The sequence below is a fragment of the Sphingomonas sp. 7/4-4 genome, assembly GCF_027941955.1.
GTDB lineage: Bacteria > Pseudomonadota > Alphaproteobacteria > Sphingomonadales > Sphingomonadaceae > Sphingomonas.
In genome coordinates, this window is the sequence record NZ_CP115960.1 from 1602589 (window position 1) to 1717005 (window position 114417).

A 114417-nucleotide genomic window follows, 5' to 3' on the forward strand; every position below is an offset into this window, starting at 1 on the left:
CGACGAGCTCGTCGGAAACGGCCGCGCCCGCGCGCCGCTCGAGCAAGTCGCGCGCGATGCCTGCGATGTGCGGCTCGATGAAGGTCCAGGCCTCGCGCAGCTCCGTCTCGAAGCCGTCGTCGATACCGTAGGTCTGCCGGAACGCTACTGCGCCCGGCCTTGGTAACGCCGCTTCATCCGCGACGATATTCCCCCTCGACATACACCCTCCCACGGGCGCCGTTGCGCCTCTTTGTCATCGACGAACGTCCAGTCCTCCGCCTTCGAAGGCCGCCAGATCGGCGCGCGTGAACAGGCTGGCGTCACCGGGCAGCGAGTGCTTGAGCGCGGTCAGCGCCAGGCCCGCCTTCGCGGCGGCACGCGGGTCGCCGCCGCTTTCGATGAGGCCGTGCAGCACGCCTGCGGCAAAGGCGTCGCCCGCGCCGATCCGGTCGACGATGCCGGCGATCAGCACTTCGTCGGTCTGGTGCGCGCCGCCCCGCGTATCGACTCGCGCCGAGAGCCGGTGGCTGTCCGCATCGTCGACGTGCCGCGCAGTGGATGCGATCGTCTGGAGCTTGGGGAAATGCGCGAACGCAGCCTCCGCCGCCTCGCGCCGCCGATCCGAGCCTTCGCCCGAAAAGGGCTTGCCGAGCAGCAGCGAGACGTCGCGATGATTGCCGAACAATATATCCGCATGCCCGATCAATCGCGTGAGCACCGCGCGCGGATCGCTGTCCCAGGCTTCCCACAGCTTCGCACGGTAATTGCCGTCGAACGAGACCGGGATGCCCTTGGCAGACGCTGCCTCGGCGGCGGCGATCGCCGCATCGGCAGTGTTGTGGCCGAGTGCCGGAGTGATCCCCGACAGATGCAGCCGGGTGGCGCCTTCGAGCAGGCGGTCCCAGTCCCAGCTGTCGGCCGGGCGCGTGGCGAACACCGAATGCGCGCGGTCATAGACGACCTCGGAAGCGCGGAGGCCCGCACCCGGAGTGAGGAAATAGAGGCCGAGACGGCCCTCCTCGCTCGCCACGGTCGACGTATCGACGCCGCGCCGGCGCAGTTCGTTGATCACCGCGCCGCCCAGTGGATTATCGGCCACCGCGCTGATCATGCGCGTGGCATGGCCGAGGCAGGCGAGGCCGGTGGCGACATTCGCCTCGGCGCCGCCGACATTCACTTCGAGCTTGGGCGTCTGCAGCAGAAGCTCGCGCCCGGGCGGCGAGAGCCGCAGCATCACTTCGCCGAAGAATGCGATGGTCATCGTGCCAGCCACCCGCCGTCGACCGCGAGGACATGGCCCTGGACATAGTCCGAAGCGCTGGAGGCGAGGAACACCGCGGCACCGCCGAGGTCGCCCGGATCGCCCCAGCGGCCGGCGGGGATACGCTCGATGATCTGGCGGTTGCGGGTCTCATCGGCCTGCAGGGCAGTCGTGTTGTTGGTGGCGATATAGCCGGGGGCGATCGCGTTGACGTTGATGCCCTTCGACGCCCATTCGCAGGCGAGCAGCTTGGTCAGCCCCGCCACGCCCGATTTGCTCGCGGTGTAGCTCGGCACGCGGATGCCGCCCTGGAAGCTCAGCATCGAGGCGATGTTGATGATCTTGCCGCCGCCCTGCTTGACCATGTGGCGGCCGGCGGCCTGGCACAGGAAGAAGGTGGATTTGAGGTTGGTGTCGATCACCGCATCCCAATCCTCCTCCGAGAAATCGAGACTGTCGTTCCGCCGGATGATCCCCGCATTGTTGACAAGGATGTCGAGCCCGCCGAGCTTTTCCACAGCTTCGTCCACAATTCTGCCCACAGGCTCGATCGTCGAAAGGTCGGCGGAGATGATCTCGGCCTGCACGCCCAGAGCGCGGGCCTTTTCGACCGTTTCGGTGGCGGCCGAGCGGCCCACCGCGGCGATGCTCGCGCCTGCTTCGGCGAGCGCGAGCGCGATGCCCTGGCCGATGCCGGTATTCGCACCGGTGACGATTGCGACCTTGCCGGTCAGGTCGAAGGGATTGGTCATGCTACCTCTTACTCCCTCCCTGGAAGGGAGGGGCCGGGGTGGGTGCGCGGCGCGCAGCGTCGCGCTTCTTCGGTCGCGGAGGAGGGCCGAGCCTGGCGGCTCGGCACCCACCTCCAACCTCTCCCTTGCAGGGAGGGGAGTTAAGTCGTTACGCCAGCTGGCAGATGTCCAGCACGTTCATGTCCGTATAGTCCTGGTTCTCGCCGGCCATCGCCCAGATGAAGGCATAGGCCTTGGTGCCCGAGCCCATATGGATCGACCAGGGCGGCGAGATCACTGCTTCCTCGTTGGCGATGACGATGTGCCGCATCGCATCGCCTTCGCCCATGTAATGGAAGACGCGGTCGTTCGGGCCATCGAGCTCGAAGTAGAAATAGATCTCGCTGCGGCGCTCGTGGATGTGCGGGGGCATCGTGTTCCACACCGAGCCCGGCTTGAGCACGGTCAGGCCCATCACCAGTTGCGCGGAGTCGCACACGCCGGGGATGACGAGCTGGAAGATCGTCCGTTCGTTGGATTCTTCCAGCGAGCCGCGCTCGAGCGCGTTGGCGTCGGCGATCGAAAGCTTCCGGGTCTGGAAGCCCTTATGCGCCGGGCAGGAGGCGAGGTAGAAGCGCGCGCCCTGTCCAGAGAATTGGACGTCCTTCGCCCCCATCGTGACGTAGAGGCAGTCCTTGTTGCCCAGCGTGAAGCTTTCGCCGTCGACGGTGACGGTGCCTTCGACCGAACCCACATTGACCACCGCCAGCTCGCGGCGCTCGAGGAAGGATGGCCCGCCGCCGAAGCCGGCTCGGTCTGGTCCGGAAGCTTCACCGATCCCGCGCCTACCGCGACCCCGCCGATCACGAAGCGGTCGGCATGGGTGTAGTTGAGCACGCACTCGCCTTCGCGGAACAGGCCGTCGATCAGATAGCGGTCGCGCAGTTCCTCGTTCGAGACGCACTCCATCATGTCGGGGTGCGTGGCGTAATAGGTACGGTCGAACATGGAATACTCCGTTGGTTCTGTGGTTCAGGCTGCGGCGGCGACAGGCGCCGGCGCTTGTTTGTCGATTTTGTACGCCCTGCGTACGAGGCCGTTGGTCAGCTCGTGCGCGAGCTCAAAAGCTTCCCAGTCGAGCAGCCGCCCTTCGGCGACGAGCTGGCCGAGAAAGCCGCAATCGATGCGGCGCGCGACGTCGTGCCGCGCGGGGATCGAGAGGAAGGCGCGCGTGTCGTCGTTGAAGCCGACGGTGTTGTAGAAGCCCGCGGTCTCGGTGACCTGCTCGCGGAAGCGGCGCATCCCCTCGGGACTGTCGTGGAACCACCAGCTCGGCCCCAGCTTGAGGCACGGATAATGCCCGGCCAAAGGCGCCAGCTCACGCGCGTACACCGTCTCGTCGAGCGTGAAGAGGATGATCGACAGATCGGTCGAGGTGCCGAAGCGATCAAGCAGCGGTTTGAGCGCATGGACGTAGTCGGTGCGCATCGGGATGTCCGCGCCCTTGTCGCGGCCATGGCTTTCGAACAGCCCCCATTATGGTTGCGGAAGCTGCCGGGATGGATCTGCATCACCATGCCGTCCTCGGCCGACATCGCCGCCATTTCGGTAAGCATCTGCGCGCGGAACAGCTCGGCGTCCTGCGGGGTCCAGTTGTCCGACAGAATCGTGCGGAACAAGCGCTCAGCCTCGTCATAAGGCAGGTTGGCGGTGCGGGCCGTGGGGTGGCCATGATCGGTCGCGGTGGCGCCCGCCGCGCGGAAATCGGCGCGGCGCTTGCGGTGCGCGGCGAGATAGCCGTCCCATGACCAGACGTCCTCGCCCGTCTTCTCGGCGAAGATCTTCATCGCCCCGGCGAACTGCTCGTGCTCGACGTCGATCACGGCGTCGGGGCGATACGTGGTGACCACCCGACCCTGCCAGCCGCTCTTATGGATCGCGTGGTGCGGCGAGAGGTCGTCCTGCGGCCCTTCGGTGGTGGCGAGGAACTCGATTCCGAAGCGATCGAACAATGCGCGCGGCTTGAAGGCGTCGCTGGCGAGCTTCTCATTGATGCGGTCGTAATACAGGTCCGCCGTGCTCGCATCGAGCGCGACCTCGAAGCCGAACACCTCGGCAAAGACATGGCCGAGCCACATGCTGGACGGCGTGCCGCGGAACAGATGGAAATTCCCGGCAAAGGTCCGCCACGCTTTCCTGGGATCGGTCCTCGGCATCCCCGCCTTGCTCGGCACGCAGAGATCGTCAAGTGCGACGCCCTGCGAATAGAGCATGCGATAGAGATAATGGTCCGGCGAGAGCAGCAGTTCGGTCGCGTTCGACCAATTGGCGTTGGTCGAGAACCAGGTCGGATCGGTGTGGCCGTGCGGGCTGATGATCGGCAATCCGGCCACTTCCGCATAGAGCGCACGCGCGATGCTCCGCGTACGCTCGTCGGACGGAAACAACCGGTCGGGATCGAGTTTGAGGGGCTTGGTCATTTCGCTCTCTTTACGCTTGCGGCGCCTTCTCGCGGAACACCGTGTTGGCGACAATCGCAAGGATCGCAATCGCGGCGAAGACGGCGAGGATTGCCCAGTAAGTGCCGGTTGCGAAGCAGGGAGAGCCGAAACCCATCCAAACGGGCACGCAACCTTCGACATTCTTGCCCGAAGCGAGGAAGAATATCACGCCGGCGATCCCCGATGCGACCGAAGCGATCACGGCCCAGGGCGTCGAGCGCCGGAAGCTCTCCACGCGCGCCAGCCGCGGCGTGAGCAGATGGACCGACAGCACCGCGAGGAAATAGGCCGCGCCCGCCGCGATGAACATCGGCGCATAGCTGCCCACCCGATCGAGCACGTCTCCCGAATATTTGGAGAACAAGGCCCCCCGATCGCCCCCAGCGTACCGCCGATGCCGATCACCGCGCCCACCGCGAAACGCGGAAAGGTGTCCGACGGGATCGTGTAGAGATTGGCCGAGAAGCCCTGGTGCGCCGCCGCGGCGATGCCGATGATCAGCACGCTCACCCAGAGATTGGGCACCGATGTGGCGAACACCACCGGCAGCACGCAGAAGGCGCAGAGCAGCATGGTGAGCTTGCGCGCCTTGTTGACGCTCATCCCGTTCTTCATCAGCCGGCCGGAGAGCCAGCCGCCGGCGACGCTGCCGACATCCGAGATCAGATAGATGCCGCCCAATGCGAGCGCCGCTTCAGGCGTCGACCAGGTCTTGAGATCAAGGCCGTATTGCGCGCCGAGATAGCCGGGCAGCCAGAACAGGTAGAACCACCAGATCGGATCGATGAAGAACTTACCGAGCGCGAAGGCCCAGGTCTCGCGCTGGGCGAGCAGGCGCAGCCACAGGCCCAGAGTCTTGACGTCGGGATCGGCCGGATCCTGAGTGATGTGCGCGATTTCGGCCGCGCCGACGCGCGAATGTTGCGCAGGATTGTCGCGATACATCGCCAGCCACGCGACCAGCCAGAGCACGCCGAAGATGCCGGTGACGATGAAGGTCATCCGCCAGCCGACCATCGGGACCAGCAGGAAGCAGAGCAAAGGCGCTGCGATCGCACCGACGTTCGAGCCGGCGTTGAACACGCCGACCGCGAAGGCGCGCTCCTTTTGCGGGAACCAGCTTGTCACTGCCTTGACGCCGGCCGGGAAATTGCCCGATTCGCCGATGCCGAGACCGAAACGGGCCATCGCGAAATGGGTGACGCTATAGGCACCGCCATGCGCGACGTGCGCGATCGTCCAGACCACCACCGCGGCGGCATAGCCGAGCCGGGCGCCGATCGCGTCGACCACCTTGCCGAAGCCGAGATAGCCGATCGCATAGGCGATCTGGAACCAGACGACGATGTCGGCATAGGTCCGCTCGTCCATGTGAAGCGAGGGATCTTCCATCATGATCGGCTTGAGCAGCCCGATCATCTGGCGATCGATATAGTTGATCGCCGTAGCGGCAAACAGCAGGCCGACGATGACCCAGCGATAGCGCCCCACCCGCTCGGCGGCGGCTTGTATCGTCGCCTCTCGCGTATCGCTCATTCAGCCTCTCCCGCTGTTATTCGCCACCGGGTTTCCCGCTCGCGGCCTGGTTGGTTAGCTGCAACCCCCTGCCGTGGGAAGCTTCGGAGCATAAATTTCGCATTTTGCGAATCGCTCCCAATATTCGGGATGTCCTGCAGGGGTTTACGGCCGTTGACCAATATTCGCGAATTGGCCTGACACAGCAAGCTACTATTGCTGCGTCGTGTCAGGCCAGCGAAACGGAGCCAGATCAGCGCCTCGGCGGCGCGGACGGCAGGGTCGCTCGCGATTCGTGCGAGATCAGTCTCGAATGGCGCGAAATAGGCCGGTACGCCCTGTAGCCGATCGAACTCGGCACGTGCCTGGTCGAGGCTCCAACGCCGGTGATGGATCCCGGTGTCGATCAGCGCGCGGACGATACGGAACAACAGCCAGTGGACATGGCCGAGTTCCTCGAGCGGCGTGCCGCGATAGATGCCCCTATCGGCCATCAACTGCTCGGCATGGATCGCCCAGCCTTCGGAAAATGCAGGGAGATAGGCGATACGCAGCGGGTGCGCGTTCGCCTCCGCCTCGATCGGAAGCTGAACCATATGACCGGGCAGCAGCTCGTGATGGACGACGCTGTGGAGGCTCCAGCGCGGCCGGCGACGGATCTGCCTGAGGTCGACGACATAGCTGCCGGACTGGCCCGCCGACGGGATCTGGCGATAGCCCTGCTTTCCCGCGACTTCGTCGGCGCGGCTCATCCGGCGGACGCCGACGTCGAGGCTGGCGCGCGGCACCGGCCCGACCAGAGCCGGCGTCGCGGCGCGTGCCTTGTCGAGCCAGCGGTTCATGTCGGCCACTGCGGCATCGCGGCCGGCATCGTCGTCCGGATAAAGCCAGCGCGGATCGGCGAAGGCGGCCTTGAAGCGATCGCCGATGCTGCCCTTCGCGAAACCCGCGGCACGCATCAGCCGGCCGGCACGCACCCCGAGGCGGGCGGCTTCGCGCTCAAACCGCCGATGCGCCGCTTCGGGATCGACGCGTTCGCCGACATGGCGTTCGAGCAGCAGCTTGTACGCCTCGGCGCCATTGGCGCGGCGCCAGAGTCCTGGCTCGACGGCAGGCGGGAGACGGTACGGTCCTTCCGACTTGCCGTCGGGAATGAGGCGCGCCAGTTGCGAATCTATCGCAAGAGCGTTGCGAATGGTTCGCAAATCGAGACTCGCCGACGCCGACAGCGCGGCGACATCGAAAGCCTCGAGCCGCGCCAGCCGGGCATCATAGCCGGAGACCGCGCTTAGCCCATCCAGCGTCTCGCGCAGCTTCGCATCGGCGCCCGGCCCGGCATGCGCCGGCATCGCGTGGAGCGCCGCGCAGGCGGCGAGACCGCCCAGCACCTCGCGGCGGCGCAGCGCGATCATCGACGCACTACCGTGCCGAGCGGAAGCACATTGTTGCGCAGGGTGACCTCGCGACCGCCATCGGCCGGCGCCAGCCGCAACCGCAGCGTTTCGACCGCGACGCCTGCCGGCACCGTGAGGCGCACCCGCGCCTTCTTGGGCATGAGGTCCGTCGGTGCGGCGAGCGCCGCGATCTTCGTGGAAGCCACGGTGCGACCCGAGGAATCCTCCAGATAAAGCACACTGCCCGGCGCTGCCGCCGAGCCGAGGCTGTGCACGATGACGGTGAGCGCGCGGCCCTTCAAGCTTACATCGTCGACCCCGATGCCCAGATCGGGACGAGTCGCAGGATCCTCGATGGGCTGATCCAGCGTGAAATCGAACACGCTGGTCGCGCGCGGGGCGAACATCAGATCGGTAGCAGCGCTGCGTTCGAGCGGAAGCGGTCTACCCGCTCCCAGATCCGACCCGTCCGCCAGCGTCCCGGCGCGCATCGTCCAGCGCCCGGCAGCGACGTTCCAGCTGCTCATCTCGGCCCGTTGGGGCCGATCGCTCATATTGTAGGCGATAACGCGGAAATGCTCGCGCGTGGCGCCCGGCACGAGAATCGCGACCTGCTCGGCGGCGCCCGGCTCGGCGAAGCGCCAGCTGACGGTGTGTCCCGGATAGCTCTGGTTGCGCGCGAGCGCGATGCCGCCCAGCCGCTCGCGCTGGAGCAGTTCCTGCGGCATCGAGACACGATCGGACCACCAATGTCCTTCGGTCATCATGTACATGCGGTTGGTCTTCTGGCCGATCGCGTCGCGGTGGAGATCGGCGAGCGGCTTGGTATCCCCGCTCTCCTGCCACTGGACATAGCGACCGAGATCACCGCGGCCCTTGAGTGCGGCGGCCCATTGCCTGCCCTCGGGAAGTGCCGTCAGCACATTCTCGTTGAACTCGCCGACCAGCGTCGGTCCCCCAGCGATCCGCGAGGTCACCGGCACCAGATATTTGGCGTCGCCGGTGAAGCGCCACGCCGCCCAGGCCGACTGGAGCGGCACGCTCGCCCCGCCGCCATCGCCCTTGCGCTCGGCGTCGCTGCGCCAGTTGATCTCGTTGGGGAAGCTCCACTTTCCGGCGGCGTCCTGCTTGCCGTGCGCGAGCAGCCCATCGACTAGCCCGGTGACCAGCCGCTTCGCCGAAGGATTGGCATTGTACACGCCCATCAGGATCGGGGTGTGCGTGACCACCCAGCTATAGGGCTTCTGCCATTCCCACGGCCCCTCGCGGTACATTTTCCGTGCGCCGTACCAGTTGCTCGCGAAGTGCATGTGCCCCGCGGGATTGGGCAGGATGACGGTCTCCAGCCCCTTCACCGTCGCCAGCATCCGCTCGACCGAACGCGGCTCGCCCCAATTGAGGTAGAGCCGCGCCGCATCGGCGTTCATCCCCTCCTCATAGGCATGGAGCTCGTCGGTGGTGAGCACCCCGAGCCCGTTTTCCATCATGCCGTTCTTGTAGACCGCCTCGGTCAGCGCGCGGAGCGAGGCGTTGATCTTGTCGGGCTCGACGCCCATCAGCGCGAGGCCGGGCCATTGCTGGACGAGATCGACATCGTCCGAGAGTCCGCCGCCGAAATCGCCGAACGGCACCTGACGATTGTCGATCCACCAGTTCACGAATTCGCGGACGCGGCCGAGGTCCTGCAGCTGATACCACGCCCATTCGGGCACCCCGCCGGCGCCGGGGCGATCGTGGCGGCGGGCATCTTCTCAGGCGCATAGCCGATATCCGCCCAATAGCGCCGCCCCTCGACATGATCGGGATCGACCCGGAGCAGGTCGCCGATATCGGCATAGAGACGGCGATAGAGCCCCTCGCGCTGCGAAGCGGTGTGCTCCTCGACGAGGAAGGCCCAATTGTCCTTCACCTGATTGAAGCGATCGGCGACATGCTCGGCCTTCGCCGCCTCGCGCGCCTTGAAGACCAGGCGCACGTTCATGCCGTCGAGCGATTGCGCGTCGAAGTCCGGCGCGGCGGAGGCGATCGTCAGATAGAGATTGTCGTTGGTCAGGATGCGATCGCGCAGATCGAGCCAGAGCGTGCGCGCCTGCCCCGGCTTCACCGAGATCGAGACATCGATCATGTCGCGGCCGGGCCAGATCGGATCCTTGACCCGGATGTTGAGCGCGATCCGGCCGGACGCGTCCGGCGTGGCCTTCAGCGCGGGGATATCGAGCGCGATGCCGTCGAGCCCGTCATGGCTGTTTTCCCAGCCGTAATTCCATGCGCGGGCAATCGGCTTGCCGGGATCGGCGGACCCGAAGCCCGAGGGGATCAGGACATGGACGATCGGCGCCTCGCTGCCGCTGCGCACCGCGGCACCGGTGGCGGCGGCGCTGCCGGCAGCCGGGGCGGCGCTGCGCGCGCCGGCGGGGAGCGCGATCACGGTGGCGCGCTCGTCGGCGGGATAGCGGCCGGCGATGAAGCGATTGAGATCGCGCAGGCCAGCGAGATCGGCCGCGGCGCCGGCATCGACGGTGTAAGCCAGCTTGTAGGTGCCCTTGGGCTCGGCGCCCTCGGTGATGTTATAGGCCCAGATTTCCTGAATCGGCTGTTCCTGCTCGCTGTTGGTGAAGCGCAGGACGCCGCTGGTGCGGGAGGCGAGATCGTCGACGCTGCGGACGACGCCTTTCGGCCGCTTTGCCAACGAAGCGAAGCTGTCGCCATCGGCGCTCCATGCGAGGTCGCCATAGGCCGCGCCGCGTATCTCGACTCGGTTGAACGCCTCGTTCGCGGGGATGCGGAGCGTGTAGGCCTTGCCGCCGTCGACATAGACGTTCCAGTCGGGCAGGTCGAAATAGTCGCTGCGGCCGGGCAGCCGCGAGCGGTTATAGACGCCGGGCCAGGTCGTCTCGGCGATGCCGTCCACGCCCTTCCACATCCATTCCTTGAGATCCTTCGCGTCGGCGAACTCGACCTTGCGGATGCTGGTGGCTTGCGCGGCGAGGAGCGGCGGCGCGCCGCGGGCCCAGCCGAAGCGATGGAGCCAGGCGGCGCGATCGAGCGGGGCCGGCGCCTTGGCGGCAGGCTCCGCACCGGCGGCAAGCTGCGCGACCGCATCGGCAGCGAGCAATTGGTCGTAGACGCGGACTTCGTCGAAATCGCTGCCGCGGGTGAAATTGTAGCGGCTCTGGACCTGGTGCGGCGAGAGCACGCGCGCGGCGAGGCCGAACTGGTCGAGCCCGGCATCGAGATCGGCGCGGGTCGTGTCTTTCGCGACGAGCTTGCCGTCGACGAACAGGCGCACGCCCTGTGTCTCGTCCCATCCGAACGCGATATGGTGCCACGCGTCGGGTGCCGGAAGCGCGTCCATCCGCCACGAGACGCGGACGCGCGACAGGTTCGCATCGGTGACGAAGGCGTCGAAGCCGTGGCCGTTATAGTCGATGCGCAGGAACGCCATGTCCCAGCTCGAATGATCGGCGAACCCGGCGCGGAAGATCACGAACGGTGCTTCGCCAAGCGGTTCGCGCGCGCGCCAGAAGAAGGACAAGGTGCCGCGCTGGGCGAGCATGTTGCCGGGCGCGGACCAGGCCAGATAGCCGTCGTCTGGCCAGCGCATCGCGGATCCGTGCGCGCCATCGGGCACGATCGCCATGCCGCTCTGGAAATTGGGCTGGGCGTCGCCCTTCGCGACTTCGGCGGCGAAGTCCTTGTCGCCGCTCGCGCGGAACAGGAGCTCCTGCGCCGAAGCGGGCGGCGTCAATGCCGTCGCGGCCGCGAGTGCCAGCAGCACGCGCGCGCGCGTTCCGATGCGAACCCGGGGATCGGCAGCCGCTATCGCCCCTGCCCGCGCCTCAACCATGCTCTCTCCATTTTACGCTTCCGCCTTCTTACGAGGCGGTGATCGTGCACGTCACTTCGAAACCGTCGCCGAACCGGCATTCGACCCGGTCGCCCGGCTTGACCGGGTGGACGCCGGTGACCGCGCCGCTCGACACCCATTGCCCCGCCTGCAGCGCGATGCCGCGCGCGGCCATCAGCTCGAGCAGGAACCGCACCGCGCCTACGGGTCCGTCGAGCATCGTCTCGGCAGTGGCGGCGCCGATCCGCGTGCCGTTGATGTCGAGCGTGACCGGCCAGGCCTTGATGTTGGCGCCGCGCCAGTCCTTGATCTCGGGCCCGATGACGAGGCCGTTATTGTTGCCGTAATCGGAGATGGTCACGGTCGGGCCGTGATCGTTGATCCCCGGAAAGGGCGAACTGGCGATCTCGATCCCGACATGGACCGCGTCGACCAGGTCGGCGGCCTCTTCCTCGGTGAAGCGGGTCTTGCCGGCGGGCGGCGCGGCGCGGAGGCGGAGCAGGAACTCGGCCTCGGCGGCGCCGAAACCCGCGCCGAAGATCGGCATCTCGAGGCCTGGCCGGGCATCGACGATGGTGTCGGTGAAGATCGGGCCGGCGAGCCGGTCGACGCCGCCCAGCGGCGGATTGATCCGGCCGACCTTCCAGCCGCCGATCGTGCGGCCGTCGAACGCGATGGCATGATCCTGCACGGCATAGGCCTGGTCGAGCGCTTCGGGGATATCCCCGGGAAATCGGGCAGTCCGCGACTCTCGCGCCGCGCTTCGACGAACGTCTCGGCGATCCGACGCGCTTCGTCGGCAAATTGTACGGATCCCACCAGGCCCCATCCTCTCAACGCTCTGTTTGCGGTGGATTAAGGGAAACCGGTGTCATTGGCAACGGGGAGTCATCCAAACTCTGGATTTTCCCCAATATCGTCATCCCGGCGAAGGCCGGGATCCAGGGTCACGAGCGATGCGGCAGAGAAACCCTGGGCCCCGGCCTTCGCCGGGGTGACGGGTTAGAGCGTGACGCCACGCTTCCAGAAGGCGATCTCGCGTTCGCCATTGCGCTCGGCGGCCGTTTCGGCGCCCGAGGCGATGGCGACGATGCGGTCGATCAGTGCCTCCTCGGCCGCCTCGAATCCGTGGGTGAGCACCTGCCCCGCGTCGAAATCGATCCAGCCAGGTTTGCGGGCCGCGAGATCGCTGTTCGACGCGATCTTGACCGTCGGCACCGGGAAGCCGAGCGGCGTGCCGCGGCCGGTGGTGAACAGGATCACCGTGGCGCCCGCCGCGGCCAGCGCAGTGGAGGAGACGGCATCGTTGCCGGGAGCCTCGAGCAGGGTCAGGCCGGTGCGCTCGATGCGTTCCCCGTAACGCTTCACGTCGGTCAGCGTCGCATGGCCCGCTTTCTGAACGGCGCCCAGCGACTTCTCTTCCAGCGTGGTGATGCCGCCGGCCACATTGCCCGGGGACGGGTTTTCCGAAACCGGTTCGCCGTGGCTGAGGAAGTAGTTCTTGAAGTCGTTGACTACGTCCACGACGCCTTCGAACACCGCGCGGCTTTCGGCGCGGTCCATCAGCATCTGTTCGGCGCCGAATATCTCGGGAATCTCGGTGACAATCGCGCTGCCGCCCGCGGCAGTGACGACGTCGCTCATCCGGCCGACCAGCGGATTGGCGGTGAGGCCCGAAAAACCGTCCGAGCCGCCGCACTTCACGCCGAGCACGAGCTTGTCGAGCCCGACCGGCTCGCGCTTCGTCTTCGCAGCCTCGGCGGCAAGCTCGGCGACTGCGGCGAGGCCGTCCTCGACCTCGTCGGTCGAATTCTGCGCGATCACGGTGCGGATGCGCGGCTTGTAGCTTTCGGGAACCTCCTCGAGCAGCCGCGAAAGCTGGTTCGATTCGCAGCCCAGCCCGATCAGCAGCACGCCGCCGGCATTGGGGTGCGCGGCAAGCGCGGCGAGCATGCGGCGCGTGGCGCTCAGATCGTCGCCGAGCTGCGAGCAGCCATAAGGATGCGCGAAGGCATGGACGCCGTCGACTTGCCCGGCATGGCGCCGCCCGGCCTCGGCAGCGATGCGCTCGGCGGTGCGGCCGACACAGCCCACGGTGGGGAGGATCCATATCTCGTTGCGAGTGCCGACGCGGCCGTCTTCGCGGACATAACCGAGGAAGGTCGGCCCGCCCGAAGTCGGCGCGCGTGGCTCGGCATGCGGATCGTAACGATAGTCCAGCGTGCCCGAGAGGCCGGTCGCGAGGTTGTGGCTATGGACATGGTCGCCCGCTACGATCGGTGCGGTGGCGCGGCCGATCGGAAAGCCGAACTTCACCACTTCCTCACCCGCGGCGATATCGCGCAGCGCGATCTTGTGGCCCTTGGGGATATCGGCCCGCGCGACGACCTGCGTCCCGCCGATTTCGACGGGCTCGCCCGCGGCCGCGGCCTCGAGCAGAGTCGCGACATGGTCGCTCGAATGGATCTTGAGGGCAGTGGTCATGCGCGTTCCGGGGCGCCCGTGCGCCGCTGGCTATGTGGGTCCAAACGGCCCCCGACGCAACCATGTGGCGGCGTGCGGCGTGGCGCCGTTGCAAAGCCATCTGACACCGGTTACCCGACAAGGCAAGCAACCCGGCGCGCCACGCGGCGTGACTCGGCGCATTTGGGAGAGAGCGATGATCGACCGGCGTACGCTGATCGGCGGGGCTGCCGCCTCCGCAAGCCTGATCGCCGGCCGCGCCTGGGGGCAGACCGCGGGCCCCGTCCACACTGCCGCGGGTGCGTTCCAGGGAACAGTCGAGGATGGCGTCCGCGTGTTCCGCGGCATCCGCTACGGACGCGCCGAGCGGTTCCGCGCGCCGATCGCCGTTCCCGCCCCTGCCGAGGTCCAGCCCGCCACCACCTTCGGCCCGGTCTCGCCGCAATCGGGCGCCCGCTATGGCCCCCAGTCCGAGGACTGCCTGTTCCTCAACATCTGGACCGCCGATACCCGCCCCGCCGCGCGCAAGCCGGTGATGCTCTACATCCATGGCGGCGCCTATTCGGGCGGCAGCGTCACCGATCCGCTCAACGACGGGCACGCGCTGGCGGCGCGCGGCGACGTGGTCGTGGTGACGGTCAATCACCGGCTCAACGCGTTCGGCTATCTCTATCTCGCGCGTCTCGACCCGCGCTTCCCCGACAGCGGCAATGCAGGCCAGCTCGACCTGATCCTCGCGCTCCGCTGGGTGCGCGACAATATCGCCGCGTTCGGAGGCGACCCCAATAAAGTGATGGTATTCGGCCAGTCGGGCGGCGGCGCCAAGATCGCGACGATGATGGGCATGCCCGCCGCCAGGGGCCTGTTCCACCGGGCGGCGACGATGAGCGGACAGCAAGTCACTGCCTCGGGCCCGCTCAACGCGACGGCACGGACGCGGGCATATCTCGGCAAGCTCGGCGTGAAGGAGAGCGATCTCGGCGCGCTGCTGGCGTTGCCGCAGGAGAAGTTGATCGAAGGGCTCTCGGCGACCGACCCGGTGCTCGGCGGCGGCGTCTATTTCGGGCCTGTGCTCGACATGAAATGGCTCACCCGCCACCCCTTCTGGCCCGACGCCAATCCGCAGTCGCTCCACATCCCGATGATCCTCGGCAACACGCATGACGAGACGCGGGCCTTCATCGCGCCGGATTCGGCCAAGATGCGCGACTTGCGCTGGGACAATATCGCCGAGCGGATCGCGCCCGAGCTGCGCATCGACATCCTGCCCGAATGGGTCGTCGCCGAATATCGTGCACATTATCCGGGTTGGACGCCGGAGCAGGTCTTCTACGACGCGACCACTGCGGGACGAAGCTGGCGCGGACAGGTGATCGAGGCCGAGGAGCGGGCGAAGGCGGGCGCGCCGGGCTGGGTCTACCAGCTCGATTTCGGCTCGCGCACCGATCCACGGCGCGGCGCCTTCCACTCGCTCGACATCGCGCTCGTCTTCGGCACGCCCGGCGCAGAGGGCTCCCAAACCGGCACCGGCGCCGATGCCCGCGCGGTCTCGAAGGCGATGCAGGACAGCTTCGTAGCCTTCACGCACGCCGGCGATCCCAATCATGGCGGGCTGCCGCGCTGGCCGCGCTACGGCCTCGACAAGCGTGCGACGATGGTCTTCGATGCGCGCAGCCGCATCGAGAACGACCCGCGCAAATGGCAGCGCGAGCTGTTCGCGCGCGTGCCCTATATCCAGCCCGGCACCTGAAGCCGGGCGGCCTCAGGAGGTTGCCGATGAAGCTCGATCGTCGTTCCGCGTTGCTCGCAGCCCTTGCCACGCCGTTCGCGGCTAGCGCGCAGACCGCGTCGCCCAGAGGCGACAAGCCGCTACCGGCAGGGCTGGTCGACCCGGCCGAGACGATCGACCTCTGGCCCAAAGGCGCGCCGGGCAAGCCCGCGAAGCTGCCGGTCGAGAAGGTCGAGGAGCGCAGCACCGATGCGGCACTCACCGATCGTTCGGTGACCGGCGTGGCCAATCCGCGGATGGCGGTGTTCCGGCCGCGCGTCGCCAACGGGGCCTCGGTGCTGATCACGCCGGGCGGCGGCTATGTCCGGATCGTGCTCGATCACGAGGGTTATGTGCTTGCGCGCTGGCTCGCGGCGCAGGGCTTCACGGCCTATGTGCTCTTCTATCGGCTGCCGGGCGACGGCTGGGCGGCGGGACCGGATGTGGCGCTGTCCGACGCGCAGCGCGCAATGCGACTGATCCGCGCGCGGGCGATCCGCGACGCGCTCGATCCCGAACGAGTCGCGGCGATCGGCTTCTCGGCGGGCGGGCACCTCTGCGCCGATCTGGCGACGCGGCACGCAGTGAAGACCTATGATCCGGTCGATGCGGCCGACAGGCTCGGCGCGCGGCCGTTCGTCGCGGCGCCGATCTATCCGGTGATCTCGATGAGCGCGCCGACGGCACATATGGGATCGCGCAAGCAACTGGTCGGCGAGGATGCAAGCCCCGCGCTGGAGGCTGCGCATTCGCCGCACCTCAACGTGACCCAGGCGACTCCGCCCTGCTTCCTCGTCCACTCCGAGGACGATGGTACGGTGCCGGTGGAGAACAGCCTGTTGCTGCGCGCCGCGCTCAAGGCCGCAGGGGTGCCGGTGGAGACTCACCTCTTCACCCATGGCGGTCACGGCTATGGGATGACCAAGGCGCTGAGCAAACCCGCAGGCGTCTGGCCCGAACTGTTCCTCACCTGGGCCCGCAGCCAGGGCATGGCCTGAGCTTCAACAAGGAAGAACGGCGCGGAAATGATTCCGCGCCGTTCTCGTGACGAAGATTGCGCCGGCGGCGCGAGCCGCCGGCCGATGATCACATCTTGAAGCGCGCACCCACTAGAAAGGTGCGGCCGAAATGGTTATTCTCATAGGGCCGGTTCGCATCCTGATCGACCCAGCGGTCGCGATACGCGTCGGTCAGATTGGTGCCTTCCAGCGACAGCTCGACATTCTCGGTGATCTTGTAGCGGATCGACGCATCGACATTGGTGATCGGGTTATAGCCTTCGAAGACGTTGCCCGTCGCCGAACCCTGATCGTTGAAGCCGCCGCGATAGGCGACCGAGGCGCGGGCGCTGAACCTGCTGTCTTCGTAATAGAGCGTCGCGTTGAACGCGCGCTTCGAGAGCTGGTACAAGGTCGTCTCGAACGGCTGGTTGACGTTGCTGCCGCCCGGCACCGTCGCCGGCACGCCCTGGGCGTAGATGGCGTTCGAGTCGATGAAGCTCGCATTGACGATGCCGCCGAAGTTGCGGAGGAACCCGGGCAGGAAGCGGAACGGCGCCTGCAGCGAGAGCTCGACACCCTTCAGGTCCGCGCCGCTGCCGTTGACCGTGGTCTGGATCGTCCAGATCGGCTGCGCCTGCAGCGCGGGGTTGAGGAAGCCCGGCGAGGACGTAGTGAGCACCGACGTAGGCAGCCCGGTCGACGTGAAGGTATCGACGCGTGAGCTCGCCACCGGGAAGCTGTCGATCTCCTTCTTGAAGAACGCGACCGAGAACACCGATTGCGGCGCGAAATACCATTCGAGCGCGGCGTCATACGCCGTGGCGCGATACGGCTCGAGATCGGGGTTGCCGAAGTTGACCCGGAAGTTGAACCCGTCGGCCGATCCGCCGGGCGTCAGATTGGCGAGCAGCGGCCGGGTCATCACCTTGGCCACCGCGGCGCGCAGCACCAGATTGGGCGTGAGGTCGGCGGCGATGTTGGCGGAGGGCAGCCAGTCCTCATAGTCGCGATCGACGGTGACCTGGGTGCCGCTGTTGAGCCCCGTCGACGATTGCTCGGTGCGGACATAGCGCATGCCGGCATTGGCGCGGACGTTGATGCCGAGCACCGATCCGTTGAGGTCGACCTGGAAATAGCCGCCCTTGACCTGCTCGGTCACGCTGCGGTTGTTGCCCACGTCGAGCAGCAGCGGGCGGTTGTAGAGCCCTGTATAGTCCGCGGCCGCATCGATATTGGGGATGAGCCAGCTGTTGGTGTTGCCCGCGGGCTGGCCGGCATTGCCGAGATTGACCAGTTCGGACAGCGCCGGCGTGGCGCGGAAACCATAGACCGCGGTCGGACCGAACAGCGCGCTGGGCGAGCAGGTGATCTGGCGCAGGACCAGGTCGAGCCCGCCATTGCCGCACACTGCGGTGTCGCGCTGATAGGCCGTCAGGTCATAGTCGAAACGGCGATAGACGCCGCCGAACTTCAGCGTGAATCCCTCGGTCACGTCCCATTCCGTGCGCAGCTGGGCGGTCCTGAACTTGTTGGTGGTGTTGGACGGACGGTCGCGGATCTCAGCGAGCTGGAAATTCGCCGGATCGGTGACGCTGGTGCCGAAGGTCAGCCGGGGCGAGCGGCTGTTGGTATAATCGTATTGATAGCCCTGTGCGTCGCGATCGTCGAAGACGAACGTGGTCTCGATCGGGATATCGGCATCGGACTTGGAGATCCCGCCGAGTAGCGTGAAGCGGAAATTCTCGCCGAGATCCTGATCCCAGCTGGCACCGATCTGGTAGAATTCGGTGGTCGATTCGCGCCGATAATGCTCGGTGCGCACCCAGGCGTCGTTGAGCGTCGCCGAGATCATGTTGTTGTTGTCGTCATAGACCGGGTTGACGACGTTGATCGAGCGCTCGTTGGAGCGGAGCAGCACTTCGCCCCATTTCTCTTCGCGGACCTCCTTGAAGCGCGAATAGAGGCCGTCGATCGAAATCTTGGTGGCATCGCTCGGCGCCCATTGCACGCTGCCGGTCAGACCCAGCCGCTCGCGATCATGACGGACCTCGCCGTAGCGCGGGATGCGCGGATGGAAGGAGAGCGCGGCCTGATTGCACGCCGCGCTCGGGACATAGGTTCCGCCGGAGTTTGCGGTGGTCCAGCAATTGGTGCCGTCGACGCCGTCGAACCGGGCCTGCGCCCAGCGCACCGTGTTGTTGCCGAGCTCGAGCGTGTCGGTCTTCTGCCAGGCGGCCGAGATCGAGGCGCCGATCGTCCCGTCGGGCGACTTCCACGAGAGCAAGCCGGCGACGCGGGGCCCCCAATTCTTCGAGAGATCGTTATAGCTGCCCTGCGCCGACGCGACGAAGGTGAGCCCGTATTTGCCGCCGAGCGGATTGCCGGTGTTGAGGTCGACCACGGCGCCGAGCGAGCCTTCGTCGAGCGAGGCTTCGGCCGTCTTGTGGACGACCAGCGAGCTGAACAGCTCGGAAGCGAAGACGTTGAAGTCGAACGCGCGCTCGCGATTGGCGCTGGCGCCGTCCGCCGTGGTGGTGATCGTCTCGAGCCCGTTGACGCGCACGCGGGTGAACTGCGCGCCGAGGCCGCGCACCGTGATCGCACGGCCTTCGCCGCCGTCGCGCTGGATCGAGATGCCGGGGATGCGCTGGAGCGATTCGGCGAGGTTCTGGTCCGGGAATTTGGCGATGTCCTCGGCGACGATCGCGTCGACCGCCGACACCGAAGCGCGCTTCACGTTGAGCGCAGCCTCCAGCGACTGGCGGAAGCCGGTGACGACGATCTCGTCGCCGGTCTGCTCGTCGGCGGGCGCTTCCTGCGCGTCGGCAGGCGCCGGGTCGGCGGTCTGCGCCGCCGCGTTCGCGGCCGTGCCGAGGGCGAGCGCGACGACCGTCGCCGATACGGTGTTACGCCAGTGAGATCTGGAAACGCGCGCCTTCATGACATCCTCCTTGCCTAATCCTGCCGGCCCGCTCTGCTGGCGGTTTCCGGAAATTGCGCGCCGTCCAAGGTCAGCACGCTTCGCATCCTTTGCTGTGCGCAATTTGCGCGAGACAGCCGGTTCAGGGTGTAGCTACCGGGGATTGGAAACCGGTGTCAACAGGCTCGCTTGCTGACGCTTTCTTTTCCCTTCGACACCTGTTGTAGTTCAGCAACAGGCCGCAAATGGAAATATATTCCCATTATATGAGACGTATGGGACTCCCGAAGTAGAACCAACTGGTTACCGGTGTCACAAGCGAGACACATCTCCACTGCGTTAGCTCGTGGTCGCAACGCGCGGATTTCAGAGCTTTTCTAGAGCGCCGCATGAGGGCGCACGTGCAAAGGCTCAGCCCCTGCCCTCCGCCGCGTCGGCCAACCATTGCTCGATATTGGTGAACCCGTCGCGATTGCGGTCGCCATTGCCGTCCGCGACCTTCGGATCGAGGCCGTGGCTGCGCTCCCACGCATCGGGCATGCCGTCCTCATCGCTGTCGCGCGGCGCAGGCAGGCTCTTGAGCTCGGGCCAGCCGCCCACGTCGCGCTGGCTGTCGATCTGCACTCCCGTGCGGCTGCGCACTCCGGCGACGACGCGCGTATCGGTCGGGTCGCGGACCTTCGACGCGCCCGCACTCGCGAGCACACGTTCATAGGCGCGGGCGGCAGGATCGGGCGCGACTGGTGCCACCTCCACGGGTGCAGTCAGGCGATAGCCTTCGGGGGAGACGCCGGTGACGAGGCTCCACGGATCGGCGGGGATCGCGCCGTTCATGCTGTTGCCCGCGAAATACGCCTTGGCGAGGATGTTGGATTCGTTGAACGCGATCGGCTTGCCGGATTGCGGGCCGGCGACATAGGCATTGTCGACGAAATTGTAGCTGGCGAGCGTGGCCTTGTCCGCATTGTAGCCGGAGCGGTCACCGCCCCAATTGTAGAAGACGTTCGAGCGGAAATCGAAGACGGGCCCCAGCGGATCGACCTCGGGGCCGTCGTAATTGCCGGGGCGCGGCATGCGCGCGGCATGGTTCGCCCAGAGATTGTGGTGGAAGCTGATCCTCGAACCGCGGCCGCCCCGGATCAGGCTGCCATAGCCATGCTCGCCCTTGGCGTGCAGCGAATGGGTCAGTGATTCCGAGATGATCGACCATTGCACGGTCAGATCGTAAAACCCCGCCTCCGGATCGGTATAACGCGCCGAGGCGGAGAGCGTTTCGTCGACCGACCAGCTCGCCGAGACGTGATCGAGGATGATACGGCGGCCGCGATCGATCCACACCGCGTCGGACTCGGTCTTCGATTCGTCACCCAAGCGGGAGCGGATGTAGCGGATAACGACATCGTCGGCGGCGACTTCGAGACGATGGTCGCGCAGCGTGATGCCGTCGCCCGGCGCCGACTGGCCGGCAATGGTGACGCGGCCCTCGCGGATCACCAGCGGTTTTGCGAGCTTGATCGTGCCCGAGACGCGGAACAGGATCGTGCGCGGCCCCTTGGTCTCGACCGCGGCGCGCAAGCTGCCGGGGCCACTATCCTCGAGATTGGTGACGAACAGCACCTGCCCGCCGCGCCCCCTTGCGCGAAACGCCCCGCTCCCTCCGCGCCGGGAAAGGCGAGTTGTCCGGGATCTGGCGGCGACAAAATGAGAAGCGAGAGTGCGAGCATGGAACCTCAGGATGCCGAGAGTTGATCGAGCGCCCGAACGACCTTGCCGTTCACGCGGACATTGGCGAGCGCGACACGTTCGGTGTGCCGGATGACGCTGGACTGAGTAACGCCGTCGAAGGTGCAATCCTTGAGTGTGATGTCAGTCACCGGCGCGCCGGGAAGCCCCTGACTGTCGAGCACCCGCGTCGCTTTGTCGGCGCGCAGCCGCTCGATGTTGATGTGCCGCAGGATCGGCGTGAAACGCCCCTTCGCGCCTTCCTCATAGTTGAAGTCGCAGGCGATCGCGGCGCGGCTCACCTGGCCCACATCAATGTCGCGATAGTGAAAGTTCTCGAGAAGCCCGCCGCGCAACGCGTTGTTCTTGAAGCGGATCGCATACCAGAGATCGGGGCTGTCGAGCCTGCACTTCTCGGCGAATACCCAGCGCGCGCCGCCCGATATCTGCGATCCGACGGTGATGCCGCCATGCCCTTCCTTCATCCGGCAATTGCGGATCAGGATGTTCTGCGAAGGCACGCCGAGGCGCCGACCGTCCTCGTTGCGGCCCGAATTGACGGCGATGCAATCGTCGCCGGTATCGAAGGTGCAATCCTCGATCAGCATCATGTCGACCGATTCCGGATCGGTGCCGTCGTTGTTCGGCCCATGCCCGAAGATGTCGAGCCCGCGTAAAGTGACGTTGCGGCAGAGCACCGGATGGACGTTCCAGAACGGCGAATTGCGGATGCGGACGCCTTCGATCAGGACATTCTCGCACAGATAAGGCTGGATGAAGGGCGGGCGCAGATAATGGCCGTCGCCGAACACGCGCTTCTCCACCGGCACGCGATCCTCGGCCATCTGGAACAGGCGCGCCCTGGCCGGCCGCTGGTCGGGTATCCCCTCGCGCCAGCCATATTCGACCGTGCCGCCCCACGGCCCCTTCCACGCCCACCAATGCTGCGCGCTCCCCTGTCCGTCGAGCGTGCCCGCGCCGGTGATCGCGATGTTCTTCGCCTTGTAGGCATAGACCAGAGGCGAATAGTTGATGAGCTCCACGCCTTCCCAACGGGTGAAGACCATCGGGTAATGCGCGGGATCGGGGCTGAAGCGCAAAGTCGCGCCGCTCGCGACATGAAGTTCGACATTCGACTTCAGATGCACCGCCCCGGTCAGGAAGTCGCCGGCGGGAACGAGCACCCTGCCCCCGCCCGCCGCGGCACAGGCGGCGATCGACTTGGCGATGGAATCGGTGTTGAGCGTCGCTCCGTCGCCCTTGGCCCCGAATTGCGTGATGTCGAAGACGCCGGCCGGGAAGACCGGCGCGCGGACGGTGCGCGCGATGTCGGCAGCGCGCTGCCACGGATCCGCAGCCGGCAGCGCACTGCCGGGCAGCAGGGCGCCCGCTCCGGCGAGATATCCGTAGCGCAGCAGATCGCGGCGGGATGGTTGAAGCAGCATGGACATCCTCTCGCAAGGTCCGGCTCTCGCGGCCGCTGATGACACCGGTATCAGGAAATGCGGTTGAGTGGCAACCGCCCCTCTCCCGTTCGCGCTGAGCCTGTCGAAGCGCCGTTCTCGTCTTCATCCTGCTGTAGAGAAGCAGGACGGCGCTTCGACAAGCTCAGCGCGAACGGGGATTGGAATTGCGGGCATTAGAGTGAGCGGCACAGACCCACCTATACAACTGCATTTGGTGCAATCGCACAGCCGGGTTATGTCCCATCGCAATGAAGCGCAGCAGCCAGCCCACGATCAACGACGTCGCCCGCATCGCCGGCGTCTCCAAGAAGACCGTCAGTCGGGTGATCAATCAGTCGCCTTTGCTCAACGGCGACACCCGCAAGCGCGTCGAGGAAGTCATCGCCGATCTCGGCTATGTCCCCAATCCACAGGCGCGCGCGCTGGCACTCCGCCGCAACTTCCTGATCGGGCTGATCCACGACAATCCCAACGCGCAGATGGTCTTGAACGTCCAGCAGGGCATGCTGGAGGTCCTGCGCGACACCGAGTTCGAGCTGATCGTCCACCCGGTCGATCGCGGTTCGCCGACGATGCTCGAGGATATCGGCCATTTCCTCGAGCGGCAGCGGCCGTTCGGCGTGATGATCCTGCCGCCGATTTCGGAGAACGACCAGCTCGCCGGGCTCTGCGCCGAACTGGGCGTGCGCTATGTCCGCATGGGATCGGCAACCCTCGACGAGGCATCGCACATGGTCGCCTCGAACGATCGCGAGGCAGTGCGCGGCGCAGTCGAGCATCTGATTGAATCCGGTCATCGCCGGATCGGCCTGGTGCTCGGGCCGCACGGCTTCCGCTCGGCGCTCGAACGGCAAAAGGGCTATGAGGAAGCGATCGAGCGCGCAGGGCTGCCGCTCCAGCGCACGCTGATCGTCCAGGGCGATTACAAGTTCGAATCCGGAATGCGCGCCGCCGAGCAATTGCTCGATCTCTCGCCACGCCCCACTGCGGTGTTCGCCTCCAACGACGAGATGGCGGCCGGCGTGCTCCACGTCGCGCGCCAGCGCGGGCTCAACGTGCCGCAGGATCTGTCGATCATCGGCTTCGACGACACCCCGATCGCCTCGCACCTCTGGCCGCCGCTCACCACCGTGCGCTGGCCGATCGCGACGATGGCGCGCGCCGCGGCGCTGAAGCTGGTGAGCGGCGAAGGCGGAGGTCCGCCGGGCGAGGACGGCGAGGCATCGCTGTTCGTATCGACCCTGATCCGAAGGGCATCGGTGGCGCCCGCCGCGGGCTGAGCTGCCAGCCGCATTTCACTCCATTGCCGTCATCCCGGCGAAAGCCGGGATCCAGAGTTGTCGGGCCGCATGGCATGTGACTCCTGGGCCCCGGCTTTCGCCGGGGTGACGAACAAATGCAGCGACGGTTACCCCAAAACACAGACCACCGGTGCCTTCAGGACGCCGAGGCGAAATTGCCGCCTCGCCGCCATCAATCTATGCTGCATCGCAGCGAAGGAGGTGGCGTATATGACCCCGAAGCGAGTGCGTAAGGCTGTGTTTCCCGTCGGCGGGCTAGGTACCCGCTTTCTCCCGGCGACCAAGGCGATCCCCAAGGAGATGCTGCCGATCGTCGATCGTCCCCTGATCCAATATGCAGTGGAAGAAGCGATCGAAGCCGGCATCGAGCAGATGATCTTCGTCACCGGCCGCGGCAAGGCGGCGATCGAGGACCATTTCGACATCGCCTTCGAACTCGAGACGACGATGAGCGGGCGCGGCAAGTCGCTCGACATCCTCGGGCGTACCCGATTGCGGCCGGGCGCGGTGGCCTATGTCCGCCAGCAGGAGCCGATGGGGCTGGGCCATGCGGTGTGGTGCGCGCGCGACGTGGTCGGCGACGAGCCGTTCGCAGTGCTGCTCGCCGACGATTTCATGGTCGGGCGGCCCGGCTGCCTCAAGCAGATGATCGACGCATACGAGCAGGTCGGCGGCAATCTGATCTGCGCCGAAGTGGTGCCCGACGAGCAGACGCATCGTTATGGCATCATCACGCCCGGCACGCATTCGGGCGCGCTTACGCAAGTGAAGGGCCTCGTCGAGAAGCCGGCCCCGGCACCGCGCCCTCCAACCTTTCGGTGATCGGCCGCTACATCCTCCAGCCTGAAGTGATGGGTGTGCTGGCAAGCCAGGAGAAGGGCGCCGGCGGCGAGATCCAGCTCACCGACGCTATGTCGCGGATGATCGGCGAGCAGGCTTTCCACGGCCTCACCTTCGCCGGCACGCGTTATGATTGCGGCGACAAGGCCGGCTTCCTCCATGCCAATCTGGCGATGGCGCTGGAGCGTGAGGACCTGGCCGACGAAGTCGAATTGTTCGCCAGCAACCTGCTCGCAGCACGCCAGCTGCGCAGCGCGGCGTGAACCAGTAAGGAGTATCGGCAATGCGTATCGTGATGATCGGATCGGGCTATGTGGGGCTCGTCTCGGGGGCGTGCTTCGCCGATTTCGGGCACCAGGTCACTTGCGTCGACAAGGACGAGAGCAAGATCGCGCGGCTGAACGCCGGGCAAATCCCGATCTACGAACCGGGGCTCGACGATCTCGTCGCGCGCAATGTCGCGGCGGGCCGCCTGTCCTTCTCGACCGAGCTGACCGCCCCCGTGGAGCAGGCCGACGTGATATTCATCGCAGTGGGCACGCCGTCGCGCCGTGGCGACGGGCATGCTGATCTTTCCTATGTTTATGCAGCGGCGGCCGAAATGGCGCCGTGCCTCAAGGGCTTCACCGTAGTGGTGACCAAGTCGACCGTCCCGGTCGGCACCGGCGACGAAGTCGAGCGGATCATCGGGGAGACCAACCCCGAGGCGCAGTTCACCGTGGCCTCGAACCCCGAATTCCTGCGCGAAGGCGCCGCGATCGAGGACTTCAAGCGCCCCGACCGCATCGTCATCGGCATCGAGGACGAGCGCGCCCGCCCGGTGATGGAGGAGGTCTATCGTCCGCTCTATCTGAACCAGGCACCGATCCTGTTCACTGGGCGGCGCACGAGCGAGCTCATCAAATATGCCGCGAACGCGTTCCTCGCGGTCAAGATCACCTTCATCAACGAAATCGCCGATCTCTGCGAAGCGGTGGGCGCCGACGTCCAGCAGGTCGCGCGCGGGATCGGGCTCGACAACCGCATCGGCGCGAAGTTCCTCCATGCCGGGCCAGGCTATGGCGGCTCGTGCTTCCCCAAGGACACGCTGGCCCTGGTCAAGACCGCCGAGGATTCGGGCACGCCCGTCCGCATCGTCGAGGCGACGGTGGCGGTCAACGACACGCGAAAGCGGGCGATGGGCCGCAAGATCATCACCGCGTGCGGCGGATCGGTGCGCGGCAAGAAAATCGCCGTGCTCGGCCTGACCTTCAAGCCGAACACCGACGACATGCGCGATGCGCCGAGCCTCGCGATCATCCAGGCACTCGAAGACAATGGCGCGAGCGTCAGTGCGTTCGATCCCGAAGGCATGGCGGCGGCGCGGCCGTTGCTGCCCAATGTCGAGTTCGCGACCTCGCCCTACGAGGCGGCCGACGGTGCCGCGGCATTGGTGATCGTCACCGAGTGGAATGCCTTCCGCGCGCTCGATCTCGAAGCGCTGCACGCGCGGATGGAGGGTGATGTGCTGGTCGATCTCCGCAACATCTACCGGCCCGAAACAGTGGAAGCCGCCGGCTTCACGTACACCGGCGTCGGGCGCGGGCTGGCAGTTGCACCCGAAGCACTCGCGATTGCAGCGGAGTAAATCAACTTACCGTTCAGCATCTTTTCGGCTTCAACTTAGCGCAAATGAGGCGAGTAACCTAGGTTACTCGCCTCTTTTATACTATATACCCCTGAGGCGGCACAGTTGTCGGTCGCCGACACCGGGGGTGTTACATGCGTATTAACTATCTGCGCCCGCTTTCGGGCGCCCTTTCTCTTTGCGTGCTCGCTTCGTGTGCGGGCGACGACTCCAGCTCTTCCCAACAAAAATCAGGTTCGGTCGTCATCGCGGCCACGCCGGACGCGACCACCGCCGTCGCAGCACTGCCGCAGACCGAGACCATGGCAGCGACTACCAACAGCTTCGCGAGCTTCAACTTCGCCAACGGCACGAACCTGCCGCCCAAGGCGACGCTGTCGATCGGTGCAGCGGTGTTCGAGCCGGGCGCATCGGTCGCCTATGTGCCGGTGACGCTCAACCAGCAGACGCCCAACACAGTCATCGCCCGCGTCATCACGGTCAACGGATCGGGCACCAACAGAGCGATTTCGGGCTACCAGTACAAGGCGACCGAGGATGTGGTGATCTTCCGTCCGGGCGATCCGCTGCGGAAGACGGTGTCGGTGCCGATCCTCGACGCGACCGACGGGCAGCAATTCTCGCTCAAGCTGCGCGAGGCGCCGTGGGGTGCGAACCAGGGCACCGCCAGCGCCACCGTAACGGCGGACGCCGGCGCCACCGCCACTGCCCCGGCGACATGGGGCTTCCGCAACCCGCGGACCTTCCGCACCTATGGCACGCTCCAATATGAGATGACCCAGAGCAGCATGCGCTGGTCCGACGCCGGCTGGTCGGGTGCGTGGTCGACCGCGCTCTCGCACGGCCGCGCCCAGCCCGCGAACGGCGAGACCGGCCTTTATCTGGACGAAAGTCTCTACCCATGGGTCGAGCCGCCGCTGCGCTATACCGACGAGGGGCTGGTATTCCACACCCAGAAGCTCTGGTCGCCGATCACCTATAACGGCACCGCCTATAATTACGGGTCGGTCGTGCTGAGCGGGCACAATACGCCCTCCACGCACCTCGGCTATGGCCAATATGAGTGGGTCGCCAAGATGCCGACCCGGCGCGGGTCATGGCCGGCCTTCTGGCTGATCTCGACTTCGGGCTGGCCGCCCGAGATCGATGTCTATGAAGGCTTCGGATATCAGAGCTACTGGGACTTCGACCGGCACATCTCGGCGACGATCCATGGCGGCAGCGGCGGGGTTCGCTCGTTCCAGCGCGGCACCAACATCCAGGCCGAGCAGGCCTATGGCATGTCGGGATTCTCGCAGGGCTTCCATCGCTATGCCGTCGATATCGGGCCCGAATACATCACTTGGTTCGTCGACGGGCTGGAGACTTATCAGAGCGTCAATCCGTTCCGCGGCTTCCGCTTCTATCCGATCATGGATGTCGCGGTGAAGACGACCTCCAGCTACGACGACGGTTCGGGCGACATGGTGGTCAAGAGCTTCCGCGCCTGGGCGAACTGAGCGGTGCGGGAGCGGCGTACAGCGCGTCGCTCCCGCCCGCCAGCGCATAGAGGCGGGCAAGCGCCTTGACCCATTGGCCGGCGATGTCGAGGCGGCGGTTGCGTTGCCATGCCAGCGCCGGCAATGCGGCGGTGCGCAGGCCGAGCAATGCGAGCGAGCGCACGCCCAGGCCGATGCGCCCGATCAGTCCGCGCTGCTTGCGGGCGACGCGGGTATCGGTGACGCCGATCCGCCACATCCGCCGGAGCACCCAGGCCCTGCGCGCGCGATCCGCACCGACCCACTCGGATACGCGCGCACCCGGCGCCCAGGCGAAAGTGAAGCCGATCGCCTTGAGACGGGTGAGAAAATCGAGATCCTCGCCACCGCTGCGATTGAAAGCGGGATCGAACCACGGCGCGCCCAGCGCTTCCAATGCGGGCCGCATCACCAGCAGGTTGTTGCTCGCATAGAGCATCTCGACAGGTCCCTCGGGGCGCTGCTCGGGGCGGAAGACGAGCGTCTGCTCGGCCCAGTCGGGCGCGCCTTCGGGGAAGATCGGGATCACCGGCCCGCCGACGACTGCGGCGTCGGCGCGCTGCTGGACGGTGAGCAATGCCGCCAGCCATTGCGGCTCGGGCCATTCGTCGTCATCGATCATCACCAGCCGCTGCATCCCCTCCATGGAGAGAGCATGCGCGACAATCGCATTGCGGACATGACAAAGCCCGGGTTCGGGCACGCGGATGACTTCGACCGGGATGGGGAAGCCCTTCTCCGCCATCGTGGCCGCAACCGCCGCCCCTTCCCCACCCGCATCATTGTCCGCGACGAGCAGCGCCGCGTCCTCGAGTCCGTCGAGCTTCGCGATCGCTTCGATCAAATGACGCAACTGGTCGGGGCGCCGGAAGGTCGGGATCGCGATGATCGTCGCGGCGCGCATGTCTATTCGGCGGCCTGCTGGAACGGCAGCGGCGGCCGGGGGACTACGCGGCGCTCGAGCTTCTTGATCGCGCGGTGGCCCGGCACTTCGATCAGCAGATAGCTCGCCCAGCAGACCAGCCAGGTCGCGATCAGCGTGCCGGCGTAGAACGCCCAGTCGAACCCGGCGAATCCATGGCGGTGGGCGATCCCCATGCCGCGCGCGAAGACGTCGCGGACCAGCGGGTGCCAGAGATAGATCGAATAGCTGATCAGCCCGAGATGGAATACCACCGGGTTCGCCAGTAGTGCCCGCGATGCACGGCCGTCATAGTAACAGGCGATCACGAGCAGCGGGAAACACAAAGCCGCCACGACATCGCCGCCGGGAATCAGCAATGCCGCGACGAGCAGCGCACAGCTCCCGAGAAAACCGTGTTCGCCGCCCAGCAAGCGCTCGCACAAAGGGTGCCGCGCGACGCGGAAGGCGACTACGCCCAGCGCGAAGCCGGCGAGACAACGCAGCACGGGCAGGACACTGTTGCCGTCATTGACGTCGAGCGGCCCGCGCGAACCGTGACCGAACACCGCGACGAGGATCAGTAGCGCCACCGCACCGGCGACCTGCAGCCACACTGCACGGGAGAAAGCGAGGAGCGCGATTAGCGGGAACAGCAGATAGGCGACCAGCTCGGTGCTCACCGACCAGCTGTTGCCGGCAAGCGCCTGTGTTCCCCACCCCCAGCTCTGGATCATCAGCACGTTGGTAATGATGTTGGCGGGCGTCAGCGCCACGGGCTGATCGCCCGAGACGTTGACGAGGATGCGGGCGAGGAACACCAGGGCGACGACGAAATGGAGCGGCCAGACGCGCGCTATCCGGTTGAGCAGGAAGTCGCCATAGCTGGCCGCACTCGGGCGCTTCACCACGCGCTCGTAATAGCCGATCGAGATGACGAAGCCGCTGAGCACGAAGAACAAGTCGACCGCCAGATAGGCGCGCGAGAACAGCCCGATCGCATAGTCCTGAAAGGCGGGCGAATGCGGGATATGGTACAGCAGCACCGCCACCGCAGCGAGGCCGCGCAGGCCGGTCAGGGACGCGATTCTCATGCGGGCACTCCGTGTGTCTCGATACTCGCCCGGCGCGGCGGCGCAGCGTCGAACGCAGCCGCCATCTCCGCCCAGAGCCGCTTGCGGCGGAGGTTTTCGTCGAGCGGCAGGACGCGTGACTTCTGCCCGTCGGGCCAGCGATAGTCGGGATAGGTCGATAGCCACGAATAACGGTCCGACAGCCCCCAACTGAGCACCGATCCCATCACGGGGCTGTCGAGCGCCACGTCGAGGAAGGCGCGGCCGACCGCGGCTATCTGGGCGTCGCGCTGCGTAATGTCGGCGGGACCGCCGCGATCCGCGAGGTCGAACTCGGTGATGGCGATAGCGAGCCCCATGCCACGGACCTGATCGAGGAAGTCGGCGAAGATGCGCTCGTCAAACGGCTCGCGATACGGCTTGAGATGGCCCTGCACGCCCAGCGCGTCGATCGGCACGCCGCGCGACAGGGCGCCTTCGAGTAGCCGCAGGATTGCGTCGCGGCGGGCGGCGCAGCGGCGCGAATTGTGCTCGAGCCCGAAATCGGTGAGGAACAGCTTCGCCTTGGGATCGGCCTCGCGGGCGATGTGGAAGGCCGTGTCGATATAACGGTCGCCGAATGCCTGTTCCCAGATACTCTTGGCGCGCATCCCGTCGGGCCGGCCCTGATTGGGCTCGACCGGCTCGTTGACCACGTCCCATTCGGTGATGCGTCCGGCATAGCGTCGCATCGCCGTCTGGATATAGCCGCCAAGGAGTTCCTCGCGGCCGCGCGGGCTGGCGCCGGGCAATGCCGCCTCGAGCCAGGGCGGGTTCGCCGCGTACCAGACCAAAGTATGCCCACGCGCGCCGAGGCCGTTTTTCTGGGCGAAATCGATCAATTTGTCGGCGCCGCTGAAGTCGTATGTGCCTTGCTTCGCCTGGGTGACATGGCGCTTGAGCTCATATTCCTCGACGATCACCCCCGCCTCGCGCAGCACCGCGGCAGTGAAATCCGGATCCTTGGCGATCTGGCTCGACTTGATCGCGCAGCCGAAGCGCCGCCCGCTCTTGCGGGCATGGGTATCGAGGCCGGGTCCGCTGATATCAGGCTCCGGCGGCACGAAAGGCACCGCGCTGGTGGCGAGCGGGACGCTGCAGGCGGCCGCGGCCCCGGCGATGAAGGTACGCCGCTTCATATCCGGGCGCCCCGCACCCGGCTGGTCAATGCGATCCATCGATCTGCCGCTTTTCGATAAACATCATCAGGGATAATGATTTGCAATAGCACAATGGCAGCGACGCGCGGGCGGAAGGCGCCATGGCGCAGGGCATCGAAATAATAAAGCAGCGCCGTGCGCCGGCTGGTCGGCCAGACGCTCTTTGCGGCATGCCAGCCCATATAGGCCGAATAAGCGCGCGCCGAGATGTGCGGGCGCAGATCCTTGAGCCAGGCGAGGTTGCCGATATTGGCGCGCACCTGCGACAGGCGGTTCTCGGTCTTGCGATCGGCCCACACCACCGTCGCACGCTGCGCCATCAGGAATCGCGCGCCGGCCAGCGACAGCCGCACCGCGAAATCGGTATCGTCGCCGAAACCGACATCCTCCCGATAGCGCACCGTGTTCGCCAGCGTCCGGCGCAGCGCGAGGCTGCTGGTCTGGATGAAGCCGCGCTCGCACATCAGATACCGATCGACGGTCTCGCCGCTCAATATCTCGCGATAGGGCTTGAGGAAGTGCCGTCCCGAACCGCGATCGACCACCACGCGGCAATAAGCCACGACATCGTCGCCCTGCGCGAGCAATGGCAACAGATCGGCGAGGTGATCGGGGAAGAAGCGATCATCCGAATCGAGGAAGGCGACATAGCGGCCGCGCGCATAATCGATGCCGCGATTGCGCGCCGCCGCCGCCCCGGCATTGGCCTGGACGATGACATGGAGGCGCTCGTCGCCGATCGCGGCGACTGCGCTGGCAGTGCCGTCGGTCGAGCCGTCGTCGACGACGATAACCTCGATGTCGCGGACATTCTGATCGAGCGCGGACTGCACCGCCTCGACCACGGCGTCGCGCCGATTGAAGGTGGGGATCACGACCGTGAATAACGGTCCCTCCGTTGCGCTTGCCCCGGTTGACTGAAGCTGGCTAGCCGCGTCCATTCACTTGCCCGCCTTGCCAGCCAGCGCTTCGGGCTTGCCGAAACGATGGACGAACTGGTTCACCAGCGAGCGGTAGAAGGATTTGGGCAGATAGGAGCGGAGCAACTGGCGCGCGAGGATGCGCGCCGGCACGCGCCCGTAGAACAGGCCGCGCACGAGCTCGGGGATCGTCGCGAGCGGGCGGACCGGCGCCATGTGATAGGCGAGCACCGTCGCGCGATAGCCGTGCCGCGCCCGGCTGGTGAGCAAATGCCCGCAGCGATCGAGCCAGTCGAGCGAGGTCTCGTAGCCGCGGACATAGGAAGTCCGCCCCACTTCGGTCGCGTCGAGCCAGATGGTGAGCGGCTGCTCGATCATCCGGAAGCGTCCGCCGGCGACTTGCAGCCGCACGGCGAAATCCAGGTCCTGCCCTTTTTGAGCGCTGGATCGAAACGCACCCGCTTGGCGAGCGCGGCGGGCACAACCAGGGTCGAAGTCTGCATGAACTGGTTGGCGCAGAACAGATACTCGCCGACATCCTCATCCTCGCGAATCCCCCGCTCGGGCCGGACCCAGTATCGGTCAACTCCGCGATCGACCTGCATCTGCGAGTAGAGGACCGTATCGCCCTCGTCGGGCAAAGCCGCCGCCATGATCGAGAGCTTGCCCGGCAGGAATTGATCGTCGGAATCGAGGAAGGCGATGTAGCGCCCACGCGCCTCCTCGATCCCACGGTTGCGCGCCGCGCCGCCGCCGGCATTGTCCTGGCGGACATAGCGGATGCGCGGATCGCCGATCGCGGCCACCACCGGCTCGGGATCGTCCTTCGATCCGTCGTCGACGACGATGATCTCGAAATCGCCGAAATCCTGGTCGAGCACCGAGCGGATCGTCGTGGTGACGATCTCCGCCCGATTGTAGAGCGGGATCACCACCGAGAAGGTGGGCTGGCCGGTGTCGTTCCTCATGCGCCGTGCACCTTGCGATATTCTTCGTAGTGATTGCCGGTGAGCGCGGCGATCTTGCCCGCCGCCCGATAGAGCTTGCCGAGCCGCTCGACCCGTTTGCCGGGATCGAACGTCAGCGCACCGAGCGAGCCGATCACGAAGCCGCCGACGATGCGCGGCACCTCGGCGGTCGCCACCTTGAACGGCGTGCTGTGAGTCAGCGCAGTGATCGTATCGGTCATCCCGATCCGGTAGCCGCGCATCAGCAGCCATTTGGTCGTGATGCGGCTCGCCGGGACCAGTTCGGTGACCCGCGCGTCGTCGGCCCAGGCGAAGCGCCGCCCGCCGCGCTGCATCCGGGTGAAGAGTTCCTTGTCGGATCCGCCGGTGAGCGCCATCGATTCGTCGAATGGGGTATCGCCGAGCGCACGCAACGCCTCGGCCGCGATCAGCACATTGGCCGTACTGTCGACCAGATCGACCACGCCCGACGCGCCGCGCAGCTTCGGCCGGAGGATCGGATGCTCCATCATCCAGGACGGCACGTCGCCTTCCATCTCGCGCAGCACCCCCGCCGACCACATCGGCGCGCGTCGCGGCCTGACAGGCCAGCATCGCATGGAGCCAGTGCGGATCGGCGGCTTCGTCATCGTCGAGCATCGCGACGAAGCGGATATCGGGCAGCCGCAGCGCCGCCGCGACCAATGCGTTGCGGACCTGCGGGATGCCGGGTTCGGCAACCGTGAGCAGCTCGAGCGGCCAGCGATAACCCTCCGCCCGCAGTGCCTCCGCTGCGGCGATGCCCTCCTGCTTCTCCGCGTCGTTATCCGCGACGATCACTGTCACTGCGCGCTCGGTCTGCAGCGCGGCAAGCGAGCGGAGCGTACGGGTGATCCTCTCGGCCGCTGGCGCGTGGCAATGCAGATGGCGATTTCGGTCATGCAGGGGCTCCGGTGGCAAGGGTGCGCGCGCGCTGGCGGTGCCAGCGCGGCCGCTCGACCGCCTTGAACGAGGCGTGCGCGATGGCGATGGACGAGAGGAAGATCACCCAGACCTGGCGATCCTTGTCGAAGAACGAGGTCTCGAGCAGGTTCTGGTAGAGCACGAAGCTCCAGATCGCGAAGGCACTGGCCATCAGCGTGGCGTTCTGCTTCGTGGTGCCGGTCAGGAACCAATAAGACGGCAGCACCACGAACGAGAGAAGCAGCAGCACCAGCCCGACCGGGCCGGTGGTGACGAGGATCTCGAGATAGCCGTTGTGCGAATGCGCGGTGAGCAGCTGGAATTGCTGGTTGAGATACTGGTGCGCGGGCGAGAGATCGCCCACCTGCCAGAAGCCGCCGAAGCCGGCGCCGAGCCAGGGATGATCGGCGAGATAATCGACCGCGACCTTCCAGATCGAGACACGGCCGGTGAACGCAGTCGGATCGGCGAACCAGCGCTCGATCAGCGGCTGGAAGGCGATGTAGAGCCCGAGGAACAGCAGCATGCCGACCCCGACGAGCAGCAACAACACCGCCCGCTTGGCGACCGACTGGCTGAGCATTCGATAGACCGAACTCACCGCGAGGATCGCGAAACACAGAGCGAGCGAGGTCTTACTCTTCGTGCCGACCACGAAGACGAACGCCATCACCGAGAACAGCGCATAATACCATTTTTTGGACGTGAAATAGGCGTGGGCGGTGACCACGAAGGTAAGCGCCATCACTGCGCCGGCGATGTTCTTGTGGAAGAAGAAGCCGCGCCACGCGCCGATCAGCGCCTTGTCACTTTCCGTCGGCGGATGGACCGCATTGGGCGTGATCGGCAGCGATATCCAGCAGATCAGCAGCGACGTGACCAGCGCCGCCACCAGCGTACGGTAGATCCGCTCGGGCCCCAGCAAAGCGAGCGAGACGAAGGTGATGTAGATCACGATCACCTGCTGCATCGCCCGCTTGAACGAGACGAAGGGATCGACGCCCCACGAGCAGCTGATCAGAAACCAGGCTAGCATCAGCAGCAGCGGCCAATAGGTAAAGCGATATTGCGGTTTGTAGCGCCGCACGAGCTCGAGCAGCGTCAGCAACAGCGCAAAGCCGATGAAGAATGCCTGTTTGAACGGATCCGACCCGTCATTGTTCTCCGCCATCGCGACCAATTGCTCCTGGTTGCGCGACGAGAAGGGCTGCTGGCCGATGAAGATCAGCATCAGGAAGACGAAATAGACGAACTGCGCGATCGGGATCAGCGCTTCGGCACGCGCCGGCGCGGCGCCGCCGGAGCGATGCGGCGCGCGGCCGCGATACCAGGGAAGCGCGAGGCTCATTCCGCCGCCTCGCGCTGCGTGCGCCGCCAGTCATGGTCGAGGCGCCAGATGCCGAGCATCATCACGAGTTGCGCCAGCACGACGCCGGCGATCGTATAGACCGACGGTGCGAGGAAGGTGGTCGCAACCACTGCAACGACGCCGACGATGCAGCTCCGCACGCTGGTCGCCGCGAGCGGCCGGAACGCGCCGCGCGCCTGGGTGAGCACGCTCATCGGCGCCTGCAGGCATTGGACCAGCGACAAGGCGGCGCACAGCCCGACCGCGATCATCACCGTCTCCACCGACAGGGTCGGCTTGATGATCACCTGCGGAACGAGCCAGAGGATCAGCGCCGCAGTCATCGCCGTCGCGACCCAGATCACCACCAAAGCGGCCATGAAGGCGCGTACCGATCCGCGCGCCGATCGCTCATCGCCCTGCCCCACTGCGCGCGCCATGCGCGGGCGCTCGAGCTGGGTTAGCGCAGTGATGCAGACATTGACCGGGCGGAAGAACAGCATGCCGACTGCGATCGGCGCGAACGCCGCGGGGCCGGCGAACAAGGTGACGATATAGCTGTGCGCGTTCGACGTCGCTTCGGTGGTGATCACGCCGATCAGCGTCCATGCCGATTGTCGCTTCCACACCGGGCGATAGTCGGCAAAGGCGCGGCCGAGCTTCGTCGGACGGTGCCGGAACAGGAATCCCGCGCCGAAGGGTATCAGAGCGAGTAGCCCGGCACCGGCAATCACTGCTCCGAACAGCTCGAGCCGCGCGCCGACCGCGAGCGTCGCGGCCACGCCGGCGACGACAAGCACCGCATAGACCAGGTCCGAAACCGCGGCGCCGCTCGGCTTGTGATGCGCATAGGAAATGGCGCGCCCGAACCAGCGGAGCAGCGAGAATACACCGGCCAGTCCGAACGCAGCGGCGGCCCAGGGGCCCGCCATGATCCAGCCGATCGCGGCGCAGAGCAGCCCCTGCGACAGGGCAAGCAGCAGGTTCATCGGGAAGAAGAAGTCGAAGCCTTCGTCGGCCCCGTCCTCGCGCTGGTTCACCGCGATTGCATAGGGCGTCGAAACGAGCGCGTTCGACAGGCCATAGCCGAACTGGATGATCACCAGCAGGAAAGCCAGCGTACCGATCTCGCTCGCCTCCAGCCGGCGTACCGATACGAGCTGGACGAGCAAATGGCTGACCGACACCGCGGCCGACGACATGCTCGCCAGCCCGAACCGCGCCAATGTCGCGCGGATCGGCTTCTTTCCGGGAGGCAAGGCGGCCGCCTCAGCCATTCCGGTGCTTCCAGATCAGGTACAGCGCATGCGGATTGGTGGTGAGATAGCGCCACGCCAGATGCCGCGGATTGGTCGCCATGCGGTGAAGCCATTCGAGTCCGGCTTGCTGCATCCACATCGGCGCGCGCGGATAATCGCCGGTGATGTAGTTGAACAGGCCGCCGCAACTGACGATCCAGCCGGCCCTGATCCGATCGCGGTTGCGCACGCAGAACGCCTGCTCGCGCGGCTTGCCGGTGCCGACCCAGAGGACGTCGGGCGCGGCGGCATTGATCGTGTCGATCACCGCGTCTTCCTCATCGGCTTTCCAGAAGCCGTTGCGGCGCCCCGCCAGTTCCAGACCCGGCGTGTCCGCGCAGATCTTGTCGGCGCAATCCTTGTTCACCTGTTCGGTGCCGCCGAGCAGATAATAACGCACCTTGCCCGCCGCGGCGCCGGGCAAGCTGTCGATGAACATATCCGTGGTGCTCGATCGATCGGCGATCTGGGGGCCACCCAGCCAGTGCGACGCCTTGACGATAACCTGCCCATCGGCGTGGATCAGATCGGCCTGCGCGAGATCCTTCGCGAAGGCCTTGTCAGTGGCGTTGAGCGACAGGCCATGGCCGTTGCAGTCGAACACCAACAAGGGCTGTTCTCCCGCGGCGAGCCGCAGCGGCGCATCGCGCAGCATCCGTTCGATCAGCGCACGGAGCGACAGCGTCGACACCGGCACACCGCCTACCCAGGCGGTCTCCGAATGTCCGCTGCCGCCCGCGCCGCTCCCGCTCAAGGGCAATTCGAGGGTGGCGTTTCCGTGCATCGCGCGCCTCTCAGCTCACCACCGAACCGGCGATCGGGATGCGATGCCGGTCGAGATCGTCGATGACGCGGCGAATTTCGGCGACGGGCGTGACGCCCCGCCGCGCGACGACCACGACCGCGTCGAACTTTTCGAGCATGTTGCCGAACGCGGTTCCTCCGCGCGGCCGCTCGGCGAGGAAGGCGAGCAGATTGGCGTCGGGCAGGTTCCAGCCTTCCGCCGCTTCGGCCAGCGAGCCTTTCTCGACCAGAGTCGCCGCACCGCCTGCCGCCTGACCGGCGGGCATCAGCCACAGCCGGTCGATCGCGGTCTGGAGTACCGGCAAGCGCAGCGCCATGCCGCCCAGCTGCTCGGCGAGCCCGATGCGGTTGGGCAGCCGCAGCAGCCGATCGAGCGACGGCCGGTCGATATCGGCGTCGACGACGATCGTCGGCCCGTCCATCTGCGCCATCACCGTCGCGAGATTGGCGGCGAGGATCGACGCCTCGTCGCCTCCCTGCAGCGACAGGATCGCGAGCCGCAGCCTGCCGTCCGCCCCGCTCGCCTCGCGCGCCGTTGCGAGCAGCTTGGCGCGGACCTTGCGGACCTTGGCGACATAGGGATCGTCGGCATCGAACGCCGCGGTGACCAGTGGATCGACGCGATCGTCGCTCCTGTCGAGCAGCGCGAGACCGCCCTGCGCCGGCGCTTCGGCATCACTCGCCGGATGGACCGTCGCCTCGGCGAAAAGCGGGTTTGCGCCCGCAGTGGAACGGAGCCTCATGCAACCTCCTGACGTGGCATGAATAGACCCTCGACGGGCCGTGATTTGGGGGAGAGATCGGCGATGACCTCGACTTCGGTGGAAGCCGCGAGGCCGTTCACCGTGCGGACGCGCGGACGCAGGATTTCGCTCAGCACCACCACGGCGACACCTGCGAACAGCCCCAGCGCGATCCCCGCGGCGAACCACAAGAGCAGGCTCGGGCGCGCCGGGAACAACGGCACCGACGCCTGATCGAGCGAGCTCGCATTGGGCTGCGAGATCTGGCTCTTGAGCGCGGCTTCGTTGAAGCGCTGGCGGACCGTGTCATAGGTCTGGCGCGCCGCCTCGACATCGCGCTGCATCACCATCAACTGGTCCTGCACGCCCGACATCCGGATCATGCGATCCTCCTGCGCCGCCATCTCGCCGCGCAGTTCCGCCTCGCGCCGGCTCGCGGCGCCGCTGTTGGCGGTCATCGACGATGCCTGAACCCCGCGCGCTTCGCTGAGATGGCCCTGAAGCTCGCTCAATTGCGCCTTGGCAGCGGTCATCTGCGGATGGTTCGGGCCCAGCGACTTGCCGAGCTCGGCCACCTTGGCCGCCTGCGTGGCGATCGCTTCCTGGATGTTCTGGACGACCAGCGACGTCGCCACTTCGGGCACCGCGCCCGAACCTGATTTGGAATGCGCCGCGGCGGCATCGGCCTGCGCCTGGACGAGATAGGCCGAGAGGTTCTTCAGCTTCTCGGCCTCGAGATCCATGCGGTTCATGCCGATGATGTCGTGCGCGCGCTGGAAGTCGGAGAGCTTCTTCTGCGCGATTTCGTAGCGGCGGCGGACATCGGCGGTGCGCGCCTCGAACCATTCCGCCGAACCCTGCGCTGCCGAAGCACGCAGGCTCACCTGCTCGCGCATGTAGATCTGCGCGGTGAGGTTCGCGACCCGCGCGGCGACCGCCGGATCGGGATCGAGGAACTGGATCTGGAGGACATTGCTCTGCCGCCCCGTCGTGACCGTGAGCCCGGCGCGCACGCGTGCCGCCGCCTGCTGGAGACGCGCTTCGGGGGAAGATCGGCGGGAACCTGATCGACGAAGCCCGCGGCCTTGGCGACAGCGTCGGTCACCTTGGCGCTCTTGATCAGATCGACCTGCGTCGCGATGATCGAGTCGGTCTCCACGCGCCCCTGCTGCTGCTGGGTGCTGCTGTCGGTGGGATCCGTCTGCGACAGATCGAGGAGCAGCGACGAGGTCCCCAGATATTGGCGCGGCTGCACCAGTGCGATGCCCGCGGTGACCGCGAACAACACGCCGGCGATCGCCGCGACCAGAAGCCAGCGCGCCTTGAGCGCCTCGAGCAGATCGGCTGCCTTGATCGTCATAGCCCGACTCCTGGAGAAGCTCACGCGCGTCGAGCGTTTCACGATCCGACGTCGCAGCCTCGCGCGGCCGAGACGCGGTGCCGTTCGCCATCAGCACGAGGAATTGCGGCGACAGCGAATCCGCGAACTGCAGCTCGCCGGGCATGCCGTCCTCGCTCAGCGCCGGAGCGATCAGCCCGATCGTGCGATCGACAGCCGTCGGGCCGCCCAATTCCTCGCCGAATAGATCGGTGCCCGCTGCGGCCACCCGTTCGAAAGTGAGCACCGGCGCGTGCGCCGCGAGCACCCCTGCCAGTGCGACCATGCCGCGAAGCGGACCCGCCTCGCCAAGCGCGCGCGCGAAGATCGCATAGACGTCCGGGGTCAAATCGCTCCACTCGGCGAGCGCCTCGGCAAGTCCCTTTGCGCATCGGCGAGCGTGACGCGATCGCGCCCCGCTCCCTCCGCCGCGAGCGCGGCATGCATGCCGAACAGCCGCGCATGATAAGGCGATCCGATCGCCGCCGAGACGATCGTCTGGACCGCCTCTTCCTCGAACGACAACCCCGCCTGCTGTGCACACAGCCGAAGCAAACCGGCGAGCTCGTCGCGTTCGATCGGCGATACCGGCTGGGCGAACAAATGGCGGCGCAGCGAGGGATGCGCGGCGAGCAGCCCGTCGACATTTCCGGCGATCCCGACCAGCACGATCTGCACCATGGAATGCATGTCGGTGAGCAGCTTGAGCAACGTCGCGACTTCGTGCCGGGTGCGCTCGGCCGCGACGCGATCGAACTCGTCGACGATCAGCAAGGTGCGCTGGTTGACGCCCTGGACGAACAGATTGGCGACTTGCTGGACGCTCATCGGCCGGTCCGCCGGGATCGTCGCGGCGATCCCGCGCTGGAGCGGCAGCTCGTCGAGGAACGGGCGGAACAGCCCGTCGACGCCGGCGCCCTCGCTCGCCGAGCCATAAAGCGCGACGCATCCCGCCTCGTCGGCGAGATCGCCGAACACACGCGCCAGCGAAGTCTTGCCCGATCCGCGCGCGCCGTAGATCAATGCATGCTTGCGCTGCTTGACCACTGCGTCGATCAGCCGCGCCAACTCCTTCTTGCGTCCTGCCAGCCCATGGCGATCGCTCACCGGTACAGCGGTATTGAACGCCGCGAACACGGCGTTGCGCCGGAACGCGATGCTGGGCCCCGCGCTCACCGCACGACCGCCCGAGATCGGCACCGCGACCTCCTCGTCCGCCGGCGCGTCAAAATCGAGCCGCTCGGGAATACGTCTGCTGCCGGCGTCTCCGCCAAGCAGCCCCGCAGCCAATGCTGCAATCGCTCGCTCCAGCTCATGCCGTGACTCCAATTCTGCGTCGCACTCAAAACAGCTTCTCGCGGATGACCAGCACGTCTTCGGGCTTGACGGGGTCGTCGAGATTGAGCCCTTCGACTTCCTTGCCCGCGCGGCGCACCTTGATGCGCTTGGTCGAGCCCGCGAGCGTGGGTCCGCCGGCGAGCGCCAGCGCCTGGCGGAAGGTCTGGCCGGGCACGAAGGTGAACGCGCCGGGCGACTGCACCTGGCCATAGACGTAGACCTTCTCCGCCGGCGGAATGAACAGGATGTCCCCGGGCGACAGCGGCCGGCTGGCGCCAGCATTCATCTCGGCGAGCGAAATGCGGACGGGTCCGCTGCCGTCGGCAGGCGTGAGGATGACGGCATTGGCGCCGGTGGCGGTGGCGCCGCCCGCACGGGCGAGCATCCCGGCAACGGTATAGGGCCGGTCGAGCGGATAATTGCCGGCCTGAGGCACGTTGCCGAGGACGGTCACGAAGCGGCTGACGAACTGCGACACTTCGACATTGACCGAAGGCCGCTCGAGATAGCCGCCCTGGGCGTATCCCGCCGCGATCGCATCGGCGAGTTCCGCGGTGGTCTTGCCACGCACATCGACTGCGCCGAGCATCGCCAGCCGGATCGTGCCATCGGCCTTCACGCGCGTGGTGACCGAGAGATCGGGCTGGCCATAGATGAAGACCTTGACCTCGTCGTCGGGGCCGAGCCGATAGCCTTCCGCCGCGGCGGCACGAGGCGGAGCGGCAGGCGCAGCTGCCGCGCCGGGAGGCGCGGAAGACGCTACGACAGGCGCCGCCGGCGCTGCGGCAGCGCCCGCGCCAGTGGTCTGCGCCGCTACCGGCAAGGCGAGGGCAGATGCGGCGAGCGCCGCGGTGAAGAGCCGGCTCTGGGTCAGAAAAATGTTCCTCATAGGTTCAAAACCTCATGGTTGCGCCAAGCGACACACGATTGGCGCGATAGTTCGAGACGTCGCTGTTGGTGGACCGGTCGAGATGCGACAGCGTGAGATCCAGGGCCAGGGCCTCAGTGATCTTGCGGCGCGCGATCAAACCGAACTGGTTCGTCCGATCGTGCGTATAGCTGAACGGGCGGATCGCAGCGTCCTGGCGGAAATCGCGCCGCGCCAGTTCGCCATATACGCCGATGGTGGTCAATTCGCTCAACGCAATATCGGCCGAGAGTCGCCATGCGGTGCGCACCGCGAACCCGGTCGCGATCAGGCTGTCGTTGACGATCGTGCGCTCGGTGGCGCCGGTAAGCTTCACGCGCGGGATCGCCATGGTCGAGATGCGGACGTCCCAGCCCGGCCCGTTGTAACTGCTTACCGCGGCGGTGCTGGTGACATGCATCCACCGGACGTCGGCATCGATCGAGGTCAGCGGTGAGACCGAGCGCGAGAAGGACAGCCCATAAGCGTCGCTGCGATTCTCCACCGCGAGCTGGGGCCGCTCGCTGGTAACGTGCTCATAATAAGCCGTCAGCTTGCCCAAGCTCGGCCGCGCATAGCCGATGCCGGCGCGGTAGAGGTTGCTGGTCTGATCGGCATATTTGAAGCCGTCGCCGTTGCGCGTAGTGTCGCGCTGCCAAGCGACGACCGGATAGAGGCCGGCGGGGCGCTCGCAATCGGCCGCAACGCCGAGCGTCGAGAATTTCTGGAGATTCTCGCTGGCGCTGTTGATGTCGCCATAATCGGCGCGCTGCTGGCGATAACTCGCGGACGGCCGCACCCAGCATTGACCGGCGAGGACATATTTGCCCGAACCTTCGAGTTCGAGAAGTGGCTTGCTCCGCTGGCTTTCGGAGATGAACCGGTCATAGCCCGCGTACGCGCGCAGATTGACGGCGGCGATTCCGATATCGCGGTCATAGCCGATCTCGACCCCGGGCGTGATGATCACGTCGGCGACGGGATCCTCTCTCCGTGAATCGACGCGATAGACATTGTCATCATAAACTGCGGTCAGTGAAGGCACGATCCGCAGCCCTTGGTCGGCCTGCGGCTTCGGCTCGGGTCGCGGCGCATCCTGGGCATAAGCCGGAACGCCGGAGAGCGCGCCGAGCAGCGCGCCGCCGGCCGCCAGCAAGGGCATTCGCCGCGCCGCGGCAACATATCGGCGCATACGCCCGCAGCCGTTCGCAGCTGCGAGAGAATTTGATCCAGTTACTCTTTCGTCAGAGCTAAGCACGCGCTCTCGACCTCATTGCAGTGCAGCAATTTGATCATGCTAGAGCGTTCGAGCGCCGGTGCCCACCGGGGCAAATGCAGTTGGTCGCGCCAACGGCACGGCTTGTTTGTTTCTGGGCGGCAACACGTGCCGTCAGCGAAGTTCAGACCCGGGCGATCAGCCCAGCAGCCAGAGCCCGATCGCGCCCAGGGCGACGACGAAGCTGGCGATTCCCGCCCAGCGCGAGCCGGCCTGGATCAGGCGTTCCGCGATCGGCTCGCGAAGGTCCGCGGGCATCAGCCACATCGGCTCCGCCTGCGCATTATCGGCAGAGCCCGCATCGGCGTCCCTCGCCATCAACCAATTTTCCGCCACTGCCTGAGACCCTTATTGCCCGGCAGCGGCTATGACTGAAAATCCTTTATGGAAGCTTGTTGGCGATCGTTAATTCGCGCTCGCCCAGCCTCTCCTCATCAATATGCATTCTTGTGCACCAATACCTGCGCGGTCTTCGCAAGGATGCCGAGATCGCGCATCAGGCTCCAGCCGTGGAGATATTCGAGATCGGCTTCCAGCCGGTTGACGATATCGCGGCGATGCTCGGTCGCGCCGCGGAAGCCGCGGACCTGCGCGAGGCCGGTGATTCCCGGCTTGAGTGCATGGCGATGCCAATATTGGCGGTCGACGCGCCAGAAAAGCTCGTCGCCGGCGAGCGAGCCGAGCGCATGCGGGCGCGGCCCCACGAGGCTCATCTCGCCGAGCAGCACGTTGATCAGCTGCGGGAGTTCGTCGATGCTCGTCCGGCGGATGAAGCGGCCGATCCGGGTGATCCGGTCGTCGTCGCGGCTCGCCGAGCGCGTGCCGTCCGAATCGCTCGTCTCGATGCGCATGCTGCGGAACTTGAGGATGTGGAAGATGCGGTTCCCCCGCCCCATCCGCTCCTGCCGGAAGAAGATGGGGCCCGGCGAGATCGAGCCGAATCAGGATCGCGACCGTGATCATCAGCGGCAGCAATGCGATCAGCACCGGTACGGTGAACGCGATATCCAACGCACGCTTCTTGGCGCGGTTGGGCAGATTCAGCGGCCCGCGCGAGACCACGACAGTGGTGACGCCGCTCAGCTGATGCACCGCCAGCGGCCCGAGCTCTCCGATCTCCGGGACGATGATCTCGCCCTGGATGTTGGCGCCCTTCAGCACCTGCGCCCATTCCACCTTGCGTTCGGGCGCGCAACTGATGACGACGCGATCATAATGGCGCAGCAGCGTGCCGAGCCGGTTGAGCATGTACGGATCGTCGAGATCCGAGCGCAACGCCGCCGCGCCGGCATCGATGATATCGCTGCCGAGGCACGCATCCGGTACATTTCCGCCGTCGACGATCACCAATTCGGTGTGTAGCCGGTCGCCATAGGCACGACGGACGAGGTAGCAGAGCAGCAATCGCTGGCTGACGATGAGGACCGTGGTGGAGACGATGCCCACCGACAGCGCGAGACGCGGCAGATGCCCGGTCACCTTGAGCGAGAATACCACCAGCAGGAACAACAGCAGCGTGCCCGCGACCGACAGCAGCGCCTGGCGCGTGCTGCATGCCGCGCTGGTCAGGCATTTGGTACCATAAGCCTGGTTCTGGAAGGAAATGCCGACATGGACGAGGATCACTCCCAGCAAGGAGGTCCACACATCGCCGGAGATGGTGCCGGGCTGCTCGACGCGAAGGCCGATCGCGAAGCTGATGATGAGCGCCAGCGTATCGGCGCCGATCAGAGTCAGCGACAACCATACCTTGGCACTTCGCCGCGCCGCGGAGGCGAACGGCGTTCGGTTCGGATAACCGTGGATCGCTAGGTCAATCTTTGACATGCGACACCCCGAAACTCCCTGACACAACACACCCGCAAAGGGCCAGCAATTCGCCGCCCGAACATCGGCAAGGCGCTTGCTGCAATGCAGCAGGACACAGGCTCGGCGCGAAGGCAAGCCGGGGTCGGGGAAAACCCGGCCTTTTTGGGACGACCCGTGCCGGAGAGAGATTCGCCGATAGGACGGCAAATCGGTGGGTTTTATCCGGCAACCAAATCCAGGTTAATCCGACTTCCCCGCACTCAGCGCAAAATCACGCTTGATCAGTTACTTGAGCAGCAACCATGCGATTCCGCCCAGCGCGAGGAAGAAAACCAGCGGTCCGGCGAGTCGCGACAGCATCTGGATGCCGCGCTCGGCGCGTTCGGTGGGGAAATCGGGGAAGCGTCCGCCGCGTTCGATCGGCTCGGCTGCAGCAGCATGTGCGGTTTCCTGCGGCGGCGCCGATATATGCGCTCCCGACGAGGTCCACGGCCCGCCTGATCCTTCCGACATTGCATCCTCTCGTCGCAGGATACGGACGCCTCGGCCTCGATCCTGCGCTGTGGACTGTATAGCATTGCAGACCATCTTTCGAGCGCAATCGGCGAGGCCTGCAAGGCACCGGCTGTCGCATTACCGGACGCCCTCACTTCACCGGGCGCTTGCCCAGCTTCCGCGCCAGCGTGCGGCGGTGCATGCCGAGCTGTCGCGCGGTCTCCGAGATGTTGAAGCCGGTCGCGGCCAGCGTCTCGTTGATCCGCTCCCATTCGAGCGTCTTGATCGAAGTCGGACGTGCGCCGATCGGCTCGCCGGCATTGCCCCCGGCCTTGCCGAACGCCGCCTCGATATCGTCGGCGTTCGAGGGCTTGGCGAGATAGTGAAGCGCGCCGAGCTTGATCGCCTCGACGGCGGTGCCGATGCTCGCAAAGCCGGTCAGTACGACGATTTGCATCGCCGGATCGTGCGCATGGAGCTTCGCGACGCAAGGCAGGCCCGATGCGGTACCCAGCTTGAGATCGACCACCGCATACTCGAAGCCTTGCGTTTCGATCAGCGCATCGAGCTCGCCCGGGCTGCGGGCGAGCGCGACCTCATAGCCGCGCCGCTCGAGCGAACGCTGGAGCGTCCGCGCGAAGGTCTCGTCATCCTCGACGAGCACGAGTCTTCGGCTGGGTTCCAATGTCATTCGCTCCCTTCCACTGGAACGACCAGCGGCAGCACCAGCCGGACCTGCGCCCCAGTTTCGCGGTTACTCGCTTCCAGCCGTCCGCCCAGCCGCCGGGCGACGTTGACCGCAAGGAACAGCCCCAGGCCGTGGCCCGCGCCCTTGCTCGATTGATAGAGCCTGCCGATGCTCGCGAGCTGATCGGGCGGGAAGCCGGGCCCGTGGTCGGAGACGCCGATCGCCAGCGCCTCGCCTTCGATCCCTGCGTCGAGCGCCACATAGCCGGGCGAGGCCTCGCCGGCATTGTCGAGCAGGTTCCAGATCGCCTGTCGCAGGGATGGGTCGGCGGGGATCGTCGCTTCGGGCGGAAGCACTGCGCGAAACACGAGCGGGACGTGCGGATGCGCGACTTGCCATTCCTCCGCCAGCACCTCGAGGAAAGCACGCGCGGGGGTGCTCGCCATCGCCTCGCCGCGCGGCTCGCCCGCCGAATGGAGGATGTCCGAGACGATGACCTTGCAGCGCTGCACTTCGGACTGCATCTCGGCGACTTCGGCCGCGAGTTCGGGATCTCCCGCGATCCGCGGCATGCGGCGCCAGTCCGCGAGGATCACCGAGATCGACGAGAGCGGGGTACCCAGCTCGTGCGCCGCACCCGACGCGAACAGCCCCATGCGGATGATCCCGTCCTCCTCGACCGCCTGCTGCCGCAGCCCGGCGAGATAGGCGTCGCGCGCGCTCAGATTGTGGCTGATCCGGGTGACGAAGGGCACGAGCAAGGTGCCGACCATCGCAAAGCCGATCCAGTTGCCGATCCGGTAGAGGTCCGCACTCTCGGCCAGCAGCGAAGCGGGAAGCACGAGCGGAATGTGGCGGACGCTGAGCAGCGCGTAGCAAAAGCACGTCGCCGCCACGAGCACCCAGACCGATCCGCGCGGAAGCAGGATCGCGCCGAGCACGACCTGGAGTAGATAGAGCGAGATGAACGGATTGGTCGCGCCGCCGCTGAAATAGAGCTGGAGCGTCAGCGCGGTCATGTCGACGAGCAGCGCCACCATGATCTCGCCATTGTGCACCCGGTGACGCGGCAGCGCGAGCGTCGCGGTCAAATTGGCGATGGCGAGCGCGACGGCCACGCCCAGCATCAGACCGAGCGGCAGCACCACGCCGAGCCCGAAATGCACCGCGAAGATCGTGACGACCTGCCCCGCGACCGCAATCCAGCGCAGCTGGATGAGCTGGCGCATATTGTCCGCCGCGGCGCTTTCGGGCGAGGGGCCGCTCGGCGCGCCGGCACGCTTGCGGGTGAGTGCGAGAAGTGGCGCGTCCATCAATTCCGCCTTGCCTTGCGCAGGATCAGTGCCGCACCCCAGGCCGAGAGCGCAGCGAGTCCGAACCAGGTCAATGCATAGACCAGATGGTTATTGGGGAAAGCGACGACGGTCAGCCCCCACGGGGTAGCCGCCGGGATTGGGCGTCGCATCGGCGTCGATGAAGAACGGTGCGACTTCGCCCAGCCGTCTTGCGCGGGCGATGGCTGCCACATCGCGCGAGTACCAGCGCCCTGCCGCAGGATCGTTGGAACGCAGGAACGCTCCGCCCGGCTCGCTCATCCGCAACAGGCCGGTGACCGTTACCGGCCCCAGCCCCGCACGGCGGCTCGTCAGGTCGCGGCCCTCAGGTGGCACGAAGCCGCGATTGACCAGTACCACGCCCTCGGCGGTGCGTAGCGGCGTCAGCACCCAGAAGCCCGCACCCCGTGCGGTAACCGCCTGAACCAGCGTCTCGCGATCGTGGAGGAAGCTGCCGGTTACGCGGACATGGCGATAGGCATCATCACGCGTATTTACGCGCGCCCAGTGGGCGCGCTCCGGCAAGGGCGCAGCGGGCGCATGGATGCGGGCATCGACCCTGGCGATCAGGTCGAGCTTCCACGCCCGCCGCTCGATCTGCCACACGCCCAGCGCCGTGAAGCCCGCGCAGGCGAGCAGCGCGAACGCGAGGAACCAATTGCGCCGCGCGCCGGATGTCAGGAGCCGAAGCCCCTGCCGGCGCGGGCATCATATTGCCGTTGATATGGTACATGATCCACAGTGATCCCGTGATCACGATCAGCACGATCACTGCCGTGAAGATATAGGCCATCAGCGTCCAGCCGCCCTCGGAGCGGGTGTTGAGGTGTAGGAAACAGATGGTGTGAACCAGGATCTGGATCACCGCTAATCCGATCACGATCAGCACAGCCGCCTGCTTGTCCTGCAGCGCGCCGGTCATCACCAGCCAGAACGGGATCGCAGTGAGCACCGCCGAAAGCAGGAAGCCCATCAGATAGCCGCGGCGCGAGAAGCCTTCGTGCCCGTGCGCGGCTTCGGGGGTGGTGTGGGGCGCGCTCATCGCAGGACTCCGAGCAGATAGACGAAGGTGAAGACGCCGATCCAGACGACGTCGAGGAAGTGCCAGAACATGCTGAGGCACATCAGCCGCCGCTGGTTCTCGGGATGCAGCCCGCGCTGGCCGAGCTGGACCAGCATCACGCACAGCCAGATGATGCCGAACGTGACGTGCAGCCCGTGCGTCGCAACGAGAGTGAAGAAGGCCGACAGGAAGGCGCTGGTCTGCGGCGTCGCGCCCTCGTGGATCAGGCTGCTGAACTCGAACAGCTCGATCCCGACGAACCCCACGCCGAGCAGCCCGGTGATCACCAGCCACAGCCGGGTGCCGTTCAGCCTGCCTTCCTGCATCGCGATCATCGCGAAGCCATAGGTGATCGACGAAATGAGCAGCAGAGCCGTGTTCACTGCGACCAAAGGCAGCTCGAAGATCTCGGCCGGGGTCGGCCCGCCGGCATAGCTGGTGCTGAGCACGCCATACGTAGCGAACAGGGTCGCGAAGATGAGCGCGTCGCTCATCAGGTAGATCCAGAAGCCCAAAGCGGTGCTGCCGCCGGTCTCGTGGTGATGCCCTTCTTCCTCGACGAGGTAGAAGGTCGGGCTCGCCGCGCCCTCGGCGGTCATTGCGTCGCTCGCCATGTCAGGCTCCTGCGCCGAGCAGCTTCAGGCGCTCGCTTTCGTCCTGCGCGACTTCATCCGCCGGGATGAAATAGTCGCGGTTGTAATTGAAGGTGTGGGCGATCGAGACGACGAACAGGCCCACTGCCGAGAGCGCCGCGAGCCACCACATGTACCAGACCATCGCGAAGCCGAGCGCGAGGGCGAGGAACGAGAGGATCACGCCCGCGCCGGTGTTGCGCGGCATGTGGATCGACTGGAAGCCGGTCTGCGGCACTTCGTGCCCGCGCTGCTTCATGTCGTACCACGCGTCGAGATCGTGGACCTTGGGCGTGAATGCGAAATTATAGGCCGGCGGCGGCGACGAGGTCGCCCATTCGAGCGTGCGGCCGTCCCACGGATCGCCGGTGGTGTCGCGCAACTTGTCGCGGTTCTTGATGCTCACCGCGATCTGGATGATGAACGCCGCGATGCCGATCAGGATGATCACCGCGCCGATCGCCGCGATCACGAACAGCGGCTGCAATGTCGCATCGTCGAGATGGCGCACGCGGCGGGTCACGCCCATCAGCCCGGCGATGTACATTGGAGTCCACGCCACCCAATAGCCGATCACCCAGCCCCAGAAGTGAATCTTGCCCCAGAAAGGGTCGAGCTTGAAGCCGAACGCCTTGGGGAACCAGTAATCCATCCCCGCGAACAGGCCGAACACCACCCCGCCGATGATCACGTTGTGGAAGTGCGCCACGAGGAACAGCGAATTGTGGAGCACGAAGTCCGCCGGGGGCACCGCGAGGAGCACGCCGGTCATCCCGCCCACCGTGAAGGTGAGCATGAAGGCCACCACCCACATCATCGGCAGCTCGAAGCGGATGCGGCCGCGGTACATGGTGAAGAGCCAGTTGAAGATCTTCGCGCCGGTGGGGATCGAGATCACCATGGTGGCGATGCCGAAGAAGCTGTTGACGCTGGCGCCCGATCCCATGGTGAAGAAGTGGTGGAGCCAGACGAGATAGCTCAGGATCGTGATGACCACAGTGGCGTAGACCATCGACGAATAGCCGAACAGCCGCTTGCCGGTAAAGGTCGAGGTGATCTCGGAATAGATGCCGAACACCGGCAGGACGAGCACATACACCTCGGGGTGGCCCCAGATCCACACGAGGTTCCAGTACATCATCGGGTTGCCGCCGAGATCGTTGGTGAAGAAATTGGTCCCGACATAGCGATCGAGCATCAGCATCGCGAAGGTGGCGGTGAGCACCGGGAAGATCGCGACGACGAGCACGTTGCTGCACAGAGCGGTCCAGCAGAAGATCGGCATCTTCATCAGCGACATGCCCGGCGCGCGCATCTTGATGATCGTGACGACCATGTTGATGCCCGACAGCGTCGTGCCGATGCCGGCTATCTGCAGCGCCCATAGATAATAATCGGGCCCGGTATCCGGGCTGTTCTGCAGGTTCGAGACCGGCACATAGCCGAGCCAGCCGGCGCGCGAGAATTCACCGACGAACAACGAGATCATCACGAGCACCGCGCCCGCGACCGTCAGCCAGAAGCTCAGATTGTTGAGGAAGGGGAACGCCACGTCGCGCGCGCCGATCTGGAGCGGCATGACGAAGTTGATCAGCCCCACGACGAGCGGGATCGCCACGAAGAAGATCATGATCGTGCCGTGCGCGGTGAAGATCTGATCGTAATGGTGGGCGTTCAGATAGCCTTCGCTCGCCCCGAAAGACAAGGATTGCTGGAGCCGCATCATCAGCGCATCGGCAAAGCCGCGCAGCAGCATGATGATGCCCAGGATCATGTACATGATCCCGATCTTCTTATGGTCCACGGTGGTGAACCATTCGCGCCACAGCCAGCCCCAGAGCCGGTATTTGGTGACCGCGCCGACGAGGCCGAGACCGAGCAGCACGACGACCGCGAAGGTGACGAGAAGGATCGGCTCGTGGACCGGAAAGGATTCGAAGGTAAGGCGGCCGAATATGGTGCGCGCCAGCGATTCGTTGAACATTTAGTGCTCCTGGTGCGAATGCGGTGCTGGGCTGCTTTGCGCACCCGGCGGCGGCGTAAGGCTCTCGCCCCGGCCCTTCTCTTCGCCTCCCTTGAACAATGCGCCTTCGGGCTTTCCGCTCTCGGGCATCGAGCCGTGGCCGCCGTGCATCCCGTTCATGCAGGGGGTGCCGGGACGCACGCAGCGCTTGTAGATGCGCTCGAACAAATCGCCTTCGACGCCCGCGAAATACATCGGCGACACCTTCTCGCTGGGCTTCTCGAGCGTCAGGAAGCCTTTGGTGTCGAGCGCGCGGCCCGATCCCTTCACGCGCGCCACCCAGGCATCGAACCCCGCCTGGTCGACGCCGTAGAGCTTGAAGCGCATGTCGGAGAAGCCGGCACCGCTGTAATTGGCCGACATGCCGTCGAACCGCCCCTGCCGATTGAGCACTGCGTGGAGCGTGCCGCGCATCCCCGGCATGGTGTAGATCATCCCCGCCAAAGTCGGCGCGTAGAAGGTGTTCATCATGTTGGTCGAGGTCAGCTCGAAGCGCACCGGGCGATCGACGGGCAGGGCCAGCTCGTTGACCGTCGCAATGCCCTGCTCGGGGTAGATGAACAGCCATTTCCAGTCGAGCGAGACGACCTGCACCACCATCGTTTTGGCCTTGGGATCCACTGCCTTCTCGGCCGAGATCCGGTTCAGCGGGCGGTACGGATCGAGCAGGTGGGTGCTCCACCAGGTGAGCGCGCCCAGGCAGATGATGATCAATAGCGGCGCCGACCAGATGACCAATTCGAGCGACGTCGAGTGATCGAAATCGGGATCGTAGGTCGCTTCCTTGTTGGACTCGCGATAGCGCCACGCGAAGACGATCGTCAGCGCCATCACCGGCACGATGATCAGCAGCATCAGCGCCGTCGAGATGTAGATGATGTCGCGCTGCTGGAGCGCGATATCCCCGGCGGGATCGAGCACGTCGCCTTTGCAGCCCGCGAGCAGCACCGCGAGGCACAGCGCTCCCAGGGCGCGTCGAGCAGTGGGCAGGTTCAGGTAGTCGCGCATGGACCTCGCCTATCCCGACGCGCCCATGCGCCGACATTGGACATTTTGTCCTATCCCCACTCGTGCGCTTTTCTGGTGCAACGGGCGTTGAAACGCAATAACATCGAATCAGGCCGCCGGAGCAGAAAGCGAATGAGTGCACCGATCGCCGCGTCCACATCGACGCCCCTCGAGCGCGACGCGCGCATCGTGACCGCGCGTGACCACCGCGTCGCCCCGGGCGAAATCGCGATCGGCGTGATCGTCGGGCGCACCAGCGAGTTCTTCGACTTCTTCGTCTATGCCATCGCTTCGGTGCTGGTGTTCCCGTCGCTGATCTTCCCGTTCGCCGATCCGCTGACCGGCACGCTCTATTCGTTCGGGCTGTTCGCGCTCGCCTTCATCGCGCGGCCGATCGGCTCGCTGATCTTCATGTGGATCGACCGCAACCACGGCCGCGGCGTGAAGCTCACCATCGCATTGTTCCTGCTCGGCGGTTCGACCATGTCGATCGCCTTCCTGCCAGGCTATGGGCAGATCGGCATCGCCGCGGTGTGGCTGCTCGCCTTGTTCCGGCTCGGCCAGGGCGCGGCATTGGGCGGCGCGTGGGACGGCCTGCCCTCGCTGCTCGCGCTCAACGTGCCCCATGAGCGGCGCGGCTGGTACGCGATGATCCCGCAATTGGGGGCACCACTGGGCCTGCTCGTTGCCTGCGGCCTGTTCGCCTTCTTCATGTCGACTTTGTCGACCGAGGACTTCCTGTCCTGGGGTTGGCGCTATCCGTTCTTCGTCGCCTTCGCGATCAACGTCGTGGCGCTGTTCGCCCGGCTGCGGCTGGTGGCGACCCCCGAGTTCGAGAAGCTGTTCGAGATCGCGCGAGCTCCAGCCCGCTCCGGTCGGCGAGACGCTGCGCGAGGAAGGCCGCACGGTGATCCTCGGCGCCTTCGCCCCGCTCGCCAGCTTTGCGATGTTCCACCTCGTCACGGTGTTCCCGCTCTCCTGGGTGGCGCTCTATACCGGCGAGCCGCCCGTCCGCTTCCTCGTCATCGAGATGGTCGGCGCAGTGGTCGGCGTGCTCGCGATCATGGCCTCGGGCGTGATCGCCGATCGGGTCGGGCGGCGCGCTGTGCTCGGCGTGTCGGCAGTGCTGATCGGCGCCTATAGCGGCTTCGCGCCGCAGCTGCTCGGCGCCGGCGGCGCGGGCGAGACGGTGTATATGATCGCGGGCTTCGCTTTGCTCGGACTGGCTTTCGGCCAATCCTCGGGCGCAGTGAACGGCAGCTTCACGCCCCAGCGGCGCTACACTGGTGCGGCGCTCACGTCGAACCTCGCCTGGCTGATCGGCGCGGGCTTCGCGCCGCTCGTCGCGCTCACGCTCGCCAGCCAGTTCGGCCTTTGGTCGGTCGGCGCCTATCTGCTCTCCGGCGCGATCTGCACCCTCGCGGCCCTGGGCATCAACAAGGAATGGGGCCGCAAGGCCGATTAGGTTGAGGATCACTCAGACTGTTGATTTAACCAACAGTCTGGTCCCCATTTCGTTTTGGATATGAGGCCTCAACCTGATCTGCCCGGCTCAGGCGGGTTGCAGGTTCACCGCACGCGGTTCCGCAGGCGGCAGGCCGGCGCTCTTTTCCTGCGCCATCAGTTCCTGCTTGCGGGCCAGCATCGCATCCCGCAGCGCGACCAGATCGACATCGGTCTTGCGGCACTGGGCGAACATGCCCTCGCCGCGCATCTCTTCCTCGTGGACATGGTGCTGGATCTCTTCGGAGAGCACCTTGACCTTGGCGTCGTAGAAATCGTCGCCGGGGCTTCCCGCCTCGATGTCGTTGATCAGGATCTTGGCGCCGTCATGCTCGACATAGGCCTCGTCGAGCGTGTCGCCCTCGATCTTGCCTTTGAAAGCGGGATAGAAGATCTCCTCCTCGATCGCGGTATGGATCTTGAGCTCGACGCAGATCTGGTGCGCGAGCTTCTTCTTCGCCGCCGAGGCGCTCGCGCCCTCATATTGTTCGAACAGCTGCTCTACCTTGCGATGATCCGCCTTCAGCAGCGCGATCGCATCGGTATATTCCTGATCCGGCACGACAATTCTCCCTGATGGTTCGAGCGTAGCAAAGCGCCGGCGACCAAGGAGTTCCCGCTGCGAATGAATTTCATTGGATACTGGCCAGCGCCTTGCGGCAATCCTGCGCGCATTCGCGGCACATCTCCGCGCAGAGCCGGCAATGTTCGTGCGCGTGCCTGTCGCATTCCTCCGCGCACGCCTCGCAGGCATGCGCGCAGAGTTCGAGCGTCGCGCGCAGGATCATCGCATTCCGGCCCGTCTGCCGGAGCGTGAGCCGCGATGCCGCCTGGCATATATCCGCGCAATCGAGGCAGACGCGGATGCATTGGCGCATGTCCATGTCCTCCGCCGAGCAGGCATCGGCACAGGAGGTGCACATGGCCGCGCAGAACATCGCATGGCGCGCCGCGGCCGCCAGCGCTTCGTTGACCCGGTCATTCGTAGCGGGATGAAGCGCCGCCATCCTCGCGATCGACATCACGCCGCCGTCCCGCGCTTGCGGCGGGTTTCCCAGCCATTCTTAACAGCGGCCGACCGATCCTGGCTGGCACCACCCTTGCGATTCCGCCTGTCGGTATATTTGTCGTTGTCGCCTTGCGGCATCGGTCGTCTCCGGACTGACTGCGATGCCGTTTGAACTGACATGCCGGCCCCCAGGTTCCTGTGAGCAGACGGAACGTAACCTGTTTTATATCATGACTTTATTCCAGGCGAACCAGCGCGACGGCGATTGGCAGCAGTCGACACCGCCACCGAGAAATGATCGACGACCTCACGGCACAATGCCAGGGAGCGCTTTCACCTTGTCCCAGCTGATCGGGGCATAATGCATGCCGAACACCGTCTCGACGTCCAGCCTTTCGCGCGCGATCAGCTCGGCAACTTCGTCACGATATTGCGGTAGCCAAACGCCGCTCGGCTGCACGCTCATCAGGTCGCTGGTGTAGAGCAGGCGATGTTTGGGCCAATAGACTGCCATCTGGCGCTCGCCGGTGGCCGTATGGAACGGGATCAGCCGCATCGCCGCATCGCCGCTGCCAAGCGTTGCGGCCTGCGCGATGCGCGTGATCCTGGGACGGACAGGTTTGCGCGCGAGGCTGTCCGGCGCGCTGATATGTGGGGCGGCGAGCAGACGTTCGACCAGCGGCACATTGCGATCCAGCAGAGTGAGGGGAACGCCCTGCGCCACGGCTTCGCGCAGACCCGCGATATGCGGCCAGCTGTCCGAGGTCGAGATCACCCGCCGTAATGGTCCAAGCGTGCGGGCGTGGTCGAGGGCTCCTTTGGTAAATCCGCCCGAGATTGGTGCCTCGATCAGCGTCACCCCTCCGCCGACTTCACCACCACCACGTTCCAGGCACCCTGAATCAGAGTGATGCCAGGTGCGGCCTCCACACTGCGGGAGGTGGAGAAAGGAAATCGGCGATCGGGCGCACAGAGCGTTTGGCCGCTGCGATCGTGTCCGCGCTCGCATCGAGCAAGCTGGCGTCAATCCCCGGATCGAAGGCGACGGCATCGACCAGGACCGAGTGTTCGCGCGTGCCGTTCACATCGAACGTCCACTGGCGAGGATAACGGATCCCGTTCGGCTCGAGCGTCCATGCAGCCCATTCGACATGGGTGCGCACATCGCCCCAGGACGACAGGAACATGTCGAGAGGATGCGCACGCACGATGTCGGCCGCGGCGATCAGATGACTTTCGGGGAGCAGATAGAGCCTGACCTGTGCGCCATGATAGCTGAAGTGCAATGTATCGTGCGCGTAGCCGTGGAGCGTGGCGGACGCGCCGCGCTGGAGATCTCCGGCGGCCAGCGCCGTCAGGAGGATACGCTCGGGACCGAGCGCGAGCGACTCCCGGCGGTTGCGACGGCAGCCTGCGACCCGGGAACCCATTTGCCGCCGCGCCAGGCAAGCGCCGCGCCGTCGATGACCAGGCTCGCGGTATCGCTCCATTCGGGATTGACCCACCAGCTCCCGAGATAGCCGCGAGATTTGAGCTGCTGGCGTAGCGCCGGGCTGGTGAAGCGCCGAATCTCGGTCAGGTCGCTGACAGCCTCGAAATAAGGGCCTTCGGGTCGCACAGACTGCTCGATGGCCTGGCGATGGATGATCCCGCGCAGCTCGACAGCCTGAATTGCCTCGAGCTTCGCCCTGCCCCCTGCACGGCCAGCGCCTGTTCGACCAAGGCCGTGGTTGCCGGGGCAGGCGTGGCGCCGAGGGGCGTGGCGGCGGCGATGGCGGACAGGACGAACGAAGCAAGCAGCAAGCGGGGCATGAGATCACCTCGGAGTCGTGTACTGGTTCGATAGATCACCAGTATGCCCGTTCGTAAAGGACGCTGGAGGGCCGCGAACCTTCTGGCGCGGACGAGGAGCACATTCCGGCCGATCTTGGTTCGGTGCCTTAAGGATCCCGGTGGACCCGCTTCAGGAAATCGCGCGTGCGATCGACCGCTTCGGCGAGACTGGTTTCGAGCAGCCAGTGCCCGGCATCGAGCAGATGGAGTTCCGCATCGGGCAAGTCGCGCAGATACGCGCGCGCCGATTCCTCCGGCATATAGCCGTCCTGTGGCCCCCACAGGATCAGTGCCGGTGGCGAATGCTCCCGCAAATAGGCCTGATAGCGCGGAAACCACGCAAGATTGTCCTTGAGGTCGTAGATGATGCCCGCAGCGATCTCCTGACGCCGCTCCGTCATCAGCGCCCAGTGCAGTTCCCAAAGATCGGGCGGTATCCGCTCGGCCAGTTCGGGACGGACGTCGTTCAAAAACTCGTCCTTGAAATGATCCCTTGAGATGGACTCGCGCAATTTGCCGAGCCCTTCGGCCCGTTCCATCTTCCAGATATCCTTGAGCCCGGCATATTTGGCGCCGAGGACATCTTCATAAATATCGCCGTTCTGGATGATGATCGCGGCGACGCGTCCCGGATCGCGCATCGCGAGCCGAAGGCCGATCTGCGAGCCGAAATCGTGGAGATAGAGCGCAAACCGCCCCACGCCCAGCGTATCGGCAAAATCCTCGAGAAAGGAGGCGAAACCGTCGAAATCATAAGCGAAGGCTTCGGGCGTGGCGCTGTAGCCGTTGCCGGGAAAGTCCGGCGCGAGCAGCCGCCAGTCTTCGCCGAGATGGCGCATATAGTCCCTGAATTCGTATGAGGAGCAGGGATAGCCATGGGGAAGCAGCACGACCGGGGCATTCGGCGGCCCGGCTTCTCGATAGAAGATGTCGATACCGCCGACATTCGTCCTGCGATGGAATACGGGAACGGGCATTCCGGCTCCTGGCTGAAATCCGCCGGGAATAACGGCGGAGGCGGAAGGCTGTTCCTTTTGAAATCTGTGTCGGCGGCCACGCAATCCGGCGGTTCTACGCCACGTTTTCTGTAATGCTCAGACATGCTACTCCGACTTCGTTTTCGAGGAGCAATCCAATGCGTAATATTCTCGGAATGCTGACTTTCCTGTCGGCGACGTTATTGGTCCTGTCGCCCGAGGCCGCCCTGGCGCAGCGCGCCGGCACGCTGATCGCAGCCCGGCCCGTTGGTACGGCTCCGCCGGGCATGCGGGCCTGGCGCGTCGAATATTGGACGACGAACGAGCGCGGCCAGCCCATCCAGGTGACCGGCATGGTGATCGCGCCCGATGCGCGGGCGAACGGCGGCCCGCGCCGGGTCATCGCGTGGACGCACGGCCTGGTCGGTATCGCACAGCGGTGCGCGCCGTCATCGGGTGACGGCAACTTCACCGTCATTCCCGGGCTGCAGGACGCGATCGGGCGCGGCTACACCGTCGTGGCCCCCGATTATCCGGGATTGGGCTCCGACGGCGTGCACCCCGTGCTCGTCGGCGAGAGCGAAGGCCGGTCGACGCTCGATGCGGTACGGGCGGCGCGCGGCATTCCCGCGGCCAATGCCGGAACCCGTTTCGCGGTCTGGGGTGAATCGCAGGGCGGGCATGCGGCCTTGTGGACCGGCCAGATCTGGCGGAGCTATGCGCCCGAGCTTCAACTCACGGGAATCACTGCGATCGTTCCGCCGACCGACCTCGCCCGCAATTTTGCCGAGGGCAGCGATCCGCGCGTGCGGGCGCTGCTCACTTCCTACACGGCGACGAGCTGGTCGCGTTACTTCGGCGCGCCGATGACGGATTTCGGCTCGCGTTCGGTCCAGAACGTCATGACGCGGCTTGCCGACAATAATTGCGTCCAGTTCAACGCGAAGCCCAAGCTCGGCACCATCATCGGCATCGCGATCGTGCAACGGGCGATCCGCAAGCTCGACCTGAGCACCAGGAAGCCGTGGGGCCAATTGATGCGCGAAAACAGCCCATCGCCCGCCGCCCTTGCGGTCCCGGTGCTGATCGCGACCGGCACCGGCGATACGATCGTCGCCCCCGCGGTCGTCCGCGATTTCGCCCGGCGCGCCTGCACGCTCCGCAAAACGGTGCGCTTCCTGTCGGTGCAGGGCGGCGAGCATGCCACCGTCGCCCGAACCGAAGCAACCGCGACATTGGATTGGATCGACGCGCGATTCGACGGGCAAAGGGCCCCAAGCAACTGCGGCTCTTTTGATTGCCGGCATCCCCGCTTCCGCGGGGATGCCCTTACCCTAGAAGGTCCCCTGAACGGTCAAGGTGAAGATCGGCCCGACCATCTGGTGCTGGCGCTCGTAAAAGCTCACCGGCGCGGTGCTGCGGCGGCCGGAATAGACGGTGCGGTAGTTGCGGACATGGCCGTCGTTGAGGTTGAAGACCTGAAAATTCACCTTGAGGCCCTTCACGTCCTTCAGCTCGATGAACGCGCTGGTATAGGGGCCCTCCCAGCTCTGGTTGATCTCGTCGAGATAATAAGCGAGCCCGTAATGCTGGAGGGAGATGCCGAGGCCCCAGGCGACCTGTGTCCCGGGAATGTCGTGGCGCAGCGTCACTTCGGCCCAGCGATCACGCGTATTGCTGATCACGCGCTCCTCCCCGGTCAGCGGATCGCGCACCCGGCTCCGTTCGAAGCCGATATCGGCGTCGAGCTTGGCGCCCTTCCAGCCGATCGGCTCGAACTGGATCATGCTGATGCTCTCCATGCCCCAGCGGGTCGCATTGGGCAGATTGCCCACCGCGTCGCCGTCGATGCCGACGGGGATGTGGTCGACGATATCCTCCACCCAGTGCCGGTACAGCTTGAGCCGGGTCTTGCCCCATCGCCCGAGATTGCGGCCGAGCTCGCCGGTCAACTCCCAGCTCTGCGGCGGCACGAGATTGGGATTGGCGTCGTTTTCGCGATCGTTGGTGATGTCCTGGTTGGCGAGGAAGTCATAGAAGCTGATCTGCCCGACCTTGCGCTCGAACTTGAGGCTCGCGTCCCAGCCCGTGGCGGGGCGCCAGGCGAAAGCGGCGCTGCCCTTGGGCCGGAAGAAGCGGCGTGCCGGCTCGGTGCTTCCCAGATCGGCGAGTTCCGAATATTCGGCGCCGCCCGCCAGCTGGAGGTCCAGTTTCGACGATAATGGACGGCTCAGTGCCGCAACGGCCTCATAGCGTTTCTCGACCACCGTCCCGCTGCCCTGCGGAAAAGGGATGTCGGCATAGCTGCCGTCGGACTGCAGACTGGCCAGCGTGCTGATCTGGGCAAGCCGGTTGTCGGCGCGCTCGATCGAGAGGGTCCAGTCGTTGCGGCCGCCCTTCCAGCGATATTCGAGGCGGCCGATCGTCTCGCCGATCTTCGAATCCTGTCCGTAGCGCGTGCCCACGGACGGTGCGCCGCTGTCGAAGTCGGTCCGCTGGTCGTAGGTCGCCGGCGCATGCTCATAGTGGCGCAGGCCGATCAGCTTGAGCCGGCCGCCGCCCAGCGGCACCGAGACGTCGCCGCCGACATCGTACTGGAAACCATGCGTGCGGCGGCGATTGTCCCAGTCGTTGTCGTTGCCATCGATGCGCACGCGGCGCTGGAAATTGTCGCCGCGATTCCAATAGGGTTCGAAAGCGAGGTTGAGATTGGCCCGCACCGGGCCTTCGCCGCCATATTTGAGGATCGCGGAAAGCCGCGCCTGATCGAAGCTGTTCCAATATACTTGGTCGCGCTTCTCGATCACCACCCCGTCCGGCGACAGGATACGATAGTCGTTGCCGCCCATCGCTCCGCGCCCGGGATTGTTGACGAGCGACAGCGTATAGCCGAGCGCGCCGCTGGTCCCGCTATAGTTCACCGATCCGGCTAGCCAGCGCGGCTTGGCGAAATGCGGCCGCAACTGCGGGCTCCAGCTATACGTACCGCTCGCCTTGCGGTCGGCCTTGAGGATCACGTTCGCGACCTGGCCGGTGAGACCGGCGATGCCGAGCGAAGCCGCTTCCTTGATCTCGATGCGCTCCACATCGCCGGCGGGCACCTTCTCCAATTGCGCGGTCGCGCCGCCGCCCGACTTGTCGGTCACGCGCTGGCCGTTGATCAGCACATTCTCCGAAGCCTCGCCCAGCCCGCGCGTGTCGTCCGCGCTGCGAATGGTGAAGCCCGGCACCTGGGTGAGCATGTCATAGGCGGTCCGGGGAGCGAAACGCGCAAAGTCTGCGGGAGTGAATATCTTCGCGCTCGCGGCCGCGGCCTGATCGGTCTGGGCGTTCGCCGAGGCCGGCGCGAGCAGGATCAAGCTCGCCGCCAGCCATTCGCCGGCAAAGTCCCGGCGCGTACGAAGCATCCGGTTCGAAGGTCTCCGGCTCATTTGCCGGCACCCAAATCTTGCGGGCCGACTCCGGCGATCCGCAGCTTGATCAGGTCGCCGGCCTCGATATCCCGCCTCTCCGGGGCGAAAGCGCGGACATATTCGGGTGTGACGTCGAAGATGCGCAGCTGGATCAGCGTCTCGGGGTGAGGCCGCGCAGGCCGAGCGCGCGCATCGACCGCACATAATCGGGCGTGACGCGGTGGATGCGGAAGGCGAGCAGGTTTTCCTGGCCGAGCCCTTCATATCCGAGCGCGGCATAGTCCCGGATCGCTTCCGACGTCACGCCGTGGATCTTGAACGCCACCAGCGTTTCAATCGCGCCGCCTTTGTAGCCCGCTCTGGCGAAGCCGCGCACCAGATCTGCAGTGATGTGGAAGATGCCGAGCTGGACGACTTCGTCGAGAGAGGGTGTCGCCCAGCCTTCGGCACGCAGGCTGTCGAGCACGTCGAGCGACACGCCGCTCATGGTGAGTGCGAAGCTCTGGTCCCTGTCCGGCCGAGCGATGCCGCGCGACGCGAGTCGGTCGGCAAAGGTGGGATCGGGAGTCAGCGCGCAATTGCCGTCGGCACGATGGTCGTGTCCGGTCCCCGCGCATGCAAGCGTGCCGGCCGGACGGATCAGGCGGAACTGGACGGGGCCGCCGCGCTCGAATGCGTCGCGCGTCAGGCCGTCGAGATCGGACAATGGCAGCGACTGGGACCAGTTGTTGCGGTTCTCCCGGCCGGCATTGCGCTCGACGCGCAGCTCGACGTCGGAGCGATCGCCGGGATGCATTTCGAAAGTGAGGCGATCCTGCGCGACGAGCGGGCCGGCGGATGCGCAGCAGGCAAGCAGCATCGCCGCCGAAACGAGTGCGGTACGAAGCATGAGCTATCTCCCTGGATAAAGGCAAAGGGGTGGCGTTCGCCCTGGAGAGGGCGTTCGGGAAGTTCGGGGACGTGAGAAGTTTGCGGAGAAGGCGACGCGGTTACGGGTCGTCGCTATCCTTGTCGGGATCGAAGCCGAGGGCCTTCATGCTCGTCAGCTTGTCGGGCGAAGTGACGCGGATCCCGCGGGCCCTCAGCCTGCGCACATAATCGGGCGTGATGCCGAGGCTGATCATCCCCTGATAATCGTCGATCGAGCCGTTGACCCCGAGCCTGCGCATCGCGCCGATATAGGCAGGTTCGATCCGGAGGGCGCGCGCACTGGTCAGTTCCTCGAAGTCGGATAATCCCGCGGCGCGCATGTCGCGGACATATTCGGGCGTTATGCCCAGCGATCGCGCCTGCATCAGCTGATCGACCGTAAGGCCCGGCAGGCCCGCCTGCGCCATCGAGCGCTTGAATCCGGGCGTGATGCCGAGGGCGCGCATCTCGATGATCTGATCGGCATCGATCTCGGAGTCCGACGCACTGGTTTGTGCGGCCGCGGCGGAGGGAGCAAGCGGGCTTCCCGCCACGCGCGCCGGCGGCGCTGCGACTGCCCCGGCCGATCCCCGGTAATCGAGCGCTGCCGGGCCCGCTGCCGCCACAGCGTGCGGTGATGCGGTCGGTGCCGATGCCGCTGCCGTCGTGCGTGTCGGTTCGGATGCGACCGACGCGGCCTGACTCGGGGCGAACGTCACCGCTGCGAGCGGCGCGGCCATGGTGAGCATGCCCGCGGCAAATCCCGCCACCCACGACTTGCCCGAACGTTGACGCGCAGGGCCGATTTCGAGCACCCGCGCCACACGCCGGTGCAGCGAGTTCTTGGCGGGCGCCACGCCATGCGCGCCGAGCAGCACCCCCGGCATTCGTGGCGCGCGACTCCGATCAGCAGCTCGGCATAATCGGGCCCGTCGATATTGGCCGCGAGCACCGCATCGTCCGCTGCTTCCTCGCGCAGCTGATGCGCTTCGCGCGCCAGCACCCAGGCCAGCGGGTTGAACCAGAAAGCCGCGGTGGCGACGCGGGCGAGCATCAGCTTGGCCCAATCGAGCTGGACGACATGGGCGAGTTCGTGCGCGATGATCGCCTCGGCCTGTTCCGGTGCGCGCGCCGCGGCGTCGCTGAGCAGGATCGTCGGCCGCATCAATCCCCAGCTGATCGGCGAGGCGAGTTCGTCGCTCCGCAGCAAGGCCGTGCCGCTCTTGAAACCCATGCGCCGCTGCGCCCGGGCGAGCGCCGCCAGCCATTCGGGCTCGACCAGCACTTCCGCGCGCGCCCTGAGACCGACCAAACGGAACAATGCCGCGAAGGTGAGGAGGAGCAATGCCGCGGTCGGCAACAGATAGGCGTGCCGCGCCGCCACGATCATGCTGTCGAAGAGCCGCGAAGGCGCTTCCGTGGTCTGGGTCAGCGGTTCGGCCGATGCCCTTGAGATCTGCGATGTCGGCGTCGTCGTCGTAGCCTGCGGTGCCGCGGTGTCACTCTCGACGATGTGCGTCATCGACTCGGGCAGCGGCAACGACAGCGAGGGAAGCGCCAGGCTCGCAAGCGGCAGCGCGACCAATGCGAACAATCCGAGATGCGCGATGGTCGATCGCTCGGCGGCGGATCGGCGACGCGTGAGACGCAGCAGCAACAAAGTCGCGGCGGCGACCAGCAGCGACTTGAGCGCGAGGAGCAGCACGGCCATCGTCATTCTCCTCCGCTCTGGGCCCGCCGCGCGCGGGCGATCATCTGTTCGAGCTCGTCCAGTTCCTTCGCATCGGGCTGCTGCGCCATCCCCAGCAATGCGCTGGCTGCACTGACCGGCGACCCGTTGAAGAAGGTGCGAACAACCTGGCCGAGTGCGGTCCGCCGCGCCTGGCTGTCAGGCAAGGTCGGTGAAAAGACGAACCCCCGCTCGCTCTCTTCGCGGCGCACGAAGCCCTTGTCCTCGAGTCGCTTCAGCATCGCGCGCACCGCCGATCCGGTGAGGCGGTCCGGCAGCGCGTCGCATATATCCGCAACGGTGCGCGATCCCCCTCATAGAGCAGGTCGACGATCTGACGTTCGCGGGGCGGCAATTGCGACAGCATGGCTTACCTCGTTGACTACATTTGTAGCGTGCTACATTTGTAGCGCGAGTGCAAGCGGCAATTTCGGGTTCGTTCTCCGGGCGCATACGGCCACGCTCTCCATCATCCCTTTGCGGATGACGGAGCCGAAGCTTCCAGACCGAATGTTCAAGGATGGTGCGGGCGGTCGGGCTCGAACCGACACTCCGATTAAGGAACGGGATTTTGAGTCCCGCGCGTCTACCAATTTCACCACGCCCGCAAAGCGTTCAGCCGCATAGCGGCGGGGCGAGAGCGCTAGACGAAGGCGGCGCTGCCTGCAAGCCCGCGCCGCCCCTCCGTCGTCTCAGCTGAAGACTTCACCGAGATTGTTGACCCCGGCCGGATCCTTGGGATCGGGGCCGAAGCGATTCGGGCCGCGCGTCCCTTCGAGCAGCATGAACACGAACACGATCAGGCCGCCCACATAGGGAATGAAGTTCAGCAACACGAACCAGCCCGACATGTCGCGATCATGAAAGCGACGAACCTGTACCGCGATCGACGGGACAAGGATCGCCAGATAGGCCAGTCCGAAAATGACGAGGAACGTTGTGCTGAGCATGCCGGATCCGCTGCTGCCGAAGCCGGTGAGCACAAACACCACCGCCATCAGCGCCAGCGCGCACAGAAGAACGAACAATGTGAACATCCAATATTCGAGCCGGCGCGAACGGCCCTGGAAATCGGCGTAACGCTTAAGCGGTAAAAGCATCCACTCCATGATTACTTCCCCTGATTTGCGGGCGCCTGTTCGCGTCCTGCCGTGAGGGAACATGAATGTGCGTGCCCTTGCAACGACAAAATGCCATTCAGCTTCGTGGTGCCTGCCGCCGATAGCTCAGCGCTTCCGCCACATGGATGCGTCCGACGCCCTCGCTGCCCGCAAGATCGGCGATCGTCCGGGCCACGCGCAGCACGCGGGTATAGCCCCGCGCTGACAGCCGCATCGCTTCCGCCGCCTGGGCGAGAAGTTTCCGCCCGGGCTCGTCCGGCGTCGCGAAATCAGTGAGCAGCTCGCCCTCGGCCTCGGCATTGGTGCGCGCGGCCACATCGCGGTAGCGCGCCGTCTGAACTGCGCGTGTGCGAGCGACGCGCGCGCCTACTTCGGCCGATCCTTCCGCCGGCGGTGGCAGCACGAGGTCGGCGGCGGTGACCGGCTGCACTTCGACGTGCAGGTCGATTCGATCGAGCAGCGGCCCCGACACCTTGGCCTGATAATCGGCGGCGCATTTCGGCGCCCGCGCGCACGCTAGCGCGGGATCGCCGAGATGCCCGCAGCGGCACGGGTTCATCGCCGCGATCAGCTGGACCCGCGCCGGAAAGGTGACATGCGCATTGGCCCGCGCGACGCTCACCACGCCCGCCTCGAGCGGCTGGCGCAGCGAGATCGAGCACGGCGCGCTGGAACTCGGGCAGCTCGTCGAGGAACAGCACACCCAGGTGCGCGAGACTCACTTCGCCCGGCTTGACCTTGAGCCCGCCGCCGGTGAGCGCCGCCATCGACGCCGAATGGTGCGGGCTGCGGAACGGCCGTGTCCGCGTCAGCCGCCCGCCCGACAGCGTCCCCGCGACCGACGCCACCATCGAGACTTCGAGCGCCTCGGCCGCGTCGAGCGGCGGCAATATTCCCGGCAGGCACGAAGCGAGCAGCGATTTGCCCGCGCCGGGCGGCCCGACCATGATCATATTGTGCCCGCCCGCGGCCGCGATTTCCAGCGCGCGCTTGGCGGTCTCCTGTCCCTTTACCTGCGCGAGATCCGGGCCATAGCCGGGCGTATCCATCTCGCCCGCGGGTGCCGCGGGCAGCAATTGGTTGCCCTTGAAATGGTTGAGCAGCCCGATCAGGTCGGGCGCCGCGATCACTTCGATCGAGCCGGCCCAGGCCGCCTCCGGCCCTTGCGCCACCGGACAGACCAGCCCCTTGCCCTCTTCCGACGCATGCAGCGCCGCGAGCAGCACTCCCGGCGACGGCGCGACTCGTCCGTCGAGCCCGAGCTCGCCCACCACGATATAGCCCGACAGCGTCTCGGCATCGGCCACGCCCATCGCCGCGAGCAGCGCCAGCGCGATCGGCAGATCGAAATGCGCGCCCTCCTTGGGCAGATCGGCGGGCGAGAGATTGAGGATGATCCGCTTGGGCGGCAGCGCCAGCCCGATCGCGGCGATCGCGGCGCGCACGCGCTCGCGGCTTTCCGCCACCGCCTTGTCGGGCAGCCCGACCACCACGAAGCTGGGCAGTCCCGCGACGAGATTGCACTGCACCTCGACTGCGCGCGCTTCCAGCCCCAGATAGGCCACCGTCGAAACGCTCGCGATCATGCGGTTCCCCCTTGTCCTGTTCTTACCGGCTTTCGTCCGGGATGGAACAGAACTCCTCCGAAACGGCGAGATCGACGATCCGCATCCACGATGCGCCGAAGACCTGCAAATTCCGGCAGGCGATACTTGGCAGCGCCGACCCCCGTTCCCACATCCAGTGTAATGGCGAACTCACACACCCGCCCCTCTCTTCCGCACGATCCTGGTCGTGCTGGGATTCGCGATCATGGCGGCGTCGCCGCTGGTCGGGATCATCCCCGGTCCCGGCGGGATCCTCGTCTTCGCGGCCGGGCTGGTGCTCGTGCTCAAGAATGCGACATGGGCGCGCCGTCACTTCGCGCGGCTCAAGCGGCGCTGGCCGCGCTTCGGCCATTATAGCGACATGGCGCTGCGCCGGCGCAGCTTCCGTCGACGGCAGCAACGTGCCAAGGATGCCGCCGAGGCCGAAGCGGAAGCCGCGCTCCTCGGTTTTCCCGCAGACCCGCGTTGACTTCGGCGACTCACCTCAGTATGGGCACCCGACACGCGGCCGCCCCTGTGGCGGCCCTTTTACGTTCTAGATTCTCGAGGATGAGCGATGAAGCGGACCTTTCAGCCGAGCAACTTGGTGCGTGCGCGCCGGCACGGCTTCCGCAGCCGGATGGCGACCGTCGGCGGCCGCAACGTGATCCGTGCCCGCCGCGCCCGCGGCCGCAAGAAGCTGTCGGCCTAACCGCCGTACCGCTCGCGCGGCTCACCGAGCGCAAGCACTATCTCGCCGCCAATGCGGGGAAGCGGGCACCCATGCCTGGCTTCGTCCTGCTCGTGCGCGCGCGCGACGATGCCGATTCGACGATGCGGATCGGCATTACCGTATCCAAAAAGTCGGCAACGCGGTCGTGCGCAATCGCATGAAGCGCCGCTTCCGCGCGCTCGCGCGTGAGGTCTTGCCCGAATCGGGCATTCCGGGCGCCGATCATGTCCTGATCGGCCGGGGTAGCGGGATCGAGCGCGATTATGCCGATCTCAAGGCCGAGCTGGCCAAGGCATGCGCGAAGCTCGCCAGATGATCGCGCGCCTCTTGATCCTGATCGCGCGGGGCTGGCAGCTCGGTCCCTCGCTCATCCTGCCGCCCAGCTGCCGCTACGCGCCCAGCTGTTCGGCCTATGCAATCGAGGCGCTCCGCCGCTATGGAGCGCTCAAGGGCGGCTGGCTGGCCGCACGGCGCATCCTGCGCTGCCATCCATGGGGCGGGCACGGCTACGATCCCGTGCCATGACGGACTTTCCGGGGACTATTCGGTGAAACACGACCAAAAGAATTTCGTGATCTTTGCAGTGCTGGCCGCACTGATCCTGTTCGGCTGGCCGCAGATCGCGCACTGGATCTTCCCGCAGCAGCAGCCCGCGCCGGTCACGATCGAGGGCGGCAAGACCAAGGTCGTCCCCAATCCCGGCGCCGATCCAGCCGGCGATTCGCCCAAGGCGCTGCGTGATCGCCAGATCGTGCTCGCCGAGACGCCGCGCGTGGCGATCGAAACGCCCAAGCTGCGCGGCTCGATCAACCTCAAGGGCGCGCGCCTCGACGATCTCGTCCTCAGTCAATATGCCGAGACCGTCGCCAAGAATTCGCCGCCCATCCGCCTGCTCTCGCCGAGCGGCGCCAAGGGCGCCTATTTCGCGCAGTTCGGCTGGCAGGGTGCGGGCGTCCAGGCACCTGGCCCGGACACGATCTGGCAGGCGAGCGGCACCAGGCTGACTCCCACCACCCCGGTCACGCTCACTTCGCGGAGCCCGACAGGCCAGCTGTTCCGCATCGAGCTGTCGGTCGATGACAACTACATGTTCAACATCCGCCAGACGGTGGCGAATACCGGCACCACGCCGGTGTCGGTCACGCCGTTCGCACTCGTCTCGCGCGCCGAGCGTTCGGTCGATCCCGATCAATGGGCGGCGCATGTCGGCCCGATCGCAATCTCCCAGGGTGCGGCGAACTACGTCAACTGGAAGGACGTCGAAGGGACGCCGCAGCAATTCAGCACCACCGGCGGCTGGGTCGGCTATACCGATCATTACTGGCTGACCGCATTGGTCCCCGATCAGCGCGTGCCGGTCCAGCTCCAGCAACGCGGCGAATCCTGGAAATCCTATCAGGCCGATTATCGCCTCGCCGAGCCGCTCAACCTCGCGCCGGGCAAGAAGATCACCTATAACAGCCGCTTCTTCGCCGGTGCGAAGGAAGTGAAGCTCCTCGACAAATATCAGGACGAGCTGGGCATCGTGCAGTTCGATCGCGCGATCGACTGGGGCTGGTACGGCATCATCGAACAGCCGATCTTCTATTATCTCGACTGGCTGTTCCGTCTCGTCGGCAATTTCGGCGGCGCGATCATCCTGCTGACGATCACCATCCGCCTGCTGCTCTTCCCGATCGCCCAGCGCCAGTTCGCCTCGATGGCAGCCATGCGCGCGGTGCAGCCCAAGATGAAGGCGCTGCAGGAACGCTACAAGGACGATAAGCAGCGCCAGCAGCAGGAGATCATGAAGCTGTACAAGGAAGAGAAGGTCAATCCGCTCGCCGGCTGCCTTCCGATCGTGATCCAGATCCCGATCATGTTCGCATTGTACAAGGTGCTGCTGCTCACGATCGAAATGCGCCACCAGCCCTTCGTCGGCTGGATCCAGGATCTGTCGGCGCCCGATCCGCTGACTCCGCTCAACCTGTTCGGGCTGCTCGCCTTTACGCCGCCGCACTTCATCGCGATCGGCGTGATTCCGATCCTGCTCGGCATCTCGATGTACTTCCAGTTCAAGCTCAACCCGGCGCCGATGGACGATATGCAGAAGCAGATCTTCAGCATCATGCCGTGGATGATGATGTTCCTGATGGCGCCCTTCGCGGTGGGCCTGCAGGTGTACTGGATCACGTCGAACGTGCTGACGATCGCGCAGCAATGGCTGCTCTACAAGCGGCACCCGTCGCTCAAGGAGCCGGTCAAGAAGGAAGCGAAGGCGAAGTGAGCGGCTTCACCGACGATCAGATCGAGGCCGCGCGAAAGATCTTCGCCGGCCCGATCGCTTTCCTGAAGTCGGCGCCCAAGCTCGAGCATCTGCCGAACCCGGTGGTGCCCGAGGTTGCGTTCGCCGGCCGATCGAACGTGGGCAAGTCGTCGCTGCTCAATGCGCTCGCCAATCGCAACGGCCTGGCGCGCACTTCGAACACGCCGGGGCGCACGCAGGAGCTCAACTTCTTCGACGTCGGCGAGCCGCTCAAATTCCGCCTCGTCGACATGCCCGGCTATGGCTTCGCCAAGGCGCCCAAGGACATGCAGCGCCAGTGGCGCTATCTGGTGAACGACTTCCTGCGCGGCCGCGACGTGCTCAAGCGCGCATTGGTGCTGATCGACTCGCGCCACGGGATCAAGGACGTCGACAACGAGATCCTCGACATGCTCGACAGCGCCGCGGTCAGCTACCGGATCGTCCTGACCAAGACCGACAAGATCAAGGCGACCGAACTCGCCGAGGTCCGCGAACGCACCGAGGCCGAAGCCCGCAAACGCCCCGCCGCACACCCCGATATCATCGCCACCTCGAGCGAGAAGGGCATGGGCCTCCCCGAATTGCGCGCTGCCGTGCTGGAGGCCCTGGGTTGAGCCCAGAGGCGATCGATCGTCTCCGCACCGCCTTGCAGGCGACCCGGCAGTCCTGACAGCTTTGGTGGACGAGGTTCGGGCGGCCGCCAAGGCGGCGCTCGTAGCTTGAGTTGCGCCGCCCCTTTCGCCGCGCCATGCTAGCCGAGGGAAACGATGACCGATGGGGGCTATCGCGCCGACAAGCTGAGACAGGGGTACAATGGCGGAACAGCTATTGATCTTGGGCGGCGCTCTGTCATTCACGGATGCGCCGGGGCCGCTTCAGCCAAGAGGAATACGAATGTCCATGCTTGCAGTAGCGCATCCATGAAGCGTCGGGATTTCCTGGCCGTCGCGGGGAGCGCTGCGGCGCTGCCGCCGATCGCCCACGCTGATTCCGCAAGCGCTGCGGCCGAGCCGGTATCCGGCCTGCCCATGCCCCCGCCGCGCAATGCCGGGCCGCATCGCGCGGAGCCCGACGAGCCCGGCCGGCTGCTGCTCGATCGTGCCTGGCAGTTTCACCAGGGCGACATCCCCTTCCCCATCGTCAAGGGCCATGGCTGGAGCTACGCCAATGCCAAGGCGGGGCAGGCACAGGGCCCGGCGGCCACCAACTTCGACGATTCGGACTGGCCCACCGTCGATCTGCCGCACGACTGGGCAGTCGAGATGCCGTTCGAGAGGGAGGCCAATCCCTCGCAGGGATATCGCCCGCGCGGCTATGCCTGGTATCGGCGCACGCTGCGGCTGGAGCCCGAGGATCGCGGCAAGTATCTCGAGCTGCAGTTGGGCGCCATCGCGACCAATGCGACGATCTGGTTCAACGGATCGGTCATCGCGCACAATTGGAGCGGCTATAATTCCCTCTATCTCGACCTGACCCCCACCGCGCGATTCGGCGACCAGCTGAACACGATCGTCGTGCGCGTCGATGCCGACAAGATGGAAGGCTGGTGGTACGAGGGCGCCGGCATCTATCGCCATGTGTGGCTCGCCAAACGTCCGCCGGTCTATATCGAGACCGACGGCATCCATGCGGACCCCCGCCAGGGGCCGGACGGCCGATGGACCGTGCCGATCACCGCGACATTGGGCAGCATCCTCGAAACCGACGCAACGGCGACGCTCTCCGCCACGCTGACCGACGGGGACGGCCGCACCGTCGCGCAGGCCAGCGTCGCGGCGAAGGTTTCCCCGCTGGAGACCACGCCGATCCGCCTCGACCTGACGGTGCCGGACCCGAAGCTCTGGTCGGTCGATGCGCCGAACCTCTACACGTTGCGCGTGCGCCTCGCCCGCGAAGGGCAGCCGGACGATCAGCGCCTGCTGCGGATCGGCTTTCGCACCTTCCGTTTCGATGCGGAAAAGGGTTTCTTCCTCAACGGCGAGCCGCTCAAGATCAAGGGGACGTGCAATCACCAGGATCATGCCGGCGTCGGCGTGGCGATGCCCGACGCGCTGTGGGAATGGCGCATACGCCGCCTGAAGGAGATGGGATCGAACGCGATCCGCTGCTCGCACAACGCCCCTCCCATCGAGCTGCTGGACGCCTGCGACCGGCTGGGAATGCTCGTCATGGACGAGAACCGCAATTTCAACACCAGCCCCGATTATATCGAGCAGCTTCGCTGGCTGGTGCGGCGTGACCGCAACCGGCCCAGCATCATCCTGTGGTCGGTGTTCAACGAAGAACCGATGCAGGGAACCGAGGCGGGCTACGAAATGGTCCGCCGCATGGCGAAGGAAGTGAAGGCGCTGGACGACAGCCGGCCCGTCACCGCGGCGATGAACGGCGGCCTGTTCACGCCCAAGAACGTCAGCCAGGCAGTGGACGTCGTGGGCTTCAACTATCAGCCCAACCAATATGACCCGTTCCACGCCGCCCATCCCGACCTGCCGATCATCAGCTCGGAGGATACGAGCGCGTTCATGACGCGCGGGGCTTATGAGAGCGATCCTGCCGCGCATGTCTTCGCCTCCTATGACGATGTGCGGTCGAGCTGGGGCAATACGCATCGCGTGGCGTGGAAGGCGATCGGCACGCGCCCCTTCGTCGCGGGCGCCTTCGTATGGACCGGTTTCGACTATCGCGGCGAACCAAGTCCCTATGAATGGCCGTCGGCGGGAAGCTTCTTCGGCATCATGGACATGTGCGGCTTCCCCAAGACCGCCTTCTGGCTCCACCGCGCGCAATGGGTGGACGATCGGCCGCTGATCGACATCGTGCCGCACTGGAACTGGCAGGGACGCGAGGGCCAGCCGGTGACGGTGATGGTGCTGACCAATGTCGAGCGCGTGCAGCTCATCCTCAACGGCAAGCCGGTGGGTGAGCAGGCGGTCGACCGGTACGAGATGCCGCGCTGGCAATTGCCCTATGCCCCGGGCCGGCTCGAGGCGATCGGGTATCGCGGCGGACGGGAAGTCGCACGCGCGGCGGTCGAGACCACCGGACCGGCTGTGGCGTTGCGCCTCACGCCCGATCGCATGCTGATGGCCGGCGACGGCGAGGACGCCCAGCCGTTCACGGTCGACGCGATCGACGCCAAAGGCCGTCATGTCCCTACCGCGAACCTGCCGGTCACCTTCACCGCGGCGGGCGGCGAGATCATCGGGCTCGGCAATGGCGACCCCAATAGCCACGAGCCCGAGAAGGGCGACAAGCGCACCCTGTTCAACGGGCTGGCGCAGCTGATCGTACGCGCGGATGCCGCCGCAGGGCCGCTGGTGGTGACCGCCGCCTCGCCGGGATTGCGCGCCGCGCGGACCAGCCTGCGCCGGCTCGCCGCGACACCGCGGGCTCAGGTGCCGCCAACCGCCTCGGTGCAAATGATCGAGGGCTGGCGCCAGTCCCCGGCGTCACGCGAGCGGCCCGATCCGGCGACGAAGCCGGCCGATACCGACATGAACAGCTGGCTTTGGCTCGGCCCCGGCGAGATCCAGGCGTCGCAGGGTGAAGGGCGCTGGATCGTACTGCGGGCCAGTTTCACTCCGCGCCGCCGGACCCAGGAACGCGGCGGCACGCTGGTGCTCGGCAACGTGGTCGGCCGCGCGGAGATATGGATCGACGGCAGGCAGGTAGCCGTGAAACAAGGCCATGCCGCCGCGCCGGTGGAGGCCCCGCTGCCGGCCGGCAACGCCGAACGCGTGGTGACGATCCTGGTGGAAAGCGAGCCTGGCGTGACCGGCGGACTGTCGGGGCCGGCATTCGTGAAGAACAGCCGGCATTCGTGAAGAACAATTGAGACGCCGAAAAGGACGATCGCATGAAATCTCCCTTCTCCCTTCGTCGGCCCAAGGCGCGGCGGATCGCCCTGGCCGCGGCGCTCGCCTTCGCGATGCTCCCGCAGGCGGCGTCTGCGCAGCGCGCGACGGAGATCCCGCGCATCGAGAGCCGGAATGGCGAGCACGCGCTGATCGTCGACGGCGCGCCCTTCCTGATGCTGGGCGCGCAGGTCAACAATTCGAGCAACTACCCCGCCATGCTGCCCGAAGTCTGGCCGGTCATCCGCAAGATGCACGCGAATACTGTCGAGGTGCCGATCGCCTGGGAACAGGTCGAGCCGGAAGAGGGCAAGTTCGATTTCTCCTTCCTCGACGTGCTGCTCAAGGAGGCGCGTGAGAATGACGTGCGGTTGGTGCTGCTCTGGTTCGCGACCTGGAAGAACACCTCGCCCGCCTACGCGCCGGCCTGGGTGAAGCTCGACAATGCCCGCTTCCCGCGGCTGACCAATGCGAAGGGCGAAACCCATTATGCCCTGTCGCCGCTCCACCGCTCGACGCTGGAAGCGGACAAGCGCGCCTTCGTCAGGCTCATGGAGCATCTGAAGCGCAACGATCCGCAGAACACCGTCATCATGGTGCAGCCGGAGAACGAGGTCGGCACCTATGGCAGCGTGCGCGACTTCTCGCCGCTCGCCCAAAAGCTGTTCGACGGCCCGGTGCCCGACGCGCTGCTCAAGCGCTTCGACAAGAAGCCGGGGAACTGGAAGGCGGTGTTCGGCACGGATGCCGACGAATATTTCCATGCCTGGCACATCGCGCGCTACGTCGAGGAGATCGCAGCGGCCGGGAAAGCCGTGAAGCCGCTTCCGATGTACGTCAACGCTGCGCTCGCCTCCGCATTCGGCCGCCAGCCCGCCGCCACCTATTCGAGCGGCGGGCCGGTGCATCATGTGATCGATGTCTACAAGGCGGCGGCGCCTTCGCTCGATTTCGTCTCGCCCGACATCTATGCGCGCGACCATGCCGCCTATCTCGAATATCTCCGATTCTATGACCGGCCCGACAATGCACTGATGGTTCCCGAGACCGGAAACGCCGCCGACTTCGCCCGCTTCTTCTTTCCGGTGATCGGCCGGGGCGGCATCGGCTTCGCGCCGTTCGGCATGGACGACACCGGCTATGCGAACTTTCCGCTCGGCGCCAAAGAGCTCGACGAGAAGACGCTCGACATCTTCGCCCGCAACTATCGACTGTTCGGGCCGATGCAGCGCGAATGGGCGCGATGGGCGTTTGCCGGCAAGACCTGGGGCGTTGCCGAGCCCACCGATCCGAAGGCCGAGCACCGGCAGGTGATGGAACTCGGCAAGTACCGGGCAACGGCGACCTTCGGCCAGTGGCAATTCGGCACCGACAAACCCACCGGCAACCCCGAGCCGGGGGCGGCCTCGCCATCGCCGAGATCGGGCCGGACGAATATCTCGTGACGGGTTTCCGCACCCGCGTGAGCTTCGCGCCGGCATCGCCGAAGCCGCAGGAGTCCATGCTCTACGTGCGCGTCGAGGAAGGGCGTTTCGAGAACGGCAAATGGATCTTCAAGCGTGTCTGGAACGGCGATCAGACCGACTATGGCCTCAACTTCACCGATCGCGAGCAAGTGCTTCGTGTCAAGCTCGGCAGTTACCGCGGCAACCCCGTCATTCCGGTGGGCAATCCAAACTGAGCGCGCTGTTGCAGATGCAGCAGCGCGCAACTGCTAATGTTGGGTTCCCACCAGTCGGCTTCCATGCTCATTGTATATCTTGAACAATTACAATAACTTGCTCTTGTGGCACATCCCTTGCTGACTCCTCCCCGACCGTGGCGCGATCGCGTCCAGCTATCGGGGAAATTATCTTGTTCAGCCTGTCCAATCGCACTGCCCTGTCCCTCTTCTCCCGATCGAGTGCGCTGGCCCTGACGCTGGCCTGTGCCGCGCCCGCCTTTGCCGGGCCTCGGGAGGAGGATGAAGCCGCGAAAGCGAAAGCCACCGAAGTCGCCGATCCCGATCCCGAGGACGATCCCGCCCGCGCTGGAACCAACGACATCGTCGTCACTGCCCAGCGGCGCGAGCAGCGGCTTCAGGAAGTGCCGACGGCAGTGACAGCGCTGAGTTCGGAGCTGTTCGCCGAGGGCGGCGTCGGCCGCTCGGCGAACGAAGTGCTCAACCTCGTGCCCAACGCATCCGCAGGCACCCAGCAGCATGGCCGCCCGCGCTGGTGGATCCGCGGCGTCGGCGCCGGCCAGCAGCAGCTCGATCTCGCCAACCCGGTCGGCTTCTATCTGGACGACGTCTATATCAGCAACGCCAGCGCCACCGGCCTGCCGCTGTTCGACATCGAGCGCGTCGAAGTGCTCCGCGGGCCGCAGGGCACCTTGTGGGGCAAGAATACCACCGGCGGCGCGATCAACGTCATCTCGAAACGCCCCTCGCTCACCGACGGCGCGGACCAGAATTACGTGAAGCTCGAATATGGCAGCTTCGACAACAAGATCGCCGAAACAGGTGTCGGCGCGGCGATCGTTCCCGGCGTACTGGCGGCCCGCATCTCGGCGCGGATCGACGATCGCGAAGGGCGTCTCGACAACCTGTTCACCGGCGAGAAGTCCAACGCCGTTCGCGACAGCGTCGTGCGCGGGCAATTCCTGCTCGCGCCCGCACCGGGGTTCGAGGCGCTGCTCAGCCTCCATTATCGCGACTATCAGACCGACGGTACCTATTGGACGACCGCCAGCTATGCCGCCAGCGGCGTGTTCCGGAACGGCTATGTGCCCTCGACCGACAAGGACGAAATCAGCACCAATGCAGGCGAATTCAGCCGCACCACGCAGTTCGGCGGCTCGCTGCATCTCGACTGGGATGTCGGTGCCCTCTCGCTGACGTCGATCACCGGGTACGAGCGGTTCAAGACGCGCGGCGCGGGCGACGGCGATTACACCCCGCTCGAGATCTCACGCAGCTATACCCGCGCGCGCAGCCAGCAATGGACGCAGGAGCTGCGGCTGGCCTCGCCGCAGGCCGATCGGCTGAACTGGATCCTCGGCCTCTATTATTTCAATGAAAAGATCACGTCGAACGCCTGGTCGGCCACCCTGCCCGCCGGCTCGGTGCCGGCCCAGCCGGGCAGCACCGCGCCCGCGGCCTACGCTCTCACCCGCTATGATCACCGGGCGGAAAGCGGCGCCGCATTCGGCAGCGCGACCTTCGACTTCACCGATGCAGTGAAGCTGACGGTGGGAGCGCGCTGGACCCGCGAGACCAAGACGCTGGACTTCGACCGCAGCGCTTCGCCGGGCGCGGCCGCGACTTCGTGGAGCAACTATGCGCATTGGTGGGACAGCTACACCGGCGGTTTCGGCGGCGCCGGCACCTTCTCGGGCGATCTCAAGAAGACCTGGGACGCCTTCACCTATGACGTGACCCCCTCATGGACGGTCGCGCCGGACAATCTGCTCTACTTCAAATATTCGCACGGCGTGAAATCGGGCGGGTTCAACACCGCGGCGACCCTGCCGGTCGCCTTGGCGACGGTCGAGCCCGAGGAGCTCGATGCGTTCGAGCTGGGCTACAAGTCGCAATGGTTCGACCGGCGGCTCACCTTCAACGCAACCATATTCCACTATGACTATCACAATGTGCAGATCAACGTCGTCGGCCCCAATCCCGGCGCAGTCGGCGGCGCGACGGTCTCCTATCTGCAGAACGCCGAGAAAGCGCACGTCAACGGCGCCGAAATCGAGCTCGAGGCACGGCCGATCGACGGACTGACGCTCACCGGCGCAGTGGGCATCCTCGACACCAAATATGACGAATTGCAGGTGGTGAACGGCGGCGCGGACCTGTCGGGAGCCCGCTTCGTCCGCGCGCCCAAGCTCACGCTCAACGGCAGCGCGACCTATACCATTCCGCTGGGCGGGAGCGGCAGCGTCGATCTGACCGCGGACGCGCGCTACACCTCACGCCAATTCTACTACATCACACCGCAGGACACGGTGAACCGCCATTTCCTGACCCAGGGCGGCTATACCATCGCCAATGCGCGGATCGGCTACACTCCGGCGAACGAGCGCTACACGGTCTCGGCATTCGTCAACAATCTGCTCGACACCGAATATCTCAACCACGCGCTTCCGGCTGCGAACCCGGCACAGGCGATCACCGGCGACACCGTCGCCTGGGCCGATCCGCGCACCTATGGGGTGTCGTTCATCGTGCGGTTCTGAAACGGGGCGGAGGACCAGTCGTGAACCCGAAACGCTAATGACCGCTAACGCCCCACTAGCGGACATTTAGAGCGACGGCCATAGAGTGGAGATGAGCAGCTACGAATGGAACGACGCACCGCCCACGACCCTGCAGCGAATTGTCGCTGGGGTGTACGTGGCGATACTGCTGGCCGCGTTCGCCAACAACTACTTTGAGTGGCGACTAGTCGGAGACTATGGAAAGCAATTTTCCGCAATCTGGACAATTGTTGGAGTGATCATGTTCGTGCGCTTTATGCCGGGTGTGCGCCGCGCGGAGTGACCGCTTTCCACCCATTTGCAGACGTGCTTGCAATGTAGGATTTCGTCTGACAGCCTCACTCAGCTCTTTGACATCGTAACGCCCCTCTCATCCTGCTCGTGCGAAAGCAGGAGTATAATGCTGCCTGGTCCACACCCTCCTGGATCGCCTGCGCAGGAACAGGCCAGAACCATGCAGGCAGTGTGACCCTAGTGTGACCTTTCGCGGCCACCCACTACCGGTCATTCGCGATTTATCAGTCCAGGGCCTAAGGCGGATCGAGGTTCAACTTGCTCCTTCCCCGCAATAGGAGGGGAGCAGGTTTAGTTGCGGCGTAACAGCTCCCACTTTTCAGCTACAAAGGGGCACCAGGGGAATACCGCCGGCGCCCTTCTTTGCTTCCCATCTCACTCCGCGGCTTGCAGCAGTACGCCTTCCTTGCGCCCGAGCAGCGGCAGGACCTCCTCGCCCACTCGATATGCCTCTTCGAGATGCGGCGTACCGGCGAGGATGAAGGCGTCGGTCCCGCGCGCGATCAGTTCGTCGAGCCGCGCCGCGCATTGTTCGTAGCTGCCGACGATGCCCAGCGCCGGCCCGCCGCGCAGCAGGCTGAAGCCGCCCCACAGATTGGGCGCGACGATCAGTTCGTCATAGCGCGTCGCCTCGCTGGGCCGGAGCGCCTGTTGCCGGGCGGCGCCGACCGAATCGGTCGGGCCGCCCCGCGCCTGCTGGCGGCGTTCGGGGCTAAGGCTCTCGAAGCCGGCGCGGACTTCGGCCCAGGCTTCCTCTTCGGTCGGGCGCGCCACCAGATCGACGCGCACCGCGCATTTCTGCTCGCCACCGAGCGCCGCGGTGCGCTCCTTCACCCGCGCGAACTTGTCGGTGAGCTGGTCGAACGGCTCGAGCCATGAGAGATAGTAATCGGCATGCTTCGCCGCGGATTGCAACGCTGCATCGGACGAGCCCGAGAACCAGATCTCGGGTATCTCCTCCCGCGCCAGCAACGGCGAAAGACCGCCGTCATGCACCTGATAGAAGCGGCCGTCATAGGAGAAGCCCTCGCCGCCCCACACGCCCTTGAACACATCGAGGAACTCGGTGGTGCGGCCATAGCGGTCGTCATGGCTGAAGCTGTCGCCCCACCAGAGCTGCGAAGGACCGCCGCCGCCGGTGATGATGTTGAACACGGTGCGCCCGCCGGTGGCGCGCTGCAGACTAGCCGACATGCGCGCGGCATGGACCGGGTTGAGGAACCCGGGCTGGAACGCGATCATGAAGCGGAACGCTTTCGTCTCGCGGGCGAGCAAAGGCGAGATCACCCAGGGATCGTCGGTATTCGGGAAGGACGGGATCAGCCCTCCGATGAAGCCGACGCTTTCGGCCGCTTTGGCGATCTCGGCGAGATGATCGATATAGCGATAGCCGTCGTCCTCGCCATTGCGGTCGAGCCCGGGAGCGACGTTGCGGGTCCCGATCGGCGACCAGTCGCCGCGATCATAGGCCGTGTCGCGCAGGCTGCCGTGGCAACCATGGCTGGGCAGACGCCAGTAGAAATCGATGGTCATGCGAACACCTCAAGCGGCGGCCGCCACGCGCTCTGTCAGCGCGCGGAAGCGGGAAGCACATGCTGGCCGATGCGATAGGCCTCCTCCAGCGAGGACGGCGCGGCCAGGACGAAATGGCGCAAGCCGAGGGCAGCGAGATCCGCCAGCCGCTCTGCGACTTCGGCATAGCTGCCCACGATCGCCGTGTCGGGAAGCCCGGCCCGTTCGGCATCGCGTCGCGCGTCCTCGGGCTGGTCGCGCGCCAGCACCGGCTGGATCACGCCGAACTCGACCGAGCGGCCGGCGCGCACCGCGAGCGTGTCGAGCGTCTCGATCAGGCCGCGAAGATCGGCGCTCGCCGCGAACAGATGCACGTCGGCGGCCCGCGCCGAGAGGCTGAGTGCCTCCTCGCTCTCGCCCTGCAGGAACACCTTCGGAAAGGCGACACGGTTGAGCGGCGCCTGGAAGCCGCCGCCCTGCACTTCGAAATGCGCGCCGGCGAAGTCGAACGGCCGCTCGGCATGGACGCCGCGCGCGACCGCCAGGAACTCCTCGGTCCGCGCGTATAATTGCTCCTCGGGAACATGGTCGCCGTCGCGAGCGCGCGCGGCATCGTCGGCCGGGCTGGCTATCGCCCAGCCGAGGCGCTCGTGCGTCTGCCGCTGGAAGCTCACCGCCTGCTTGGCGGCATAGACTGCCGAACCCGCCGATGCCGGAAACTCGGGGATCAAGGTGAGCCGGGGCACTTCGCGTGCGATCGCCGCGGCGACGATCGCACTGTCGTCGGATTGCTGGCGATGCGGCAGGAAGAGGCCGTCGAACGCGGTCTGCGCCGCCGCCTGGGCCACCTGCGCATAATAATCGTAGCGACTGAGCGCCGGGGTGCGGACATCGCGGAACAGCCCGGACTGGCGGGCGCCGGGCTCGGATCGTGTCGCGTCCTCCGCGACATCGAGCTGCCAGTAAGTTTGGATCGTCATGCCGCGTCCCTCTCGCTCTCGAACGCGGGTTGACCGAGCCGGCCCGCGAACACCGTCTCGGCGATCGGCCGGCGGGTGCTGGGGCTCTCGCCGGCGTGGAAATCGGCGTGGAGCGTGTCGAGCGCGCCTTGCCGCCCCAAAGCCACGATCGTCTCGATCGCAAAGTCGTCGGGCACCGCCAAAAGCGCACGCGCCGCATCCCGGTCGAAGCCGCCGATGCCGTGGGTGTGCCAGCCGAGCAGCAATGCCTGATGCGCGAAATTGGTCCACGCCGCGCCGGCATCGAAACTGTGCGAGACATTGTCGACGATCGCGCCGCGCCGCTCGAGCTTCAATTCCGACAGCACCACGATCAGCGCGGAAGCCCGTGACGCCCACAGCGCATTGCGCGGCGCAAGCAGCGACACGAAGGCGTCCCAATGCGCATCGCCATGCCGCGCGATCAGGAACCGCCAAGGCTGCACGTTGGAGGCCGAAGGCGCCCAGCGCGCCGCCTCGAACGCGCTCGCCAGCACGGCATCGGGCACCGGCTCGCCGGTAAAGCTGCGCGGCGACCAGCGATCGACGAACAGCGGCGCGACAGGATGATCAGGCGTGCGGGCCATCAACGCGCCTCCCGGCCGGGAAGGTGGACGAGGTTCGATGGCGCACTGGGCGCCGCGGTGAGTTCGGCGAGGATCTCGTCCTTGAGACGGTGGAGCAACGGCGCGGCGCGGTCGCGCGGATGCGGCAAGTCGACTTCGACGATGCGCCGGATGCGGCCGGGATCGGGCGCCATCACCACGACGCGGTCGCCAAGGTACAGCGCCTCCTCGACATCATGCGTGACCATCAGCATCGTCGAGCGCTGCGCCATCCAGATGCGCTGCAACTCGGCCTGCACCCGCACCCGGGTGAGTGCGTCGAGCGCGCCGAGCGGCTCGTCGAGCAGCAGCAATTTGGGCTCGGTCACCAGCGCGCGCGCGATCGCCGCGCGCTGCGCCATCCCGCCCGAAAGCTGGTGCGGATAGGCTTTCTCGAAGCCGGTCAAATTCACTAGCGCAATATGCTCGGCGACGATCTGCGCGCGGCGCGCCTTGGGCACGTCGGTGTTGAGCAAGGCGAGCTCGATATTCTGCTCCAGCGTCATCCACGGGAACAGCCGGTGATCCTGGAAGACGATGCCGCGATCGAGGCTGGTGGTCGAAACCCGCTCACCGTCGAGGCGGATCTCGCCGCGATAATCGTCATCCAGCCCGACGATCAGCCGCAGCAAGGTCGATTTGCCGCAACCCGAGGCGCCGACGATGCTGACGAACTCGCCCGGGCGGATGTCGAGGTTGATGCCCTCCAGCACCGCGCGCGGCGCACCGCCGATGGTGAAGCTCTTGTGCAGGTCGCGGATCGCGAGCGCGCCGCTGGCTGCCGGGGCGCTGGCCGGTGCAGGTCTCGCGAGCACTTCGTGGATCATGGGACTCTCCTTCTCAGCGCAGGGGCGCCTGCCAGCGCAGCAGATGCTGGCGGAGACGCAGGAACAGGCGATTGATGGTGAAGCCGAGCGCGGCGGTGACGAGGATCGCGACGAGGATGATGTCGATCCGCTGCTGCATCTGGGCGAGCTGCATCGTCACGCCGAGCCCGCCGCCGACCCCCAGCAGGATCTCGCTGGCGATCGACGCGATCCACGCGAAGGCGAGGCCCTGCGTCAGCCCGGTGAGGATCAGCGGCATCGCCGCGGGCAGCAGGATCAGCCGGAAGCGCTGCCACGGCGTGAACCCATAGATCTGCCCGACCTCGATGAACCGCCGCTCGACATTCGCGACGCCTTCGAAGCTGTTGAGCAACGTCGGGAAGAAGGCCGAGAGGCTGACGACGATCAGCTCGGTCCCCTGCCCCGTCCCCACCCACAGGCCGAGCAATGGCAGCCAGCCCATCAGCGGGACCTGTCGGATCGCCTGGAGCAAGGGGTTGAGCACGCGATCGAGCGGCCGCCAGATCGCCATCGCCACGCCCAGGGCGATCCCCAAGGTCCCGCCGATCGCGAGCCCGGACAAGCTGCGCGACAGAGTCGAGGCCATGTCGGAGAACAGGCTCCCCTGCACCGCCAACTCGACGAATGCCGCACCGACCGACTGGAGCGGCGCGAAGGCCAGCGCATGCGCTCCGCCCGATTGCGCCTGCACTTGCCACCAGAGAAGGAACAGCCCCGGCGCGATCAGTCCGATCGCCGCGCGCGCCCAGCCGCGTGCGAGCAGCGCCTTCATGCCGCCCTCCAGCGCGATGCGCGGCGCTCGATCGCCTTGGCGCCGCGATCGAGCAGGAAGCCGATCACGCCGCTGACGACGACACCCGCCAGCACGACGTCAATACGGAACATCTGGCGCCCCATCTCCATCATCTGGCCGATGCCGCTGTCCGCGGCGAGCAACTCGGCGGCGATCAGCACCACCCAGGCGCGGGTCAGCGCCACGCGCAGTCCGGTGACCACCGCCGGCAAAGTGGCGGGAACGAGGATCCGCCAGATCAGATCGGGGAGCCGGGTGCGGTAGACCCGCGCGACTTCGAACCACGCCTTCGGCACGCCGCGGATTCCGTCGAACGCGGCGAGCGCGACGGGAAAGAACGCGGCGAGGATGACGATCGCGACCTTGAACTGCTCGTCGATGCCGAGAAAGATCACCAGCATCGGCACGAAGGCAATCACCGGGACCTGCCACACCGCGAAGAAGAAGGGCGCGAACGCCGCCTCGGCGAGGCGCGACAGGGCGATCGCCGCGCCGAAAGCGAGCCCCGCCAGCGCGCCGATTGCGAAGCCCAGAGCAAGCCGCGTCATGCTCTCGCCGACATGGCGCTGGAGCTCTCCCGTTTCGGCGAGTTGCCAGAGCGTGCGCCCGACTTCGCTCGGCGGGACCAGCACCTGCGCCGGGAAGACGCCGCTCAGGCAGAGAAGCTGCCACAAGGCCAGCAGCACAACCGGCGCGAGGAATGAGGCGAGCGGTGACTGCCGCCGCGGCGCCGGCGCGGCGAGCGCGGGAAGCGCAGCACTGGCCATCAGGACGCCTTGGGCGCAGCAGCCTGCGCCTGGGCCGGCGCGGGCGCCGTGGGGCTCCAGAAACCCTCCAGCTTCGCGTCGCGCAGGGCAGGCGCCACGAAGCGCCGGTCGATCAGTTTGTCGACATCGACCTTGTTGCGCACCAGTCCGCGCTCGAACGCATAGTCGGCAACGGAGCGGTAATGGTCGACCAGCTCGGTGGTGAACGCCGGCGAGAAGCGCTCGCGCCACTGAATACCGTCATTGGCGTAATCGCGCGCGATGATCTCGACGGGCATTGACCCGCGCGCCGCATCCTTGATCACCCGATCGCGGTTCGAATCCTGCGCCGACCAGGCCGCGGCGCGGACATAGGCGTCGACCACCAATTGCGTGAGCTCCGGGTTCGCGTCGACGAAATCGCCGCGCCCGAACAATTCGGCGCGCATCCGCCAGTCGGCCGGCGCCTGCTTGGTCGACCAGATCACTCGCCCCGCGCCTTTCTGTTCGAGCAGCAGCCCGTCGGAGAGCAGGAAGGCGGCGTCGACATTGCCCGAGGCGAGCGCCGCCGGGGTGGCCGCGGGGTTGATGTTGACGATCTTGAAGTCGCTTTGCTTGAGCCCGCTGGCGTCGATCAGCTTGGAGAAGGGCAATTCCCACGGCCGGCCGCGATGGAGCGCGATGCGCTTGCCCTTCAGATCGGCGATGCTCCTGGCGGCGAGGCCGTTGCGCACGACCAGATAGGAATGCAGCCCCTGCCCCGTCGGCGCGACCAGCCTGAGCGGGACGCCGCCCGAAACCGCGATGATCGCCGGGAAATCGCCATAAGCGGCGAAGTCGATCCGCTTGCCGGAGAAGCCCTCGTTGATCAGCGGCCCGCCCACTGCGGTCGGCACCGGAGTCAGCGCCAGCGCGACGCCGCGTTTCGCCAGCTCGGCCTTGAGCCAGCCGTCGCGGATCACCACGCCGGTGAGGCCGTTATACACCTGCCGACCCTCGAACGGGTATGCGATCCCGGCGATCGTGACGGTCTTCGCCTTGGCGCTGCCGTCGCCGCGGAACTGAAAGGCCGCAAGTGCCACGACGGCGATCAGCACCACCGCGCCGATTGCCCACGCCTTGATCGATCTGGGTTTCTGGATCGCCACGCTGCGCTTCTCCTTTTGCCGGCAAGCGATGCACTTCACGTGCCAAGCGCCGCGCAGGAGGAAGACGGACACCGGACACGGATCAATTGCGCAATTCGGAGCAGTTCGGACCGGATGGCTGCGCGAAATGCAGCGATTTGCGCGTCATCCCGGCCCACGCGGCTTGCCGGCCCGACTGGCATGCGGTTTGCTGAGCGGGCCATCGAGAACCGCCGGACACAGGAGACGGAACAGAATGTCGGCAGGCAGTGCCGCCCCTCCCGGCGCGAACCGGAATGCATCTGGATCACCCGCTGCCCGGTGCCCGCGGCGTCCGGAGTGGCGTGGTCGCTCGGCTGGATGACCGAGGCGTTCGGCCGCGACGGCATCGGCGTAAAGCGCGTGCGCGAGGCGGGGCTGAACCTCGTCTCGTCCGACCCGGAACGGCAGGCGCGGTACCTCTTCCGTGAGGGCGGCAACATCCAGGCGCTCGCCGCGCGTGCCGATGGCGCCCCCACCCGCGTGATCGGCCTCACCTGGATCGACGAGCGGCAGGCGATCATGGTCCGCCCCAACACGCGGATCATGGGACCCGCCGATCTCAAGGGACTGCGCTTCGCCCTGCCCGGCTTCGCGCGCACCCGCGGGAAAGCATCGCGCGCGGCATGGCGCTGCACGGGATCAAGGGCGCACTCACGCTGGGCGGGCTCGATCTCGAAGACGTGCGGATGATCGATCTTCCCGCGCCGCCGGTCGAGCAGCCTACCGCGGCGGGCATGCGGCGGCTGTGGCTGGGCCTCGAATGGCTGGCCGAAGGCCGCGTCGATGCAGTCTATGTGAAGGGCGCCGCCGCGGCCGAGACCGCCGCGCGTCTGGGCCTCACCGTGGGGCTCGATCTCGACGCCTATCCCAGCCGCCTCGCGCGCGTGAACAATGGCACGCCGCGCCCGATCACCGTCCACGAGCACATGATCGAGCAACATTTCGATCTGGTCGTGCGCTTCCTCGAACAGGCGCTGCGCGCTGCCGACTGGGCGTCGACCAACCTGCCCCGACTGCAGCACATATTGGCGCAGGAAACGCTCGCCGGAATCGCGGCGGTGGGCGCCGCTTATCGCAACGATTTCCATCGTTCGCTGCATCCCGATCTGTCCGCCGATCGCACCGAGATGCTGCGCAATCAGGCCAACTTCCTGTGGCATCACGGTTTTCTCGACGAGGCCGTCGATGTGGATCGCTGGATCGACGCGCGTCCGCTGGAGGCTGCATTGCGGCGCCGGGCCGCGGCCGATGCCGGTTCGCTGGAACCCGTGTAAAGCTCAGCTAGGGCCCGCCACGTATTTCCTACTTATCCAGTAGGATATTTGCTGATACCTTGTGCGGCAACGGATCTGGAGGGATCTATGGTCGCAGTCCCGCACAAGGAAATGGTCGAAATCGGCCCGTCGGAGCGCAAGCAACCGGGCAGCCGCCCGGTTCTGGCGTTCGATTCGGACAAGCACCATTCGGTGGGTCCGCGGGCCCGCGCTTTCGTCTTCTCCGACCCGCAGTCGCGCGCACTCATCCCGCTCATCGAGAAGACCGCGCCGAGCGAAGCCAACATCCTCGTCATCGGCGAGACCGGCACCGGCAAGGAACTGGTCGCGCGCTACGTCCATTCACTCAGCGACCGTGCGAACGGGCCGTTCATCGCAGTCAATTGCGGCGCCTTTTCCGAATCGCTGATCGAAGGCGAGCTCTTCGGCTATGAGAAGGGCGCCTATACCGGCGCGCATCTCGCCCGCCCCGGCTGGTTCGAAGCGGCCAATGGCGGCACCCTGTTCCTCGACGAGATCGGCGAGATGCCGCTGTCGCTGCAGGTGAAGCTGTTGCGCGTGCTGCAGGAGCGCGAAGTGGTGCGGCTCGGCTCACGTACCCCGACACCGCTCGACGTGCGCGTGATCGCCGCGACCAATGTCGACCTCCACCGCTCGGTGGCGAACGGCAGCTTCCGCCCCGATCTGTATTACCGCCTGCAGGTGGTGACGCTGCCTTTGCTGCCGCTGCGCGAGCGCCGCGCCGACATCCTGCCGCTCGCCCGCCACTTCCTTCAGGTCTATGGCGACAAGATCCAGCCACGTCGGCTCGATCTCGGCCCCGCGGCCGAAGAGACGCTCTACCGCCATGACTGGCCGGGCAATATCCGCGAGCTGGAGAATGCGATCTACCGCGCCACACTGGTCTGCCAGGACGGCGTGATCCAGGTCCAGGATCTCGGGCTGTCGGGCATGGTCTATGGCGAGCCCGCCGCCTCCCTCGCGGCGATCGATCCGGCATTGGCCGATCTCGAGGATATCGTCCGCCCGCTGGTCGATGCCTTGCTCAAGGGCGAGCATGACGCATTGCTCGACCGGCTGGTCAGCACCGTCGTCACCGAGACCTTCCAGCGCTGCGCATCGAACCAGATCAAGACCGCCGCCGCGCTCGGCGTCACGCGCAACGTCGTGCGCACGCACCTCAAGAATTTCGGCCTGATCTGAAGCGCCGCAGGTGAAAACGCAGCACGGCGGCTGATCAATATCACGCAATCCGCCGCCGCTCCGGCCAGCGGCGGACGCGCTCCCCTCCTGACGCCGCTCTGGCACGCTCTTTGCTCCCTTGTTCCGCAACATCCGCTGCACCGGAGCAAGGCAATGGCGATACCCGATCCGACCCCGCTCGACGAACTCTGGTTCACGCGCTGCCCGGTGCCGACCGCGACCGGAATCGCGTGGAAGCTCGGCTGGCTGACCGAGGAATTCGCCGCCGACGGCATCGCGCTTCGCACGCTGCAGGAATCGGGCTCCGAGCTTGGCCGACATCATTACGACCATCGCCTGCCCGCCCTGATCCGCGAGGGCGGCAACATGCTGTCGATCGCCGCCCGGGCGCAGGGCGAGCCGACCAGATTGGTCGGGCTCACCTGGATCGAGGAAAGCCAGCTGGTCCTCACCCGGCCGGACACCGGCATCGCCAGCGCCGCCGATCTGAAGGGGCGGCGGCTTGCCCTCCCCGGCTGGTCGCATAACGACCTTCCCAGCCATGTCCGCGGCACCAGCATCGCGCGCGGCATGTCGCTCGCCGGCTACAAGGGCGCGCTCGCCTCTGCCGGCCTCACCCTCGACGATGTCGACCTGATCGAGGTTCCCGATCGGCTGCGCAACGTGGGCGGCAGCGGACGCGACCTTGCCCCGCGCCGAACCGGCCTCAACCGGCTGTGGCCGATCGAGGCCCTCGTTTCGGGCCATGTCGACGCGATCTACGTCAAGGGCGCCTCGGCAATCGACGGCGCTCGTGAAGCCGGGCTGACGGTCGCAGTCGATCTTGATGCATTGCCCGATCGCCGCTTCCGCGTGAACAACGGCACGCCGCGGCCGATCACCGTCCACCAGCATCTGCTCGACGAGCATTTCGACGTGCTGGTCCGCTTCCTCGCCGTGACGCTGCGCGCCGCCGACTGGGTCAAGGCCGAGCCGGACAAGCTGCGCGATATCCTCGAATTCGAGACCGAAGGCAGCCCGCAGGCCGTCGACCAGGCCTATCGCCACCTCCACGAGGGCCTGCACCCGACGCTCGATGCCGAGCGGCTGGCTCTGTTCGAGCAGCAGAAGAAGTTCCTGTTCACCCACGGCTTTCTCGATGCCGATTTCGCGCTCGCCGACTGGATCGACCCGCGCCCGCTCGAAGCCGCCCGCGTGCTCGCCGCGCAACACGCCCTGATTTCCGAAGCCGCCTGAGAGGAGACGCCATCATGTCCGAACAATCCGGTCTTTCGCCCGAAACCATCGCCTTCATCGCCGAGCAGGAGCAGGACGCCCGCCGCGCCTTCCGCCTGCTGCGCGAGACGCGCACCATCTCGGCGAGCGGGACGCTCTTCATCGCCGTGCGTATTCCCGGCGAAGACAAGATCATCACCTTCAACTATCTCGGACTCTGGGCCGACGATCCCGACGCGCCGCAAACCGCGGTGATCGATTTCCACGGCAACAGCTATTGGCACAACAAGCCCGGCGGCGCCGCGCGCTACGCTAAATTGTTCCGCACGCACGAGGGCGTGCAGGCTATCAGCCACGTCCATACCCCGCACCTTGGCGCCTATTCGCAGGCGCACGCGAAACTGCCCTTGCTCTACGTCCCCAACCGCCGCTTCCGCTTCTCCAGCGAGCTGCCGGTCTACATCAACCGCCGTCAGGCCGAGGTCGATTTCATCCTCGATTCAATCGAGGCGGACCGCGAAGTGCCCGGCATCGTCGAGGCCAATGGCGGGGCCACGGTGTGGAGCTGGAAGGGCCTGCGCGACCTGGTGAACAACATCGTCCTGCTCGAGGAAGGCGCGCAGTTCCAGATCCTCGCCGCAGCTTTGGGCGGCTCGCAGCCCTTCGGCCCCGGCGTGCTCGAACAGCAATGGAAGATGGGCAAGCTCGTGCCCCCGACGCCAGCGTCTCCGACGACGGCATCATCCATTACGCCACCGCCGTCGCGGCCGAGTGATCGGGAGGGGTTATGACCAGCGAACGCCGCCAGCTTGCCCTCGGGGTATTCCTCACCCGCCACGGCCACCATCCGGGTGCCTGGCGCCAGCCCGGCGCGGCCAATAGCGGAAGGCCCGATTTCCGTTATTGGGCCGAGCTGGCCAAGACCGCCGAGCGCGGCAAGTTCGACGTCGCCTTCTTCGCCGATTTCGTCGGCCAGGCGGGTGACAGCACCAAGGGGATCGAGCGGCGCCACGCGTTCCTCGATTTCGAGCCCTTGACGCTTTCGGCCGCGCTCGCCGCGGTCACCCAGCGGATCGGAATCGTCGCGACGGTCAACACCAATTTCGACCATCCCTATTCGCTGGCGCGGCGTTTCGCCTCGCTCGATCATATCAGCGGCGGGCGGATCGGCTGGAACATCGTCTCCTCGCTCGCCGATGGCGCGGCGAGCAGCTTCGGGATCGATCAGCCGCCGAGCCATGCCGAGCGCTACCAGCGCGCCGCCGAGTTCGTCGATGTGGCGCGTGCGCTGTGGGACAGCTGGGAGGACGATGCGTTCGACCATGCCGATCGCGAGACGGGGCTCTATCTCGATCCCGACGACGTCCACCCGGTCCACCATGACGGGCGCTACTTCCATCTGAACAGCGTCCTCGACGTCGCCCGCCCGATCCAGGGCCATCCGGTGTTCGCGCAGGCGGGCAATTCGGAGGTCGGGCGCGAGTTCGCCGCCAAATATGCCGAGATGATCTACGCCGCGGCGCAATTCATCGATGACGCGCAGGGATTCTACGCCGATGTGAAGCGCCGGATGGCGCGCTATGGTCGCGATCCGGACACGCTCAAGGTGATGCCGGGCCTGTCCTTCGCGATCGGCACCAGCCGCCAAGAGGCGCAGGACAAGTTCGGAGCGCTCGAAGCCGCAGTCGATTTCTCGGGCGACCTCAATTTGATGGGTCAGGACGTCAGCGGCTATCCGCTCGACGGTCCCCTCCCCGATCTGCCCGAGCCCGAAAACGGCAAGGGCCGCTGGCGCCAGCTCACAGCGCTCGCCCGCCGCGAGAACCTCTCGATCCGCCAGCTCTTCCTGCGTTTCAACGCCGTGCGCGGGCACCGCGTGGTTATCGGCACGCCCACGGACATCGCCGACCAGATCCAGGACTGGTTCGAGCGCAACGCCGCCGACGGGTTCAACCTGATCCCGCCGCTGCTGCCGAGTTCGCTCGACGAGTTCGTCGATCTCGTCGTCCCCGAGCTCCAGCGCCGCGGACTGTTCCGCACCGAATATACCGGAACCACGCTGCGCGATCATCTCGCTTTGCCGCGCCCCGCGATCGGCGCCACGGCCCCGGCCGACCTCCTCTCCGCCGCCTGAAAGGAAATCCCCATGGCAAATTCGCTCGACACGCTCTGGTACACGCGCTGCCCCGTTCCGACCGGGCTCGGCATCGCCATCCAGCAGGGCTGGCTGGAAGACGCGTTCAAGGTGCAGGGCACCAGGGTCGAATCGATCCTCGAATCGAACGATTTCGCCACGCGGGAATCGCACTTCAGCCACAAGGTGCGCAATTCGGTACGCCACGGAGGCAACATTCCGGCAATCAGCGCCCGCGCGCTGGGACGCGACACGCGGCTGCTCGGCCTGTCCTGGGCCGACGAGACCCAGCTGATCCTCGCCAGCCCGGAATCGGGCATCGAGAGCGTCCGCGACCTCAAGGGCCGCCGCTTCGGCCTGCCCAACTGGAAGCACGTCGAGATCGACTTCACCCGCGCCCAGGCGCTGCGCGGGCTCGAAAATGCGCTGAGCCTCGAGGGGCTCAATGTCGGCGATGTCGAACTGGTCGATCAGGATATCGAGAGCCATTACAGCGACCAGGCGGTCGAGAACGTGAACGGCACCCTCGCCGCGCGCGGCCGCCGCGGGCGCAACAACAATCAGGAAGTCGTCGCCTTGCTGCGCGGCGAAGTCGACGCGATCTTCCTCAAGGGCGCGCATGGCGCGCAGGTCGCGCATCAGTTCGGCCTCACGACGGTGATCGACACCGGCGCGCATCCCGAGCCGCTGATCCGCGCCAATAACGGCACGCCGCGCACCCTCGCGGTCGACGGCCATCTGCTCGACAATCATTTCGACGCGGCGGTAACAATCGTCGAGCAGGTGCTGCGCGCCGAGGCCTGGGCGCAGGACCATCCCGACGAAGTGCGCCGCTATCTCGCGCGCGAGACCAATGCGAGCGAATATTGGGTCTCGGTCGCCTATGGCAGCGACGCGCAGACCCGGCTCCGCACCGACCTCGCCGAGCAGTCGCTGAACGCGCTGCAGGACTTCACCGATTTCCTCCATCGCTGGAAGTTCATCCCCACCAGCTTCGACGTGCGGCAATGGGCCGACGCGCGCCCGCTCGAAGCCGCGCAAACGACTCGTATCGCGGTCTGATCCTCAAAGCAGCGCGACCGATATGCTGATGACGACTACCGCGCCGGAGACGGTCGCCTCCGGCGCGCCCCTGCTGCGTTGCCTTGCGATCTATCGCCGCATGCCGATCCGCTTCGTGCTGACCGCGACGATGCTGTTCGCGGTCAACCTCGCGCTGATCGCGCAGCAGGGGCTGGTCGGTCGCGCGGTGCACGAGGCGGGGATCGGCAAGCTGGTCGTCGCCGGCCCCGCCGGACTCGATTACAGCCGCGCGTGGTTCTGGGCCGCGCTGCTGCTCGGGCTCTCTGCGGTGCGCGCGGTTGTCCAATACGGCGCCGGGCTGATGTCGCTGTCGATCGGGCAGGAACTGCTGACTCATCTGCGCGAGCGGATCCTGATCCAGGTCCAGCGGCTCGATCTGGCCTATCACTGGCGCCACGGCGTCGGCGAGATGGTCACACGAATGACTCGCGACGCCGACAAGGTGCGCGATGCGCTGATCAATTTCTGGCGCCAGATGTTCGAGACCGGCGTGGTCGTGCTGATCTCGGTGGCGCTGCTTTGCTGGTATTCGCCGTGGCTCGGCATCGTACCGCTCGCATTGATGCTGATCGGGATCGCGATGCTCGCGGCACAGGCCGATGCGCTGGTGCTGCTCGATCGCAAGATCGGCGCGGCCTATGACGCAGTCACGCAGGATCTGTCCGAAGGCGTGCACGGCGTCCGCGTGATCAAGGCGTTCGGCCTGCAGGACGCCCGGATCGCCCGTTTCGACGCGCACATCGCCACTTTCCGCCGCGAGACGCGCAAGGCGATCGCGCATGCCGCGCGCAGCGTGCCGCTTCCGCAGGCGGTGATCGCGCTCGGCCATGCCTGGGTGCTCGGCTATGGCGCGTGGCTGGTCGGCCATGGCCGGCTCGATCTCGGCGCGCTGGTCGCCGCTTTGCTCGTCGTCAACACTTTGGTGCTGCGGATCGAGGGCATCGCGACGTTGCTCCAGATCGTCGCCGATGCGCGCGCCTCGGCGGCACGGATCTGGGAAGTGCTCGATGCCGAGCCCGCGATCGTCTCGGGCAAGCAGCCCCTGCCCTCCGGTCCGCTCGGCTGCCGCCTCGACCATGTCTCGGTCGCGCCGCTGGGCGACGGCGCCGCAGTGCTCCGCGACCTTTCGCTTCGCATCGAGCCCGGCGAGATCGTCGCGCTGGTCGGCGCGACCGGCGCGGGCAAGAGCATCCTAACCGCCTTGTTCCCGCGCCTGATCGAGGCCGCCGCGGGCGCCGTGCAAATCGGCTCCGACACCGCCGGCTGGCGCGATGTGCGCGATCTCGACCTCAGCGAGCTGCGCCGCCGCGTCCATGTCCTACCGCAGGAATGCTTCCTCTTCTCGGACACGCTCGCCGCCAATTTGCGCGTCACTGCCCCGCACGCCAGCGATGTCGAACTCGAAGCCGCGCTCGAACAGGCCGCGGCCGGCGAACTGCTCGATCGCCTGCCGGATGGCCTCGAGACCAAGGTCGGCGACCGCGGCATCACGCTTTCCGGCGGCCAGCGCCAACGGCTCTGCCTCGCCCGCGCATTGCTCGCCGATGCCGATCTGCTCGTCCTCGACGACGCCACCAGCGCGCTCGACACCGCGACCGAACGCCGCGCGATCGACAATATCCGCGGCCGGCGCGACACCGCCGCCCGGCCGGTGACGATGCTGATCGTATCGAGCCGCCTGCCCACAATCCTCGCTGCGGATCGTGTCGTGATGCTCGCCGATGGCGGGATCGCCGCCCAAGGGACGCATGCCGAACTGGTCGTCGCCAGCCCCGCCTATCGCGCGCTGATGGGGCTCTGAGGTGAGCATCATCGCGGGCGATCGCCCACTATCGGATCTCGAACTGGAGGAAACGCTCGCCAAGAAAGCGCTCGACCGCGGCATGCTCCGCCGGCTGTTGCCGCTGCTCCATCCCGTTCGCCGGCTGGTCGCGGCGGTGATCGCGATCGAGCTGGTGCAGGTTCTCGCGATCTTCGCCCGTCCATTGCTGATCGGGCTGGTGATCGACCGCGCGCTCCAGCCGTTCGACGCCGGGCTGATCGCACTCGCCTGCCTTGGGCTCGCCGCCACCTGGGCGCTGCGCTTCGCACTCGGCGGCTTCTCGCAATATTTCGCCGGTAGCGCCGCGACCGAGTTGCTCAATACCATCCGCAGCCGCGTCTTCGCGCACGTCCAGTCGCTCAGCGTCGGTTATTTCGATCGGACCAAGGCCGGCCGGATCATCTCGCGCGCCGATCGCGACGTCGACACGCTCGAGCCGATGCTCATCCAATGCCCACCGCAATTCCTGTCGGCGATGCTGCGATTGGTGCTCGCGGCCATCCTGCTATGGGCGATCGCCCCGACTCTGTTGTTCGGGCTAGCTCTGGTGGTGCCCGTGCTACTGCTCGCTACCGTCGCGTTCAAGCGGCTCGCGCAGCGCAGCTGGGGCCGCGTCGCCGAGAATCGCAGCCGTTTTACCGCGCATCTGGTCGAGACCGTCGCCGGCGTGCGGCTGATCAAGCAGGTCGGCCGCGAGGCGGAGAATCTCGCGCACTATCGCGGCCTGCTCCGCGACTTCAACACCACGCTGATCGCCGGCAGCGCGCGCTCGGGCTGGTTCGCGCCGTTCACCGGGCTGCTCACCACTGCCGGGCTTGCGCTCACGCTCGTCATCGGCGGACGCGGCCTCGCGCTCGGCACGCTGACGCTCGGCGAGCTCACCCAGAGCCTGTTCTACGTCTTCCTGTTCCTCGCCCCGCTGCAGGAATTCAGTGACCTGTTCGAGCGCTTCGCCAACGGCTCGGCCTGTGCCCAACGGATCTTCCTGCTGCTCGACACCGAACCCGAGATCCGCGATCTCCCCGGCGCGATCGAGCTTCCCCGCCTCAAGGGCGAGATCCACTTCCGCAACGTCGATTTCGGCTATCACCCTGCCCGTCCGGTGATCCGCGGCCTCGACCTTCGCGTCGCGCCCGGCGAAGTGCTCGCGATCGTCGGCCCCACCGGCCATGGCAAGAGCACTCTCGTCCAGCTGCTGACGCGCTTTTACGACGTGGATTCAGGCGCGGTGCTGCTCGATGGGCACGACATCCGTCATGTCTCCGAAGCGAGCCTGCGGCGGCAGGTGGGCGTCGTGTTGCAGGACAATGTGCTGTTCGGCGGCACCGTGCTCGAAAACCTTCGGCTCGCCAGACCCGCGGCGAGCGACGCCGAACTGATCGATGCCGCGCACGAACTCGGCGCCGACGAAGTGCTGCGCGCGCTGCCGCACGGCTATCACACCTCGGTCGGGCCTCTCGGCGCGAACCTCAGCCAAGGCCAGCGCCAACTCGTCTGCCTCGTCCGCGCCTATCTCGCCGACCCAGTCGTTCTGGTCCTCGACGAGGCGACCTCGGCAGTCGACATCAGCACCGAGCGCCGCATCCAGGCCGCGCTCCGTCGGCTCTGCCACGGCCGGACCTCGCTGATCATCGCCCACCGCCTCGCCACGATCCGCGATGCCGATCGCATCGCCGTGATCCGCGAAGGCGCGATTGCCGAGCTGGGCAATCATGCCGAATTGCTGAGCCGAAACGGCGCGTATTCCGCGCTATCGAACGTGCAGGCCCGCTAGCTCACAGGCGGGCGGAGCAGCTCCGGAGCGGACCTCAACTCACACTGGGCACGGATCGCGGAGGCCAGTATTCTCGCACTCGGCGCGATGCTACTTTCCGAAATTCGTCCATAGCCAAGAAACAGCCGCCGCGGCCCTTTGGCGGTTGAACTGTACCTGCCGAGACCTTCGGTCGCCAAACCGCGTTTTCGCAATCCCGCAAGGATAGCCGCTTCCCCGCTTGCATCGATATCGCCCGGCAGCCGCAGGGTGACGTGAAGACCGGCCGCGGCGCCTTCTATTTCCAGTTCGGGCAAAGCTTCGGCCAGACAGGTCAGCAGCAGATTGCGGCGCTCGCGATAGAACTCGTCGCATCCGCCGCAAATGCCGGTCATACGCGCCTGAATCGATCAGTTCGGCGAGCGCATCCTGATCGATCCGGGGCCGGCCTTCGCTCCAGCGACGCAACTCGTCGTTCGCCAATCCGACAAGTGCGGGCGGCATGACCAGCCAGCCAAGACGCAATGCGGGAGCCAGTGTCTTGCTGACGGTGCCGGCATAGACGATGCGATCGGGCACCAGCCCCTGAAGCGCTCCGACCGGGGCCTGATCGTATCGGAACTCCGCATCATAATCGTCCTCGAGTGCCAGCGCATCGCGTTCGCGCAACCAGCGGACCACGCGCTGGCGCCGGTCGGCACTCAGAACCCCGCCGATCGGAAATTGATGCGACGGCGTCAGGAACACAGCCTCGGCAGGCGATGCGGCAAGCCTGTCGACATCGATGCCCTGCATGTCGACCGGCACCGGCAACCGCGTGAGCCCCGCTTTGTCGACCGCCACCCAGTCGCTGTAGCTCGGATCCTCGACTGCGAGACGCCGGACTCCGTACGCATGGAACACGGCGCAGGTCAGCGCCCGCCCTTCGGCAAAACCGCTGGTGACGTAGATGCGGGCGGGATCGGCGATCACGCCGCGCACGCGCCCCAGATAGTCCGCGAGCGCGCGACGCAGGACCGGGCTGCCGCGCAGATCGCCATAGCCGAGCTCGCTGGCTGGGAGGTTATTGAGCACGGTTCGGACCGCACGCAGCCAGTCCTTGCGCGGAAATTGTCCCACGTCAGGCATCGCCGGCCGCAGATCGAAGCGGATCGGCTCGTCAACCGGGCTTTCGGAGACATCGGGCGTCGGCGCGCTATCGCAGCCCGCGGCAACGGTCGGGCGCGCGCCCTGCCGCAAGGCGAGATAGCCCTCCGCGGCGAGCTGGGCATAGACTTCGACCACGAGCGGGCGCGACACACCGAGCTGCGAAGCAAGCGCCCGGGTAGACGGGAGGCGAACCCCCGTGCGCAGCGCGCCGGAGCGGATCGCCTCGAGCAGGCGCTGGCGCAGCTGCGATCCGAGGCTCATCGCCGCGGCGCGATCCAGCATGATCGGGAGGTCAGGCGCCGAACTGGTCAATAATATCACCTATCAACTGGTCATATTATCAAGTCCAGTAGCACGATAGAAACCGCCTCGACAGCCATGCTGGAGAGAGAAAATGGCCACGACTGCCCTTGAAACACTGGTTCCGGACGCTCCCCGGAACCGATCTTCACGCCACGCATGCTGGCCCTGTCCGGTCTCATGGTCGCCGCGATGAGCAGCTTCTACCTGCTGCTTTCGGCAGTCCCGGCGCACATTGCCACGCTCGGCGGCGATCTGGCCGCCGGATTGGCGACGGGCGCATTGATGGCTACGACGATCGCGGGAGAGCTGCTTGCGCCTCGCCTGATCGCGCGCTTCGGCCGCCGGACGGCATTGGCAATCGCGCTTCTCGTGCTGGCGATCCCATGCATCGTCACCTTTTCCGGTAGCTTGCCGTTGGTGCTGCTGAGCTGCGCGGCGCGCGGTTTCGGGCTCGGCGTCCTGCTCGTCGCGGCATGCGGACTGGCCGCGACGCTGGCCCCGCCGACCCAGCGCGCCGAAGCGATGGGCATTTACGGCGTCGCCTCGGCGATCCCGGCGATCCTGTGCGTGCCGCTCGGCCCCTGGGCCTTGAGCGCATTCGGACCGGCGGCGACGGCGACGATCGCAACCGCGCTGGCATTGGCAGGCCTCGTCAGTCTCGCGCATCTGCCGCGCCGCGAGGAGCGGGTCGACGCCGCGCACCATAGCCTGCCGGCACTGCGCAGCGCTGCCTGGCCCGCCACTTCGCTCGCACTCGGCGCGATCGTGATCGGTGCGACCATCACGTTCCTGCCGCTGGCACATCGCGAGGCGAGCACCGGCACGATCATGCTCGCGCTGCTGATCCAGGGACTCGCCGCAGCCACCGCGCGCTGGGCTGCCGGGAGGCCGGTCGATCGTCATGGTCCGCAGGGCGCAATGATCGCAGGCATTGCGCTGGCAGTGATCGCGATGCTCTGCCTGGCCTTCTCGGGCGACATTGCGGTGCTTGCCGGCATGGCGCTGAGCGGTGTCGCCTTCGGAGTATTGCAGAGCGCCAGCCTGGCGCAGTTGCTGAGCCGCGCAGCGCCGAACCAGATCGACGGCGCCAGCGCCCTGTGGAACGCCGCTTATGATGCCGGACTGGGCCTCGGCGGCCTCGCATTCGGCGTCCTGGCCGCGACCACGGGTTATGCGGCAGCGTTCGTCGCCGCCGGTGCCGGGCTCGCGGCACTTGCACTGCTCGTCTTCCGCCTGTGCGAAGCGCGGTGAGATGCCGCGCGACGTGTATTGAGAGGCGACAAGGACCGCGCATTGGCTGTAGGACGGCCGAAACGCGATCGGAGATACCGGGGCCCTGACATGAGCGAGGCCGAACCAGTCAACGAACTGTCGATCCGGCTGCTGCTGGAGACCGACGCGGTCGCCCTTCGCGACGTGCGCTGCAGCGGCGACTGCCGCCACCGCTCGGTCAGCGAGTGCGCGACCGCGACGCACTTCGTATTTCCGTATCGCGGGGCGTTCATGCGCCATGTCGGGCAGGCGGAGGTCGTCGCTGAAGCCAATCAATTGGTCTTCTTCAACGACGATGAGGAATATGCGATCAGCCACCCCGTCGGGGGCGGCGACGCTTGCCTGTCGATCGCGATCGACCAGCAGCTCCTGCGCGAGCTCGCCCCCGCCGATCAGCTCGACAGCCGATCCGGAGTCACCTTCAAGAGCCGGGGTCGCGGCATCGATCCGGAGGCGCAGGCACTGGTGGCGCTGCTGCGTCACGGCCTGTCGCGCGACGCGATCGAACCGCTCGAAGGGAGACGCTGGCGCTCGCCCTGATCCGCCGGTCGCTCGGTGAACGGACCTCGTATCTCCGCTCGACGAGCTACGGCCGCCAGAAGCTCGCCGATCGCACCAAGCTGGTGCTCGCCGCCGATCCGGGCCGACGCTGGACGCTGGGGGAGATCGCCGCCGAGGTCGGTGTGTCGCCCGTCTATCTGACGCAGGTCTTCGCGCAGTGCGAGGGCGTGCCGCTCTATCGCTATCAGTTGCGCTTGCGGCTGGCGCGTGCGCTCGACCTCCTCGACGGCTGCGACGATCTCACCGGGCTGGCGCTCGATCTCGGCTTTTCGAGCCACAGCCATTTCACCGCCGCCTTCCGCCAGCATTATGGACGCTCCCCGGCCGCCTTCCAGCGCGCCGCACTTCTGCGCCGGTGATCCTCATCCCGGAATGTTGAAGCTGAGGCTGGAGAAATCGGTGTCGAAATCGGTCAGGCTGGTCCGCGGCTGCGGCCGCGTCCAGATAACGTTGATCAGCCAGCTGCCGCGCTGAGGCATCGCGAACACAACGCGTCCGCTCGCGTCGCTGCGCCGCATTTCGACCGGTTCGGCGTCACGCGCGAGATCCGTGAGCTTCACCAGGGCGCCGGCGAGCGGCTTCCCGTGATAGAATATTCGAACCGGTAGGCTCGAGCCGCGTGGCGTGGCGAGCGGGCTATGTTCGGGCACGATCTCCAGCGCGAGGCCGATCGGACGGGTGACCATAATCTGCTGGCCGGGATCGACCGAACCGACCTGCACGATCGCCTTGGCATGCCGGCTGTAATTCTCCGCGCCGTCGGCATCGGTGCGCCTGGTGCGTGCACGCAGTGCGATCGCGGGAGTCAGGCCCTCGACCTTAAGATAGTCGTTGAACCGGATCGCAGGCAAATGGCTTTCGGCGCGATTGTCGGTCTCGAGCGCGAGCAAATAGGTGCCTGGGCGTGCGAGATCCGATCGTCGCGTCGCCGTTTGCGGCCGCCAAGTGCATCCGGCTGCGCAGGTCGGCACGCCGGCCATCGGCTGCGATCGCCTCGAAGCGGACGATGCGCGAAGCCGGGATCGGTGAACGCTGCCGATAGGGACCGTGACCGACCAGCAGCGTGACGTCGAACGGCGTCCGCGGATCGACGCGCCATTTGGCGGGCTGAAGCCAGAAGTCGTGCGCGAACGCTACCGTCGAGGTGGCGAGCAGGGACAGGCCGAGCGCGGCCGAAAGGATCTCGCATCGCTTACTCCAGATGATCGGGAAGATAGCCCGGCGTGACCGGCAGCATCGCAAGGGCGGCGTTGAGCGAGGCTATGGCCAGCAGCCAGCCGGCGACGACCTTGATGGCCAGGGCCCAATGACGCGCCACGACGAACCTCGCGACGGTCACGACGATCGGCAGCGCGGCAAACACGATCGGGATGCGCCAGTCCGGTCCGAGCAGGCCCATGACCGCACCCACCGCTACCGCCATCGGCAGCGTCAGGACGCGCGAGATGCGCCCTCCCAGCAATATCACTGCCGCCGAGGCGATGATCGCTATCCAAGCGACCGCGAACGCGCCTTCGGCCGGAATTTCCGCGTTCCACCGGATCGCCGCCGATATCGCCGCCGCGACCGCGGCGACCGACACGGACGGCACCCACGTCTTGCCGAGGCCGATCGTCAGGCCACTGCTGATGCACAGCAGCATCGCCGGCAGCAGGATATCCCTCATCGCGCCGCCAGCCCGATCAGAAGCGCAGCGCCGACGGCCGCGATCAGCCCGCCCGCGACGCGCAGCGCGACAGCGCCGTGGCGACGGTCCTTCAATCCTCCAAAGCAATTCCGGCGACGTGCAGCAGGCCGGTCGCCAGGACGAACCCAACGCTGTAGCCGATCGGATCGGCGGCCGAAGGAGCTCCCGGCCATGGGCATAGCCGTGGAAAATCGCGAAGGCGCCGACGATTCCCGCCGCGACGATCAGCGGCGCACGGACTGCCAGGGCGATGCAGCCGCCCAGCACCAGCACGGAGAGCGCGATGCCGGACTCGACCGGCGCCATCGGCACGCCGACCATGCCGAACACCGCGCCGACGACCATGACCAGCGGAAATATCACGGGGAGCAAATAGACGAGCGGGCGACCGAGAAACGCGCCCCACAAACCCACCGCGACCATCGCGAGCATATGATCCGTGCCGCTCAGCGGGTGCACGAATCCCGAGACGAACCCTCCGGCAAGCCCGGTGCCGTCATGCGCCCAGGCTGGCGGCGCGGCCAGCAGCCCGGCGCCTGCCGCAAGCACAGGGAGCAGGTCTCGCAACCGTTTCATCGTCCCTGCCCAATGCCGTCGGGCGCCGCGAGGAACGGGAAGTCCACCGTCGAATGGACCTTCTCGTCGGCATGAACGCCGTCGTCCATGCCGCGGGTCGTGCCGTTGGTGATCAGCGATCGGTAGATGTTGACCGAATCGTAGTTGATCGATCGCCCGCCGCAGTCCCCGGCGAGAGCGGCTTCGCCGTTCAGCGCCGCCCGTTCGACTGCAAATAGCTGCGTGCATCGGCCGGACCGGCTGTTGAGCCATAAGCGGTCATCCGCCAGCAGGCGCGCCATCGGCCAATAACGTCGCGCCGGCGGTGCCTTGGGGTCGATCAGCAAGCTGTCGCCGCAATGCCCGTCGAACCCGTCATAAAGTGCCACGCCTTTGGCGATATCACCGGCGAACGATGCGGCCTTCGCGGGCGCGGTGCGATTGTACCGGATCTTGAGCGCGTCGCTCTCGGCATCGGTGCCGAGCGTCGCCAGCAATGCATTTCCCGTGAGCGGCCGTGCCGCGCGGTCGATCTGCTCCCGAGGGCCCACCGTCGCGCCCCACACCGCCAGCAGCGATCCGCCCTTGTTGATCGACGCGATGTCTATCGAGACCGTGATCGCGCTCGGCGTCCAGCCGCGCAGCAGATTGCTCGCCGGCCCACCCTCCGTGTGGCGCCACTGGTCCAGGATCGCGACGGACTGCGCGGAGCTGAAGACCGGGCACCCGCTCGCGTCGTAGCGCGCGCCGCCGGCCAGCGCCTTCTTCGCCAGATCATATGCCGCACGGGTGCCCCGGACATTGTTGAAGAACGGATCGTCGCGCAATCCAGCGAACAGCCGGAAGTGGCCGCCATTGCTCTCGATTCCCCTCCCCACTCGCATCGCCGCGCGCACGGTCGATCCCGCCGAGCCGGCAGTCGGCCTCGCTCGCTCTTGCGAAGCGGCAGGTGAGGTCGATCGTCGAAGTGGTGGTCCCGAACCGGCGGCCGCTATCGATGTGGAAGACATAGGCGATCCGGTCGGAAAAACTGTGTCCGACGATCGCCATCACGAGGTTCAGCCTGCGCGCGTCCGGAGAGATCCACGCATATATGTCGCCGATGTCCGCGCGCGGATCTGCGATCACGGCGGGCGAATCGAGGTGGTCGGAGCCCCTTGCCGGCTGACCGGCCAGTGCCGCCGCCAGCACGACCGCTGCTGCTGCTCTGGCGAGCTTCATCTTGCGCGCGTTCATGACCGCACCTTACGCCACAGCGCGTCCGCCTCTTCGGCGATCACGTCGGGACGTTCCTCCGGCCAGAACAGCTTGCTCCGCTCGAGCCGCCGCACGCCGCGCGAATTGCCCAAGGCGCGATCGAGATAGTCGATATTCGCCGTGTCGAAGATCGTGTCCGCCATTCCCCAGACAATGCGGGTCGGCACGGGGCAGCGGTTCAGCTGGGGCGTGATCCCCGCGAGTGCGTTCGTCCCCTGCGCAACGGCATGCGCCTCAACCTGCCGGCGGCGTTCGGGCGTCGCCAGCAACGGACCGAAATACATCTCGATCGCGGAATCGCTCGGGTTCGCCGGGTCGGCGTAGCACATGCCGCCGAACTGATCGGGCGCACGGGCACGGTTGCGATCGGCCAGCCAGGGCATTAGCCATTCCTCGGCATAGCGCCCCTTCCTCGCCAGATCGATCACCGGCAGCATCGCCGGTGGCGGGCTCTGCCGCTCCGTGTCGCAATTGGTGAGCAATAGCGAACGCACGCGATCCGGGTGCCGCACGGCGAGCAGTTGCGCGACCGCCCCGCCGCTGTCGTTCGCCACGATATGGACGCGCGCCACCTTCAGCGTGTCGAGGAGGGCGATGATCATCGCCGCCTGGTTGCCGGCGCCCAGATCCTGCCCCGGCGCCGCTTCCGTGGCGCCCAGCCCCATGAAATCCGGCACGATGCAGCGATAGAAGAGTTCGAGCTGTTCGACGGCCCCGCGCCATTGAAAGCCGCTCAGCGGATATCCGTGGAGGAACAGCGCCGCTTCGCCGCTGCCCCGCATCGCATAAGCGATCGATCCGAACGGCGTTTCGGCGAATTGGCGGTTCCGCCGCCATTCCGCCATGCGGAACCGGTCGAAGTCCGACCCCGCCGATGTGCTCGCCACCGCGCCGGTGGCCCATCCGCCGAGCAGGACCGCGCCCGCTCCCAGTTTGACGAAATCTCTCCGCTTCATGATCCTGACCATTGGCTGCTAAGGCCCGCTTATTGGACCGGGGCCGCAGCACGGCGCTGTCAGAATCTTTAGTCTTTTCGCACTTCGCTGTGCGCGCTGCCCTGCCCCGCCTGCATCTCGGCCGGATTGCGGCTTTCGCTGCGGATGCGAATAGGGCAGGAACGCGCCGCACGCATTCGCTGGAGTCCGCATGTTCCGCCCGATGTACGACTGGGTCCTGCGCATGGCGCATCACCGTCACGCGCTCCGCAGCCTGGCCGTGGTCTCGTTCGCCGAGAGCAGCTTCTTCCCGATCCCGCCCGACGTGATGGTCGTGCCGATGGTCCTCGCGCGGCGCGACCAGGCCTATCTGATCGCCACCGTGTGCACCGTCGCCTCGGTGATCGGTGGCATGTTCGGCTATGCCATCGGCTATTATCTGATGGAGAGCATCGGCCAATGGCTGGTCCAGCTCTATCACATGGAATCGAAGATCGAGGCGCTGCGCCACGGCTATGACCAATATGGCGCCGCGATCATCCTGCTGAAGGGGCTCACGCCGATCCCGTTCAAGCTGGTCACCATCGCCAGCGGCCTGTTTCACTTCAACTTTCCGCTGTTCGTGCTCCTTGCGACGATTACGCGCTCCGCGCGCTTCTTCATCATTGCGGCATTGCTCAAGCGGTTCGGCGAGCCTGTGCAAGCGTTCATCGAAAAACGATTGAACCTGTTCGCATGGGGATTTCTGATCCTGCTTGCCGGCGGTTTTGCCGCAGTAGCGCTGATCTAGGCAGAGGATCCTGTGCATGTACAAGAAATTGGCTGTAATCGCCGCCGCATCGGCGATGGTCTTCGCATCGACCGCAGCACAGGCCGGAACGGCTTCGGCGCTGAGCCTGCGTAACGCATCCGCGACCGAAACGCGCGCCAGCACGCCGCTGGCCAAAGAGAATAAACTGGTGCCGGGGTCGGGCTTTTCGCGGTGCTCGGCATCGTCGGTATCGTCGCGCTGCTGGAAGTGACCGGCGCGATCAACATCTTCGGCGGCGACGACGATTCGCCCGACAGCCCGTAAGGCTCCGAAAGGATCGCAAGACCAGAGGCGCTCCGGCTTTGTCCGGGGCGCTTTTGCCGTTGCCGGTACTCGGACTTGTCGCCGAGCCTGTGATTTATCGCTCCCCGCTTTCCGGTGGTGAAACAGGGGAGACGGGCCTTCGCGACCACGCTTGCTTTTGCCCCCCGCCTCGCTAGATACCCGTCCCAATCCGACAGCGTGATGGGAAAACGCCGGTCCTTCCCCGAAGGAGCCGGCAGCGGACCCATGCCTCGCCGAAGGAGCCAATTTTTTGACGAGGATGCCCCCGGTGGCGAAGACCAGTCCCCTCGAATTCATGCGCCAGGTGCGCGCCGAGACCGGCAAGGTCGTATGGCCGTCGCGCAGGGAAACCGTGATGACCGGCGTGATGGTGCTGATCATGGCATCGTTGCTCGGTATCTTCTTCCTGGGCGTGGATTCGTTCTTCGACGCGGTCGTCCGCGGCCTCCTCCGTCTCGCCCAGTAAGGAACACGGCAAACATGGCGCGCTGGTACATCATCCACGCCTATTCGGGCTTTGAGGGCAAGGTCCGCGATCAGATCATGGCGGACGCGACCCGTCTCGGCCTCGATCGTCTGGTCGAGGCCGTCGAGGTCCCGACCGAAACCGTCACCGAGGTTCGCCGCGGCAAGAAGATCCAGTCCGAGCGGAAGTTCTTCCCGGGCTACGTCCTCGCCAAGCTCGAGATGAACGACGACGTCTATCACCTCGTCAAGAACACGCCGAAGGTGACCGGCTTCCTCGGCAGCTCGGGCAAGCCCCAGCCGATCAGCGAGGCCGAAGCCGCGCGCATCCTCAACACCAAGGAAGAGGCTGCTTCCGCCGCACCCAAGGCCCGCGTCCATGTCGATTACGACATCGGCGACACGGTCAAGGTCACCAGCGGCAATTTCGCGACCTTCTCGGGCATCGTCGAGGAACTCGACTTCGACAAGAGCCGGGTCAAGGTCTCGATCTCGATCTTCGGTCGCGCCACGCCGCTGGAGCTGGGCTTCGAGGACGTCGAACGCATCAAGTAACCGGGCGGATTTTCAGCTTTGCAGGATACGAAAAGGCCGGGGCGAGAGCTCCGGCCTTTTCCATTACCCGCCGCGCTCTCTTCTGTTGCGTCCAGCCTGTCTTTGCGCTAGGGGCCCGCCCTTCCAAAGCTATAGCAATGGAAACCCTGCGGGAGGGCGCCTCGGCGTCCGTCTGAACCGCTAAACTTGATCGGGGTCCGCAAGGCCCCCTGAAAGAGAGTGACATGGCAAAGAAGATTACCGGCTATATCAAGCTGCAGGTGCCCGCGGGCGCCGCGAACCCCTCCCCGCCGATCGGCCCTGCTCTGGGTCAGCGCGGCGTGAACATCATGGAATTCTGCAAGGCGTTCAACGCCCAGACCGGCGACGCGGAAAAGGGCACCCCCTTCCCACCGTGATCACCGTCTATGCGGACCGTTCGTTCTCGTTCGAGACCAAGACGCCGCCGGCGACGTACCTGATCAAGAAGGCGATCAACCTCAAGTCGGGCTCGAAGGAGCCGGGCAAGCAGGTTGCCGGCAAGATCAAGCGCTCGCAGCTGAGCGAGATCGCCCAGGTCAAGATGAAGGACCTGAACGCCAACGACATCGAGGCAGCGACCAAGATCATCGAAGGCTCCGCCCGCGCAATGGGCCTCGAAGTGGTGGAGGGCTGATACGATGACAAAGCTGACCAAGAAGCAGAAGACCTGGACCGTCGACAGCGAGAAGCTGCACGGCGTCGATGAAGCGATCTCGATCGTGAAGGCCAACGCGACCTCGAAGTTCGACGAGACCGTCGAAGTCGCGCTCAACCTGGGCGTCGATCCGCGTCACGCAGACCAGATGGTGCGCGGCGTCGTCACTTTGCCCAAGGGCACCGGCAAGACCGTCCGTGTCGGCGTGTTCGCCCGCGGTGCCAAGGCCGACGAAGCCACTGCCGCCGGTGCGGACGTGGTGGGTGCCGAGGACCTGATGGAAGCCATTCAGGGCGGCAAGATCGATTTCGACCGCTGCATCGCCACCCCCGACATGATGGGTCTGGTGGGTCGCCTCGGCAAGATCCTCGGCCCCAAGGGCATGATGCCGAACCCGAAGCTCGGCACCGTGACCATGAACGTCGGCGAAGCCGTCAAGGCCGCCAAGGGCGGTCAGGTCGAGTACCGCGTCGAGAAGGCCGGCATCATCCATTCGGGCATCGGCAAGGCGTCGTTCCCGGCGGAAGACCTGCGCGCGAACTTCGACGCGCTGGTCGATGCGGTGATCAAGGCCAAGCCGGCCGGCGCCAAGGGCAAGTATCTGCGCAAGGTTGCGCTGAGCTCGTCGATGGGCCCGGGCGTCAAGGTCGACGCGGCGGAAATCGCCGCGGTCTGATCCTCGCGATTAGCCAATAATGAAGGGCCGGAGTTTCCTCCGGCCCTTTCTTTGCGGCCCCCGGCGCATAGTCCCGGCAAGATTGCGGGAGAGAATGCAATGCGGCTTGTGATCGCGCTGACGCTGCTGGCCCTGCCCCATCCCGCATTCTCCCAGGCCGCGCCGCAGGACGACGCGATCGTCGTGCAGGGCAGGCTGGAGAAGCTCAGCCGCTGGCGCGAGGCCGAGACCGATCACGTCGTCGTCACCAGCGACGGCAGCGAAGCCGAATTGCGCCGCATCGCGCACAATCTCGAGCGGCTGCACTTCCTGCTTTCGGTGCTGCTCGGACGAGTCGACCAGCCCGACGATACCCGAAAACTGCGCGTGACCTTGGTCGGGGATTCACGCGAATTCGACGCGATGGACCTGCGCAACCTGCGCTTCACGCCGGGGCCATGGCGCAGCGGCTTCGAGGTGCAGGGCTATTACGATCCGCGCGAGGATGGGCCGGTGCTCGCCGCGACCCGCTACGACACCCGCGTCCAGCTCGAGCGCGGCATCAGCCTCGCCGGGCTCCTCCCCGACCTGATCCGCTCGACCAGCGGCGGCGTGCCCGATCCCACCGCCAACGACGCGGGGCTGAGTTCGCATCTGGCCGGTCCGATCGGTGCCGGCGCGGGCTTCGCGAAGAAGGACGATCCGTTCGCGGTCGCAGTCAACGAAGTCTCGGTGCCGGTCGCAGCCGAGGGGCGGATCTATGCCGCCTTCGCGCGCAACTGGCTGCTCACCCATTTCCCCAATGCCTATCCGCGCTGGTATGTCGACGGCTTCGGCGAATTGTTCTCGACGATCGAGGTCAAGGGCGACGGGCAGATATCCTATGGCCGCGCGCCCGAAGGCTATGGCCGCGTCCTGAGCAGCGTGCACGGTGCGCCCGTGAAGGACGTGCTGACCGGCAATTACCCGGTGAAGAGCAGCGCCGACAGCCGGTGGACGCCGTTTCATGCCTGGGCGTTGGCGCACATGCTCTTCTTCGACGAGGCAAGGCGGCCGCAGCTGCGCGCCTATCTCGCCGCGATTGCCATCGGCGAGACGCCTGCGCAAGCCGCTGCAGCCCTGGGCGACCTCGACCAACTCCAGCGCGATCTCGCCGCGTGGGACAACAAGAAAATGCCCTATGAGCAGATGACCTACCCCGCCGAGCGGGTCGCGGAGCCGATGGTCCGGCAGCTGACCCAAGGCGAAGCGGCTTTCGTCAAGGGGCGGCTGGAGCTCGGCTCGCGCATCGCGCCGCCCGGTGCCGATACCAAGACCATCGCGGCGCGCGACGTTTGGCTGCGAGGCTTGCGCGGGGACGCGGCGCGCTACCCGGCCAATCTCCAGGCGCAGTTGCTGCTCGCCGAAGCCGAATGCCGCAGCGGCAATGCGCCCGAATGCCTCGCCGCGGCCGATCGCGCGCTCGCCGCAGACTCGAACAGCAGCGACGCGCGCGCGTGGCGGGGCAGCGCGCTTCTCGGCCAGGCGCTCGCCGCCCCACCTGCCGAGCGCCCGACACGACTGAAGAAGGCACGCGCCGAGATCGCCCGCGCCAACCGCGCGGATCCCGACAATCCGCTGCCGCTGCTCGCTTATTATCGCAGCTTCGCCGAGGCGGGCGAGGCACCGCCCGACATCGCCATCGAAGGCCTGATGAAAGTCGTCGACACCGTGCCCGCCGCGCCGGGCCCGCGATTGCTGCTCGGCGAGGCGCTGGTTCGCCGCGGCAAGTCCGCGGCAGCACGGCGCACACTGCTGCCGGTCGCCAACGGCGCCTATGACACCCCCGAGCGCGAACCGGCGCAGGCACTGCTGGGAGGCGGACGGACCGGCTAAGGCCGCCGCCGCGCGGCTTCATGCCCACAGATTTTGATGGAAGAAGAGGCCGTTGGCGCCTCGGACGCGATACAATGGATTGATGGGCGCAGCGCTAACCCTGTACGGTGTCGGCAGCGGCGCACCCGCCTGCCGAGGTGCGCGCACAGAACGGAACCAGGCGTGACCAGCTCGCAGTTCGACGAACCGGAATCCATGCCCGCCGCAGGCGGCGAGCAGCCGCGCGCAACGCGCAAGAACCTGATGCTCGCCGCGTCGATCGAATCGGCGGGCAGCAAGGCACCGGTGCGCATCCGCAATCTCTCCGAAACCGGCGCGATGCTGGACGGTGCGGCGCTGCCCGGGCCCGGCGCTTCCTCCTCCTCATTCGCGCCGATATCCAGGTCTCGGCCAGCGTGGTCTGGTGCGCGGGCGGGCGCTGTGGGATCCGTTTCGACAATGTCGCCGCGTCGGTCGACGAATGGATCACCGGCAAGCGCGCGGCAGTGTTCGCCGGTCACCAGGGCCAGGCGCGCGTGGACGCGATCCAGAACGCCGTCCGATCGGGCGCCGCGCTCCCCGCCGATGCCGCCGCCGCCGGAACCGCGATATCCACCGCGGAGCTCGAGCGGCGCATCGCCGAAGAGATCATCTATGTGCAGCGCCTGATCGACGCGCTCGGCGAAGAATTGATCGAGGATCCGGTGATGCTGCAGCGGCATTCGCGGGTGCTCCAGAATCTCGATCGTGCCAGCCAGGTGCTCGAACATCTGGGCAATGTGCTGGGCGAAGACGACCGGCTCGCCGCCGCGCAGGCGGTAGTGATGCAGGATCTGCGCGAACGCCTGTTGCGCAAGGCGAACTTCTGAGGCGCGGCACCGCGCGTTGACGTGCGATGGCGCCGACCTTCGTTGACAATCACCCCGGCCGATTTAGCGTCAAGGCGGGGAGAGACATTCATGCTCGAATTGCTATCGATAGTCGCAGCGATTGCCGCTTCGATCACGGGACCGGATCCCACCGGACATCCGGAGAGATGGCTCACCGATGCGGATTATCCTCCGCAGTCAGTTCACGAAGGTGAGCAGGCGTATCCGGGTTTCATGATCATCGTGGGAATCGACGGAAAACCCAAAAGCTGCCAGATCACCTCGCCGAGTGCTTATCCCCACCTCGATAGCAGGACATGCGTCCTCATGATGGCACGCAGTCAGTTCAAACCGGCGCGAGATAGCACCGGGCAGCCAATCATCAGCACCTACAGAAACTATGCCAATTGGAAGATTCCGGGAATGCAGCCGGGCGCTCACCCGCCCTTTGGCGATCTTATCCTGTCAGTTGCATCGTTGCCCAAAAAGCTGCCGAAAAGGCCGCTCGTTCACGTCTATTCATTCGTCGGAGCTGATGGGGTGGCCACAGGCTGCTACGTCAAGCCCGACAAATTGGTGGCTGGGTTAGAAGCAACGGCTTGTCGACAGGTGCAAGACGGCTGGCACTTTACTCCGTTGACTGATGATACCGGGCGCAAAATACCATCGATTCAAAGTGTGATTGTGGCGTTTGAAACTACGCCATCTAAATAGCCTGTCGCTTAGGAACATTCCTCTCTGAGGCGCCTCAGGCGCCGTAGAATTGCGGCAGCCAGTTGCGCGTGACCGTCACGCGATCGCCCAGCTTCGCGGCGCGGAAGAGCAAGGCGGCGAATTCGTCGGGCAGGCCGATGCAGCCGTGCGTCGCATAGCGATTGTCGACCGTCTCTCCGCTGCCGTGGAGCGCGACGCCGCCCCAGGTCAGCCGCATCATGTACGGCATCGGAGCGTTGTAGAGGTTCGAGATGTGGTGAACCTTCTTCTGCAGGATCGGGAAGCTGCCGATCGGCGTCGGCTTCTCGTCGGCGCCGTAGATCAGGATCGTGCGACCGATCTCGACGCCGCCGCGATAGACGTAGAGCGTGTCGCGCGCGACATCGGCGACGATCTCGAGCTTGCCCGTCGGCGCGCGCTCGGGCTCCCACAGATACTCGCCTTCCTGGAGCGGGCTGTCGGGCGTCAGGATCGCGAGCACGATCGGAACCTTGGAAGCAGCGGCGAACGCGGCGGAGGGCGTCGCAACCAGTGCGAGGAGGAGCATGAGAGCACCTCGGAGAAGCGAGGATCGAGTCGTCATGCGCTGCGATATTGCTGGCGAAACCGCCTCTGACTAGCATGGTTTTTGGACTGTTCCGCAGGGGCACAGCTTGGCCTTTCGTTAAGCATGACCACCGCGCAGCGAGGGAGAGCGGATTTGCGGCTGAACCGGCGGAGCTTTGTGGGCGGCGCGGCATTGGTCGCGGGGCATGCACCGCTTTTCGCGGGCGCGCAGGCGCTGACGCCGAGCAGCGGCTGGACCAAAACCAAGGGCGGCGACGTTGGACGCGTGCTGCGCGTGACCAGCCTCGCCTCCGAGGGTCTCGGCACGCTGCGCGCGGCGCTGGCGGTAACCGGGCCACGAAGGATCCTGTTCGATGTCGCGGGCGTGATCGATCTGGGACGAAAGAGCCTGTCGATCCGCGACCCCTTCGTCACGATCGACGGGACGAGCGCCGCTTCCCCGGCATCACGCTGATCCGCGGCGGCATCTCGATCTCGACGCACGACGTGGTGATCCAGCACATCCGGGTGCGCGCCGGCGCGGACGGCGCGGCGCCCAAGAGCGGCTGGGAAGTCGACGGGCTCTCGACCAATGCTGCGCACGACGTCGTCGTCGATCACTGCTCCTTTGCCTGGGCGACCGACGAGAATCTCTCCGCCTCGGGCCCACGCTTCGCCGGCGGCGATACCGTCGAGGCGTGGCGCCAGCACACCTCGCGGCGGATCACCTTCACGCGCAATATCGTCGCCGAGGGATTGTCCCACTCCAGCCACGCCAAGGGCGAGCATTCGAAGGGATCGCTGATCCACGACAATGTCACCGAAGTGCTGATCGCGGGCAATCTCTACGCGCATAATTACGAGCGCAACCAGCTGTTCAAGGGCGGCGCCCACGCGCTGACCGCGAACAACCTGATCTACGATCCCGGCAATCGCTGCATGCATTATGCGCTCAACGAGGAGGAATGGGTCGGGCATCCGTGGACGGTCGGGCGGCTCGCGATCGTCGGCAACGTCGTGCGCGGGGGCCGTCCACGCGGAAGGACCTGCCCTTCCTGATCCTCGAGGGGCAAGGCGATCTGGAGCTGTTCGACCGCGACAATATCTTCACGCTTGCCGGCGGCCGCCTGATGGTGCCGGTCGAAGTGATCTCGAACCGCAAGCCCCGGATCATCCCCTGACCCGCCCGCCTTTCTGGCCGGCGGGCTTCCAGGCGCGGCCCGCGCGATCGGTCGAGAAATGGGTGCTGGCGGAGGCGGGCGCGCGGCCTTGGGATCGCGACGCGGTCGACAAAAGGATCGTCGCCGAAGTGCGGAGCGGCAAGGGCCGCGTGATCGACGACGAACGCGAAGTGGGCGGGTATCCGGACTAGTTTCCTCTCCAGAGGGAGAGGATAGCGTAGCTTGGCAGCTTGCTGCCTAGCGAAGCTTGGTGAGGGATCGCGCTATCGATAACGCGATCCCTCACCCAGCTCCGACTAGGGCCCGCTGAAGAAGCGGACCCAAGTCTGCGCAACCCTCTCCCGACGGGAGAGGGAAGCAGATCGGTTGACTCCCGCCCCGATTTCGTTATGTGCGCGCCTTCGCAGATGGGGCTTGCCTCGCCTGCGTTCCGTCCGAGACAGCGAGTGACCGGGATTTGCCGGTCTTGATTTCTCGCCAAGACGGGGACAGATTTTTCACCGACGGTCCGCCTCGCGCGGAGCGTTCGGGTCACGCCAGGGAAGCCTCTGGCCGCGACGATCGTGCCCCTCGGACAATTTGTAACCGGAGCCCCCTTCTGGGTGCTTCATAACGAGGAGACCGGCATGGATCGTTCCCAGAAGGCTGATGCCGTTGCCGAGCTGAATCGCACCTTCAACGAGGTCGGCGTGGTGGTTGTCACCCGCAATCTCGGGATGACCGTCAAGCAATCGACGGACCTCCGCAACAAGATGCGCGCAGCCGGTGCGAGCTATAAGGTCTCGAAGAACAAGCTTGCCAGAATTGCCGCCGAGGGCACCGATTATTCGGTGATCGCGGACCTGCTCACGGGTCCGACGGCGCTCGCCACTTCCGCCGATCCCGTGGCTGCGGCCAAGATCATCGCGGAATTCGCCAAGACGAACGACAAGCTCGAGATCGTCGGCGGAGCAATGGGCGCGCAGCTGCTCGACGTGGAGGGCGTGAAGGCGCTCGCCACGCTGCCGTCGCTGGATGAACTGCGTGCCAAGATCGTGGGGCTCATCGTTGCTCCCGCGACCAAGCTCGCAACCATCACGCAGGCACCGGCCGCGCAGATCGCGCGCGTTCTTTCGGCATATGCGGAGAAGGAAGCCGCGTAAGCGGAGACCTTTTCGAGACCAATTCCCTAACCTATCTGATTTGATTGGAGTTTATCATGGCTGACCTTAACAAGCTGGTTGACGCTCTGTCCGAGCTGACCGTTCTCGAAGCCGCCGAGCTCTCGAAGCTTCTCGAAGAGAAGTGGGGCGTCTCGGCCGCCGCTGCAGTCGCGGCTCCTGCCGCTGGCGGCGCCGGCGCCGCTGCTCCGGCAGCGGAAGAGAAGACCGAGTTCGACGTGATCCTCACCGGCGACGGTGGCAAGAAGATCAACGTCATCAAGGAAGTCCGCGCCATCACCGGCCTGGGCCTGACCGAAGCCAAGACGCTGGTCGAGTCGGCTCCCAAGGCCGTCAAGGAAGGCGTCAACAAGGACGAGGCCGAGAAGATCAAGAAGCAGCTCGAAGAAGCCGGCGCGACCGTCGAGGTCAAGTAAGCTTCTTCTGCTTCACGGCAGAGAACGAAAGGGCGGCTCCGATGGGGCCGCCCTTTTTCTTTGCGTGCACGCGGGTGATTGCGGAGGATCGCGGCCAGAGCGGCAGGTGGCAGCTTCCGCCCCGATAGCGGACGTTCCCTTTCCCTCTCCCCTTGTGGGAGAGGGAGGGAGCCGACTTTAGTCGGCGGAAGGGTGAGGGGAGTGAGACTCAACCCCTCATCCTTCCCACTCGCTGCGCGAGCGGGCCCCTTCCTTCTCCCACAAGGGGAGAAGGAGCTTTGTCCGCTAACCACCCATTTGCAGACATGCTTGCAATGTAGGATTTCGTCTGACAGCCTCACTCAGCTCTTTGACATCGTAACGCCCCTCTCATCCTGCTCGTTCGAAAGCAGGAGCATAATGCTGCCTGGTCCACACCCTCCTGGATCGCCTGCGCAGGAACACGGCCAGCCAAAACGATGCAGGCAGTGTGACCCTGGTGTGACCTTTCGCGGCTAACCACCAACAGCGGACACCGGCCTCACCGCCCCGCGTCGAGATCCCGCCGCGCGAGGAGCATTGCGCCGGCGATGCAGGCGGCGAACAATCCGCCTTCCAGCGCGCCGGTCACCAGCTGGGCGACCGGCCCGAAGCCGCTCTCGCCGAACAGCCCGCCGATCTGATCGAGCCGCAGGCGCGAGGCGGGGAAGTGGCGGGCGAGCAGGTCGAGGCTGCCGCCCATCAGCCGCCCACCGCGCAGCGGCACCAGCATCCCCGCGACGGCACCGACCAGCCCCGCCGCCGCGACTGCACGGCGAAGCGAATGCCCGCCCCAGCGCGCGCCGAGCCAGCTTCAAGCCCGACCGCGGCGCCGAGCATAGCGCCCTCCGCCGCGCCGGTGATGTCGCCCGGCGACTGACCGAGCAGCAGGTTGAACGCGTCGAGGCCGAGCAGCTTGACCACCCCGCCCACGACCAGCCCGCCGACCGCGCCCCCAGCCACGCTCCAATGCCACCGCCGCGCGGGCACGAAATCCGCGGCGGCGATGCCGAACGCCACCCCTGCCCCGCCCACCGATGCGACGAGAATGGTGAGGCACGTCACGACCAGCAGCACCGAGACTGCGCCCATGCCCGGCTGGAGCGGCTGCGAGGCGCCGGCGAATCCGTAGAAGATGCCGCCGATCAGCCCCGCGATCCCGGCGCCGATCGTGCCCGCGCCACCGAGCAGCAGGAAGCGGCGCCACCGCCCGGCTCCGGCGCGCGCCGGCACCGATCGGGGCTCGATGCCCGCGTCGACCGCCGCGATGAAGCGATAACCGTGCTTGGGCACGGTCTCGATCAGCCGCGGGCTGGCGGCATTGTCGCCGAGCTGCCTCCGCAGCGTCTTGATGCATTGGGTGAGCGCTTCGTCGGTAACGGGCACGCCGCGCCAGACCTGGTCGAGGAACCGGTCCTTCGACACCAGCCTGCCCTGCTCGCGCACCAGCAGCGCCAGCGCGTCGAGATAACGGGCATTGAGCTCCACCGGCACGCCCTCGCGCTTGAGCTGGCGATCGCCCATGTCGAGCACGAAGCAGTCGAAGCGGAAGATCGTCATTGCCCGAAGCCTCCCGCATCGCTCCGGTCAAGGCAATGGCAAATCAGGCCTCCGGAACCAGGCGCGCGCAAGCGAGCATCTGCGCCGCGAGGTCGGCGGGCGGGCACGCCGCTTCGCCGGCGACCCACATCCGCAGCATCGTCAATTGCGCCGCCGCGGCAGCCATCGCGACCATCGCCGGCGGCGCAGCATCCGGCATCGCCACCAGCCGCGCTTCGATCATCGCGGCCAGCCGGCGCTGGAGCTTCATGCCCGTCCCGCCACCTAGGATGATCCGGGCAAAGC

Annotated in this window: 106 protein-coding genes, 1 tRNA gene and 12 pseudogenes (2 of these 119 cut by a window edge); 45 read left to right on the forward strand and 74 right to left on the reverse strand. The window is 66.2% G+C overall.

Translation table 11 applies throughout. The annotated features are described in order from the left end of the window. The 12 genes and pseudogenes from PIB19_RS08085 to PIB19_RS08135 all read right to left on the reverse strand — a co-directional run. Nucleotides 1-202: the start of a methyl-accepting chemotaxis protein gene (locus PIB19_RS08085; RefSeq protein WP_271240378.1), read on the reverse strand. 1127 nt of this gene lie to the left of the window's left edge; only the first 202 of its 1329 coding nucleotides appear in the window; its start codon is at nt 200-202; its stop codon lies off the left edge, out of view. Between the two features lie 33 nt (nt 203-235). Beyond that, nucleotides 236-1243, reverse strand: a complete 1008-nt coding sequence (locus PIB19_RS08090; protein ID WP_271240379.1) for a sugar kinase — start codon at nt 1241-1243, stop codon at nt 236-238. Then, nucleotides 1240-1995: a 2-dehydro-3-deoxy-D-gluconate 5-dehydrogenase KduD gene (kduD, locus tag PIB19_RS08095; protein ID WP_271240380.1), complete on the reverse strand. Its 756-nt coding sequence runs from the start codon at nt 1993-1995 to the stop codon at nt 1240-1242. The genes PIB19_RS08090 and kduD overlap by 4 nt, the downstream gene beginning before the upstream one ends. 148 nt (nt 1996-2143) lie before the next feature. After that, a pseudogene (kduI, locus tag PIB19_RS08100) lies at nt 2144-2982 on the reverse strand (5-dehydro-4-deoxy-D-glucuronate isomerase). 24 nt (nt 2983-3006) lie between these two features. Next, nucleotides 3007-4454 (reverse strand): annotated as a pseudogene (gene uxaC / locus PIB19_RS08105) (glucuronate isomerase). Nucleotides 4455-4464: 10 nt separating this feature from the next. Then, nucleotides 4465-4677, reverse strand: coding sequence for a hypothetical protein (locus PIB19_RS08110; protein WP_271241079.1), 213 nt, complete (start codon nt 4675-4677; stop codon nt 4465-4467). A gap of 27 nt (nt 4678-4704) precedes the next feature. Further along, nucleotides 4705-6011, reverse strand: a pseudogene (locus PIB19_RS08115) (MFS transporter); the annotation flags it as partial. Then, nucleotides 6008-7402, reverse strand: coding sequence for a DUF885 family protein (locus PIB19_RS08120; protein ID WP_271240381.1), 1395 nt, complete (start codon nt 7400-7402; stop codon nt 6008-6010). The gene PIB19_RS08120 and the pseudogene PIB19_RS08115, both read right to left, overlap by 4 nt. After that, complete coding sequence (locus PIB19_RS22950; RefSeq protein ID WP_336297290.1) at nt 7399-9096, reverse strand: hypothetical protein; 1698 nt, start codon at nt 9094-9096, stop codon at nt 7399-7401. The genes PIB19_RS08120 and PIB19_RS22950 overlap by 4 nt, the downstream gene beginning before the upstream one ends. Continuing rightward, the gene (locus PIB19_RS22955; protein WP_336297291.1) at nt 9039-11231 is read right to left on the reverse strand and encodes a LamG-like jellyroll fold domain-containing protein; all 2193 of its coding nucleotides are present in this window, start codon (nt 11229-11231) and stop codon (nt 9039-9041) included. Before PIB19_RS22955 ends, PIB19_RS22950 begins: the two co-directional genes overlap by 58 nt. 28 nt (nt 11232-11259) lie before the next feature. Beyond that, on the reverse strand, nt 11260-11922 hold the full coding sequence (locus PIB19_RS08130) for a 2-keto-4-pentenoate hydratase (RefSeq protein WP_271240382.1): 663 nt from the start codon (nt 11920-11922) through the stop codon (nt 11260-11262). A 311-nt stretch (nt 11923-12233) separates the two neighbouring features. Next, nucleotides 12234-13715, reverse strand: coding sequence for a UxaA family hydrolase (locus PIB19_RS08135; protein ID WP_271240383.1), 1482 nt, complete (start codon nt 13713-13715; stop codon nt 12234-12236). Nucleotides 13716-13890: 175 nt separating this feature from the next. On the opposite strand from PIB19_RS08135, the gene PIB19_RS08140 reads away from it, so the two are divergent. Then, nucleotides 13891-15444 (forward strand): carboxylesterase/lipase family protein, encoded by a 1554-nt coding sequence (locus PIB19_RS08140; RefSeq protein ID WP_271240384.1) that lies wholly within the window; start codon nt 13891-13893, stop codon nt 15442-15444. A gap of 26 nt (nt 15445-15470) precedes the next feature. Beyond that, a complete protein-coding gene (locus tag PIB19_RS08145; RefSeq protein ID WP_271240385.1) occupies nt 15471-16460 on the forward strand; it encodes an alpha/beta hydrolase in 990 nt (329 codons plus the stop codon). Nucleotides 16461-16548: 88 nt separating this feature from the next. On the opposite strand, the gene PIB19_RS08150 is transcribed toward PIB19_RS08145, so the two are convergent. From PIB19_RS08150 to PIB19_RS08160, 3 genes are all read right to left on the reverse strand, one after another. Then, on the reverse strand, nt 16549-19404 hold the full coding sequence (locus tag PIB19_RS08150) for a TonB-dependent receptor (RefSeq protein ID WP_271240386.1): 2856 nt from the start codon (nt 19402-19404) through the stop codon (nt 16549-16551). A 390-nt stretch (nt 19405-19794) separates the two neighbouring features. Continuing rightward, nucleotides 19795-21000 carry a pectate lyase family protein gene (locus tag PIB19_RS08155; RefSeq protein WP_271240387.1) on the reverse strand — a complete coding sequence of 402 codons (1206 nt, stop codon included), beginning with the start codon at nt 20998-21000 and terminating at the stop codon, nt 19795-19797. 113 nt (nt 21001-21113) lie between these two features. Beyond that, on the reverse strand, nt 21114-22550 hold the full coding sequence (locus PIB19_RS08160; RefSeq protein ID WP_271240388.1) for a glycoside hydrolase family 28 protein: 1437 nt from the start codon (nt 22548-22550) through the stop codon (nt 21114-21116). Between the two features lie 269 nt (nt 22551-22819). Between PIB19_RS08160 and PIB19_RS08165 the strand changes: the two genes are divergently transcribed. The 4 genes and pseudogenes from PIB19_RS08165 (at nt 22820) to PIB19_RS08180 (ending at nt 27838) form a co-directional block, all read left to right on the forward strand. Then, nucleotides 22820-23851: a LacI family DNA-binding transcriptional regulator gene (locus PIB19_RS08165; protein ID WP_271240389.1), complete on the forward strand. Its 1032-nt coding sequence runs from the start codon at nt 22820-22822 to the stop codon at nt 23849-23851. A gap of 231 nt (nt 23852-24082) precedes the next feature. Next, nucleotides 24083-24975, forward strand: a pseudogene (galU, locus tag PIB19_RS08170) (UTP--glucose-1-phosphate uridylyltransferase GalU). A 20-nt stretch (nt 24976-24995) separates the two neighbouring features. Beyond that, nucleotides 24996-26339, forward strand: coding sequence for a UDP-glucose dehydrogenase family protein (locus PIB19_RS08175; RefSeq protein WP_271240390.1), 1344 nt, complete (start codon nt 24996-24998; stop codon nt 26337-26339). 302 nt (nt 26340-26641) lie between these two features. After that, nucleotides 26642-27838 (forward strand): glycoside hydrolase family 16 protein, encoded by a 1197-nt coding sequence (locus PIB19_RS08180; protein ID WP_271240391.1) that lies wholly within the window; start codon nt 26642-26644, stop codon nt 27836-27838. Here PIB19_RS08180 and PIB19_RS08185 read toward each other — a convergent pair. From PIB19_RS08185 to PIB19_RS22965, 19 genes and pseudogenes are all read right to left on the reverse strand, one after another. Then, a complete protein-coding gene (locus PIB19_RS08185; RefSeq protein WP_271240392.1) occupies nt 27810-28760 on the reverse strand; it encodes a glycosyltransferase family 2 protein in 951 nt (316 codons plus the stop codon). The two genes, PIB19_RS08180 and PIB19_RS08185, sit on opposite strands and share 29 nt — an antisense overlap. Nucleotides 28761-28762: 2 nt before the next feature. After that, complete coding sequence (locus tag PIB19_RS08190) at nt 28763-29851, reverse strand: acyltransferase family protein (RefSeq protein WP_271240393.1); 1089 nt, start codon at nt 29849-29851, stop codon at nt 28763-28765. Continuing rightward, nucleotides 29848-31008 carry an endo-1,4-beta-xylanase gene (locus PIB19_RS08195; protein WP_271240394.1) on the reverse strand — a complete coding sequence of 387 codons (1161 nt, stop codon included), beginning with the start codon at nt 31006-31008 and terminating at the stop codon, nt 29848-29850. The genes PIB19_RS08190 and PIB19_RS08195 overlap by 4 nt, the downstream gene beginning before the upstream one ends. After that, entirely contained in the window at nt 31005-31904 is a 900-nt protein-coding gene (locus PIB19_RS08200) for a glycosyltransferase family 2 protein (protein ID WP_271240395.1), read from the reverse strand. Before PIB19_RS08200 ends, PIB19_RS08195 begins: the two co-directional genes overlap by 4 nt. Nucleotides 31905-31970: 66 nt before the next feature. Next, nucleotides 31971-32360 (reverse strand): hypothetical protein, encoded by a 390-nt coding sequence (locus tag PIB19_RS08205; RefSeq protein ID WP_271240396.1) that lies wholly within the window; start codon nt 32358-32360, stop codon nt 31971-31973. Next, on the reverse strand, nt 32324-32917 hold the full coding sequence (locus PIB19_RS08210) for a glycosyltransferase family 2 protein (protein ID WP_271240945.1): 594 nt from the start codon (nt 32915-32917) through the stop codon (nt 32324-32326). Before PIB19_RS08210 ends, PIB19_RS08205 begins: the two co-directional genes overlap by 37 nt. After that, nucleotides 32914-33480: a hypothetical protein gene (locus tag PIB19_RS08215; protein ID WP_271241080.1), complete on the reverse strand. Its 567-nt coding sequence runs from the start codon at nt 33478-33480 to the stop codon at nt 32914-32916. The genes PIB19_RS08210 and PIB19_RS08215 overlap by 4 nt, the downstream gene beginning before the upstream one ends. A 37-nt stretch (nt 33481-33517) precedes the next feature. After that, nucleotides 33518-33742, reverse strand: a pseudogene (locus PIB19_RS08220) (glycosyltransferase family 2 protein); the annotation flags it as partial. A 91-nt stretch (nt 33743-33833) separates the two neighbouring features. Beyond that, a complete protein-coding gene (locus PIB19_RS08225; protein WP_271240397.1) occupies nt 33834-35207 on the reverse strand; it encodes an O-antigen ligase family protein in 1374 nt (457 codons plus the stop codon). Next, entirely contained in the window at nt 35204-36484 is a 1281-nt protein-coding gene (locus tag PIB19_RS08230) for a polysaccharide biosynthesis protein (RefSeq protein ID WP_271240398.1), read from the reverse strand. Before PIB19_RS08230 ends, PIB19_RS08225 begins: the two co-directional genes overlap by 4 nt. Continuing rightward, entirely contained in the window at nt 36477-37289 is an 813-nt protein-coding gene (locus PIB19_RS08235) for a WecB/TagA/CpsF family glycosyltransferase (protein WP_271240399.1), read from the reverse strand. Before PIB19_RS08235 ends, PIB19_RS08230 begins: the two co-directional genes overlap by 8 nt. 10 nt (nt 37290-37299) lie before the next feature. Continuing rightward, the gene (locus tag PIB19_RS08240; protein ID WP_271240400.1) at nt 37300-38052 is read right to left on the reverse strand and encodes a capsular biosynthesis protein; all 753 of its coding nucleotides are present in this window, start codon (nt 38050-38052) and stop codon (nt 37300-37302) included. After that, nucleotides 38049-38948, reverse strand: a complete 900-nt coding sequence (locus tag PIB19_RS22960; RefSeq protein ID WP_336297325.1) for a GNVR domain-containing protein — start codon at nt 38946-38948, stop codon at nt 38049-38051. Before PIB19_RS22960 ends, PIB19_RS08240 begins: the two co-directional genes overlap by 4 nt. Continuing rightward, nucleotides 38933-39412, reverse strand: a complete 480-nt coding sequence (locus PIB19_RS08250) for a hypothetical protein (RefSeq protein ID WP_271240401.1) — start codon at nt 39410-39412, stop codon at nt 38933-38935. The genes PIB19_RS22960 and PIB19_RS08250 overlap by 16 nt, the downstream gene beginning before the upstream one ends. Nucleotides 39413-39775: 363 nt before the next feature. After that, nucleotides 39776-40720: an ATP-binding protein gene (locus PIB19_RS08255; RefSeq protein WP_271240402.1), complete on the reverse strand. Its 945-nt coding sequence runs from the start codon at nt 40718-40720 to the stop codon at nt 39776-39778. A 52-nt stretch (nt 40721-40772) separates the two neighbouring features. After that, nucleotides 40773-41657 carry a polysaccharide biosynthesis/export family protein gene (locus tag PIB19_RS08260; RefSeq protein WP_271240403.1) on the reverse strand — a complete coding sequence of 295 codons (885 nt, stop codon included), beginning with the start codon at nt 41655-41657 and terminating at the stop codon, nt 40773-40775. Nucleotides 41658-41661: 4 nt separating this feature from the next. Then, nucleotides 41662-42867, reverse strand: coding sequence for a hypothetical protein (locus PIB19_RS08265; RefSeq protein WP_271240404.1), 1206 nt, complete (start codon nt 42865-42867; stop codon nt 41662-41664). 222 nt (nt 42868-43089) lie between these two features. After that, nucleotides 43090-43269: a hypothetical protein gene (locus PIB19_RS08270; RefSeq protein ID WP_271240405.1), complete on the reverse strand. Its 180-nt coding sequence runs from the start codon at nt 43267-43269 to the stop codon at nt 43090-43092. Nucleotides 43270-43385: 116 nt separating this feature from the next. Beyond that, nucleotides 43386-43847, reverse strand: a complete 462-nt coding sequence (locus PIB19_RS22965) for a sugar transferase (RefSeq protein ID WP_336297292.1) — start codon at nt 43845-43847, stop codon at nt 43386-43388. Here PIB19_RS22965 and PIB19_RS22970 point away from each other — a divergent pair. Beyond that, a complete protein-coding gene (locus tag PIB19_RS22970) occupies nt 43828-44313 on the forward strand; it encodes a hypothetical protein (RefSeq protein WP_336297293.1) in 486 nt (161 codons plus the stop codon). The genes PIB19_RS22965 and PIB19_RS22970 overlap by 20 nt on opposite strands. Nucleotides 44314-44418: 105 nt before the next feature. Next, nucleotides 44419-44763, forward strand: a complete 345-nt coding sequence (locus tag PIB19_RS22975; protein WP_336297294.1) for a hypothetical protein — start codon at nt 44419-44421, stop codon at nt 44761-44763. A gap of 282 nt (nt 44764-45045) precedes the next feature. Here PIB19_RS22975 and PIB19_RS08280 read toward each other — a convergent pair whose 3' ends face one another. The 8 genes and pseudogenes from PIB19_RS08280 to cyoA form a co-directional block, all read right to left on the reverse strand. Next, nucleotides 45046-45273, reverse strand: a complete 228-nt coding sequence (locus tag PIB19_RS08280) for a hypothetical protein (RefSeq protein WP_271240406.1) — start codon at nt 45271-45273, stop codon at nt 45046-45048. Nucleotides 45274-45406: 133 nt separating this feature from the next. Beyond that, nucleotides 45407-45946 (reverse strand): response regulator transcription factor, encoded by a 540-nt coding sequence (locus PIB19_RS08285; RefSeq protein WP_271240407.1) that lies wholly within the window; start codon nt 45944-45946, stop codon nt 45407-45409. Then, nucleotides 45943-47256 carry an ATP-binding protein gene (locus tag PIB19_RS08290; RefSeq protein ID WP_271240408.1) on the reverse strand — a complete coding sequence of 438 codons (1314 nt, stop codon included), beginning with the start codon at nt 47254-47256 and terminating at the stop codon, nt 45943-45945. Before PIB19_RS08290 ends, PIB19_RS08285 begins: the two co-directional genes overlap by 4 nt. Then, nucleotides 47256-47958 (reverse strand): annotated as a pseudogene (locus PIB19_RS08295) (SURF1 family protein). Before PIB19_RS08295 ends, PIB19_RS08290 begins: the two are co-directional and overlap by 1 nt. Nucleotides 47959-48043: 85 nt before the next feature. Further along, nucleotides 48044-48319, reverse strand: a pseudogene (cyoD, locus tag PIB19_RS23585) (cytochrome o ubiquinol oxidase subunit IV); the annotation flags it as partial. Continuing rightward, the gene (gene cyoC / locus PIB19_RS08305; protein ID WP_271240409.1) at nt 48316-48954 is read right to left on the reverse strand and encodes a cytochrome o ubiquinol oxidase subunit III; all 639 of its coding nucleotides are present in this window, start codon (nt 48952-48954) and stop codon (nt 48316-48318) included. The gene cyoC and the pseudogene cyoD, both read right to left, overlap by 4 nt. A 1-nt stretch (nt 48955) precedes the next feature. Continuing rightward, a complete protein-coding gene (gene cyoB / locus PIB19_RS08310) occupies nt 48956-50956 on the reverse strand; it encodes a cytochrome o ubiquinol oxidase subunit I (RefSeq protein ID WP_271240410.1) in 2001 nt (666 codons plus the stop codon). Then, a complete protein-coding gene (gene cyoA, locus PIB19_RS08315) occupies nt 50957-52003 on the reverse strand; it encodes a ubiquinol oxidase subunit II (RefSeq protein WP_271240411.1) in 1047 nt (348 codons plus the stop codon). A gap of 132 nt (nt 52004-52135) precedes the next feature. Here cyoA and PIB19_RS08320 point away from each other — a divergent pair. After that, nucleotides 52136-53468: pseudogene (locus PIB19_RS08320) on the forward strand (MFS transporter). An 87-nt stretch (nt 53469-53555) separates the two neighbouring features. On the opposite strand, the gene PIB19_RS08325 reads toward PIB19_RS08320, so the two are convergent. From PIB19_RS08325 to PIB19_RS08355, 7 genes are all read right to left on the reverse strand, one after another. Beyond that, nucleotides 53556-54068, reverse strand: coding sequence for a hemerythrin domain-containing protein (locus tag PIB19_RS08325; RefSeq protein WP_271240412.1), 513 nt, complete (start codon nt 54066-54068; stop codon nt 53556-53558). Between the two features lie 70 nt (nt 54069-54138). Continuing rightward, nucleotides 54139-54528 carry a four-helix bundle copper-binding protein gene (locus PIB19_RS08330; protein ID WP_271240413.1) on the reverse strand — a complete coding sequence of 130 codons (390 nt, stop codon included), beginning with the start codon at nt 54526-54528 and terminating at the stop codon, nt 54139-54141. 294 nt (nt 54529-54822) lie between these two features. Continuing rightward, the gene (locus PIB19_RS08335; RefSeq protein ID WP_271240414.1) at nt 54823-55374 is read right to left on the reverse strand and encodes a hypothetical protein; all 552 of its coding nucleotides are present in this window, start codon (nt 55372-55374) and stop codon (nt 54823-54825) included. Nucleotides 55375-55417: 43 nt separating this feature from the next. Then, nucleotides 55418-55945: a hypothetical protein gene (locus PIB19_RS08340; RefSeq protein ID WP_271240415.1), complete on the reverse strand. Its 528-nt coding sequence runs from the start codon at nt 55943-55945 to the stop codon at nt 55418-55420. Further along, nucleotides 55870-56133, reverse strand: a complete 264-nt coding sequence (locus PIB19_RS08345; RefSeq protein ID WP_271240416.1) for a hypothetical protein — start codon at nt 56131-56133, stop codon at nt 55870-55872. Before PIB19_RS08345 ends, PIB19_RS08340 begins: the two co-directional genes overlap by 76 nt. Before the next feature lie 322 nt (nt 56134-56455). Then, on the reverse strand, nt 56456-57325 hold the full coding sequence (locus PIB19_RS08350) for an alpha/beta fold hydrolase (RefSeq protein WP_271240417.1): 870 nt from the start codon (nt 57323-57325) through the stop codon (nt 56456-56458). Between the two features lie 94 nt (nt 57326-57419). After that, nucleotides 57420-57803, reverse strand: coding sequence for a hypothetical protein (locus PIB19_RS08355; RefSeq protein ID WP_271240418.1), 384 nt, complete (start codon nt 57801-57803; stop codon nt 57420-57422). Nucleotides 57804-57879: 76 nt separating this feature from the next. Here PIB19_RS08355 and PIB19_RS23590 point away from each other — a divergent pair. Further along, nucleotides 57880-58539, forward strand: a pseudogene (locus PIB19_RS23590) (alpha/beta hydrolase family protein); the annotation flags it as partial. Nucleotides 58540-58659: 120 nt separating this feature from the next. Here the strand turns inward: PIB19_RS23590 and PIB19_RS08365 are convergent. The 8 genes and pseudogenes from PIB19_RS08365 to PIB19_RS08400 form a co-directional block, all read right to left on the reverse strand. Next, nucleotides 58660-60732, reverse strand: coding sequence for a TonB-dependent receptor plug domain-containing protein (locus tag PIB19_RS08365; RefSeq protein WP_271240420.1), 2073 nt, complete (start codon nt 60730-60732; stop codon nt 58660-58662). A gap of 157 nt (nt 60733-60889) precedes the next feature. Next, the gene (locus PIB19_RS08370; protein ID WP_271240421.1) at nt 60890-61627 is read right to left on the reverse strand and encodes a hypothetical protein; all 738 of its coding nucleotides are present in this window, start codon (nt 61625-61627) and stop codon (nt 60890-60892) included. A 100-nt stretch (nt 61628-61727) separates the two neighbouring features. Further along, on the reverse strand, nt 61728-62387 hold the full coding sequence (locus PIB19_RS08375; protein WP_271240422.1) for a hypothetical protein: 660 nt from the start codon (nt 62385-62387) through the stop codon (nt 61728-61730). Continuing rightward, nucleotides 62363-63358, reverse strand: coding sequence for a M56 family metallopeptidase (locus tag PIB19_RS08380; protein WP_271240423.1), 996 nt, complete (start codon nt 63356-63358; stop codon nt 62363-62365). The genes PIB19_RS08375 and PIB19_RS08380 overlap by 25 nt, the downstream gene beginning before the upstream one ends. Before the next feature lie 2 nt (nt 63359-63360). Continuing rightward, a complete protein-coding gene (locus PIB19_RS08385) occupies nt 63361-63627 on the reverse strand; it encodes a BlaI/MecI/CopY family transcriptional regulator (RefSeq protein WP_271240424.1) in 267 nt (88 codons plus the stop codon). Between the two features lie 270 nt (nt 63628-63897). Then, nucleotides 63898-63984 (reverse strand) — tRNA-Leu (locus tag PIB19_RS08390). Between the two features lie 84 nt (nt 63985-64068). Next, nucleotides 64069-64485: a DUF805 domain-containing protein gene (locus PIB19_RS08395; protein WP_271240425.1), complete on the reverse strand. Its 417-nt coding sequence runs from the start codon at nt 64483-64485 to the stop codon at nt 64069-64071. Between the two features lie 88 nt (nt 64486-64573). Then, nucleotides 64574-66083 (reverse strand): annotated as a pseudogene (locus PIB19_RS08400) (YifB family Mg chelatase-like AAA ATPase). A gap of 208 nt (nt 66084-66291) precedes the next feature. Here PIB19_RS08400 and PIB19_RS08405 point away from each other — a divergent pair. The 10 genes and pseudogenes from PIB19_RS08405 (at nt 66292) to PIB19_RS08450 (ending at nt 77482) form a co-directional block, all read left to right on the forward strand. Next, nucleotides 66292-66573 carry a hypothetical protein gene (locus PIB19_RS08405; RefSeq protein ID WP_271240426.1) on the forward strand — a complete coding sequence of 94 codons (282 nt, stop codon included), beginning with the start codon at nt 66292-66294 and terminating at the stop codon, nt 66571-66573. Between the two features lie 87 nt (nt 66574-66660). Continuing rightward, the gene (gene rpmH / locus PIB19_RS08410) at nt 66661-66795 is read left to right on the forward strand and encodes a 50S ribosomal protein L34 (protein WP_029724273.1); all 135 of its coding nucleotides are present in this window, start codon (nt 66661-66663) and stop codon (nt 66793-66795) included. Between the two features lie 178 nt (nt 66796-66973). Next, complete coding sequence (locus PIB19_RS08415) at nt 66974-67132, forward strand: hypothetical protein (protein ID WP_271240427.1); 159 nt, start codon at nt 66974-66976, stop codon at nt 67130-67132. Further along, nucleotides 67129-67341, forward strand: a complete 213-nt coding sequence (gene yidD / locus PIB19_RS08420) for a membrane protein insertion efficiency factor YidD (RefSeq protein ID WP_029724275.1) — start codon at nt 67129-67131, stop codon at nt 67339-67341. Before PIB19_RS08415 ends, yidD begins: the two co-directional genes overlap by 4 nt. Nucleotides 67342-67363: 22 nt before the next feature. Beyond that, nucleotides 67364-69082 carry a membrane protein insertase YidC gene (gene yidC / locus PIB19_RS08425; RefSeq protein WP_271240428.1) on the forward strand — a complete coding sequence of 573 codons (1719 nt, stop codon included), beginning with the start codon at nt 67364-67366 and terminating at the stop codon, nt 69080-69082. After that, on the forward strand, nt 69079-69717 hold the full coding sequence (gene yihA, locus PIB19_RS08430) for a ribosome biogenesis GTP-binding protein YihA/YsxC (RefSeq protein ID WP_271240429.1): 639 nt from the start codon (nt 69079-69081) through the stop codon (nt 69715-69717). Before yidC ends, yihA begins: the two co-directional genes overlap by 4 nt. Nucleotides 69718-70023: 306 nt before the next feature. Next, complete coding sequence (gene galA, locus PIB19_RS08435) at nt 70024-72927, forward strand: beta-galactosidase GalA (protein ID WP_271240430.1); 2904 nt, start codon at nt 70024-70026, stop codon at nt 72925-72927. A gap of 281 nt (nt 72928-73208) precedes the next feature. Further along, a pseudogene (locus PIB19_RS08440) lies at nt 73209-74638 on the forward strand (DUF5597 domain-containing protein). A gap of 173 nt (nt 74639-74811) precedes the next feature. Beyond that, on the forward strand, nt 74812-77178 hold the full coding sequence (locus tag PIB19_RS08445) for a TonB-dependent receptor (RefSeq protein ID WP_271240431.1): 2367 nt from the start codon (nt 74812-74814) through the stop codon (nt 77176-77178). Nucleotides 77179-77269: 91 nt separating this feature from the next. Next, a complete protein-coding gene (locus PIB19_RS08450) occupies nt 77270-77482 on the forward strand; it encodes a hypothetical protein (RefSeq protein ID WP_271240432.1) in 213 nt (70 codons plus the stop codon). Nucleotides 77483-77868: 386 nt separating this feature from the next. Here the strand turns inward: PIB19_RS08450 and PIB19_RS08455 are convergent, their stop codons facing one another. Genes PIB19_RS08455 through PIB19_RS08485 form a run of 7 tightly spaced genes read right to left on the reverse strand, consistent with a single transcriptional unit; the run spans nt 77869 to nt 84143 of the window. Continuing rightward, on the reverse strand, nt 77869-79026 hold the full coding sequence (locus PIB19_RS08455; protein ID WP_271240433.1) for an LLM class flavin-dependent oxidoreductase: 1158 nt from the start codon (nt 79024-79026) through the stop codon (nt 77869-77871). Nucleotides 79027-79061: 35 nt separating this feature from the next. Then, on the reverse strand, nt 79062-79985 hold the full coding sequence (locus PIB19_RS08460; protein ID WP_271240434.1) for an LLM class flavin-dependent oxidoreductase: 924 nt from the start codon (nt 79983-79985) through the stop codon (nt 79062-79064). After that, on the reverse strand, nt 79982-80590 hold the full coding sequence (locus PIB19_RS08465) for a nitroreductase family protein (protein WP_271240435.1): 609 nt from the start codon (nt 80588-80590) through the stop codon (nt 79982-79984). The genes PIB19_RS08460 and PIB19_RS08465 overlap by 4 nt, the downstream gene beginning before the upstream one ends. Then, nucleotides 80590-81435 (reverse strand): ABC transporter ATP-binding protein, encoded by an 846-nt coding sequence (locus tag PIB19_RS08470; RefSeq protein WP_271240436.1) that lies wholly within the window; start codon nt 81433-81435, stop codon nt 80590-80592. The genes PIB19_RS08465 and PIB19_RS08470 overlap by 1 nt, the downstream gene beginning before the upstream one ends. A 13-nt stretch (nt 81436-81448) precedes the next feature. Further along, nucleotides 81449-82228, reverse strand: a complete 780-nt coding sequence (locus tag PIB19_RS08475; protein WP_271240437.1) for an ABC transporter permease — start codon at nt 82226-82228, stop codon at nt 81449-81451. Then, complete coding sequence (locus PIB19_RS08480) at nt 82225-83016, reverse strand: ABC transporter permease (RefSeq protein ID WP_271240438.1); 792 nt, start codon at nt 83014-83016, stop codon at nt 82225-82227. The genes PIB19_RS08475 and PIB19_RS08480 overlap by 4 nt, the downstream gene beginning before the upstream one ends. After that, on the reverse strand, nt 83016-84143 hold the full coding sequence (locus PIB19_RS08485; RefSeq protein WP_271240439.1) for an ABC transporter substrate-binding protein: 1128 nt from the start codon (nt 84141-84143) through the stop codon (nt 83016-83018). Before PIB19_RS08485 ends, PIB19_RS08480 begins: the two co-directional genes overlap by 1 nt. A gap of 300 nt (nt 84144-84443) precedes the next feature. Here PIB19_RS08485 and PIB19_RS08490 point away from each other — a divergent pair, with 300 nt between their 5' ends. The 9 genes from PIB19_RS08490 to PIB19_RS08530 all read left to right on the forward strand — a co-directional run bounded on the left by PIB19_RS08490 (nt 84444) and on the right by PIB19_RS08530 (nt 94669). Continuing rightward, nucleotides 84444-84854, forward strand: a complete 411-nt coding sequence (locus tag PIB19_RS08490) for a hypothetical protein (RefSeq protein ID WP_271240440.1) — start codon at nt 84444-84446, stop codon at nt 84852-84854. After that, entirely contained in the window at nt 84788-85438 is a 651-nt protein-coding gene (locus PIB19_RS08495; protein ID WP_271240441.1) for a hypothetical protein, read from the forward strand. Before PIB19_RS08490 ends, PIB19_RS08495 begins: the two co-directional genes overlap by 67 nt. A gap of 87 nt (nt 85439-85525) precedes the next feature. Then, complete coding sequence (locus tag PIB19_RS08500) at nt 85526-86641, forward strand: sigma-54 interaction domain-containing protein (RefSeq protein ID WP_271240442.1); 1116 nt, start codon at nt 85526-85528, stop codon at nt 86639-86641. A 153-nt stretch (nt 86642-86794) separates the two neighbouring features. Next, the gene (locus PIB19_RS08505; RefSeq protein WP_271240443.1) at nt 86795-87877 is read left to right on the forward strand and encodes an ABC transporter substrate-binding protein; all 1083 of its coding nucleotides are present in this window, start codon (nt 86795-86797) and stop codon (nt 87875-87877) included. Nucleotides 87878-87891: 14 nt separating this feature from the next. Continuing rightward, nucleotides 87892-88647 (forward strand): class II aldolase/adducin family protein, encoded by a 756-nt coding sequence (locus tag PIB19_RS08510; protein ID WP_271240444.1) that lies wholly within the window; start codon nt 87892-87894, stop codon nt 88645-88647. Then, nucleotides 88644-89990 (forward strand): LLM class flavin-dependent oxidoreductase, encoded by a 1347-nt coding sequence (locus PIB19_RS08515; RefSeq protein ID WP_271240445.1) that lies wholly within the window; start codon nt 88644-88646, stop codon nt 89988-89990. The genes PIB19_RS08510 and PIB19_RS08515 overlap by 4 nt, the downstream gene beginning before the upstream one ends. 12 nt (nt 89991-90002) lie before the next feature. After that, nucleotides 90003-91052 (forward strand): ABC transporter substrate-binding protein, encoded by a 1050-nt coding sequence (locus PIB19_RS08520; RefSeq protein ID WP_271240446.1) that lies wholly within the window; start codon nt 90003-90005, stop codon nt 91050-91052. 28 nt (nt 91053-91080) lie between these two features. Then, entirely contained in the window at nt 91081-92874 is a 1794-nt protein-coding gene (locus PIB19_RS08525) for an ABC transporter ATP-binding protein (protein WP_271240447.1), read from the forward strand. Between the two features lies 1 nt (nt 92875). Continuing rightward, entirely contained in the window at nt 92876-94669 is a 1794-nt protein-coding gene (locus PIB19_RS08530) for an ABC transporter ATP-binding protein (RefSeq protein ID WP_271240448.1), read from the forward strand. A gap of 90 nt (nt 94670-94759) precedes the next feature. Here PIB19_RS08530 and PIB19_RS08535 read toward each other — a convergent pair whose 3' ends face one another. Beyond that, entirely contained in the window at nt 94760-96109 is a 1350-nt protein-coding gene (locus tag PIB19_RS08535) for an aminotransferase-like domain-containing protein (protein ID WP_271240449.1), read from the reverse strand. A gap of 147 nt (nt 96110-96256) precedes the next feature. Here PIB19_RS08535 and PIB19_RS08540 point away from each other — a divergent pair, with 147 nt between their 5' ends. The 3 genes from PIB19_RS08540 (at nt 96257) to PIB19_RS08550 (ending at nt 98292) form a co-directional block, all read left to right on the forward strand. Beyond that, nucleotides 96257-97351, forward strand: a complete 1095-nt coding sequence (locus tag PIB19_RS08540) for an MFS transporter (RefSeq protein ID WP_271240450.1) — start codon at nt 96257-96259, stop codon at nt 97349-97351. A gap of 90 nt (nt 97352-97441) precedes the next feature. Next, a complete protein-coding gene (locus tag PIB19_RS08545) occupies nt 97442-97912 on the forward strand; it encodes a hypothetical protein (RefSeq protein WP_271240451.1) in 471 nt (156 codons plus the stop codon). Nucleotides 97913-97995: 83 nt separating this feature from the next. After that, the gene (locus PIB19_RS08550; RefSeq protein ID WP_271240452.1) at nt 97996-98292 is read left to right on the forward strand and encodes a helix-turn-helix domain-containing protein; all 297 of its coding nucleotides are present in this window, start codon (nt 97996-97998) and stop codon (nt 98290-98292) included. A gap of 3 nt (nt 98293-98295) precedes the next feature. Here PIB19_RS08550 and PIB19_RS08555 read toward each other — a convergent pair whose 3' ends face one another. From PIB19_RS08555 to PIB19_RS08575, 5 genes are all read right to left on the reverse strand, one after another. Then, nucleotides 98296-98823 (reverse strand): DUF4198 domain-containing protein, encoded by a 528-nt coding sequence (locus PIB19_RS08555; RefSeq protein ID WP_271240453.1) that lies wholly within the window; start codon nt 98821-98823, stop codon nt 98296-98298. A 302-nt stretch (nt 98824-99125) separates the two neighbouring features. Then, nucleotides 99126-100196 carry a HupE/UreJ family protein gene (locus PIB19_RS08560; RefSeq protein ID WP_271240454.1) on the reverse strand — a complete coding sequence of 357 codons (1071 nt, stop codon included), beginning with the start codon at nt 100194-100196 and terminating at the stop codon, nt 99126-99128. Next, a complete protein-coding gene (locus tag PIB19_RS08565) occupies nt 100193-101002 on the reverse strand; it encodes a hypothetical protein (protein ID WP_271240455.1) in 810 nt (269 codons plus the stop codon). The genes PIB19_RS08560 and PIB19_RS08565 overlap by 4 nt, the downstream gene beginning before the upstream one ends. After that, on the reverse strand, nt 100950-101411 hold the full coding sequence (locus PIB19_RS08570) for a hypothetical protein (protein WP_271240456.1): 462 nt from the start codon (nt 101409-101411) through the stop codon (nt 100950-100952). The genes PIB19_RS08565 and PIB19_RS08570 overlap by 53 nt, the downstream gene beginning before the upstream one ends. Continuing rightward, entirely contained in the window at nt 101408-102388 is a 981-nt protein-coding gene (locus PIB19_RS08575; RefSeq protein WP_271240457.1) for an alpha/beta fold hydrolase, read from the reverse strand. Before PIB19_RS08575 ends, PIB19_RS08570 begins: the two co-directional genes overlap by 4 nt. Before the next feature lie 190 nt (nt 102389-102578). Between PIB19_RS08575 and PIB19_RS08580 the strand changes: the two genes are divergently transcribed. The 8 genes and pseudogenes from PIB19_RS08580 to PIB19_RS08615 all read left to right on the forward strand — a co-directional run bounded on the left by PIB19_RS08580 (nt 102579) and on the right by PIB19_RS08615 (nt 109251). Further along, on the forward strand, nt 102579-103157 hold the full coding sequence (locus tag PIB19_RS08580) for a YqaA family protein (protein ID WP_056618911.1): 579 nt from the start codon (nt 102579-102581) through the stop codon (nt 103155-103157). Between the two features lie 565 nt (nt 103158-103722). Beyond that, a complete protein-coding gene (gene secE / locus PIB19_RS08585; protein WP_056618905.1) occupies nt 103723-103929 on the forward strand; it encodes a preprotein translocase subunit SecE in 207 nt (68 codons plus the stop codon). 14 nt (nt 103930-103943) lie between these two features. Beyond that, a complete protein-coding gene (gene nusG, locus PIB19_RS08590) occupies nt 103944-104483 on the forward strand; it encodes a transcription termination/antitermination protein NusG (RefSeq protein WP_271240458.1) in 540 nt (179 codons plus the stop codon). 224 nt (nt 104484-104707) lie between these two features. Continuing rightward, nucleotides 104708-105138 (forward strand): annotated as a pseudogene (gene rplK, locus PIB19_RS08595) (50S ribosomal protein L11). Nucleotides 105139-105142: 4 nt separating this feature from the next. Then, the gene (rplA, locus tag PIB19_RS08600; protein ID WP_271240459.1) at nt 105143-105835 is read left to right on the forward strand and encodes a 50S ribosomal protein L1; all 693 of its coding nucleotides are present in this window, start codon (nt 105143-105145) and stop codon (nt 105833-105835) included. A gap of 99 nt (nt 105836-105934) precedes the next feature. Further along, nucleotides 105935-107689, forward strand: a complete 1755-nt coding sequence (locus PIB19_RS08605) for a hypothetical protein (RefSeq protein WP_271240460.1) — start codon at nt 105935-105937, stop codon at nt 107687-107689. Nucleotides 107690-108084: 395 nt separating this feature from the next. After that, nucleotides 108085-108537 (forward strand): hypothetical protein, encoded by a 453-nt coding sequence (locus PIB19_RS08610; RefSeq protein WP_271240461.1) that lies wholly within the window; start codon nt 108085-108087, stop codon nt 108535-108537. 90 nt (nt 108538-108627) lie between these two features. Continuing rightward, nucleotides 108628-109251, forward strand: a complete 624-nt coding sequence (locus PIB19_RS08615) for an energy transducer TonB (RefSeq protein ID WP_271240462.1) — start codon at nt 108628-108630, stop codon at nt 109249-109251. A gap of 34 nt (nt 109252-109285) precedes the next feature. Here the strand turns inward: PIB19_RS08615 and PIB19_RS08620 are convergent, their stop codons facing one another. Beyond that, the gene (locus tag PIB19_RS08620; protein WP_271240463.1) at nt 109286-109798 is read right to left on the reverse strand and encodes a L,D-transpeptidase family protein; all 513 of its coding nucleotides are present in this window, start codon (nt 109796-109798) and stop codon (nt 109286-109288) included. A 153-nt stretch (nt 109799-109951) separates the two neighbouring features. Here PIB19_RS08620 and PIB19_RS08625 point away from each other — a divergent pair, with 153 nt between their 5' ends. The 5 genes from PIB19_RS08625 (at nt 109952) to rplL (ending at nt 112554) form a co-directional block, all read left to right on the forward strand. Continuing rightward, nucleotides 109952-110272, forward strand: coding sequence for a hypothetical protein (locus PIB19_RS08625; RefSeq protein ID WP_271240464.1), 321 nt, complete (start codon nt 109952-109954; stop codon nt 110270-110272). A 32-nt stretch (nt 110273-110304) separates the two neighbouring features. Continuing rightward, the gene (locus PIB19_RS08630) at nt 110305-110856 is read left to right on the forward strand and encodes a hypothetical protein (protein ID WP_271240465.1); all 552 of its coding nucleotides are present in this window, start codon (nt 110305-110307) and stop codon (nt 110854-110856) included. Nucleotides 110857-111040: 184 nt separating this feature from the next. Beyond that, nucleotides 111041-111169: a hypothetical protein gene (locus PIB19_RS08635; protein WP_271240466.1), complete on the forward strand. Its 129-nt coding sequence runs from the start codon at nt 111041-111043 to the stop codon at nt 111167-111169. Nucleotides 111170-111604: 435 nt separating this feature from the next. Next, nucleotides 111605-112120 carry a 50S ribosomal protein L10 gene (gene rplJ, locus PIB19_RS08640; RefSeq protein ID WP_271240467.1) on the forward strand — a complete coding sequence of 172 codons (516 nt, stop codon included), beginning with the start codon at nt 111605-111607 and terminating at the stop codon, nt 112118-112120. 56 nt (nt 112121-112176) lie between these two features. Further along, nucleotides 112177-112554, forward strand: a complete 378-nt coding sequence (gene rplL / locus PIB19_RS08645; protein WP_056618886.1) for a 50S ribosomal protein L7/L12 — start codon at nt 112177-112179, stop codon at nt 112552-112554. Nucleotides 112555-113074: 520 nt separating this feature from the next. Here rplL and PIB19_RS08650 read toward each other — a convergent pair. The 3 genes in view from PIB19_RS08650 to PIB19_RS08660 are tightly spaced (at most 43 nt apart) and all read right to left on the reverse strand, a layout consistent with a single transcriptional unit that may run on beyond the window. Next, the gene (locus PIB19_RS08650) at nt 113075-113305 is read right to left on the reverse strand and encodes a hypothetical protein (RefSeq protein WP_271240468.1); all 231 of its coding nucleotides are present in this window, start codon (nt 113303-113305) and stop codon (nt 113075-113077) included. Further along, on the reverse strand, nt 113275-114132 hold the full coding sequence (locus PIB19_RS08655) for a winged helix-turn-helix domain-containing protein (RefSeq protein ID WP_271240469.1): 858 nt from the start codon (nt 114130-114132) through the stop codon (nt 113275-113277). Before PIB19_RS08655 ends, PIB19_RS08650 begins: the two co-directional genes overlap by 31 nt. Before the next feature lie 43 nt (nt 114133-114175). Further along, nucleotides 114176-114417, reverse strand: partial view of a TetR/AcrR family transcriptional regulator gene (locus PIB19_RS08660; RefSeq protein ID WP_271240470.1) — the 3' portion only. 286 nt of this gene lie beyond the right edge of the window; the window shows 242 of its 528 coding nt (coding positions 287-528); its start codon lies off the right edge, out of view; the stop codon is at nt 114176-114178.

Coding starts and splice junctions, on each gene's coding strand:
- PIB19_RS08090 (WP_271240379.1), bottom strand. CDS start 1,243: ATGACCATCGCATTCTTCGGCGAAGTGATGCTGCGGCTCTCGCCGCCC.
- kduD (WP_271240380.1), bottom strand. CDS start 1,995: ATGACCAATCCCTTCGACCTGACCGGCAAGGTCGCAATCGTCACCGGT.
- PIB19_RS08120 (WP_271240381.1), bottom strand. CDS start 7,402: ATGATCGCGCTGCGCCGCCGCGAGGTGCTGGGCGGTCTCGCCGCCTGC.
- PIB19_RS22955 (WP_336297291.1), bottom strand. CDS start 11,231: ATGGTTGAGGCGCGGGCAGGGGCGATAGCGGCTGCCGATCCCCGGGTT.
- PIB19_RS08135 (WP_271240383.1), bottom strand. CDS start 13,715: ATGACCACTGCCCTCAAGATCCATTCGAGCGACCATGTCGCGACTCTG.
- PIB19_RS08140 (WP_271240384.1), top strand. CDS start 13,891: ATGATCGACCGGCGTACGCTGATCGGCGGGGCTGCCGCCTCCGCAAGC.
- PIB19_RS08145 (WP_271240385.1), top strand. CDS start 15,471: ATGAAGCTCGATCGTCGTTCCGCGTTGCTCGCAGCCCTTGCCACGCCG.
- PIB19_RS08150 (WP_271240386.1), bottom strand. CDS start 19,404: ATGAAGGCGCGCGTTTCCAGATCTCACTGGCGTAACACCGTATCGGCG.
- PIB19_RS08160 (WP_271240388.1), bottom strand. CDS start 22,550: ATGCTGCTTCAACCATCCCGCCGCGATCTGCTGCGCTACGGATATCTC.
- PIB19_RS08165 (WP_271240389.1), top strand. CDS start 22,820: ATGAAGCGCAGCAGCCAGCCCACGATCAACGACGTCGCCCGCATCGCC.
- PIB19_RS08175 (WP_271240390.1), top strand. CDS start 24,996: ATGCGTATCGTGATGATCGGATCGGGCTATGTGGGGCTCGTCTCGGGG.
- PIB19_RS08180 (WP_271240391.1), top strand. CDS start 26,642: ATGGCAGCGACTACCAACAGCTTCGCGAGCTTCAACTTCGCCAACGGC.
- PIB19_RS08185 (WP_271240392.1), bottom strand. CDS start 28,760: ATGCGCGCCGCGACGATCATCGCGATCCCGACCTTCCGGCGCCCCGAC.
- PIB19_RS08190 (WP_271240393.1), bottom strand. CDS start 29,851: ATGAGAATCGCGTCCCTGACCGGCCTGCGCGGCCTCGCTGCGGTGGCG.
- PIB19_RS08195 (WP_271240394.1), bottom strand. CDS start 31,008: ATGAAGCGGCGTACCTTCATCGCCGGGGCCGCGGCCGCCTGCAGCGTC.
- PIB19_RS08210 (WP_271240945.1), bottom strand. CDS start 32,917: ATGAGGAACGACACCGGCCAGCCCACCTTCTCGGTGGTGATCCCGCTC.
- PIB19_RS08215 (WP_271241080.1), bottom strand. CDS start 33,480: ATGTGGTCGGCGGGGGTGCTGCGCGAGATGGAAGGCGACGTGCCGTCC.
- PIB19_RS08225 (WP_271240397.1), bottom strand. CDS start 35,207: ATGAGCCTCGCGCTTCCCTGGTATCGCGGCCGCGCGCCGCATCGCTCC.
- PIB19_RS08230 (WP_271240398.1), bottom strand. CDS start 36,484: ATGGCTGAGGCGGCCGCCTTGCCTCCCGGAAAGAAGCCGATCCGCGCG.
- PIB19_RS08235 (WP_271240399.1), bottom strand. CDS start 37,289: ATGCACGGAAACGCCACCCTCGAATTGCCCTTGAGCGGGAGCGGCGCG.
- PIB19_RS08240 (WP_271240400.1), bottom strand. CDS start 38,052: ATGAGGCTCCGTTCCACTGCGGGCGCAAACCCGCTTTTCGCCGAGGCG.
- PIB19_RS22960 (WP_336297325.1), bottom strand. CDS start 38,948: ATGCGCGAGCAGGTGAGCCTGCGTGCTTCGGCAGCGCAGGGTTCGGCG.
- PIB19_RS08250 (WP_271240401.1), bottom strand. CDS start 39,412: ATGACGATCAAGGCAGCCGATCTGCTCGAGGCGCTCAAGGCGCGCTGG.
- PIB19_RS08260 (WP_271240403.1), bottom strand. CDS start 41,657: ATGAGGAACATTTTTCTGACCCAGAGCCGGCTCTTCACCGCGGCGCTC.
- PIB19_RS08265 (WP_271240404.1), bottom strand. CDS start 42,867: ATGCGCCGATATGTTGCCGCGGCGCGGCGAATGCCCTTGCTGGCGGCC.
- PIB19_RS08270 (WP_271240405.1), bottom strand. CDS start 43,269: ATGGCGAGGGACGCCGATGCGGGCTCTGCCGATAATGCGCAGGCGGAG.
- PIB19_RS22970 (WP_336297293.1), top strand. CDS start 43,828: ATGCGGTTCCCCCGCCCCATCCGCTCCTGCCGGAAGAAGATGGGGCCC.
- PIB19_RS22965 (WP_336297292.1), bottom strand. CDS start 43,847: ATGGGGCGGGGGAACCGCATCTTCCACATCCTCAAGTTCCGCAGCATG.
- PIB19_RS22975 (WP_336297294.1), top strand. CDS start 44,419: ATGCCCGGTCACCTTGAGCGAGAATACCACCAGCAGGAACAACAGCAG.
- PIB19_RS08280 (WP_271240406.1), bottom strand. CDS start 45,273: ATGTCGGAAGGATCAGGCGGGCCGTGGACCTCGTCGGGAGCGCATATA.
- PIB19_RS08285 (WP_271240407.1), bottom strand. CDS start 45,946: ATGACATTGGAACCCAGCCGAAGACTCGTGCTCGTCGAGGATGACGAG.
- PIB19_RS08290 (WP_271240408.1), bottom strand. CDS start 47,256: ATGGACGCGCCACTTCTCGCACTCACCCGCAAGCGTGCCGGCGCGCCG.
- cyoC (WP_271240409.1), bottom strand. CDS start 48,954: ATGGCGAGCGACGCAATGACCGCCGAGGGCGCGGCGAGCCCGACCTTC.
- cyoB (WP_271240410.1), bottom strand. CDS start 50,956: ATGTTCAACGAATCGCTGGCGCGCACCATATTCGGCCGCCTTACCTTC.
- cyoA (WP_271240411.1), bottom strand. CDS start 52,003: ATGCGCGACTACCTGAACCTGCCCACTGCTCGACGCGCCCTGGGAGCG.
- PIB19_RS08330 (WP_271240413.1), bottom strand. CDS start 54,528: ATGTCGATCGCGAGGATGGCGGCGCTTCATCCCGCTACGAATGACCGG.
- PIB19_RS08340 (WP_271240415.1), bottom strand. CDS start 55,945: ATGGGTTCCCGGGTCGCAGGCTGCCGTCGCAACCGCCGGGAGTCGCTC.
- PIB19_RS08350 (WP_271240417.1), bottom strand. CDS start 57,325: ATGCCCGTTCCCGTATTCCATCGCAGGACGAATGTCGGCGGTATCGAC.
- PIB19_RS08355 (WP_271240418.1), bottom strand. CDS start 57,803: ATGACGGTGAAGTTGCCGTCACCCGATGACGGCGCGCACCGCTGTGCG.
- PIB19_RS08365 (WP_271240420.1), bottom strand. CDS start 60,732: ATGCTTCGTACGCGCCGGGACTTTGCCGGCGAATGGCTGGCGGCGAGC.
- PIB19_RS08370 (WP_271240421.1), bottom strand. CDS start 61,627: ATGCTTCGTACCGCACTCGTTTCGGCGGCGATGCTGCTTGCCTGCTGC.
- PIB19_RS08375 (WP_271240422.1), bottom strand. CDS start 62,387: ATGGCCGCGCCGCTCGCAGCGGTGACGTTCGCCCCGAGTCAGGCCGCG.
- PIB19_RS08380 (WP_271240423.1), bottom strand. CDS start 63,358: ATGGCCGTGCTGCTCCTCGCGCTCAAGTCGCTGCTGGTCGCCGCCGCG.
- PIB19_RS08395 (WP_271240425.1), bottom strand. CDS start 64,485: ATGGAGTGGATGCTTTTACCGCTTAAGCGTTACGCCGATTTCCAGGGC.
- rpmH (WP_029724273.1), top strand. CDS start 66,661: ATGAAGCGGACCTTTCAGCCGAGCAACTTGGTGCGTGCGCGCCGGCAC.
- PIB19_RS08415 (WP_271240427.1), top strand. CDS start 66,974: ATGAAGCGCCGCTTCCGCGCGCTCGCGCGTGAGGTCTTGCCCGAATCG.
- yidD (WP_029724275.1), top strand. CDS start 67,129: ATGATCGCGCGCCTCTTGATCCTGATCGCGCGGGGCTGGCAGCTCGGT.
- galA (WP_271240430.1), top strand. CDS start 70,024: ATGAAGCGTCGGGATTTCCTGGCCGTCGCGGGGAGCGCTGCGGCGCTG.
- PIB19_RS08450 (WP_271240432.1), top strand. CDS start 77,270: ATGAGCAGCTACGAATGGAACGACGCACCGCCCACGACCCTGCAGCGA.
- PIB19_RS08455 (WP_271240433.1), bottom strand. CDS start 79,026: ATGACCATCGATTTCTACTGGCGTCTGCCCAGCCATGGTTGCCACGGC.
- PIB19_RS08460 (WP_271240434.1), bottom strand. CDS start 79,985: ATGACGATCCAAACTTACTGGCAGCTCGATGTCGCGGAGGACGCGACA.
- PIB19_RS08465 (WP_271240435.1), bottom strand. CDS start 80,590: ATGGCCCGCACGCCTGATCATCCTGTCGCGCCGCTGTTCGTCGATCGC.
- PIB19_RS08470 (WP_271240436.1), bottom strand. CDS start 81,435: ATGATCCACGAAGTGCTCGCGAGACCTGCACCGGCCAGCGCCCCGGCA.
- PIB19_RS08475 (WP_271240437.1), bottom strand. CDS start 82,228: ATGAAGGCGCTGCTCGCACGCGGCTGGGCGCGCGCGGCGATCGGACTG.
- PIB19_RS08480 (WP_271240438.1), bottom strand. CDS start 83,016: ATGGCCAGTGCTGCGCTTCCCGCGCTCGCCGCGCCGGCGCCGCGGCGG.
- PIB19_RS08495 (WP_271240441.1), top strand. CDS start 84,788: ATGGCGCTGCACGGGATCAAGGGCGCACTCACGCTGGGCGGGCTCGAT.
- PIB19_RS08500 (WP_271240442.1), top strand. CDS start 85,526: ATGGTCGCAGTCCCGCACAAGGAAATGGTCGAAATCGGCCCGTCGGAG.
- PIB19_RS08505 (WP_271240443.1), top strand. CDS start 86,795: ATGGCGATACCCGATCCGACCCCGCTCGACGAACTCTGGTTCACGCGC.
- PIB19_RS08510 (WP_271240444.1), top strand. CDS start 87,892: ATGTCCGAACAATCCGGTCTTTCGCCCGAAACCATCGCCTTCATCGCC.
- PIB19_RS08515 (WP_271240445.1), top strand. CDS start 88,644: ATGACCAGCGAACGCCGCCAGCTTGCCCTCGGGGTATTCCTCACCCGC.
- PIB19_RS08520 (WP_271240446.1), top strand. CDS start 90,003: ATGGCAAATTCGCTCGACACGCTCTGGTACACGCGCTGCCCCGTTCCG.
- PIB19_RS08525 (WP_271240447.1), top strand. CDS start 91,081: ATGACGACTACCGCGCCGGAGACGGTCGCCTCCGGCGCGCCCCTGCTG.
- PIB19_RS08540 (WP_271240450.1), top strand. CDS start 96,257: ATGCTGGCCCTGTCCGGTCTCATGGTCGCCGCGATGAGCAGCTTCTAC.
- PIB19_RS08545 (WP_271240451.1), top strand. CDS start 97,442: ATGAGCGAGGCCGAACCAGTCAACGAACTGTCGATCCGGCTGCTGCTG.
- PIB19_RS08560 (WP_271240454.1), bottom strand. CDS start 100,196: ATGAAACGGTTGCGAGACCTGCTCCCTGTGCTTGCGGCAGGCGCCGGG.
- PIB19_RS08570 (WP_271240456.1), bottom strand. CDS start 101,411: ATGAACGCGCGCAAGATGAAGCTCGCCAGAGCAGCAGCAGCGGTCGTG.
- PIB19_RS08575 (WP_271240457.1), bottom strand. CDS start 102,388: ATGAAGCGGAGAGATTTCGTCAAACTGGGAGCGGGCGCGGTCCTGCTC.
- PIB19_RS08580 (WP_056618911.1), top strand. CDS start 102,579: ATGTTCCGCCCGATGTACGACTGGGTCCTGCGCATGGCGCATCACCGT.
- secE (WP_056618905.1), top strand. CDS start 103,723: ATGCCCCCGGTGGCGAAGACCAGTCCCCTCGAATTCATGCGCCAGGTG.
- nusG (WP_271240458.1), top strand. CDS start 103,944: ATGGCGCGCTGGTACATCATCCACGCCTATTCGGGCTTTGAGGGCAAG.
- rplA (WP_271240459.1), top strand. CDS start 105,143: ATGACAAAGCTGACCAAGAAGCAGAAGACCTGGACCGTCGACAGCGAG.
- PIB19_RS08605 (WP_271240460.1), top strand. CDS start 105,935: ATGCGGCTTGTGATCGCGCTGACGCTGCTGGCCCTGCCCCATCCCGCA.
- PIB19_RS08615 (WP_271240462.1), top strand. CDS start 108,628: ATGCTCGAATTGCTATCGATAGTCGCAGCGATTGCCGCTTCGATCACG.
- PIB19_RS08620 (WP_271240463.1), bottom strand. CDS start 109,798: ATGCTCCTCCTCGCACTGGTTGCGACGCCCTCCGCCGCGTTCGCCGCT.
- rplJ (WP_271240467.1), top strand. CDS start 111,605: ATGGATCGTTCCCAGAAGGCTGATGCCGTTGCCGAGCTGAATCGCACC.
- rplL (WP_056618886.1), top strand. CDS start 112,177: ATGGCTGACCTTAACAAGCTGGTTGACGCTCTGTCCGAGCTGACCGTT.
- PIB19_RS08650 (WP_271240468.1), bottom strand. CDS start 113,305: ATGCTGGTGCCGCTGCGCGGTGGGCGGCTGATGGGCGGCAGCCTCGAC.
- PIB19_RS08655 (WP_271240469.1), bottom strand. CDS start 114,132: ATGACGATCTTCCGCTTCGACTGCTTCGTGCTCGACATGGGCGATCGC.